At 69.9% G+C, this 112,581-nt stretch carries 107 protein-coding genes and 4 pseudogenes (2 of these 111 cut by a window edge); 51 read left to right on the top strand and 60 right to left on the bottom strand.

Features of this window, described 5'->3' with window-relative positions; all coding sequences use genetic code 11:
• The 9 genes from FDF13_RS08665 to FDF13_RS08625 form a co-directional block, all read left to right on the top strand.
• Positions 1-363: the 3' portion of an alpha/beta hydrolase gene (locus FDF13_RS08665; protein WP_137319288.1), read on the top strand. It extends 318 nt beyond the left edge of the window; 363 of the gene's 681 nt are visible here — the last part of the coding sequence; its start codon lies off the left edge, out of view; its stop codon occupies positions 361-363.
• A 17-nt stretch (positions 364-380) separates the two neighbouring features.
• Complete coding sequence (locus FDF13_RS08660; protein ID WP_265808502.1) at positions 381-620, top strand: FAD-dependent oxidoreductase; 240 nt, start codon at positions 381-383, stop codon at positions 618-620.
• Between the two features lie 28 nt (positions 621-648).
• Positions 649-1,161 carry a methylated-DNA--[protein]-cysteine S-methyltransferase gene (locus tag FDF13_RS08655; RefSeq protein WP_137319287.1) on the top strand — a complete coding sequence of 171 codons (513 nt, stop codon included), beginning with the start codon at positions 649-651 and terminating at the stop codon, positions 1,159-1,161.
• Positions 1,162-1,689 (top strand): RNA polymerase sigma factor, encoded by a 528-nt coding sequence (locus tag FDF13_RS08650; RefSeq protein WP_137319286.1) that lies wholly within the window; start codon positions 1,162-1,164, stop codon positions 1,687-1,689.
• Positions 1,682-2,377 (top strand): methylated-DNA--[protein]-cysteine S-methyltransferase, encoded by a 696-nt coding sequence (locus FDF13_RS08645; protein WP_137319285.1) that lies wholly within the window; start codon positions 1,682-1,684, stop codon positions 2,375-2,377. Before FDF13_RS08650 ends, FDF13_RS08645 begins: the two co-directional genes overlap by 8 nt.
• A gap of 52 nt (positions 2,378-2,429) precedes the next feature.
• Complete coding sequence (locus FDF13_RS08640; protein ID WP_137319284.1) at positions 2,430-3,101, top strand: alpha-ketoglutarate-dependent dioxygenase AlkB; 672 nt, start codon at positions 2,430-2,432, stop codon at positions 3,099-3,101.
• Entirely contained in the window at positions 3,098-3,700 is a 603-nt protein-coding gene (locus FDF13_RS08635) for a DNA-3-methyladenine glycosylase I (protein ID WP_137319283.1), read from the top strand. Before FDF13_RS08640 ends, FDF13_RS08635 begins: the two co-directional genes overlap by 4 nt.
• Positions 3,688-4,626: a DNA-3-methyladenine glycosylase gene (locus tag FDF13_RS08630; RefSeq protein ID WP_254668750.1), complete on the top strand. Its 939-nt coding sequence runs from the start codon at positions 3,688-3,690 to the stop codon at positions 4,624-4,626. The genes FDF13_RS08635 and FDF13_RS08630 overlap by 13 nt, the downstream gene beginning before the upstream one ends.
• A gap of 113 nt (positions 4,627-4,739) precedes the next feature.
• Positions 4,740-5,905 (top strand): IS3 family transposase gene (locus tag FDF13_RS08625; protein ID WP_254668749.1). Its coding sequence is split into 2 segments (ribosomal slippage): positions 4,740-5,024 and positions 5,027-5,905, totalling 1,164 coding nucleotides; the frame shifts between segments, so codons are not numbered across the junction.
• Here the strand turns inward: FDF13_RS08625 and FDF13_RS08620 are convergent.
• The 5 genes from FDF13_RS08620 to FDF13_RS08600 all read right to left on the bottom strand — a co-directional run bounded on the left by FDF13_RS08620 (position 5,874) and on the right by FDF13_RS08600 (position 9,093).
• Complete coding sequence (locus tag FDF13_RS08620; protein WP_217494839.1) at positions 5,874-6,518, bottom strand: TetR/AcrR family transcriptional regulator; 645 nt, start codon at positions 6,516-6,518, stop codon at positions 5,874-5,876. The two genes, FDF13_RS08625 and FDF13_RS08620, sit on opposite strands and share 32 nt — an antisense overlap.
• A 344-nt stretch (positions 6,519-6,862) precedes the next feature.
• Complete coding sequence (locus FDF13_RS08615; protein WP_254668969.1) at positions 6,863-7,615, bottom strand: alpha/beta hydrolase; 753 nt, start codon at positions 7,613-7,615, stop codon at positions 6,863-6,865.
• Between the two features lie 386 nt (positions 7,616-8,001).
• On the bottom strand, positions 8,002-8,520 hold the full coding sequence (locus FDF13_RS08610) for an AAA family ATPase (RefSeq protein WP_137319281.1): 519 nt from the start codon (positions 8,518-8,520) through the stop codon (positions 8,002-8,004).
• The gene (locus tag FDF13_RS08605) at positions 8,517-8,837 is read right to left on the bottom strand and encodes a HigA family addiction module antitoxin (RefSeq protein WP_099195592.1); all 321 of its coding nucleotides are present in this window, start codon (positions 8,835-8,837) and stop codon (positions 8,517-8,519) included. The genes FDF13_RS08610 and FDF13_RS08605 overlap by 4 nt, the downstream gene beginning before the upstream one ends.
• Positions 8,812-9,093 (bottom strand): type II toxin-antitoxin system RelE/ParE family toxin, encoded by a 282-nt coding sequence (locus FDF13_RS08600; protein WP_137319280.1) that lies wholly within the window; start codon positions 9,091-9,093, stop codon positions 8,812-8,814. The genes FDF13_RS08605 and FDF13_RS08600 overlap by 26 nt, the downstream gene beginning before the upstream one ends.
• A gap of 292 nt (positions 9,094-9,385) precedes the next feature.
• On the opposite strand from FDF13_RS08600, the gene FDF13_RS08595 reads away from it, so the two are divergent.
• From FDF13_RS08595 to FDF13_RS08585, 3 genes are all read left to right on the top strand, one after another.
• On the top strand, positions 9,386-10,279 hold the full coding sequence (locus FDF13_RS08595; RefSeq protein WP_137319279.1) for a chromosome condensation regulator: 894 nt from the start codon (positions 9,386-9,388) through the stop codon (positions 10,277-10,279).
• A 351-nt stretch (positions 10,280-10,630) separates the two neighbouring features.
• Positions 10,631-11,826, top strand: a protein-coding gene (locus tag FDF13_RS08590) for an IS3 family transposase (protein WP_137319112.1) whose coding sequence is annotated in 2 segments (ribosomal slippage) — positions 10,631-10,886 and positions 10,886-11,826 — 1,197 coding nt in all. Because the reading frame shifts where the segments join, the coding sequence is not laid out codon by codon here.
• 314 nt (positions 11,827-12,140) lie between these two features.
• Entirely contained in the window at positions 12,141-12,620 is a 480-nt protein-coding gene (locus FDF13_RS08585) for a DUF6642 family protein (RefSeq protein WP_137319278.1), read from the top strand.
• Between the two features lie 98 nt (positions 12,621-12,718).
• On the opposite strand, the gene FDF13_RS08580 is transcribed toward FDF13_RS08585, so the two are convergent.
• The 5 genes from FDF13_RS08580 to phnC form a co-directional block, all read right to left on the bottom strand.
• The gene (locus FDF13_RS08580) at positions 12,719-13,474 is read right to left on the bottom strand and encodes a GntR family transcriptional regulator (protein WP_137319277.1); all 756 of its coding nucleotides are present in this window, start codon (positions 13,472-13,474) and stop codon (positions 12,719-12,721) included.
• On the bottom strand, positions 13,471-14,505 hold the full coding sequence (locus tag FDF13_RS08575) for a phosphonate dehydrogenase (RefSeq protein WP_137319276.1): 1,035 nt from the start codon (positions 14,503-14,505) through the stop codon (positions 13,471-13,473). Before FDF13_RS08575 ends, FDF13_RS08580 begins: the two co-directional genes overlap by 4 nt.
• Positions 14,502-15,335 carry a phosphonate ABC transporter, permease protein PhnE gene (gene phnE / locus FDF13_RS08570; protein ID WP_137319275.1) on the bottom strand — a complete coding sequence of 278 codons (834 nt, stop codon included), beginning with the start codon at positions 15,333-15,335 and terminating at the stop codon, positions 14,502-14,504. Before phnE ends, FDF13_RS08575 begins: the two co-directional genes overlap by 4 nt.
• Positions 15,332-16,225 carry a phosphate/phosphite/phosphonate ABC transporter substrate-binding protein gene (gene phnD, locus FDF13_RS08565; RefSeq protein ID WP_137319274.1) on the bottom strand — a complete coding sequence of 298 codons (894 nt, stop codon included), beginning with the start codon at positions 16,223-16,225 and terminating at the stop codon, positions 15,332-15,334. Before phnD ends, phnE begins: the two co-directional genes overlap by 4 nt.
• Positions 16,226-16,330: 105 nt before the next feature.
• A complete protein-coding gene (phnC, locus tag FDF13_RS08560; protein ID WP_137319273.1) occupies positions 16,331-17,128 on the bottom strand; it encodes a phosphonate ABC transporter ATP-binding protein in 798 nt (265 codons plus the stop codon).
• A gap of 169 nt (positions 17,129-17,297) precedes the next feature.
• Here phnC and FDF13_RS08555 point away from each other — a divergent pair, with 169 nt between their 5' ends.
• Together FDF13_RS08555 and FDF13_RS08550 are read left to right on the top strand one after the other, a co-directional pair.
• Positions 17,298-18,485, top strand: coding sequence for an alpha-D-ribose 1-methylphosphonate 5-triphosphate diphosphatase (locus FDF13_RS08555; RefSeq protein ID WP_137319272.1), 1,188 nt, complete (start codon positions 17,298-17,300; stop codon positions 18,483-18,485).
• A 46-nt stretch (positions 18,486-18,531) separates the two neighbouring features.
• Positions 18,532-19,041 (top strand): flavin reductase family protein, encoded by a 510-nt coding sequence (locus FDF13_RS08550; protein ID WP_137319271.1) that lies wholly within the window; start codon positions 18,532-18,534, stop codon positions 19,039-19,041.
• Positions 19,042-19,504: 463 nt separating this feature from the next.
• Here FDF13_RS08550 and FDF13_RS08545 read toward each other — a convergent pair whose 3' ends face one another.
• Positions 19,505-19,699 carry an antitoxin gene (locus FDF13_RS08545; RefSeq protein WP_137319270.1) on the bottom strand — a complete coding sequence of 65 codons (195 nt, stop codon included), beginning with the start codon at positions 19,697-19,699 and terminating at the stop codon, positions 19,505-19,507.
• A gap of 303 nt (positions 19,700-20,002) precedes the next feature.
• Between FDF13_RS08545 and FDF13_RS08540 the strand changes: the two genes are divergently transcribed.
• Positions 20,003-20,284 carry a hypothetical protein gene (locus FDF13_RS08540; protein ID WP_137319269.1) on the top strand — a complete coding sequence of 94 codons (282 nt, stop codon included), beginning with the start codon at positions 20,003-20,005 and terminating at the stop codon, positions 20,282-20,284.
• A gap of 190 nt (positions 20,285-20,474) precedes the next feature.
• Here FDF13_RS08540 and FDF13_RS08535 read toward each other — a convergent pair whose 3' ends face one another.
• Entirely contained in the window at positions 20,475-21,455 is a 981-nt protein-coding gene (locus FDF13_RS08535) for a cation diffusion facilitator family transporter (protein ID WP_137319268.1), read from the bottom strand.
• Between FDF13_RS08535 and FDF13_RS08530 the strand changes: the two genes are divergently transcribed.
• Both FDF13_RS08530 and FDF13_RS15605 read left to right on the top strand, forming a co-directional pair.
• Positions 21,454-22,649 (top strand): IS3 family transposase gene (locus FDF13_RS08530; RefSeq protein WP_137319267.1). Its coding sequence is split into 2 segments (ribosomal slippage): positions 21,454-21,709 and positions 21,709-22,649, totalling 1,197 coding nucleotides; the frame shifts between segments, so codons are not numbered across the junction. The genes FDF13_RS08535 and FDF13_RS08530 overlap by 2 nt on opposite strands.
• A gap of 61 nt (positions 22,650-22,710) precedes the next feature.
• Positions 22,711-22,923: a TIGR02391 family protein gene (locus FDF13_RS15605; protein ID WP_265808495.1), complete on the top strand. Its 213-nt coding sequence runs from the start codon at positions 22,711-22,713 to the stop codon at positions 22,921-22,923.
• Between the two features lie 30 nt (positions 22,924-22,953).
• On the opposite strand, the gene FDF13_RS08520 is transcribed toward FDF13_RS15605, so the two are convergent.
• Positions 22,954-23,727 carry a hypothetical protein gene (locus FDF13_RS08520; RefSeq protein ID WP_217494838.1) on the bottom strand — a complete coding sequence of 258 codons (774 nt, stop codon included), beginning with the start codon at positions 23,725-23,727 and terminating at the stop codon, positions 22,954-22,956.
• A gap of 134 nt (positions 23,728-23,861) precedes the next feature.
• On the opposite strand from FDF13_RS08520, the pseudogene FDF13_RS08515 reads away from it, so the two are divergent.
• Together FDF13_RS08515 and FDF13_RS08510 are read left to right on the top strand one after the other, a co-directional pair.
• Positions 23,862-24,976 (top strand): annotated as a pseudogene (locus FDF13_RS08515) (IS3 family transposase); the annotation flags it as partial.
• Positions 24,977-25,009: 33 nt separating this feature from the next.
• A pseudogene (locus FDF13_RS08510) lies at positions 25,010-25,843 on the top strand (IS3 family transposase); the annotation flags it as partial.
• Between the two features lie 15 nt (positions 25,844-25,858).
• Here FDF13_RS08510 and FDF13_RS08505 read toward each other — a convergent pair.
• The 10 genes from FDF13_RS08505 to FDF13_RS08460 form a co-directional block, all read right to left on the bottom strand.
• The gene (locus FDF13_RS08505) at positions 25,859-26,785 is read right to left on the bottom strand and encodes a site-specific DNA-methyltransferase (RefSeq protein WP_137319265.1); all 927 of its coding nucleotides are present in this window, start codon (positions 26,783-26,785) and stop codon (positions 25,859-25,861) included.
• Positions 26,786-26,845: 60 nt separating this feature from the next.
• Positions 26,846-27,865: a hypothetical protein gene (locus FDF13_RS08500; RefSeq protein WP_175406921.1), complete on the bottom strand. Its 1,020-nt coding sequence runs from the start codon at positions 27,863-27,865 to the stop codon at positions 26,846-26,848.
• Positions 27,866-27,894: 29 nt separating this feature from the next.
• A complete protein-coding gene (locus FDF13_RS08495; protein WP_137319263.1) occupies positions 27,895-29,742 on the bottom strand; it encodes a DUF262 domain-containing protein in 1,848 nt (615 codons plus the stop codon).
• An 88-nt stretch (positions 29,743-29,830) separates the two neighbouring features.
• Positions 29,831-30,934, bottom strand: a complete 1,104-nt coding sequence (gene ychF, locus FDF13_RS08490; protein WP_137319262.1) for a redox-regulated ATPase YchF — start codon at positions 30,932-30,934, stop codon at positions 29,831-29,833.
• A 121-nt stretch (positions 30,935-31,055) separates the two neighbouring features.
• Positions 31,056-31,868 (bottom strand): LLM class flavin-dependent oxidoreductase, encoded by an 813-nt coding sequence (locus tag FDF13_RS08485; protein WP_254668748.1) that lies wholly within the window; start codon positions 31,866-31,868, stop codon positions 31,056-31,058.
• 91 nt (positions 31,869-31,959) lie between these two features.
• A complete protein-coding gene (locus FDF13_RS08480; protein ID WP_137319260.1) occupies positions 31,960-33,297 on the bottom strand; it encodes a hypothetical protein in 1,338 nt (445 codons plus the stop codon).
• Positions 33,298-33,316: 19 nt separating this feature from the next.
• A complete protein-coding gene (locus tag FDF13_RS08475; protein WP_137319259.1) occupies positions 33,317-34,336 on the bottom strand; it encodes an LLM class flavin-dependent oxidoreductase in 1,020 nt (339 codons plus the stop codon).
• A 246-nt stretch (positions 34,337-34,582) separates the two neighbouring features.
• Positions 34,583-35,083, bottom strand: coding sequence for a hypothetical protein (locus tag FDF13_RS08470; RefSeq protein WP_137319258.1), 501 nt, complete (start codon positions 35,081-35,083; stop codon positions 34,583-34,585).
• A 16-nt stretch (positions 35,084-35,099) separates the two neighbouring features.
• Positions 35,100-35,567, bottom strand: coding sequence for an LLM class flavin-dependent oxidoreductase (locus FDF13_RS15275; protein WP_368074034.1), 468 nt, complete (start codon positions 35,565-35,567; stop codon positions 35,100-35,102).
• A gap of 114 nt (positions 35,568-35,681) precedes the next feature.
• Complete coding sequence (locus FDF13_RS08460) at positions 35,682-36,650, bottom strand: threonine/serine dehydratase (protein WP_137319256.1); 969 nt, start codon at positions 36,648-36,650, stop codon at positions 35,682-35,684.
• 82 nt (positions 36,651-36,732) lie between these two features.
• On the opposite strand from FDF13_RS08460, the gene FDF13_RS08455 reads away from it, so the two are divergent.
• A complete protein-coding gene (locus tag FDF13_RS08455) occupies positions 36,733-37,917 on the top strand; it encodes a DNA recombination protein RmuC (protein ID WP_137319255.1) in 1,185 nt (394 codons plus the stop codon).
• Positions 37,918-38,276: 359 nt separating this feature from the next.
• Here the strand turns inward: FDF13_RS08455 and FDF13_RS08450 are convergent, their stop codons facing one another.
• On the bottom strand, positions 38,277-39,335 hold the full coding sequence (locus FDF13_RS08450) for a 4-hydroxy-3-methylbut-2-enyl diphosphate reductase (protein ID WP_175407036.1): 1,059 nt from the start codon (positions 39,333-39,335) through the stop codon (positions 38,277-38,279).
• Between the two features lie 164 nt (positions 39,336-39,499).
• On the opposite strand from FDF13_RS08450, the gene xseA reads away from it, so the two are divergent.
• On the top strand, positions 39,500-40,828 hold the full coding sequence (xseA, locus tag FDF13_RS08445) for an exodeoxyribonuclease VII large subunit (protein WP_137319253.1): 1,329 nt from the start codon (positions 39,500-39,502) through the stop codon (positions 40,826-40,828).
• Positions 40,825-41,088, top strand: a complete 264-nt coding sequence (locus tag FDF13_RS08440) for an exodeoxyribonuclease VII small subunit (protein ID WP_137319252.1) — start codon at positions 40,825-40,827, stop codon at positions 41,086-41,088. The genes xseA and FDF13_RS08440 overlap by 4 nt, the downstream gene beginning before the upstream one ends.
• Before the next feature lie 39 nt (positions 41,089-41,127).
• Here FDF13_RS08440 and FDF13_RS08435 read toward each other — a convergent pair whose 3' ends face one another.
• Positions 41,128-41,700: a DUF4245 domain-containing protein gene (locus tag FDF13_RS08435; protein WP_137319251.1), complete on the bottom strand. Its 573-nt coding sequence runs from the start codon at positions 41,698-41,700 to the stop codon at positions 41,128-41,130.
• 103 nt (positions 41,701-41,803) lie between these two features.
• Between FDF13_RS08435 and glpX the strand changes: the two genes are divergently transcribed.
• From glpX to FDF13_RS08410, 5 genes are all read left to right on the top strand, one after another.
• Positions 41,804-42,937: a class II fructose-bisphosphatase gene (gene glpX / locus FDF13_RS08430; RefSeq protein WP_137319250.1), complete on the top strand. Its 1,134-nt coding sequence runs from the start codon at positions 41,804-41,806 to the stop codon at positions 42,935-42,937.
• A gap of 91 nt (positions 42,938-43,028) precedes the next feature.
• On the top strand, positions 43,029-43,649 hold the full coding sequence (locus FDF13_RS08425; RefSeq protein WP_137320441.1) for a carbonic anhydrase: 621 nt from the start codon (positions 43,029-43,031) through the stop codon (positions 43,647-43,649).
• An 84-nt stretch (positions 43,650-43,733) separates the two neighbouring features.
• Positions 43,734-45,137 (top strand): class II fumarate hydratase, encoded by a 1,404-nt coding sequence (locus FDF13_RS08420; RefSeq protein ID WP_137319249.1) that lies wholly within the window; start codon positions 43,734-43,736, stop codon positions 45,135-45,137.
• 108 nt (positions 45,138-45,245) lie between these two features.
• Positions 45,246-45,902, top strand: a complete 657-nt coding sequence (locus tag FDF13_RS08415; RefSeq protein ID WP_137319248.1) for an SAM-dependent methyltransferase — start codon at positions 45,246-45,248, stop codon at positions 45,900-45,902.
• A complete protein-coding gene (locus FDF13_RS08410; protein WP_137319247.1) occupies positions 45,899-46,381 on the top strand; it encodes an FABP family protein in 483 nt (160 codons plus the stop codon). The genes FDF13_RS08415 and FDF13_RS08410 overlap by 4 nt, the downstream gene beginning before the upstream one ends.
• A gap of 25 nt (positions 46,382-46,406) precedes the next feature.
• Here the strand turns inward: FDF13_RS08410 and FDF13_RS08405 are convergent, their stop codons facing one another.
• On the bottom strand, positions 46,407-47,711 hold the full coding sequence (locus FDF13_RS08405; protein WP_137319246.1) for a PhoH family protein: 1,305 nt from the start codon (positions 47,709-47,711) through the stop codon (positions 46,407-46,409).
• 203 nt (positions 47,712-47,914) lie between these two features.
• Entirely contained in the window at positions 47,915-48,703 is a 789-nt protein-coding gene (uppS, locus tag FDF13_RS08400) for a polyprenyl diphosphate synthase (protein WP_137319245.1), read from the bottom strand.
• Between the two features lie 233 nt (positions 48,704-48,936).
• On the opposite strand from uppS, the gene FDF13_RS08395 reads away from it, so the two are divergent.
• Positions 48,937-49,524: a hemolysin III family protein gene (locus tag FDF13_RS08395; protein WP_254668746.1), complete on the top strand. Its 588-nt coding sequence runs from the start codon at positions 48,937-48,939 to the stop codon at positions 49,522-49,524.
• Positions 49,525-49,539: 15 nt separating this feature from the next.
• Here FDF13_RS08395 and FDF13_RS08390 read toward each other — a convergent pair whose 3' ends face one another.
• Both FDF13_RS08390 and mca read right to left on the bottom strand, forming a co-directional pair.
• Entirely contained in the window at positions 49,540-49,872 is a 333-nt protein-coding gene (locus FDF13_RS08390; protein ID WP_247618875.1) for a hypothetical protein, read from the bottom strand.
• Positions 49,869-50,852, bottom strand: coding sequence for a mycothiol conjugate amidase Mca (mca, locus tag FDF13_RS08385; RefSeq protein WP_137319243.1), 984 nt, complete (start codon positions 50,850-50,852; stop codon positions 49,869-49,871). Before mca ends, FDF13_RS08390 begins: the two co-directional genes overlap by 4 nt.
• A 131-nt stretch (positions 50,853-50,983) precedes the next feature.
• On the opposite strand from mca, the gene FDF13_RS08380 reads away from it, so the two are divergent.
• A complete protein-coding gene (locus tag FDF13_RS08380; RefSeq protein ID WP_137319242.1) occupies positions 50,984-51,409 on the top strand; it encodes a DUF4307 domain-containing protein in 426 nt (141 codons plus the stop codon).
• 99 nt (positions 51,410-51,508) lie between these two features.
• Positions 51,509-52,006, top strand: a complete 498-nt coding sequence (greA, locus tag FDF13_RS08375; RefSeq protein WP_137319241.1) for a transcription elongation factor GreA — start codon at positions 51,509-51,511, stop codon at positions 52,004-52,006.
• Between the two features lie 106 nt (positions 52,007-52,112).
• Here the strand turns inward: greA and FDF13_RS08370 are convergent, their stop codons facing one another.
• Positions 52,113-53,579: an AI-2E family transporter gene (locus tag FDF13_RS08370; RefSeq protein ID WP_137319240.1), complete on the bottom strand. Its 1,467-nt coding sequence runs from the start codon at positions 53,577-53,579 to the stop codon at positions 52,113-52,115.
• Positions 53,580-53,627: 48 nt separating this feature from the next.
• Between FDF13_RS08370 and FDF13_RS08365 the strand changes: the two genes are divergently transcribed.
• The 3 genes from FDF13_RS08365 (at position 53,628) to FDF13_RS08355 (ending at position 57,206) form a co-directional block, all read left to right on the top strand.
• Positions 53,628-54,578 carry an SGNH/GDSL hydrolase family protein gene (locus tag FDF13_RS08365; RefSeq protein ID WP_137319239.1) on the top strand — a complete coding sequence of 317 codons (951 nt, stop codon included), beginning with the start codon at positions 53,628-53,630 and terminating at the stop codon, positions 54,576-54,578.
• Positions 54,575-55,291, top strand: coding sequence for a nucleoside triphosphate pyrophosphatase (locus FDF13_RS08360; protein ID WP_137319238.1), 717 nt, complete (start codon positions 54,575-54,577; stop codon positions 55,289-55,291). Before FDF13_RS08365 ends, FDF13_RS08360 begins: the two co-directional genes overlap by 4 nt.
• Positions 55,292-55,415: 124 nt before the next feature.
• Entirely contained in the window at positions 55,416-57,206 is a 1,791-nt protein-coding gene (locus tag FDF13_RS08355; RefSeq protein ID WP_137319237.1) for a biotin carboxylase N-terminal domain-containing protein, read from the top strand.
• 54 nt (positions 57,207-57,260) lie between these two features.
• On the opposite strand, the gene FDF13_RS08350 is transcribed toward FDF13_RS08355, so the two are convergent.
• Genes FDF13_RS08350 through FDF13_RS08340 form a run of 4 tightly spaced genes read right to left on the bottom strand, consistent with a single transcriptional unit; the run spans position 57,261 to position 61,272 of the window.
• A complete protein-coding gene (locus FDF13_RS08350) occupies positions 57,261-58,697 on the bottom strand; it encodes an NAD(P)H-quinone dehydrogenase (RefSeq protein WP_137319236.1) in 1,437 nt (478 codons plus the stop codon).
• A 12-nt stretch (positions 58,698-58,709) separates the two neighbouring features.
• Entirely contained in the window at positions 58,710-59,429 is a 720-nt protein-coding gene (locus tag FDF13_RS15600) for an HAD-IC family P-type ATPase (RefSeq protein ID WP_368074033.1), read from the bottom strand.
• Between the two features lie 30 nt (positions 59,430-59,459).
• The gene (locus FDF13_RS15595) at positions 59,460-60,599 is read right to left on the bottom strand and encodes an HAD-IC family P-type ATPase (protein WP_368074032.1); all 1,140 of its coding nucleotides are present in this window, start codon (positions 60,597-60,599) and stop codon (positions 59,460-59,462) included.
• A 52-nt stretch (positions 60,600-60,651) separates the two neighbouring features.
• Positions 60,652-61,272 carry a gamma carbonic anhydrase family protein gene (locus tag FDF13_RS08340; protein WP_137319235.1) on the bottom strand — a complete coding sequence of 207 codons (621 nt, stop codon included), beginning with the start codon at positions 61,270-61,272 and terminating at the stop codon, positions 60,652-60,654.
• Between the two features lie 285 nt (positions 61,273-61,557).
• Here FDF13_RS08340 and FDF13_RS08335 point away from each other — a divergent pair, with 285 nt between their 5' ends.
• The gene (locus FDF13_RS08335; protein ID WP_137319234.1) at positions 61,558-61,806 is read left to right on the top strand and encodes a WhiB family transcriptional regulator; all 249 of its coding nucleotides are present in this window, start codon (positions 61,558-61,560) and stop codon (positions 61,804-61,806) included.
• Positions 61,807-61,905: 99 nt separating this feature from the next.
• Here FDF13_RS08335 and FDF13_RS08330 read toward each other — a convergent pair whose 3' ends face one another.
• Both FDF13_RS08330 and FDF13_RS08325 read right to left on the bottom strand, forming a co-directional pair.
• Positions 61,906-63,471, bottom strand: coding sequence for a sensor histidine kinase (locus FDF13_RS08330; RefSeq protein ID WP_175406920.1), 1,566 nt, complete (start codon positions 63,469-63,471; stop codon positions 61,906-61,908).
• Between the two features lie 14 nt (positions 63,472-63,485).
• Positions 63,486-68,372: an NAD-glutamate dehydrogenase gene (locus FDF13_RS08325; RefSeq protein ID WP_137319233.1), complete on the bottom strand. Its 4,887-nt coding sequence runs from the start codon at positions 68,370-68,372 to the stop codon at positions 63,486-63,488.
• Positions 68,373-68,524: 152 nt separating this feature from the next.
• Between FDF13_RS08325 and FDF13_RS08320 the strand changes: the two genes are divergently transcribed.
• Complete coding sequence (locus FDF13_RS08320) at positions 68,525-68,995, top strand: DUF2505 family protein (protein ID WP_137319232.1); 471 nt, start codon at positions 68,525-68,527, stop codon at positions 68,993-68,995.
• On the opposite strand, the gene FDF13_RS08315 is transcribed toward FDF13_RS08320, so the two are convergent.
• Genes FDF13_RS08315 through FDF13_RS14790 form a run of 3 tightly spaced genes read right to left on the bottom strand, consistent with a single transcriptional unit; the run spans position 68,954 to position 71,273 of the window.
• Positions 68,954-69,412 (bottom strand): hypothetical protein, encoded by a 459-nt coding sequence (locus FDF13_RS08315; protein ID WP_137319231.1) that lies wholly within the window; start codon positions 69,410-69,412, stop codon positions 68,954-68,956. The two genes, FDF13_RS08320 and FDF13_RS08315, sit on opposite strands and share 42 nt — an antisense overlap.
• Positions 69,409-70,644, bottom strand: coding sequence for a DNA-binding response regulator (locus tag FDF13_RS14795; RefSeq protein WP_175406919.1), 1,236 nt, complete (start codon positions 70,642-70,644; stop codon positions 69,409-69,411). Before FDF13_RS14795 ends, FDF13_RS08315 begins: the two co-directional genes overlap by 4 nt.
• Positions 70,641-71,273 (bottom strand): SAF domain-containing protein, encoded by a 633-nt coding sequence (locus FDF13_RS14790; protein ID WP_175406918.1) that lies wholly within the window; start codon positions 71,271-71,273, stop codon positions 70,641-70,643. The genes FDF13_RS14795 and FDF13_RS14790 overlap by 4 nt, the downstream gene beginning before the upstream one ends.
• Before the next feature lie 165 nt (positions 71,274-71,438).
• On the opposite strand from FDF13_RS14790, the gene FDF13_RS08305 reads away from it, so the two are divergent.
• On the top strand, positions 71,439-71,660 hold the full coding sequence (locus FDF13_RS08305) for a helix-turn-helix domain-containing protein (RefSeq protein WP_137319229.1): 222 nt from the start codon (positions 71,439-71,441) through the stop codon (positions 71,658-71,660).
• 7 nt (positions 71,661-71,667) lie between these two features.
• Here FDF13_RS08305 and FDF13_RS08300 read toward each other — a convergent pair whose 3' ends face one another.
• Positions 71,668-72,180, bottom strand: a complete 513-nt coding sequence (locus tag FDF13_RS08300; RefSeq protein WP_137319228.1) for a hypothetical protein — start codon at positions 72,178-72,180, stop codon at positions 71,668-71,670.
• Positions 72,181-72,360: 180 nt separating this feature from the next.
• Between FDF13_RS08300 and FDF13_RS08295 the strand changes: the two genes are divergently transcribed.
• On the top strand, positions 72,361-73,152 hold the full coding sequence (locus FDF13_RS08295) for a LysM peptidoglycan-binding domain-containing protein (RefSeq protein WP_137319227.1): 792 nt from the start codon (positions 72,361-72,363) through the stop codon (positions 73,150-73,152).
• Positions 73,149-73,589 (top strand): Rv3235 family protein, encoded by a 441-nt coding sequence (locus FDF13_RS08290; RefSeq protein ID WP_137319226.1) that lies wholly within the window; start codon positions 73,149-73,151, stop codon positions 73,587-73,589. The genes FDF13_RS08295 and FDF13_RS08290 overlap by 4 nt, the downstream gene beginning before the upstream one ends.
• A gap of 48 nt (positions 73,590-73,637) precedes the next feature.
• Here FDF13_RS08290 and secA read toward each other — a convergent pair whose 3' ends face one another.
• The 7 genes from secA to mtrA all read right to left on the bottom strand — a co-directional run bounded on the left by secA (position 73,638) and on the right by mtrA (position 83,270).
• Positions 73,638-76,340 (bottom strand): preprotein translocase subunit SecA, encoded by a 2,703-nt coding sequence (gene secA / locus FDF13_RS08285; RefSeq protein ID WP_137319225.1) that lies wholly within the window; start codon positions 76,338-76,340, stop codon positions 73,638-73,640.
• An 87-nt stretch (positions 76,341-76,427) separates the two neighbouring features.
• Positions 76,428-77,648, bottom strand: coding sequence for a winged helix-turn-helix domain-containing protein (locus FDF13_RS08280; RefSeq protein ID WP_254668745.1), 1,221 nt, complete (start codon positions 77,646-77,648; stop codon positions 76,428-76,430).
• Between the two features lie 4 nt (positions 77,649-77,652).
• A complete protein-coding gene (gene raiA, locus FDF13_RS08275; protein WP_137319224.1) occupies positions 77,653-78,291 on the bottom strand; it encodes a ribosome-associated translation inhibitor RaiA in 639 nt (212 codons plus the stop codon).
• A 67-nt stretch (positions 78,292-78,358) separates the two neighbouring features.
• Positions 78,359-79,099, bottom strand: coding sequence for a ComF family protein (locus FDF13_RS08270; protein WP_137319223.1), 741 nt, complete (start codon positions 79,097-79,099; stop codon positions 78,359-78,361).
• 88 nt (positions 79,100-79,187) lie between these two features.
• Complete coding sequence (locus FDF13_RS08265) at positions 79,188-80,885, bottom strand: LpqB family beta-propeller domain-containing protein (protein ID WP_175406917.1); 1,698 nt, start codon at positions 80,883-80,885, stop codon at positions 79,188-79,190.
• The gene (gene mtrB / locus FDF13_RS08260; protein ID WP_137319221.1) at positions 80,872-82,593 is read right to left on the bottom strand and encodes an MtrAB system histidine kinase MtrB; all 1,722 of its coding nucleotides are present in this window, start codon (positions 82,591-82,593) and stop codon (positions 80,872-80,874) included. The genes FDF13_RS08265 and mtrB overlap by 14 nt, the downstream gene beginning before the upstream one ends.
• Positions 82,590-83,270, bottom strand: a complete 681-nt coding sequence (gene mtrA / locus FDF13_RS08255; protein ID WP_137319220.1) for an MtrAB system response regulator MtrA — start codon at positions 83,268-83,270, stop codon at positions 82,590-82,592. Before mtrA ends, mtrB begins: the two co-directional genes overlap by 4 nt.
• Before the next feature lie 229 nt (positions 83,271-83,499).
• Here mtrA and FDF13_RS08250 point away from each other — a divergent pair, with 229 nt between their 5' ends.
• From FDF13_RS08250 to FDF13_RS08230, 5 genes are read left to right on the top strand one after another with little or no spacing between them, the layout of a single operon-like run.
• Positions 83,500-84,570 carry a hypothetical protein gene (locus FDF13_RS08250; protein ID WP_137319219.1) on the top strand — a complete coding sequence of 357 codons (1,071 nt, stop codon included), beginning with the start codon at positions 83,500-83,502 and terminating at the stop codon, positions 84,568-84,570.
• On the top strand, positions 84,567-85,187 hold the full coding sequence (locus tag FDF13_RS08245; protein ID WP_137319218.1) for a DUF4129 domain-containing protein: 621 nt from the start codon (positions 84,567-84,569) through the stop codon (positions 85,185-85,187). Before FDF13_RS08250 ends, FDF13_RS08245 begins: the two co-directional genes overlap by 4 nt.
• Positions 85,184-86,440 (top strand): DUF4350 domain-containing protein, encoded by a 1,257-nt coding sequence (locus FDF13_RS08240; RefSeq protein WP_137319217.1) that lies wholly within the window; start codon positions 85,184-85,186, stop codon positions 86,438-86,440. The genes FDF13_RS08245 and FDF13_RS08240 overlap by 4 nt, the downstream gene beginning before the upstream one ends.
• On the top strand, positions 86,437-87,624 hold the full coding sequence (locus FDF13_RS08235) for a MoxR family ATPase (protein ID WP_137319216.1): 1,188 nt from the start codon (positions 86,437-86,439) through the stop codon (positions 87,622-87,624). The genes FDF13_RS08240 and FDF13_RS08235 overlap by 4 nt, the downstream gene beginning before the upstream one ends.
• Positions 87,624-88,916 carry a DUF58 domain-containing protein gene (locus FDF13_RS08230; RefSeq protein WP_137319215.1) on the top strand — a complete coding sequence of 431 codons (1,293 nt, stop codon included), beginning with the start codon at positions 87,624-87,626 and terminating at the stop codon, positions 88,914-88,916. The genes FDF13_RS08235 and FDF13_RS08230 overlap by 1 nt, the downstream gene beginning before the upstream one ends.
• 123 nt (positions 88,917-89,039) lie before the next feature.
• Here the strand turns inward: FDF13_RS08230 and FDF13_RS08225 are convergent, their stop codons facing one another.
• A complete protein-coding gene (locus tag FDF13_RS08225) occupies positions 89,040-90,035 on the bottom strand; it encodes a stage II sporulation protein M (RefSeq protein WP_137319214.1) in 996 nt (331 codons plus the stop codon).
• 43 nt (positions 90,036-90,078) lie between these two features.
• Here FDF13_RS08225 and FDF13_RS08220 point away from each other — a divergent pair, with 43 nt between their 5' ends.
• On the top strand, positions 90,079-90,894 hold the full coding sequence (locus tag FDF13_RS08220) for an RDD family protein (RefSeq protein WP_254668744.1): 816 nt from the start codon (positions 90,079-90,081) through the stop codon (positions 90,892-90,894).
• Between the two features lie 74 nt (positions 90,895-90,968).
• On the opposite strand, the gene FDF13_RS08215 is transcribed toward FDF13_RS08220, so the two are convergent.
• The 3 genes from FDF13_RS08215 to FDF13_RS08205 form a co-directional block, all read right to left on the bottom strand.
• Positions 90,969-91,721 (bottom strand): SDR family NAD(P)-dependent oxidoreductase, encoded by a 753-nt coding sequence (locus FDF13_RS08215; RefSeq protein WP_217494837.1) that lies wholly within the window; start codon positions 91,719-91,721, stop codon positions 90,969-90,971.
• A gap of 68 nt (positions 91,722-91,789) precedes the next feature.
• Entirely contained in the window at positions 91,790-92,653 is an 864-nt protein-coding gene (locus FDF13_RS08210) for a fumarylacetoacetate hydrolase family protein (RefSeq protein WP_137319212.1), read from the bottom strand.
• Positions 92,654-92,760: 107 nt separating this feature from the next.
• The gene (locus FDF13_RS08205; RefSeq protein ID WP_137319211.1) at positions 92,761-93,477 is read right to left on the bottom strand and encodes a GntR family transcriptional regulator; all 717 of its coding nucleotides are present in this window, start codon (positions 93,475-93,477) and stop codon (positions 92,761-92,763) included.
• Between the two features lie 180 nt (positions 93,478-93,657).
• Here FDF13_RS08205 and FDF13_RS08200 point away from each other — a divergent pair, with 180 nt between their 5' ends.
• The 6 genes from FDF13_RS08200 to FDF13_RS08175 all read left to right on the top strand — a co-directional run bounded on the left by FDF13_RS08200 (position 93,658) and on the right by FDF13_RS08175 (position 100,969).
• Positions 93,658-95,064, top strand: coding sequence for an enolase C-terminal domain-like protein (locus tag FDF13_RS08200; RefSeq protein ID WP_217494836.1), 1,407 nt, complete (start codon positions 93,658-93,660; stop codon positions 95,062-95,064).
• Positions 95,057-95,371 (top strand): L-rhamnose mutarotase, encoded by a 315-nt coding sequence (locus tag FDF13_RS08195; protein ID WP_137319210.1) that lies wholly within the window; start codon positions 95,057-95,059, stop codon positions 95,369-95,371. The genes FDF13_RS08200 and FDF13_RS08195 overlap by 8 nt, the downstream gene beginning before the upstream one ends.
• Before the next feature lie 64 nt (positions 95,372-95,435).
• Positions 95,436-97,241, top strand: a complete 1,806-nt coding sequence (locus tag FDF13_RS15590) for an aldo/keto reductase (RefSeq protein WP_137319209.1) — start codon at positions 95,436-95,438, stop codon at positions 97,239-97,241.
• Complete coding sequence (locus FDF13_RS08185) at positions 97,238-98,848, top strand: sugar ABC transporter ATP-binding protein (protein ID WP_137319208.1); 1,611 nt, start codon at positions 97,238-97,240, stop codon at positions 98,846-98,848. The genes FDF13_RS15590 and FDF13_RS08185 overlap by 4 nt, the downstream gene beginning before the upstream one ends.
• Positions 98,829-99,863, top strand: a complete 1,035-nt coding sequence (locus tag FDF13_RS08180; RefSeq protein ID WP_175406916.1) for an ABC transporter permease — start codon at positions 98,829-98,831, stop codon at positions 99,861-99,863. Before FDF13_RS08185 ends, FDF13_RS08180 begins: the two co-directional genes overlap by 20 nt.
• A 125-nt stretch (positions 99,864-99,988) precedes the next feature.
• Positions 99,989-100,969 carry an ABC transporter substrate-binding protein gene (locus FDF13_RS08175; protein WP_137319207.1) on the top strand — a complete coding sequence of 327 codons (981 nt, stop codon included), beginning with the start codon at positions 99,989-99,991 and terminating at the stop codon, positions 100,967-100,969.
• Positions 100,970-101,140: 171 nt separating this feature from the next.
• Here FDF13_RS08175 and ahcY read toward each other — a convergent pair whose 3' ends face one another.
• The 3 genes from ahcY to FDF13_RS08160 are packed head-to-tail and all read right to left on the bottom strand — an operon-like array spanning position 101,141 to position 104,429.
• A complete protein-coding gene (ahcY, locus tag FDF13_RS08170; RefSeq protein WP_137319206.1) occupies positions 101,141-102,592 on the bottom strand; it encodes an adenosylhomocysteinase in 1,452 nt (483 codons plus the stop codon).
• Between the two features lie 35 nt (positions 102,593-102,627).
• On the bottom strand, positions 102,628-104,079 hold the full coding sequence (gene manB / locus FDF13_RS08165) for a phosphomannomutase/phosphoglucomutase (RefSeq protein WP_137319205.1): 1,452 nt from the start codon (positions 104,077-104,079) through the stop codon (positions 102,628-102,630).
• Positions 104,076-104,429: a DUF3499 family protein gene (locus FDF13_RS08160; RefSeq protein ID WP_247618906.1), complete on the bottom strand. Its 354-nt coding sequence runs from the start codon at positions 104,427-104,429 to the stop codon at positions 104,076-104,078. The genes manB and FDF13_RS08160 overlap by 4 nt, the downstream gene beginning before the upstream one ends.
• A 28-nt stretch (positions 104,430-104,457) precedes the next feature.
• On the opposite strand from FDF13_RS08160, the gene FDF13_RS08155 reads away from it, so the two are divergent.
• Positions 104,458-104,853 (top strand): metallopeptidase family protein, encoded by a 396-nt coding sequence (locus FDF13_RS08155; RefSeq protein ID WP_137319203.1) that lies wholly within the window; start codon positions 104,458-104,460, stop codon positions 104,851-104,853.
• A gap of 51 nt (positions 104,854-104,904) precedes the next feature.
• On the opposite strand, the gene FDF13_RS08150 is transcribed toward FDF13_RS08155, so the two are convergent.
• The 6 genes and pseudogenes from FDF13_RS08150 to FDF13_RS08125 form a co-directional block, all read right to left on the bottom strand.
• A complete protein-coding gene (locus tag FDF13_RS08150; RefSeq protein ID WP_137319202.1) occupies positions 104,905-106,350 on the bottom strand; it encodes a DUF5719 family protein in 1,446 nt (481 codons plus the stop codon).
• Positions 106,347-109,367: a glycosyltransferase family 2 protein gene (locus tag FDF13_RS08145; protein ID WP_137319201.1), complete on the bottom strand. Its 3,021-nt coding sequence runs from the start codon at positions 109,365-109,367 to the stop codon at positions 106,347-106,349. Before FDF13_RS08145 ends, FDF13_RS08150 begins: the two co-directional genes overlap by 4 nt.
• Positions 109,364-109,756: a WhiB family transcriptional regulator gene (locus FDF13_RS08140; RefSeq protein WP_295689568.1), complete on the bottom strand. Its 393-nt coding sequence runs from the start codon at positions 109,754-109,756 to the stop codon at positions 109,364-109,366. The genes FDF13_RS08145 and FDF13_RS08140 overlap by 4 nt, the downstream gene beginning before the upstream one ends.
• Positions 109,757-110,111: 355 nt before the next feature.
• Positions 110,112-110,831 (bottom strand): annotated as a pseudogene (locus FDF13_RS08135) (AAA family ATPase); the annotation flags it as partial.
• A gap of 53 nt (positions 110,832-110,884) precedes the next feature.
• Complete coding sequence (locus FDF13_RS08130) at positions 110,885-111,703, bottom strand: AAA family ATPase (RefSeq protein WP_037161208.1); 819 nt, start codon at positions 111,701-111,703, stop codon at positions 110,885-110,887.
• 123 nt (positions 111,704-111,826) lie between these two features.
• Positions 111,827-112,581: pseudogene (locus FDF13_RS08125) on the bottom strand (IS3 family transposase); it runs 442 nt beyond the window's last position.

The following is a 112,581-nucleotide window of genomic DNA, read 5'->3' as shown; positions in this document are numbered from 1 at the left end:
CTGCCGCGGCAGCACGCGACCGGACCCGCCTCACTGGGCGCGTTCGTCGCCGTCTCCCCGTTCGCGCAGACGCTGCCGACCACCGGTGACGAGGGGCTCGATACGTTCGCGGCCCACGGTCTTGCTCCCTTCCTGGACGGGGCCGATCTGCCGGGCACACGCCCGCGCCTGGGCCGCGTGACGGTCATCCGGTCAAACGACGATCCGCTCGTCGTCCCGGCACTCTCCGACGCGTTCGCCCGCGACCTCGGCGCGCGTGTCCAGGTGATCCCGGGCGCTCGCCACTTCCTGGAGCGCCACGGGGTGACCCAGCTGCCGGAGGTCCTGCGCGCTCTCGAGGGCTCCGCGGCTGCAGGGGCCTGACCCGTCCCCCGGCACGGGTGGGCGGCCGCATCCACGACTCGATCACCCTCCAGCACTCGCCGCTGCCCCGCGAGCTCGCCGTCGTGGGCGGCGGCTGCATCGGCATCGAGTTCGCCTCGTTGTCCGCCCAGTACGGGTCGCAGGTGACCGTGCTGGACCGCGGACCCCGCCGCCTCCCTCCTGCGCGCTGCATCCAGCGATCTGAAGGACCACCTCACGAATCGATGCGCTCACGCGTCTTCCGTGCGAGAGGATGAACGTGACCCCCTGGAAGAGGTGAGGACGATGGACGGACTGCGGCACGGACGGATCGACACGGAGCTGGGTGAACTGGTCGTGGTCGCCCGCGACGAGGCGCTGACCGGCGTCTACTTCCCCGGCCACTGGACCCTGCCGGAACCGGACGCGTTCGGGGAGCCGGCCCAGGCCTCGGCGGACCCGGTGATCTCCGTCGTCGCGGAACAGCTGGACGACTACCTCGCGGGCGAGCGCCGGGAGTTCGAGGTCCCGGTGCGCACGGACGGCGACGACTTCTCCCAGCGGGTGTGGGCGCTGCTGCGGGAGATCCCCTACGGCGAGACGACGACGTACGGTGCGCTGGCGGAGCATCTGGGCAACCGGCACCTGGCCCAGCGCGTGGGACAGGTCGTGGGCCGCAACCCGGTCAGCATCGTCATCCCGTGCCATCGTGTCGTGGGATCGGACGGGTCCCTCACCGGGTACGCCGGCGGGCTGGAGCGCAAACGGCACCTGCTGGAGCTCGAGGATCCGACCACCGCGGAGAGCAGGCTCTTCTAGATGAGGACCCCGTTCGACGAGGCCGTCACCCGCCACGGGGGCACCGTGCTGCGGGTGTGCCGCGCTGTGCTGGGCGCGGGCCCCGATGCGGACGACGCGTGGTCGGAGACCTTCCTCGCCGCGCTCCAGGCGTGGCCGGACCTGCCGGCGGACACGAACGTCGAAGCCTGGCTGGTCCGCGTCGCCGGCCGCAAGGCGATCGACATCACCCGCGCTCGTGCCCGGCACGCGATCCCCACGGACGCGCTCCCCGAACGACCCACCGCGCTGGGAGTGGCCCGCGACGACGAAGTCCATGTCTGGGCGCAGGTCGCCCGACTGCCGGAGCGCCAGCGCCTGGCGATCGCCCACCACTACCTGGGTGGACTGCCCCACACGGAGGCCGCCCGGATCATCGGCGGCACGCCGGAGTCGGTGCGCCGCGCAGCCGCGGACGGCATCCGCGCGCTCCGCCGCACCCACCACGCGGACGAGGCCGCGCAGAGCGCCCGGACCGCACACACCCGGAAGGAGCACCCCGATGCGTGAGTCCACCGCACTCGGCGACAGCACCGAGACACCCACCGACACCCGCACGGAGGCCACGGACCCTCACGATGCGGCTGACCGCTTCGACAGGACAGGGGCCGAGATCCAGCAGGTCTTCTCCCTGGAACCCGGCGCAGTCGACGACCTGCGCACCCGCCTGGCCCAGACTGCGGAGGCTCGCGACCTGGCCGACGTCGCCTACCGCACCCTCGATTCGCCCGTGGGCCCCCTGCTGCTGGCGGCCACCCCCTTGGGCCTGGTCCGCGTCGCCTTCGCCCGCGAGGACTTCGACACCGTCCTGCAGACGCTCGCGAAGAAGATCAGCCCCCGCATCCTCGAGGCCCCGGACCGCCTGGACACCGTCGCCGCCCAGCTGGCCGAGTACTTCGCCGGCACCCGCCGCGCCTTCGACGTACCCCTGGACTACGCCCTGTCCACCGGCTTCCGGCAGACCGTGCAGCACTACCTGCCGCACATCGCCTACGGTCACACCCAGACGTACAAGGAGGTGGCCGCTCACGTGGGCAACCCCGCCGCCGTCCGCGCCGTGGGCACCGCCTGCGCGACCAACCCCTTGCCCGTCGTCGTCCCCTGCCACCGGGTGCTGCGCACCGACCGCGGCCTGGGAGGCTACCTGGGCGGGCTGGAGGCGAAGACGACCCTGCTGACCCTGGAGCAGGCCGCATGAGCTTTCCGTCCCCCACCGTGAACCCCGCCGCCGAGGCCGTGAGGAGCGCCCGTTGAACACCCTGTTCGGAGACGACCTGTTGGGACCCACCGGTCCGCAGCTTCCCGCCGGCGCCCACCACGTGCCCGGCTGGCTCACGCTGGAGCAGCAGCGGTGGATCGTCGCCCGCTTCCACGAGTGGACGCAGGGGCCGGTGCCCCTGCGCTCGGCGAAGATCCGCGGTCACGAGATGAGCGTGCGCACCGTGTGCCTGGGCTGGCACTGGCGGCCGTACGCCTACTCGCGCGATGCCGTCGACGTGAATGGCAACCGGGTCCTGGACTTCCCCGACTGGATGGTGCGGCTGGGTCGGACAGGTCTCGTCGCCGCGACCGGGGATCCGCACGCGGGCGACGACTACACGCCGGACACCGCGCTGGTGAACTACTACGACGACACCGCGAAGATGGGCATGCACCAGGACAAGGACGAGGAGTCGATGGCCCCGGTCGTCTCCCTGTCGATCGGCGATGCGTGCCGGTTCCGCTTCGGCAACACGGAGACCCGGACGAAGCCCTACCAGGACATCGACCTGGGGTCCGGCGACCTGTTCGTCTTCGGCGGACCCTCGCGGCTGGCCTACCACGGCGTCACGAAGGTCCATCCGGGCACCGCGCCGGACGGCTGCGGACTGGAGTCCGGACGGATCAACATCACGATGCGGGAGACAGGACTGAACGGATGAGCACAGACACAGGCATCGTGATCGGTGAGGACGGGATGGCCCGGCCCGCGTGGGCGGCGACCGACCCGCTCATGCGCGAGTACTACGACACGGAGTGGGGCCTGCCCGTCGGGGACGAGCAGGGACTGTTCGAGCGCATCAGCCTCGAGGCGTTCAAGGCGGGCCTGTCGTGGGCGACGATCCTGCGCAAACGCCCCGCGTTCCGGGAGGCGTTCGACGACTTCGACCCGGACCGCGTGGCCCGGTACGGCGACACGGACGTCGCGCGCCTGATGGGCGATGCGGGCATCGTGCGGAACCGGGCGAAGATCCTCGCGACGATCACCAATGCGAACGCGACGATCCGGCTGCGGGAGAAGGGCGGGCTGGTCGACTTCGTCTGGTCGTTCCAGCCGGAGGAGACACCGGCGCCCCGGACCATCGCCGAGGTCCCCACGCAGTCCGCGGAATCGCTGGCCCTGTCGAAGGCGCTGCGGAAGGAGGGGTTCGCATTCGTGGGCCCCACGACGATGTTCGCGCTCATGGAGGCGATCGGCATCGTCGACACCCACCTCGTCGACTCGCACCGGCGCGGCAGCTCCGGCGTGTGGACACCGTGAGTGTGCGCGCGTCGTTCCGTGTCGACGCGAGCGGCCCGTTCGACCGGGAGGCGGCCCGCGCCTCATTGGCGGTCCACGCAGTGGAGGGTCTGCACCTGCTCGAGGGGGCCTCGGCGACGATGACGCGGTGGGTCGACGTCCACGGCGACCCGCACGCGGTCACCGTCCGCCTCGACGAGGCGGGTGCGGAGGTCGCGACGTCGACCGTGGACGCGGGCGTCAACGACGTCCTCGCCGCGCGGGTGCGGCACTGGTTCGATCTGGACGCGGATGTGAGCGGGATCGACGCGCACCTGGGTGCGGACCCGCTGTTCGCGCAGCAGGTGCGGGAGCGACCGGGTCTGCGGATCAGCCGGTTCCAATCGCCGTTCGAGGCCGTCGTCATGACCGTCATGGGGCAGCAGGTGACGCTGCGGACCTCACGGCTGTTCGACGCTCGGCTGGTCGCGGCGTTCGGTGCGGAACCACCCGCGGTGGATGGCATGCCGACCCTCGCTCCGTATCCGCACGACGGGGCGGACATGGGCGGCGACCGGCCGGCTGGATCACACACAGGCGGGTTGCGGCTCTTCCCCACCCCTGACGTGCTGGCAGCCGTGCCCCTCGAGGAGCTGCGGGCCACCGTGCGGCTGACGGGCAGCCGGGCGCGCACCGTGCACGAGGTCGCGGTCCTCTTCGCGGAGCAGGGTGATCCGGACCTCCTGCCGACGCGGGAGGACCTGCACGCGGTCCACGGGATCGGACCGTGGACGCTCGACTACCTGGCGATCCGGGCGGGCACGGACGCGGACGCGTTCCCGGCCGGCGACGCGGTGCTGCGGCGGACGCTGCGCGACCTGGATCCCGCGGCGGACGCGGACCGCGTCGCGACGTGGAGTCCGCACCGCAGCTACGCGGCCGCGCGGCTGTGGGCGCACGCGTCCTGAACCGGGAGCGGAGCCGGCCGGGTCCGCAGTCCGACCACGCCACGAGGGACTGATGCACGGATAGGTGTCACCTGATCTGGCTTACCAATGCGTGGGCCTGGAAGGATGTCACCATGCCCAAGCCCTACCCGAAAGAGTTCCGCGAGGACGTCGTCCGCGTCGCTCTTAACCGTGACGAGTCGACGACGATCGCGCAGATCGGTGCCGACTTCGGTATCCACGAAGGCACCGTAGCCAAATGGCTCCGCCAGGCTGAGATCGACGCCGGCAACAAACCCGGCACCAGCACCGACGGCTCCGCGGAGCTGCGTGAGCTCAGGCGACGCAACCGGCTGCTCGAGCAGGAGAACGAAGTCCTCCGCCGCGCGGCCGCTTATCTATCGCAGGCGAACCTGCCGTCAAAAGGCTCTACCCGCTCGTGAGAGAGCTCGCCGCCGACGGGATTCCCGTTGCGGTGTCGTGCCGGGTTCTGAAGCTCTCCCGCCAGCCGTACTATCGCTGGCTCACACGGCCGGTCCTTGATGCCGAATTAGTCGAGGCCTATCGGGCGAATGCTCTCTATGATGCCCACCGCGATGATCCGGAGTTCGGTTACAGGTTCCTCGCCGATGAAGCCTGCACATCCGGTGAGGCCATGAGCACCCGAACCGCTTGGCGGATCTGCTCGAGAAATCAGTGGTGGTCGGTGTTCGGCAAGGCTCGGGCGAAGAACGGGAAGAAGCCGGGTCCGCCCGTCCACGACGACCGGGTCGAACGGAACTTCACCGCGGCTGGTCCTAACGAGTTGTGGCTGACCGACATCACCGAGCACAAGACGGACGAGGGCAAGCTCTACCTCTGTGCGATCAAGGATGTGTACTCCGGCCGGATCGTTGGCTATTCCATTGACAGCCGGATGAAGGCCCGTCTGGCTGTGGATGCCCTGGAGATGGCCGCCGTGCGGCGCGGGGACGTGACCGGTTGCGTGGTCCACAGCGACAGGGGCTCGCAATTTCGTTCACGGAAGTATGTCACCGCTCTGACCAGGCGCGGGCTGGCCGGATCGATGGGTCGCGTGGGTGCAGCGGGCGATAATGCGGCAATGGAATCGTTCTTCGCGCTCTTGCAGAAAAACGTCCTCGACCGCCGGCGCTGGTCTACCCGCGAGAAGTTGCGGATCGCAATCGTGACCTGGATTGAGCGGACGTATCACCGTCGGCGTCGGCAAGCGCGCCTGGGCCGGTTGACGCCGGTGGAGTACGAGGCGATCATGAAACCCGCTGCGAACCTCGCAGCGTGAAACCCAAACTGACACTTAAACGTGCATCAGTCCCGATGGCGTTGAGCAGCATCGCCACGTCACTTTCTGGTAGCAGGCTTCCGTCCTCGACGTCATCGAATGCGATCCGAGACAGAATCGCGCCGACAATCAAGTAAGCCGCAGCCGCCGGATCGCGCGTTGCCTGCTCACCGCGTGCCCTCGCGCGTTCGAAGATCCACTCCAAGCGATCCCGGGTCGGATCGAAGACACTGGCGCGCACTATCGCACCGAGCTCAGGATCGTGCGCCGACTCACCGGCCAACGCCACGAGCACCGCCCCGATCCTTCCGGAGAGCACTGCCCGCTTGTGAGCGAACATCGAGCGCAGGTCATCTTCGAGGGTGCCGGAGTCGACGTCGGCGGACTCCTCCTCGGCAATCTGACCTGCTGCAGCCAACAGTAGGTCGCGCTTGGAGGGCCATCGACGGTAGAGCGTCGCCGTGGACACCCCAGCCCGCTTCGCGACTGCGGCGGTTGTCAGCTGGGCGTACCCCTGTTCGGCGAGGAGAGACAGCACCGCGTCCACAATTGCCGGCGTGAGGTCAGCATTGAGCGGACGACCCCGCGTCACTCCAGCTTCGACATCTGCCACAGCACCCCTCCAAAGTTTCGATACGAAACACCTCACTTTCGTATATTAACCGAGTCCGTCCCACACAGCAATGCAGTGCCTCCGAGTGCACGGAAAGCACTCGGCGCGGCCCTTGTACGCCTTCAATCAGGCTGGGTTGGCCGCACATTCGAAAGGCCTACTGCATACACGCCCCGATGCTCGGGCCACGTCACATCGACGCGACCTTGAGCACGACCGCTCGGCGCAGCAGACGTTAGACGGCGAAACGAAATTCCACGGCGTCGCCACGGCTAGGAACGCATGCACGCCTCACCGGGCCAGACCGGTCTCAGGGCTACGGTCCCTCACCGCGCATGGCCGACTCAGCTGCCTCTCCGCTGGTCATCCAGCACCTGTTCCATCTCATCCAAAACCTCGTCCAGGAGGACCTGGAAGCCGGGCTCCTCGAGGGGGAAGTGGCCGCAGCCAGGAAGCATCACGACCCGGATCTTGCCGTGAAGCCGACCAAGGTAGTCGAGGCTGAGCTCCGGCATAGTCCAACGATCCTCGGCCGGATGCAACAGCACGACCGGTGGTCCTTGGTATTGCTCGGGTGGAATAGCCGGACCTGCCTCGAGGAACGAGCGGTACCAGCCCACCGGCATCGCGCCACCACCGCCGCACGGGTCGGTGAGCACTGCATGACTGAGGGCAGGGTCGTTCGCAATCGCAGACATAGGGGTCAGCACCCGGACCGGGATCCGTGGATTCGCCGCTGGCCCCCGGGCGAACTGCAGCAGTGGCAATCCCAGCCGCGCTATCCACGGGGCTCGCACGATGGCGGCAGCGATGCCCGGCCGAGTCGGGTCGAGCAGGCAGGTCGCGATGACCCGCTTGGCCAGTCCGGTCACTGCAGCGGTGTCGACCGCGAGGGCACCACCCATGCTCGCCCCGACGAGGACAAGTGGCCGCTCGTCATGCTCGCGACCCACGAGATCGACGAGCAGCTGCTGCCAGTCGCCATAACTGACGCTGCGGCGTCCACGCCGCACCCGGATCGTTCGCCCGTAACCGGGCAGATCGACCACCGTAACCCGAGCGCCCAGGCGACTCAGGTGTGCAGCGTAGGGCCACATCGCCGCCGCGTTCCCTCCCGCTCCATGGACCAGCAGCATTCGGACCGAAGCCGTCGGGGCACCCACGTGCTCGATGTGCAGGTCCCACGAACCACCCCCGTCCGGCGCATCCCACCTCCACGACGAGGCCACCCGCCGCACTGGTGCAGGGACGAGGCGCACGAAAGGCTCGTACCGGCGGTCCATGGAGTCAAGTCGGCCAGTCCGTGCTGGTGGCACCTTCGCTCGGCCCTTCGAAAGCGCCCCATTCATACCCGCAATGTTACGGGAGAGCCCGGTGTCAGGGACTGATGCGCAGGTAGGTGGGTCAGAAGCCTGTATTAGACATTGAACCTGAATTCAACTGCGTTCCGACACGGAGAACCATCAGCGATGACGTTCCCTCATTACGCGCCGAGATGCGCAGCGAGCGCGTCTGCGACCTCGTCCGCAGTCCGCGCAGCCGTATCGAACTCCACGACCTCATCGGACCACGCGGCGTAATCAGCGCGACGGCGCTGCACGTCCGACCAGGTCGGCTCGCCGACGTGGGTGAGTCCGCGATCCCTGCCGCGGAGCCTTCGCTCATGCTCCCGCGCATCGGAGATCATGAGGTACACGAACTCGATGCGTGCACCTGTTCGCGAGGCCGCCGTCCGCCATGTCTGCCGAGCCTCGTCACTGTCGTTGACCGCATCAACGACGACATCGTGACCGAGCCGCAGATTCTGCTCCGCCATTGCACGCGCCGCCTCGTACGCCGCGACACCTACTTCCCACCCTGCCGGCAGACCGCATGCAAGGAGCGACTCCTCGACGGCGTCGATGGACAGGTGGACCGACCCCGTGCTCGCCGCGATGATCTCGGCCACGCTTGTCTTTCCGACGCCGGGAAGGCCGGAGATCACGATGAGATGCCCGGTCATGCGACATGCAACGGCGTGATCGCGGCAACCTTGTCGCGCAGTGCACGGCGCTCGAGCCGGAGCTCGTAGTTCGACTGCAGATTCATCCAGAGCTCCTCGGACGTTCCGAAGTAGCGCGCCAGACGGATCGCCGTATCAGCGGTGATCCCCCGCTTGCCGTGCACGATCTCGTTGATCCGGCGCGGCGGCACACCGATGGACACGGCAAGCTTGTTCTGCGTGATCCCGAAGCCCTCGATGAAGTCCTCCATCAGGATCTCCCCCGGGTGGATCGGCTCGATCAGGTCGTCCTCAGTGGTAGTCGACGAGTTCGACATTGTCCGCACCTCCATCTCTCCAGGCGAAGCAGAGACGCCATTGCGCGTTCACGCGGATGCTGTGCTGCCCGCGTCGGTCACCGACCAGACGCTCCAGGCGGTTACCTGGCGGGACCCTGAGGTCCTCGACATCCTTCGCCGCATGAATCAGCTCGAGCTTCCGCAAGGTCGCCCTCTGCACCGTCCGGTCAACGCGCTTGACGTACTGCTCATGCCAGATGCGCTCGGTGTCCTTGCTGCCGAACGATCTGATCACTCGACCACTGTATAACGGGGTGCGTCATTAACGCTAGACGTTAAACCGGAACTCCACCGCGTTCCGTAGCCGAGTAACCTTTGGAGAGCTATGTCCATAGGTCGGTGCTCGCTCACCGTCCCTCCGGCGCTCCCATGTGGGAGATCGGGACGATCACAAGCTCTCGAACGACTGCGAGCACCAGAGCTGTCACTACGGTCGCGGGAGTGCTGGAGCTCGTCCGAGTTCCGAGGTCGGTAACCTTGCCACGTCGCGCTGGGGCCACGAGACGGGCGTTGCCGCGACGACTGGTATGACGGCCTACGATCAGGTGGCGACGAGAACCGCGGAGGAGGTCCACGTGCGCACCGTACTCGCGGCCGGGAACCGGCACTCAGTGCTGCGACGCGAGGACGGGACCGTGATTGCCACTGGCAACAATCAAGCCGGCGAGTGTGACGTCCTACCCTGGTCCGACGTCATCGCCGTAGCCGCTGGCAGCGTCCACACGGCCCGCAATACCGGCAAGTCTCACACAGTGGGGCTCCGAGCCGATGGGACTGCACTTGCTACCGGCTGGAGCGACGCCGGGCAGACCGCCGTCACGCAGTGGCGCGAGATCACGGCAATAGCCGCCGGCTGGAGGACCACCGTGGGGCTACGTGCCGACGGATCGGTCGTCGCCACCGGTCGCACCGCGGAAGGACAGTGTGACGTGCAGTTGTGGAGCGGGATCGTCGCGATCGCGTGCGGCGACTGGCACACAGTCGCAGTTCGACGCGACGGCACAGCCCTCGCAACTGGCAACAATCAGCGAGGGCAGACCGACGTCGCCCGGTGGACACACGTGTCCGGGGTCTCTGCCGGCTACCTGCACACCGTCGGCTTACACGAAGACGGCACCGTCGTCGCCGTCGGCGACGACAGCAGAGGCCAGTGCGAGGTGTCATCGTGGAGAAGCATCACCTCAGTGGCGGCCGGCTCCGTCCATACGCTCGCGCTGAGCCAGACCGGAAGGGTCTTCGGAACGGGCGACAACCAGTTCGGCCAGTGCGATGTCCAGTCATGGACCGGCATCACAGCGATCGCAGCCGGAGCGAGACACTCGCTTGGGCTGCGCGCCGACGGAACAGTCGTGGCTGCGGGCGACCACACCGAGCAGCAATGCAATGTCAACGCCTGGGCCACTCGACCACAGATGAACTGAAGTCCAGCGTGCCCGGTAGTCGGCCGTCGATCACACGTTGAACCTAAACTCCACCGCGTTCCGTAGCCGAATAACCTATAAGGCGAGACTGGCGTTCCCCTGGCCATGCCACCTCAATCATCCAACTATCAGCCGAGGCGATCGGCCGTGCGGGTGTCTGCGAAACCCGACGCGTGTTGCTATGGCGCGGCCCCCGCCCTACGCGAGACAATCGTCACTAAGCTTGTTGTTTAACCTGTTGAGTGCTTTCCGACTGGCTGTATAGGCGCTTTGCGCCGATTTCGGCGTCCCTTCGGGTGGGGTGTATCAAGGTTCTTGGACAGTTCCTCTTGATGGGAGAGGATCAAGAGCATGGCAAGTGCATCACGGCGGAAGTTCAGCCCGCAGTTCAAGGCTGAGGCGGTCCAGCTGGTCGTGCAGAACGATCGGCCGATCGTCGAGGTGGCCGGCGAGCTGCAGGTCAATCCGGGGACTTTGGGCAATTGGGTCAAGCGTTACCGGCAGGACAACCCGGAACCGGTTCAAGAGTTGAAGCCGGCCGATCACGCTCGGCTGGCTGAGTTGGAAGACGAGGTCCGGCGGCTGCGGATGGAGAACGAGTTCTTAAAAAAAGCCGCGGCCTTCTTCGCCAGGGAGCAGGACTGAATGAGAAGTCAGCCCTGATCGAGGCGGAGAAGGGAAACTATCCGATCAGCTGGATGTGTCAGAAGCTGGGCGTGGCCCGGTCGTCGTTCTACGCGTGGCGGGCTCGAGTCGGGACCCTCACGGCGACGCAGGCGCGTCGCGAGGCGCTGAAGAGCGAGATCGTACGGGTCTTCGCACAGCAGCGCGGGACTGCGGGATGCCGGCGGATCGCGGCCGAGCTCAACGACAACGAGTTCCCCTGCTCTGTGGGACTGGTGGCCGATCTGATGCGCGAACTGGGGCTGGCTGCGATCCAGAAGCGCGCCTACAAGCGCACTACCGTCGTCGATGAGCAGGCCCAGGTTTTCACCGATCGGCTGGAACGCGACTTCGACCCGGACTCTTATGCGCCGGGGCAGGCGCTGGTCGGCGACATCACCTACCTGCGCACCGGCCAAGGCTGGTTGTATCTGGCCACGGTGATCGATTTGGCTACGCGCATGGTCATCGGCTGGCAGATCGCCGAGCGCATGCGCGCCAGCCTGGTCGTCGATGCTCTTGAGATGGCGCGCACGCAAGGCGGAGCCACGGCAGGAGCGATTTTCCATTCCGACCATGGATCGCAGTACACCTCGGATGAGTTCACCCGTTATTGCAGTGAGAACGGGGTTTTCCAGTCGATGGGTCGGACAGGGGTGTGCTGGGACAACGCGGCGGCCGAATCGTTCTTCGCCACTTTGAAGAACGAGATGTACTACCAGCAAGTCTTCGAGACCCGCGGTCGAGCCCGGCTGGCGGTGGCTGAGTACATCGAGGTGTTCTACAACCGCCGTCGGCGCCACTCAGCGCTGAGCTACCGGACACCGGTACAAGCTTGGAACGATCACCACGGCGCCGCTGAAGACCTCGTCCAGGCGGCCTGAGCAGAGAAGGAAAACTCGTAGGGACTGTCCACATTCCTTGACACAGCCCATGACCAGCCGTGCGGCGCATAGTGTTCATGTTCGGAAGACTCCGAATCGAGTACCGGTTGGGTACCTTTGACAACAGTCGTAGTTTGCCGACTTGCGATTCTTGATCCGAGAATGTGTATCCTGCTGATCCTTGTCCTAGTCGGCTATTGTCTGCTGCAATAGCTATCGCTCGGCGAAGGGCAGACGAGATGGCGAAACCTGGCATTTGGGTCATGGAGGGGTACTGGTCCCGCGACGTTAATGACGTGCGAACAGTCCGACCAATGACGCAGGCCCTCGCCGACTCCAAGATCGCGAATTATGTCCACCGTCATATCAACGACGTCGACGACCTCATCAATGGGCTGACTCTGCTCGGACAACGAAAACAGGACAAGTACAATATTGCGTATTTAGCCTGCCACGGTTCGTCAGGCGTCATCGAACTCAGCGGCGATTCAATTTCGCTTGACGAGTTGGCAGGCAGACTACCAAAGGCCGGGATTCTAGAGTCGAAGCTTCTGCATCTGAGCGCGTGCTCGGTACTACACGACGAAGACGCCTGCAAAGCGCTTCTGGACACCAGCGGTGCGCAGGCGATCACCGGGTTCACCAAAGATGTCGATTGGCTCGAATCGCTGGCTTTTGAGCTTTTGATGTTCAACGCATTCGCTGGCTACCAGCGGCTCGGCAATTTTGTTCGCTCCATGAACAAGAACTACGGCGAACTCTCCGAGAGGTTAGGATTTACGGTCATTCGATGATCTTAACGTTCCGCTGGTCCTCCACCTGTTTCCGCGGTTCGTGATACGCGATAGGAATGACTGGCACGACCGACTGCAGGAGCCCTCTGAACTGTCGCTCACGTGTCGAAATCGATCTCCACGCGGAACACATCCGCCCTCAGCCAGGAGACCGTCAGCTCCACTGGCCGGTGGTCCCGTGCTGCGGCATCTGTTCGCGACCGGATCGAGATGACGGGTGGTCGGCCGGTGAGTCCTAGGTGCTCGGCGACTTCCGGCGGTGCAGGATCGATCGCGACCCCGAACCACCCGCGGACCGGCTGCAGTCCATAATGATCGGCGAGTACTCCGTAGAGCGAAGCCGCCGGATCGAGGACTTGGGTCAGGTCCGGGACAACCGCGGTATCGAAGAAGGACTCAGCGAAGCCCACCAGCTCGTTGTCGATGAACCGGTCACGCGACAGCGCGAGCACTTGGCGCCTCGGGCCGATTCTCATGCGGCGGCGCACATCGGGCGACGGCGACGCCAGCCGCCATCCCGTGGTGCGCACGTCCGGGGTTAGCCCGGCGCTGCGGACGCTCTGACTCCAGGACGGCGGGTGGTGGCGGCTGATGAGGTAGTCGACGCGGCGGGACACGAAGGTTCCGCTGCCCTGCCGCCGGCGCACCAGGTAGCGCCGCTCCAATTCGGCCAGTGCCGCCCTCGCGGTCAGACGGCTGATGCCGAGCTGTTTAGCGAGTTCCTCCTCGGACGGCAGGCGGGTTCCCACCGGCTGGTCCGCGATCTGCTCGGCGAGCGTGTCCGCGGCCGCCAGGTAGACCGGGACTCGGGAGGGCGGCTTCTTCGGCGGCGTGGGGGCGATGGGGTCGATCATAGTGCGTTCATCGTGACACGAACGTCCCTCTGAGGTTGGTTGACCGCACCGTCGGGCACTTGACCGTCGAGTGCCTGCAGAATCGCCCGGGCGGCGTGCTCCTCGATCCTGAGCCGGGCAGAGGCCACTGCCGATCCCAGGTGCGGGGTGAACAGCGTCCGGTCGCCCATGTCGATCAGCTCCTCGGGAATGGCCACTGGCCGGTCCGGGCGCGACAGGTCCTCGAACTCGAAGACGTCGGCGGCGAACCCGCCGAGGTGCCCGCTGCGTAGGAGTCCGGCCACGGCGCGCTCGTCCACCACCGAACCGCGGCCGACGTTGACCAGCAGTGCGCCCGGTCGCAGCGACTCCAGCCGGTCGCGGTCGAGCAGGTGCAGCGTGCTGTCGTCGAGCGGAGCGCAGACGATCACGGAGTCGCTGCGCTCCAGCAGCTCCGGCAGTTCGACGCGTTCCATCTGAGGCACCTCCTCGCCGGCCGGCGAAGCGGGCGCGGGATCGCAGCAGAGCAGCCGGGCGTCGAATCCCGTGAGCATCCGTGCCACGCCGCGGCCCAGCCGTCCCGCGCCCACGATGCCGATCGTCGATCCGACGAGAGTGCTGCCATAGAGGGTCGGCCGCCACCCCGGCTTGCCGGCGCGCACAGCACGGTCGCCGGCGACGATGTGCCGTGCGAGTCCGATGAGCAGGCCGACCGCGAGCTCTGCCGTGGGCTCGGTGAGGAGATCCTCGACCCGCGTGAGCCAGATTCCGCGGTCCGTGCATGCCTCGATGTCGATGTTGTCGTGGCCTTTGAGGGCCCCGGCGACCACCTGCAGCTGCGGGCACCCGTCGAGGAAGTCCGCGTTGATCCGGTCGGGCATGAACACCATCAGTCCGTCGGCCTCGGCTGCACGGCGCCGCACCTCGTCCGCGGACAGGCTGTCGTCGCTCTGGTTGGCGATCACCTTGCACCGCTCGCCCAGCACGTCGAGGATCTGCGGGTGGACCCGGTGGGTGAGGACAACCACCGGGCGATGGGCTTGGTTGATCATTGGAACCTCTTTCGCAGAGCTCCGCCGAGGGCGTCGACGACGGTGACAGTGGCAAGTATGACGAGGAGGATCGCGGCGACCTCGTCGTACTGGAGGGTGCGCAGAGCGGCGATCAGTTCGAAGCCGATGCCCCCGGCGCCGACGACACCCACCACGACCGAGGCGCGGAAGTTGAGCTCCCAGCGGTAGACGGTGACGTCGGCCAGCTGCGGCAGCACCTGCGGCAGGATGCCGTGCAGGATCACCTGTGCAGGTCCGGCCCCGGTGGCGCGGGCCGCCTCGATGGGTGCGTTGTCCGCGTGCTCGATCGCCTCGGCGAAGAACTTGCCGACCATTCCGGCGGAATGGATGCCCAGCGCCAGCGCGCCGGGCAGAGCCCCGAAGCCCACCGCCGCGACGAAGACGATGGCCATGATCAGCTCGGGCACGGAACGCAGCACGTTGAGGAAGAGGCGCGCAACCCAGTAGAGCGCCGGATGCGGTGATGTATTGCGGGCCCCGCACAGTGCGAGCGGGACGGAGAGGACCACTGCCAGCGCCGTGGCGGCGATGCTCATGGTCATCGAATCCCACAGCGGGCCCCACCAGCTGTTGATATTGGTGAAGTCCGGCACCCACATCTCGCTGAGCAGGTCGGCGATGTCGGCCAGACCGGTGATCATGCGCGTGCCGTCGAGCATTCCCACGACCCACGCACTCACCACCACGACGACGAGGATGAACCCACCGACGGCGATCGAGCGCTTCCACCCCGACCGTGCATGATCGGAGATCTGCCGGTACTCCTGCTCCCGCTGCTCTTCGAGAGTAGCGCTTCCGGGGCCGCTCACTGGTAGTCCTCGAGGTTGATGTCGAGCAGCGGCGCGAGGTCGCGCACCGCGTCGTAGTCCGCGTCAGTGACCTCTTCGAAGCCGGTGGCGTCGAAGGGTTCGAGCACGGCCGGATCCTCGAGCTCCAGGAACGCCGCGCGCAGCTTCCCCTTGACGTCCTCCGGAAGATTCGACTGCATCGTCCACGGATAGTTGGCGTAGGGCTCGGACTCCTGGACCTTCACAACCTTCTCGGAGTCGATGACGCCCTCCTCGACCATGCGCTCGTAGATGGGCAGGCTCATGCCACCGGCATCGGCGTTGGCATTCTGCACTGCGAGGGCGACTGCGTCGTGAGACCCGACGTACTGCTCCTCGTAGTCGCCCTGGTCGACGCGCAGGTCGGCCTCTTCAGCGAGCATGGCCTTGGGGATCAGGTGGCTGGACGTGCTCGCCTGGTCTCCCCAGGCCACGGTCCTGCCGGCGACGTCGGCGAGGCTCTCGATTCCCGCGTCGGCATTGGCGATGAACACCGACTGGTACGTCGGGTCCTCGCCGTCGACTTCCTGCAGGGCCGCGAAGGGCTCGATATCGGCCTTTTCCTGTGCGAGGACGTACGAGAGAGGACCGAAATAGGCCAGTTCGAGGCGGCCGCGCGACATCGCCTCGATCATCGAGGAATAGTCGGTCGTCACGACGAGCTCGACGTCCATCTCCAGCTCCTCTTCGAGGTGCTTCTTGAGCGGTTCATTGTTCTTGATGACGTCCGAGGCGTTCTCGTCGGGCAGCAGGGCAACCCGGAGCGTGTCGGGTGCGGCGCTCGCCTCTCCGGCGGCACCGCAGCCGGAGAGAAGGAGGGCGGAAGTCAGCAGGGCTGCCGCAGCAGCGGTGAAACGGGGGCGTCCGATCATGGTGATTCACTCCTGGGGTGAGTCGTGTCGCTTGGTGAGTCGGGTCGTGCAATGGGTCGTTCGATGTCGTGGTGGGTGCGACTGAGTTCGGTTGAGCGGCTCTGGTCAGGAGCGCTCGGCCGCAAGCGTGTCCTGACCGGCTCTTACAGGGGCGTCGGATCGGGAATCGTCCGGCGCGCCTTCGTAGATCAGGCGGAGGTCTGCGTCGGTGACGCCGGCAGCGGGACCGTCATAGACGATCCGCCCGCGGGCGAGGCCCACGATGCGGTCGGCGTGCTCGAGCGCGAGGTCGACCTGGTGAAGGCTGGCGATCAGGGTGATTCCGCTCTCCTGGCAGACGCGGCGCAACAGGTCCATGACGCGACGCGCCGAGGCGGGATCGAGGCTGGCGACCGGTTCGTCGGCCAGGATCAGGTCCGGCTGCTGGGCCAAAGCGCGGGCGATGCCCACGCGCTGCTGCATACCGCCGCTGAGGTTGTTGACGCGGGTTAGGGCCTTGTCCAGCAGCCCGACTCGGTCGAGCGATTCGAGGGCGATGCGTTCGTCGCTCCGGCTGAAGGGCAGAAGGCTGCGCCAGAAGCTGTAGTAACCGACCCTGCCGAGGAGCACATTCCGCAGCGCCGTGTACCGGGGGATGAGCTGGTGGTGCTGGAAGACCATTCCGGTGCGTCTGCGGTGGTGGCGCAGGTCTTTGCGTGATTCGAGTGCCGGGACGCCCTCGACCCGCACTGTTCCGGTGCTGGGGGTCACGAGCAGGTTCATGCACCGCAGCAGAGTGGATTTGCCGGCCCCCGACGGGCCGAGGAGTACGGTGACCTTTCCGCTCTCGATCGACAGGTCGGTGGTCCCGAGGGCTTGCACTCCGCCCTGGTAGGTCTTGCTGACATCCGTGAGTTCAATCATTGCGAGTCCTCTATACGACTACTCGTTACGTGATCAAACGTATAGATGAATTGAGAACGCGCGGTCGGATCTGGGATAACCGTTGGTGAACGCCGGTGGAACGGCGGTGGTGGATGGGCGTTCACGAGGCGTACACATCGCAGTCAAGAGCGGGTGACAGGCTCTGTGGATGGCATCTTTGACCTCGGACGGAACGATCTCCGACATTGTGATCGGTCACGCCGCTGCAGTGCTGCCCGACAGAGTGGTAGATGACGCCAGGGTCGTTGTCCGCGGTGGCCGCATCACCGAGGTCGGGACGCATCCTCGTGGGGCCGAGTGTGACCTTGATGCTCGTGGAGCCTTCGTGTTGCCGGGGCTCGTCGATGTGCACAGCGACCTGCTCTCGCGGGAGGTGCGTCCACGACCTGGTGCCGCGCTCGATCCATCGTTCGCCGTCGCATCTGCCGGCGCTCGGCTGCGCGCTGCGGGCATCACGACGGCCTTCCACGGGCTGGCCTTCCAAGAGAGCTCGATCGTGGGGACGCCGATCGATTCGCCTGCAGCCTCCGAGCTTTCGGAGGCACTCCGCGACACCGACGACTCTCAGGTTGATCATCAAGTGCTGCACCGACTAGACATTCGCTGCGCGCACGGGCGGGCGCTTCTCGAGAAGGATTTCGAGTCACGGGTGTCTGCGCCGCGTGTGCCAGTCGTATCTCATGAAGACCACACGCCGGGGCAAGGACAATTCTCCGACCCGGCGAAGATGCAGAAGTGGCTGGTTCATGGTGAAGGAATGTCTGACGAAGACGCTGCTGATCATGTCGAATGGTGGCGCAGCAGTCGTGACGAGCGTCTTGCCGTGCGCGACAGCACCCTGTCGTGGTTGGAAGGCCTGGCCCAGGAAGGTGCCATCCGGCTTTTCGCCCACGACCTGACGACGCCGGAGGAGGTGTCAGCGGCAGCTGCTCGCGGTTGCGCTGTCGCGGAGTTCCCAACGACCGTTTCGGCCGCGCGCGCGGCCCGGGACCTTGGAATGCTCATCATCGCGGGCACGCCCAACATTGTCCGCGGAGAATCGCACACCGGCAACGTATCCGCAGCTGAACTCGTTTCTGCGGGCCTGACCGATGCGCTCGCCAGCGACTACATCCCGACGTCAATGCTTCCGGCCATACTTCGACTGGTGCGTGACGGAGTCGCGGCGCTTCCACAGGCGGTTCGACTCGTCACCTCAGGTGCTGCCGCCTGTGTGGGTCTGGACGACCGTGGCTCTCTGGTCGAAGGGCTTCGGGCCGACCTGGTGCTCGCAGATTTCAGCAAGAGCTGGCCCTCCGCTCTCGCCTTCACAAGCAGAGCCATGGATGATGAATGACGACGGCAAGCCTTCCGGCAGGTCGTATGAAAGGAGTGCGTCCACGATGAGTGACGACGCTTTCGAAACCCTCATGGCCTCGGTCGACCAGCCCCTGATCGTGGTGACAACCGTGGCGGAGGGCGAACTGGCCGGCTGCGTGGTCGGGTTTCATACGCAGTCGGGAATCAGCCCGCAGCGGTACTGCCTATGGCTGTCGAAGGCCAACCACACCTATCGTGTGGGCCTCCGCGCTACGCACTTCGCAGTTCACTTCCTAAGCGCGGACAACCGTGCCATCGCGGAGCGGTTCGGCACCCGTTCCGGCGACGACACGGACAAGTTCGCCGGAATCGACGTCGAGCGCGATGACACTGGGGTGCCACTGCTCGGCGCGTGTCCGAACCGGATCGTGCTTGAGCGTCTCGCCATGCTCGACGACGGCGGAGACCACGTCTGCATCACGACCCGAGCTCTCTCAGCCGAATCAGTGGAGTCTTTCGTGCCCTTGCGCGTCTCCGAGGCAAGCCACTTCGACCCAGGCCACGCCAGCGAGGAACGAACGATCCAGCCCTGACCGTAGCTGCTGCCTCGGGCGCTTCGGCCGCACCCAGCGATTAAGGCAGGTCAGCACCGACCGAGACGTCGTTGATGGCGGCACCAGGCCGTCTCCCGCCCAGCACCTCTGGGGACCCGATTACGGCGAGGAAGCAAACTAGCTGCGGGTCTACATCTCCCAGCTCCGGGCCAGAAAGAACCCGAACCAGCGCGCCTCCGCTACTTCCGCACCGAACTGGGCATGGGCTACCGCTTCACACCATAACCACCAGATTGATGGATAGAACTCGTGGAAGAGTACGTTCCCGGTTCACTGAGGACCCAACCGCTGCTCCCGCATGAACAGTGAGCTCCCGGATCACTGTCGGCGGACGACAAGGGAAAGGTGGGACGCACAGCATCCAGGTGAGTGCAGGGCCAGAGGAGGACCCAACAAATGGTCTCGACCTCCACGGAGGAGGTCGAGACCACGTCAGTGAAACTCAGACTCGCGGATCGTCCGGCTTGTCGTCGTTGCCAATGGCACGGTCAGCGGCACCACGCGCCTTCTGAATCTTGTCGTCGTGGCGTCCGCCAGTCGCTTTGCTCGCTGCGTTTCCAGCCTTGTCCAAGAGCTGTTGCCCCTTTTCGCCCCGCAGGGCATCCTTGGCCCTTTTCAGGTAGTCGTTCAATCCCACGGGGGTTCTCCTCTGGTCAAGTAGTAAGGCCAATCATAGCGATGGAACGTTGACGACGGTCGTGAGTTCCCTGAGGTGAAGTAACGAATGGCCCCGCCGCCACAGAGGTCACGGGGCAGTGTCGAGATGCCTTCTTCGCCTCTACGCGGCCTATCCGCTGTGCCGAGCGCAACTATAATCAAATCGCTGGCGTTGTCGGAGCTGGCCAGGTTAATCGCGCTGCTTCAGTCCCTGCGCTGCCGGTCTTGTTCGATGCCGCCCGCGGCGGCTATAGCCGCTCGACGTTTCAGACAGGATCTCTACATGCGAGGAAAGCCGCCGACCCAGCGAGAGGGTGACAACGCAGGGGCCTATGCGCTCACCTTCAGTATCATCTCGGTGGTCTGCGCGTTCATCCCCGTGATTGGCGACTTCATCGCTGCCCCAACCGCTGCTCTCGCCATCGTGCTCGGTTTCATCGGAATCTCCCGCCACGAATCCGGTCGAGCGTCAAAGGTCATCCCGGCCGTCAGCGGAACTATTCTCGGCGCGGTCGCCCTGTTCGTCGTTGCTTTGATGCTCGCGGTGACGCACCTTCCCGGGTGAGCAGTTGTGATTCGGTGGCGTCACTCTTGACGAGATTCAGATGGGCGGGCGCGCGTCCGGGACTTTCTCCACGATCGCCGGGCAGGGATTCGCGTGGTAACGTCTGGCCTTCCGGTGGCCCAGGTTGAGGGTGGATCTTGTTGATCCAGCGATGAAGCCTCGACTTCGCGTCCAGTGCGTCGTGTCGACTTCAAGCAGCGAATTGGATGACCGTGCGGTTGAGGTATGGGAGTTCGTGGTGCAGCCGGTCGCGGACCGCGTGTGCGACCGTGTCGGCAGCGGCGAGGTTTGTGTCGGGGTCGAGGGTGAGAGTGAGTTCGCATTCGAGTCGGTGACCCAGCCAGCGGGCACGGACGCCGTCCACGGCCCTCACGCCGTTGATTGCCGCGGCGGTGTGTTCGATCGTGTCGATAGTGTCGGTCTCGGTGCCGTCCATGAGGCGGTGGACGACGGTGCGCATCGAGTTGACCAGCACTGCGATGATCACCGCTGCGATCAGCAGTCCGATGATCGCGTCGAGCTGAGGAAGACCGAACCAAGCACCGATCACGCCGGCGACCACCGCCAGCGAGGTCAGGGCGTCGGTGCGGGCGTGCTGTCCTTCGGCGACCAGGGCGGCGGATCCGATGCGTTTGCCGGCCCGGATGCGGTAGATCGCGACAGCTTCGTTACCGGCCGCCCCGACAAGGGCGGCAGCGAGTACCCAGCCCAGGTGGCTCAGGGGCCGGGGCTCGATCAGCCCGCGGATCGATTCCCAGATGATGAGTGCTGCGGAGACGGCGATGATCAGACCGATGAAGAGCCCCACCAGATCCTCGGCCCGCTTGTAGCCGTAGGAGTAGCGCCGCGTCGCCGGCCGGCGCCCCAACCGGAAGGCGATGATCAAGGGGATGGTGGTGGCCAGATGCCCCAGGTTGTGAACCGTATCGGCCAGCAGGGCGATCGAGCCGCTGAGGACGACGATGACGATCTGCAGCAGGGCGGTCGCACCCATCCCGGCCAGACTGAACCACGCCGCCCGGATCCCGTAGGCGCTGGCCTCATCGGCGGTCCGGATCACCTCGGAGTGGTCATGACTGTGCGGAACCAGAGCATGCCGGACCCTCCCCCAGAACTGGGGTGTATCAAGGTTCTTGGACAGTTCCTCTTGATGGGAGAGGATCAAGAGCATGGCAAGTGCATCACGGCGGAAGTTCAGCCCGCAGTTCAAGGCTGAGGCGGTCCAGCTGGTCGTGCAGAACGATCGGCCGATCGTCGAGGTGGCCGGCGAGCTGCAGGTCAATCCGGGGACTTTGGGCAATTGGGTCAAGCGTTACCGGCAGGACAACCCGGAACCGGTTCAAGAGTTGAAGCCGGCCGATCACGCTCGGCTGGCTGAGTTGGAAGACGAGGTCCGGCGGCTGCGGATGGAGAACGAGTTCTTAAAAAAAGCCGCGGCCTTCTTCGCCAGGGAGCAGGACTGAATGAGAAGTCAGCCCTGATCGAGGCGGAGAAGGGAAACTATCCGATCAGCTGGATGTGTCAGAAGCTGGGCGTGGCCCGGTCGTCGTTCTACGCGTGGCGGGCTCGAGTCGGGACCCTCACGGCGACGCAGGCGCGTCGCGAGGCGCTGAAGAGCGAGATCGTACGGGTCTTCGCACAGCAGCGCGGGACTGCGGGATGCCGGCGGATCGCGGCCGAGCTCAACGACAACGAGTTCCCCTGCTCTGTGGGACTGGTGGCCGATCTGATGCGCGAACTGGGGCTGGCTGCGATCCAGAAGCGCTCCTACAAGCGCACTACCGTCGTCGATGAGCAGGCCCAGGTTTTCACCGATCGGCTGGAACGCGACTTCGACCCGGACTCTTATGCGCCGGGGCAGGCGCTGGTCGGCGACATCACCTACCTGCGCACCGGCCAAGGCTGGTTGTATCTGGCCACGGTGATCGATTTGGCTACGCGCATGGTCATCGGCTGGCAGATCGCCGAGCGCATGCGCGCCAGCCTGGTCGTCGATGCTCTTGAGATGGCGCGCACGCAAGGCGGAGCCACGGCAGGAGCGATTTTCCATTCCGACCATGGATCGCAGTACACCTCGGATGAGTTCACCCGTTACTGCAGTGAGAACGGGGTTTTCCAGTCGATGGGTCGGACAGGGGTGTGCTGGGACAACGCGGCGGCCGAATCGTTCTTCGCCACTTTGAAGAACGAGATGTACTACCAGCAAGTCTTCGAGACCCGCGGTCGAGCCCGGCTGGCGGTGGCTGAGTACATCGAGGTGTTCTACAACCGCCGTCGGCGCCACTCAGCGCTGAGCTACCGGACACCGGTACAAGCTTGGAACGATCACCACGGCGCCGCTGAAGACCTCGTCCAGGCGGCCTGAGCAGAGAAGGAAAACTCGTAGGGACTGTCCACATTCCTTGACACAGCCCACCAAGAATTTCATGCTCGATGTGGGTGTGGAGGAAGGGCGCAGCGGTCTAGACGAGCGCGAGGGTTTCTTCTACCTTTTCCGGGGTGCAATGGTTGGCATACGCAATCCGAAGGCTCACGAGCTCGCCAGAGGCGACGACCCGGACGAAGCACTTGAGGTACTCGCGCTCGCTAGCCTGCTACACCGGCGCTTGGACATCGCCGAAGCGCGAATCACCCAGTAGGCACTACCTGAATCGCACCACCGGACAGGACTATTTCTTCGATCCTCGGGGAGTACGGTTCCGCCGGTTGTACTTCGCCACGGCCTCGTCCACATCTAACCCGTTGGCCAGTGCCTTCTTCGCGTACTCAAGGGCGTGGTTACTGAGCCCCTGCCAGGCGACATTTCCCCTGGTCGTGAGTTTCGCGTTAAAGTACTTCTTATCGGACTTCAGATCGAGGGCATGCGCAACCGCGAGACCTTGGTGCTGAGTTAGGCCGAGCTTCTCCCCCAGTTTGCTCAGCTTGAGCGAGTATCGGTCAAAGGTGTCGACTTCGCGGTAAGCGGCGGCGTCCTCACCCTCGTGAGCCAACCTGACCGGCAGTTCTCCCCGCTTTGGATCAATTTTGAGGCTAATCTCCTGGACTTGTTCAGAAGGGCGAGGCGAACCTACGAGTTGGAGGCCGACAACACCGGGAAAAACCGATGTCCAGTCTGCCCCCTCCTTCACTGCCCGAAGCATTCGAGCGATCTCTCCTTCGGTCGGAGGCTCGGTTTTCCCGCGCGCGGCGCGGTCGAGCGACATCAGCGGAAGCAGGCGTGCCCTCGCCTCTGCGCTTCGCCTCTTGCCTGGCCGCAACAGTTCGGCAATCTGTTCAACCTCCTTGCCGACGACGAGCCCGACTTCGGTGGGCGGACTGGCAGAGACCGGGAGGACCCTACCGGGCATCACGTCAGTGAGATCCTGGCCGGTCAGGCCGAGGAGCACCTTCCGGAAGATGGTGACAGCCGAGCGAAGATGCAGCCACAACACATCGTCGTTCATCACAAGGGACTGCTGAGGGTTTAGTTGACTTCACGACTGGATAAGTTCCAGGAAGGATGGAAGTCATGCCAAAGATCTACACCGATGAGTTCAAGCAATCAGCTCTCGAGCTCCTGGGCGAGGGGATGACCCAGAAGCAGGTCTGCGCCGACCTCGGCATCTCGAAGTCAGCTCTCCAGGCCTGGGTGCGTGACTCACGCCTGCGTGAGCACGGACTCGAGCCCTCTCGTGATGTCGAGGAGTCTCGCGCCCAGGCAGCAGCACTGAAGCGGATCAGGGAACTCGAGCGGGAGAACAAGATCCTCCGCGAGGCTGCAGCGTATCTCTCGCAAGCGAACTTGAAGCTCGGTGGTCATCACCCAAAATGATGTACCCGCTGGTCCTCGACCTTGCTGCCGCCGGGGTGCCGGTGGCAGTGGCCTGCCGGGTACTCGGCTTTACCAAGCAGGGTTTCTACAAGTGGTGCGCGAAACCTGTCTCTGACCGGGAACTCGAGGAGGCGCACTTGATCAATGCCGCCTACGACGTTCATACGGACGATCCTGAGTTCGGGCACCGGTTCATCGCTGATGAGCTCCAGGCGTGCGGATACAGCGCCTCTGAACGTCGTGTGTGGCGGCTGTGCTCGCAGCAGGAGCTGTTCTCCCACACGATCAAACGAGCCCGGAAGCACGGTAAGAAGCCCGGCCCGCCAGTGTGTGATGACCTCGTCGAACGCGACTTCACAGCAAAGGCAGTCAACGAGTTGTGGCTGACCGATATCACCGAGCATCACACCAGTGAGGGCAAGCTGTATATGTGCGCGGTCAAGGATGTGTTCAGCAACAGAATCGTCGGTTATGCCATCGATTCGAGGATGAAATCTCGTCTGGCTGTGGCGGCGATTGATGACGCTGTGGCTCGTCGTGGCGGACCGCGAGCCGTGGCAGGGTGTGTCGTTCACTCGGATCGCGGGTCGCAATTTCGCTCTCGTAAGTTCCAGCAGGTTCTACGGCGTTACGGGCTAGTCGGATCGATGGGTCGGGTCGGCGCTGCTGGTGATAATGCGGCGATGGAATCGTTCTTCGCTGTGTTGCAGAAGAACGTCCTCGACCGGGGCCGTTGGGACACGCGAGCGAGGTTGCGGACATCGATCGTCCACTGGGTCGAGCGGACCTACCACCGGAAGCGTCGGCAACGGCGTTTGGGTAAACTGACTCCGGTTGAATACGAGCTTGTTCACCACAAGGCCGTCACTCTGGCGGCATAAACCCCGGAGTCAACTAAACCGTCAGCAGTCCCTCCCGTTGCGGTGTCGTGCCGGGTTCTGAAGCTCTCCCGCCAGCCGTACTATCGCTGGCTCACACGGCCGGTCCTTGATGCCGAATTAGTCGAGGCCTATCGGGCGAATGCTCTCTATGATGCCCACCGCGATGATCCGGAGTTCGGTTACAGGTTCCTCGCCGATGAAGCCTGCACATCCGGTGAGGCCATGAGCACCCGAACCGCTTGGCGGATCTGCTCGAGAAATCAGTGGTGGTCGGTGTTCGGCAAGGCTCGGGCGAAGAACGGGAAGAAGCCGGGTCCGCCCGTCCACGACGACCGGGTCGAACGGAACTTCACCGCGGCTGGTCCTAACGAGTTGTGGCTGACCGACATCACCGAGCACAAGACGGACGAGGGCAAGCTCTACCTCTGTGCGATCAAGGATGTGTACTCCGGCCGGATCGTTGGCTATTCCATTGACAGCCGGATGAAGGCCCGTCTGGCTGTGGATGCCCTGGAGATGGCCGCCGTGCGGCGCGGGGACGTGACCGGTTGCGTGGTCCACAGCGACAGGGGCTCGCAATTTCGTTCACGGAAGTATGTCACCGCTCTGACCAGGCGCGGGCTGGCCGGATCGATGGGTCGCGTGGGTGCAGCGGGCGATAATGCGGCAATGGAATCGTTCTTCGCGCTCTTGCAGAAAAACGTCCTCGACCGCCGGCGCTGGTCTACCCGCGAGAAGTTGCGGATCGCAATCGTGACCTGGATTGAGCGGACGTATCACCGTCGGCGTCGGCAAGCGCGCCTGGGCCGGTTGACGCCGGTGGAGTACGAGGCGATCATGAAACCCGCTGCGAACCTCGCAGCGTGAAACCCAAACTGACACTTAAACGTGCATCAGTCCCAACTGACCGAGCTGCCACTTATTCTCTCGGAACCACGCCGTGTAGGCCTTCTGCAGGTCTGCTTGGTCAGCGTGTTCCGCTGCGAGCTCCGCTCCGACCGAAACGAGCAGATCCTTCGTGGCCGAGACACTGGACCTCCAAACCGGGGCCGACTCGTCTCGAGACTTCGCGTAGACGAGCACGTACTCATGTTCGATCGCGATCTGCGAGGGGTTGTTGTCCGTCGCGTTCTTCCACACGAGAGTCCCCAGCCAGTTCCCCTCGCCGAAGACCTCGTCGCACAAGAGCCTGACGTTCGCCTGCTCGTTGTCGTCGACGCTGACGAAGATGACGCCCTCGTCCGCGAGCAGCCCCTTGGCGAGTTCGAGCCGTGGGTACATGAAGGTCAGCCACGCGGAGTGGGAAGACTTGCCGTGAAGGTCCGTGACGCGCCGGGCCTCGTCCTCGTCCAGCCCGATCTTCTTGACCAGGTCGGCCGCCGAGAAACCGAAGTCGTCGTTGTAGACGAAGCCGTCCTTGCCGGTGTTGTAAGGAGGGTCGATGTAGATGGCCTTCACTCGCGAGCTGTAAGAACCGATGAGGTGCTTCAGCGCGTCGAGGTTGTCGCCGACGATGTACAGGTTCTGTGAGTCGGAGTTGGCGTCTGCCGAGTTGTGCTCCACGTCGGGCACTACGACGGTCTCTGTCTTGGTCGACGTCAGGTACTTTGCGTACGACTTGCCCAGGAACTTGAGCTCATACCCCTCCCGGGTCAGATTCACGTCGCCATCGCGTAGCGTCTCCTCAAGGCGGTCGAGCATGAAGCCGCCGTCCTTGTCGAAGAACTCTGGCAAGGCCGCGCGGAGGCGCGCCAGCTCGAAGTCTGCAGGCGTGGCGGCTGCGTTGACCTCATGAGCGTCTCTGATCACTTCCGACCCCCAGAGGTTAATCCGCTACGGAACTCCACCACGTGGCCCCGACCCGCCTCATCAGATGAGAGCATCCCAACACCCCTTCTTCCTGAGGTTCATCGGCGCATCAAACTGACCCTCAAAATGGAGCGTGAACTCTTCGGATCGATCCGAATCATGAAGGAAAGCAGCTAAAGCCGCAATTGAATTCGAGGCTTTCCTGACATCCGGATAGTCTAGGTCCGGAGAAATCTCGCCTGTGTCTTCGTCAAAAATCAGGCGACCGACCTTAACTTGCTCGCTGGCGCTATCGTGACCTAAGTAGTCATCCATCACGTTGGGCATGGGCATGGCCTGGCCCGAAATATCATGCCAAAGTGCGTCGACCACAGCTTTGGGCATGCTCCCAACTTTAGAGCGGACGTCCGTCCTCAATGCCTCGAACCGCTCCTTCTCCGCGGATGGCAGATTCGCCTCTAAAACTTCCGAAGTCGTTTTCGCCCGATTGAGGCGCTCGATTCTATCCAACAGGTCCGCCCGATCCGTCTCCGAATCATCCAGAGCCGTACGGGCGTTCTGAAGCTCCATTTCAAGCTGATTGATCTGATCGGCAGTCGGCAGGGCAGGCTTTAGGACTACATTCGGATTGTTCCTCAGGAAAGACTTCCACTTCTCTAAGCCGACGCCCCATGATCGCATGTTGATGTCCTGGCCGAGCTCTCTAATCCTGTCCGCAAGATCGTTGAGCGCACCGTCGTCATCGGCTGAGTAAATGAGAAGCCCTGGTAAGACACCTTCTAGCTCTGACCGCTTCATCCCGGGTTCCATGAGCGGGAATAGCACATTTCGCGCCCAAGCCGCGCCGAGCTCTGCTACGCATACTTGGCGTGTCTGGTAGGTGGGCGTCACTAGCGCGATGATGAGAGGCGACGTTCCAGCCTCATCACGCAGGACACCCATGAGAGTCTGGCCCGAACGAACGCCAGTGTCGGGTTCTGAAGAGTAGAAGATTTCTTTAACGTCAAGGCCCGCGCCACGGATCAGCAAGCTGGCGACAAACTCGTCAACGTATTTCTTATCTGCGTTCGCGTGCGACACGAATACGCGAGGAACGTTCCCACCTAAACTCATTTCTTACCCCCAGAGGTTAGACCGCTACGAAACTCCACCACATCACCATCGGCACCTTGCTTGAGAATGGCCAGCGGGAAGCGTTCTATTACCCTCGCCGCCAGTTCTTCAGTGCGGGCCTCTACGTCGCCAGGGGTCCACGACTCCTTCGTGGCCAGATCAGCGTTCAGTGACAGTCCATTTCGATAACCGATGCGCCTGCCCTTTGAGTCTTGGCGGTCGCGCTTCTCAGGGAACGACTTGTTGCCGAGGTTGCTGTTATACGCGGTGATGGTGAGGTTGCCGAGCCGATGCTTGTGCTCCTCCTGGACCTGAGCAGCGACCTCCTCGCCCCCGAGCATCTCCTGCCACTCAGCCGGAAGGTTCTCGCCCTGCGGGAGAATATGCTCGATCGTCCAGACGAAACGGTTCTTTTCCTGTCGCCACAGGTCGACACGCGTCTCCTTGGTCATAGCGTCCTCGGCCAGTGTCGCGAGGACGAACCGAGCAACGTCGCTGTTCTCCTCGTAGATGCGGCCCAGGAGGCGGGTGCGAAACTCCTCGTCTGACACCGAGGCCGCGCTCAGCCTCTCTCCGACGATCTCCACCACATCGAGACCTCGGGCATCACCCACAGCGTCGATGGTTGTCATAAACAGCTTCGCCAGTGCGTAAGTCTGCGGGTATCCCGTGAGGTTGCGTCGGACAAAGAAGCTCGTGAGGCGGTCCACGACAGTCTCGATGTGTGCATCTGTCAGAGCCAGATCGGACTGCTTCGATATTAGCCACATGAGGAGCACGTAGGACGGCGCGCCCTGAGCGCGCATCAGGCGCTGGAACGACCGGTCAAGGGTAGTCGGCTGATCAAGCTCAACGACGCAGTTGATCCGACCGTAGACCTTGCTCGCCGCCACCAGCGAATCGACGACGCGTTTGAGACCCTGCTCCAGGATCTTCTCATAGACCCTGATCAGGTTGGACTTCGTGGCGACCGAGGCGTTTGAGACTTCGGGCAACTCAGACTTGAACGCGTTGTAGTAGTGGCGGAGGAAGCGCTCATGGGTGGAGTAGCTGTCACCGAGGCTGGTCAGCATGTCGTTCCAGTGCTTGAACGCCTCGTCGACGTCCATGATCTTGTTCTTCTCTGACTCGGCGAGAAGGTGATTCTTGATCAGGTCCACCGGCGAGAGCGGCATCCCTCGATTGTTCAGGGACTCGAACAGCACGAACGCGTCGGCGTGGTTGGCCACCTCAATCTTCACGATCACCGCCTGCAAGGCTGCCTCATGCACCCGCAGGGCCGCCTCCGGCTGTGTGATCTCCTCAGTCTCAGCAAGCTGCTGAATCGCGGAGCGGAAGTAGCGGTAGCACTTGGCGATCCTGCGGCTAGGGAAGTACGGCTTCCGCTCTCCCTCCACCGGCAGGCCGGCTTCCTCGAGCACCTGGCGGAAGTCGGCGAGGTTGTGGCCCTGCTTCTGCGGCGTCACCCTCGGCTGCTGGTCTGCTTTCCGCACCAACTGCCGACCGAGGTTGATGACATCCGTCCGCGTGTCGTCGTCAAGATTGTCGAGGTGCTCCTTGAGCACCGAATGGACGGCGGCCAACAACAAAGTGAGTGTCGTCAGTCGCTGCTGCCCATCAATGACCTGCAGGATGTTGCCCTCGAGCGTGTCCGTAGTTTGGTCGAGCGTGATGATGGTGCCCAGGAAGTGCGCGCCGTCGGCCTCGATGAGATCTTCGAACAGGTCTTCCCAGTGGGACTTATACCAAGAGTACTCGCGCTGGTAGGGCGGGATCCTGTAGAGCACGTTACCTTCGTGACTGAACAGCGTGTGCACCGGATACTGGTTGGCAGATTTGATCATCAGGGGCCTTCCAGCTCACGTGCCCAAATGTGGCTATACTCCCCGTCGCTGTAGTCGCTGACCCTGCCGTACAGGTTGCGTGACTCTGTCACTTCCTACCCCCAGAGGTTAATCCGCTACGGAACTCGACCACGTCACCATCGACCATGACGTAGTCCTTGCCCTCCATGCGCACGCGGCCGGCGGCGCGGGCATCGGCCATGGAGCCGTGCTGATCGAGGTCGGCGAAGGACACGATCTCGGCCTTGATGAAGCCCTTCTGTAAGTCGGTGTGGATGACGCCGGCCGCCTCGGGCGCGGTCGCTCCCTGCGGGATCGTCCAGGCGCGGGATTCCTTGGGACCGGCGGTGAGGTACGTCTGCAGCCCGAGCGTGGAGAAGCCCACGCGCGCCAGCTGGTCGAGACCCACCTCGTCCTGCTCGCTCATCTCGAGCATCTCCGCGGCCTCGTCGTCGTCGAGCTCGGCGAGCTCGGACTCGAACTTCGCATCGAGGAAGATCGCCTCGACCGGCGCCACGAGTGCGCGCATCTCGTCCTTCTTGGCCTCGTCGGCGAGCACGTCGTCGTCGACGTTGAACACGTAGAGGAACGGCTTGGTCGTCATGAGCTGGAGCTCGCGCAACGGAGCGACGTCGAACTTCTCCGTATGCATCGCCTGGTACAGCGTCCGCCCCTCCTCGAGGATCGCCTGCGCGGCCTGCATCGCGGCGAGCACCTCGGGCGCGGTCTTCTTCTGCTTGACCTCCTTCTCGATGCGCGGCGTGGCCTTCTCGATCGTCTGGAGGTCGGCGAGGATGAGCTCGGTGTTGATCGTGTCGATGTCGTCGGCCGGGCTGACCTTGCCGTCGACGTGCACCACGTCGGAGTCGGAGAACCCGCGGATCACCTGGCAGATCGCGTCGGCCTCGCGGATGTTGGCGAGGAACTGGTTGCCGAGCCCCTCCCCCTCCGAGGCGCCGCGCACGATCCCGGCGATGTCGACGAAGCTCACCGTCGCCGGCAGGATCTTCGCCGAGCCGAAGATCTCGGCGAGCCGGTTCAACCGGGGATCCGGCAGTTCGACCACGCCGATGTTCGGCTCGATGGTCGCGAACGGGTAGTTCGCCGCGAGCACCTGGTTCTTGGTCAGGGCATTGAACATGGTGGACTTGCCGACGTTGGGCAGTCCGACGATTCCGATAGTAAGAGCCACGGTCACCCAGTCTAGCCGGGCCCGCTCCGTCCTTGACACCGCCCTGCGACCGGGTGGGCTCAGGGCACCACCGGTCCCCGGTGCGCACCCGGCCGGAACTGGAGCCCGCGAGGGGTGAGGCTCAGACCGGGTCGCCCTGCACCGGGCCCTGCGTGTTCGGCTCCCAGCCGAGCGCAGGCGCCACGTGCTCGGCGAACGCCTCGAGGATGCGGAGGTTGAAGTCGACCCCGAGCTGGCTGGGGATCGTGAGCATCACCGTGTCGGCCGCCTGCACCGCGGCATCGGCTCGCAGCTGCTCGACGAGGGCGTCCGGCTCGGCGGCGTAGGTCTTGCCGAAGGTCGAGCGGAAGCCGTCGATGACGCCGATCTGGTCCGCCGCCCCCTGGCCGCGCAGGCCGAAGTGCAGCCGGTCGTTCTCGTTGACGACGGGGAAGATGCTCCGGCTCACCGACACCCGCGGGGCCCCGGTATGACCGGCCTCCCGCCACGCCTCGCGGAACAGTGCGATCTGCTCGGCCTGGAGGTCGGCGAACGCATCCCCGGTCGCCTCGGTGAGCAGGGTCGAGCTCATGAGGTTGACGCCCTGGGCGCCGGCCCATGCGGCGGTCTCCCGCGATCCCGCACCCCACCAGATCCGGCTCGCCAAACCCGGGGAATGGGGTTCGACGCGGAGCCTCCCGGTGCGGCCGAACTGCTCGGGGTCTGCCTCGGCGATCCCCTCGCCGCGCACCGCACGCATGAACAGATCGAACTTCTCCCGCGCGAGGTCCGCCCCGCGCGGGTCGGTCGACCCGTTGTAGCCGAACGCCTCCCAGCCGCGCAGCGCGGGCTCCGGTGATCCGCGGCTCACGCCGAGGGCCACCCGGCCGCCGGACAGCAGGTCAAGGGCGGCCGCCTCCTCGGCGAGGTACAGCGGGTTCTCGTACGAGAACATCGCTTTGTGACACCAGATACTATGGACCGCGTTGCCCTGCATCCTCCAAGGTCGCGACGAGACCGCCCGTTCCCCTTAGCTGGACGGACGCTTACTCGGCCGGGACAAACTCGCTGCCGAGGCGGTCGGTCTCGAGACCAGCCATGAGCGACTTGGGCTTGGCCCCGAGTTCAAGCGCGACCCAGAACCGCAACACCAGGAGGTTCTCCCTAAGGGTGTTCAGCACTTCCAGCGAGTCGAGAGCCGCCCGGTCGGGATGCTTCGCGCTCATGTAGGCCGCGTCCGCACGTTCGATCCAGTCGTCCACGTCCACCAGCGGATGGATCTTCATGTCGGCCAAGATGACTCGGAGCCCGGGCTTGAAGTTCATTTGCTTACGCCGGTTGAGGCTCGCCCCGTCGTTCTTGTTGACATCGATGAGGTAGCCGAGCGCCTCCAGCGCGATACCGCTCTGGACCACGCTCGAATCACCCCATTGGCTACTCGAGCGGAGAATATTGATCATGGACTTCACGACCTGACCGTAGGCCCGGCGCAGCTTGAGCCACCGAGCCACTCCCCGCGGCCCGATCTCGTTATAGGGGAAGAGGAAACTTGGGTCCCTCTTCCAGGGCTTATGCTCCGGCAGCCGATGAGTCGCCACCGAGAGCCATCGCTCACCGAGTACACCTCCCGCGATGCTCCGCAGGGGGTCATCGGCTCGGTGCACCGTCGCATCTTCGATACCGAACGGCTTCCACCCGGCGATCGACACCAGCTCAAGGATGGCGGAGTGCACAGCCAGGTGATCGCTCCAACTCCGCGGGCGATCGACCAGCGTCTCAAGCTCGACTCCCTCGTATGCAACGAAGCCGCCCCTGGGGCGCTCGGTATGCCAGCTGGATCGCATGACCAGGTTCAGTGGCCGCGCAAGGGGGACCGGTTCCGCGTTGGTCAACTTCATCTGCACTGATTGGATGCGATTGTTGCGGGAAGTCGTGGTGCTGACTTCCATGCTGCTCATGCGAGTCCAAGCTGCCAGCGCTGGGATGTCTGTACGCAGCCCATTGACCTTCTCGTAACGAAGATGGCTCCCGCCGAGCACCGCAAAATTCGCCACGATGTGCCCTTGGCCGACGTGCATACGCGACGACGACCCAGCCGATCGGCACCCGACCAGCACGACCGCCCCCTGTGAGTCCTCCACCATGAGGACCCGTGGTGGCTTGTAGCTGTGCTCGGTTCGATCCGGATCGTCCCCGAAGTGAATGCCAGACGACCACCACCGGCTGTAGGGATCGTCTGTTGAGAACATCCCCTTCAACGGCAGAACAAGCTCGATGGCTGTTCCGGTGTCGCGGAGCATCACCGCCAGGTGGTCTGTGCTCGCGTCTCCGTCGACGAACCAGCCGAGCCGGGGCTCACCGAGGGTCAGCTCATTCTTCGCCACGGCCGCCCCTCACAGTGGTTCATCGCCAACCGAGCCCGGGCGCTACGTGCAAAAGAATGCTCTCGATCACGTGTGCGTTGTACTCGACTCCCAGCTGGTTGGGCACCGTCAGGAGGAGGGTGTCGGCTTCAGCAACAGCCTCATCCCTCCACAGCTCATCGATCAGTGCGTCGGGCTCAGCGGCGTAGCTGCGACCGAACACCGAGCGCGTGTTGTCGATCATGCCGACCTGGTCCGACTTCTCGCGGTTCACACCGAAGTACGCGCGGTCAGTGTCGTTGACCAACGCGAAGATGCTGCGGCTGACAGAGACCCGAGGCTCGTGCTCGTGTCCAGCTTCGGTCCACTCCTCGCGGAACGTTCGGATCTGCTTCGCCTGCTGAACGTGGAAGGGCTCGCCCGTCTCGTCGTCCTTCAGCGTCGAAGACATGAGGTTCATCCCCTGCTTCGCCGCCCAGCGAGCAGTGGCGTTCGACCCCGCACCCCACCAGATGCGCTCGCGCAATCCCTCCGAGAACGGCTCCAGACGCAACAGGCCGGGAGGATTCGGGAACATGGGCCGCGGGCTCGGCTGGGCGAACCCCTCGCCCTTCAGGAACTCGAGAGTCGTTGCCGTGTGCGCACGCGCCATGTCTGCATCGGACTCGCCTGCGGCCGGCTCGAAGCCGAAGTAGCGCCACCCGTCGATGACCTGCTCAGGTGAGCCACGCGAGATCCCGAGCTGAAGCCTGCCGCCGGAGATCAAGTCTGTTGCGCCGGCATCTTCGACGAAGGCCAGAGGATTGACGTAACGCATATCCACAACCCCGGTACCGATCTCAATCCGCTCGGTCTTGGCGCCCACGGCAGACAGCAGCGGGAACGGCGCGCCCAGCTGGTTCGCGAAATGATGGACGCGGAAGTACGCACCGTCGGCGCCCAGCTCTTCGGCTGCGACCGCAAGATCGATGCTCTGGAGCAGCGCGTCGGACGCAGTGCGCGCGGCGGAATGCGGGCTGGGTGTCCAGTGCCCGAAGGACAGGAATCCGATCTTCTTCATGCGGCCATCCTTCCACCAGCAGATGCACGGGCAGGTGAGTTGAGCATATCGCGAACCCATGGCGGCGCTGCGGTCACCGCCGGCGTTTGATTGGATCGATCACCGCGTGCACGCCGTGGACAAGGCGCGTAAATGCGATCCGCATCCAAATGTCTGCAGGTACCGGCTCAGGCTCGCAATCTCAACCGAACGCTGAACAGGTGCGGTATGACTCGCCGTCGTGGCCGAGCGGACCTTTGATCATCGCTACGAGACAAGGCTGATCAGCGTTGCAGCCAGTCCACCTAAGCCCAGAAGGAGCCCGATGTAATAGACGGGGACTTCGAACTTCTTCCAGTGACGCGTTGCTAGGGAGAGCACCAAGCCCAGGGACGTCAAGAAGAGCCCCAGCCCGGCGCCGACGTCTTGTTGCGCCTTTCCAACTGCGTACGACACCCATCCGGCGAGGCCGAGGATCACGAAGAGGAGTAAGTAGTCCAGCCACTTGGGGGTTTCACGGTCCCAGAACTTCTTCTTGGGCTGACCGTCCAAGTACTTGTCGTCCTCCCCGGCGAAAATCCAATCGGTCCAAGCACGATCCGAGAGCACCCAGTCCCCGTCGACATAGTCGAAAACTTCCCGTGTGGCTAGCTCGTCCGTGATCGCAGAAACGTGGATGCGAAGACGGTCAAAGCGAGGATGAGCCTCGGCTGTCTCGCTAATCCGTTGCCATACGGCGTTGCTCTGATCGGCGTTCCCCTTGGTCATCTGCCTCTTCCTACTTTCAGTACTCGACCGAGGAATCTCGGTAGACATTGTCCGCATCGATGGCATCCAGCACCCCAGCACGGACTTCCGGAAGCGTGAAGTCCAGGATACGCAGCATGCCGTCAATACGTGAGATCGACTCGATCCGATGGAATCTGTCGCCGTACACCTCAGCGAACCGGGCCATGCCCCGGAGCTTTGCCAGCGCATCGGGAAGCCACGCGCCGTGCGGGTCGACGATGTTCGCCTGCACACCCTCATCGCTATCGATGAAGAACAGGAAGTCCGGGCGCAATGTTCGCCAATCACCGTGGCGGTCCTGGTAGCGCATATCGATGACGCCGGTGCCCACCTCGATCGCCGAGGTGCGTGCTGCGATCGCTGCGAGCAGAGGCATCGGGGACGCCGACTGGCGGGCGAAGTGGTGGACGCGGAAGCACGCGCCGTTGACACCGATCTCATCGGCCCCGACTGCGATCTCCACGGAGTCGCGGAGCATCGCGGCGGCGTCGGGGTCGCCGGGTCCGCGACCGTGCCCGTAGTGGCCGAAGCTGAGGAATCCGAAAGCCTTCATGCCCGTCCCAACATGGTTGCGAGTTCAACTATTTCGATCCATGAGATCGCTCGGATCGGTGTTCGCCCCGCACAGCACGACGGCGACCTTCTCCCCCGCTGCCGGCCGGTACCCGCCGGGCCTGAGGATGCCGGCGAGCGCTGTGCCCGCCGCATGTTCGACGGCGAGGCGGTACTCGTCCCACAGGTGCTGCCGGGCGTCGACGATCGCCTCGTCGGTCACGAGCACCGACACCGCGCCACCGGAGCGCGCCGCCTGCAGCGCCGTGTCGGAGATGCGGCGCGCACCCAGGGAATCCGCCGCTACCGACTCCACGGCGACATCGACGGGCCGGCCTGCGGCGAGGGCAGCGGACAGCGCGCGGCAGTGCTCCGGTTCGACCGCCACCGTGCGGACGCCGAGGTGCCGCGCCGCGGTCGCCACCCCGGCGAACAGCCCGCCTCCGCCGACCGCGACGACGACGGTGTCGAGATCGGGGACCTGCTCGTGCAGCTCCGCCATGAGCGTGCCGGCGCCGGCCGCGATGAGCCGGTGATCGTAGGCGTGGGACTGCAGCGCGCCGGACCGCGTGGCGGACTCCTGGCAGGCGGCCTGCGCCTCGACGTACTCGTCTCCGATCTGCCGGACGTCCGCGCCGTATCCGCGCAGGCGCTCGACCTTCACCGCAGGTGCGGTGGCAGGGAGGAACACCGTCGCATGGACTCCCTGTTCCCGGGCCGCCCAGGCGCAGGCCAGTCCGGCGTTCCCGCCGGAGGCGATCGTCACTCCTGCTGCGGGCAGGGTCCCGGATTCGAGGTGCGCCTGGATGAAGTTCTGCGCGCCGCGGGCCTTGAATGACCCGGTGTGCTGGAGGTGCTCGAGGGCGAGGTGGAGCTCGAACGGTGCGCCGTCGGCAACTCGGTGGTCGTCCGCTCGCGTCACCGCGAGCGGACGCACGTGGGCGCCGATCCGGGCGCGCGCCGCGGTCACCTCCGCGAGGTCGAGTCCGCTCATCGTGCTGTCCCCTCTCGAACGTGCTCCCGGGTTCCATCCTGCCATCCGGCCCCGTGTCCGTGCCTCGTGGAACGCTTGCGGCATGGACATCACCGCGCTCCTCATCACCGCAGTTCTCTTCCTCCTCGCCGGTGCCGCGCTCGGCTGGCTCATCGGTGCCGCACGCACCCGCAGCGGCTACGCAGCGCAGCTCGCCGAGGCGCGCACCGCCGAACGCCTCCTCACCGACCGCACCGCCGCGCTCGAGGCGGACGCCCGGCTCGCCACCGAGCTCACCTCCGCCGTCGGTCCGCTCGCCGCCGGCGTCAAGAGCCTCCACACAGAGGTCGGCCGGCACGACCGCGAGCGGATCGAGCAGATCACCCGCCTGAGCACGCAGATCGCCGCGCTCACCGAGCAGAACCAGCGGTTGCAGGAGTCCACCGGGCGGCTGTCGACCGCCCTCCATTCGACGGCGGCCCGGGGGTCGTGGGGCGAGGTGCAGCTGCGCCGCATCGTCGAGTACTCCGGCATGCTCCCCCACGTCGACTTCGATACGCAGGTGAGCGTGAGGAGTGCCGGCGAGGGCGCACGCGGCTCCCGCCCGGACCTCGTCGTGCGCGTCCCCGGCGGCGGCACGATCGTCGTCGATGCGAAGACCCCGCTCGCCGCCCGGCTGCGGTCCGGGGAGGAGGCGCCGGCCCAGGGGGCGGGCGACGACCATGCACGTGCCCTGCTCCGCCACGTCGACCAGCTCGCCTCCAAGGAGTACTGGGCGCTGTTCGACACGGCCCCGGAGTTCGTCGTGTGCTTCGTGCCCACCGACGGTCTGCTCTCCGAGGCCGCGGCCGCCTACCCGCAGCTCATCGACCGCGCGCTGGCGAAGAACGTCGTGCTTGCCTCCCCGTCGACGCTGCTCGTCCTCCTCAAGACCGTCGCGCTCAACTGGCGCCAGCACGAGATCAGCACTTCGGCGAAGGAGGTCATGCGGCTGGGCCGCGAGCTCTACGAGCGCACCGGTCTGCTCAGCGAGCGGCTCACCCGTCTGGGAGGGAGCCTCGACAAGGCCGTCGCGGAGTACAACGGGTTCATCGGCTCCTTCGAGTCCCGCTTCCTCGTCACCGCCCGGAAGTTCCCGGCCACCGGGGTCGTGCAGGACGAGCTCGCTGCATTCGATCAGCTCGACGGGCAGACCCGCGGGATCAGCGCCGCCGAACTCGCCTCTCCCCCGGAGCTGCGCGAGGGCGGTCCCAGCCGGGGTGGAGGTGATGCCCGGCGAAGCGCGTGATCGCAGGCGGAGCTCCGGGTGCGTGCCCGAGCGTTCAGTGGGCGGGGGCCCCGAGGTGTTCGCTCAGACAGGGCCGGTGCCGGTATCTGGGCCCGTGGGCGTGCGCCGGCGCCGGCACCGCATGAGAACGAACGCACCGGCCGCGAGGCCAGCGAGCACGACGGCCACGGCTCCGATCACCGCCATGATGCTCGGGGAGATCGCGAAGCCGGCCGCTCCGTCCTGCGCACCGGGGCCGGATCCGGCGCAAAGACGGGCTCCGGCGGCTGACCTTGACGTGATCACGCTATGAACCGGCGATGAATCGCAGATGATAAGCGGATGAGAACGTTCTCATCCGGGGTCGGACGGGCCGGGACTCAGCGCAGCTCGTGGTCCCGGTCGGCGCCGTTCTTCTTGTTCGAGGTCTCCTGCCCGGCGGCCTTGAGGTCCTTGCGGAGCTCGCGCGGGAGCGAGAACATCAGGTCCTCCTCCGCGGTGCGGATCTCCTCCACGGCGGCGAAGCCGTAGTCGGAGAGCAGGCGCAGGAGGTCCTGCACGAGGGTCTCCGGGACGCTCGCCCCGCTCGTCACACCGACAGTCGCGACGTCGTGGAACCAGGACTCGTCGACCTCGCGGGCGAAGTCGACGCGGTGGGCGGCCTTCGCCCCGTGCTCGAGCGCGACCTCGACGAGGCGCACCGAGTTCGAGGAGTTCGCCGAGCCCACGACGAGCACGAGGTCGGCGTCGGGGGCGACCTTCTTCACCGCGACCTGGCGGTTCTGGGTGGCGTAGCAGATGTCGTCGCTCGGCGGGTCCTGCAGGGAAGGGAACCGCTCGCGCAGGATGTTCACCGTCTCCATGGTCTCGTCGACGCTCAGGGTGGTCTGCGAGATCCACACGAGCTTCTCCGGGTTCTCCACCGTCACGGTGCGCGCCTCGGCGGGGTTCTGCACGAGGGTGATGTGCTCCGGCGCCTCGCCCATCGTGCCCTCGACCTCCTCGTGGCCGGCATGGCCGACGAGCAGTATCGAATAGCCGTCGCGGGCGAACCGGACCGCCTCGCGGTGGACCTTGGTGACGAGCGGGCAGGTCGCGTCGATCGTCGACAGGCCGAGCGCCTCGGCCTCCCGGTGGACCTGCGGGGACACGCCGTGGGCGGAGAACACGACGCGCTCGCCGGCGGGCACCTGGTCGGTCTCGTCGACGAAGATCGCCCCGCGGGCCGACAGCGTGTCGACGACATGGCGGTTGTGGACGATCTCCTTGCGGACGTAGACCGGGGCGCCGTAGTGGTCGAGCGCGCGCGCGACGGCGATGACGGCGCGGTCCACCCCGGCGCAGTAGCCGCGCGGGGCGGCGAGCAGCACCTTCTTCTCCACTCCCTCGGGGGACCGGATCTCGGAGGGCTCCAGCCGCTTGCGCGGCATGGCGGGCACGGGAACAGTCACGGTAGAAGTCACCCGACCAGTCTAGGGAAGGAACCTGAGCACCTCCACCGAGCCGACGCCGGGGCGGGTCCTGCGCGCGACGGGGCGAGCGGGCGCCCGTGTCCGTGCCGGGCACTAGACTCGGCGCAGACACCGAACGAGAGGGCAGGGAGATGGTGCAGAGGATCTCGGGCACCCCGGGGACGCTGGGCGCGGACGTGCCCCGCGAGCGGGCGCGGACCGCCGCGGAGACGAGCCCGGACAACCCCTGGCCGCTCAGCCTGCTCAGCCGCAACATCAAGACCTACATCGACCGGATGTCCGCCGTCTGGATCGAGGGACAGGTCATCGAGCTCAACCGCCGCGGCAAGGCGAGCTATCTCACACTGCGCGACGTCGACGAGGAGATGTCCCTGCCGGTGCAGGTGTGGAACTCCGTGCTCGAGCGGATCGACGCCCCGCTGTCGGAGGGCGCACGGGTGGTCGTCAACGTCAAGGCCGACTTCTGGCTCAAGGCCGGCCGGCTCACCATGCGCGCCAACGACATCAGGCCGGTCGGCCTCGGGGAGCTGCTCGCACGCCTCGAGAAGCTCCGCCGCCAGCTCGGCGCGGAGGGCCTGTTCGCTCCCGAGCGCAAGCAGCGCCTGCCGTTCCTGCCGAACCGGATCGGGCTCATCACCGGGCGCAACTCGGATGCGGAGAAGGACGTCATGCGCAATGCCGCGCTGCGCTGGCCGGCCGTCGCGTTCGAGGTCCGCGCCGTCGCCGTGCAGGGGCCGGACGCCGTCCCGCAGGTGCGGGCGGCGCTCGCGGAGCTCGATGCCCTGCCGGAGGTCGACGTCATCGTCATCGCGCGCGGCGGCGGCAGCCTCGAGGATCTCCTCCCCTTCTCCAACGAGTCGCTCATCCGGGCGGTCGCGGAGGCTCGCACGCCGGTGGTGTCGGCGATCGGTCACGAGGCCGACCGGCCGATCCTCGACGAGGTCGCCGACCTCCGCGCCTCCACCCCGACGGACGCCGCGAAACGGATCGTGCCGGACATCCACGAGGAGCGGATGAACCTCCTCCAGGCCCGGGCAGCGCTCGACGGCGCGATCGACCGGCTGCTGCGCCGCGAGTCCGAGGCGCTCGCCGCGGTCCGCTCCCGGCCGGTGCTCGCCCACCCGGAGTCGATGATCGGCACCCGGGCCCAGGACGTCGAGGCGCTGCGCGCCCGCGCCTGGCAGTCCGGGAGTGCGGCGGTCCGTCACGCCTCGGCCCAGATCGAGCACCTGCGGACACAGGTGCGCTCCCTGTCCCCGCGCAACACGCTCGCCCGCGGCTACGCCGTCGTGCAGACCGCCGACGGTGCGGCCGTGCGGTCCTCGGCGGAGCTCGCCGCCGGGCAGGCCGTGCGCGTCCGGGTGGCCGAGGGCGGCTTCGCGGCCCAGGTCACCGAGGTCCACCCCGAACCCGATCACCACACCGCAGCCCGTTCCGGCACAGGAGGAGAACCCGCATGAGCGAGACCACGACGAATACCCCGGACGGCGCGGGCGCGGGCTCCGCGGAGCCCGACATCGCGGACCTGAGCTACGAGGAGGCGCGGGCCGAGCTCGTCGCTGCCGTCACCCGTCTCGAAGCCGGCAACCTGCCGCTCGAGGAGTCGCTGCGGCTGTGGGAGCGCGGCGAGGCGCTCGCCGACCGCTGCCAGGCCTGGCTCGACGGCGCCCGCGAGAAGCTCGAGACCGCGAAGGCGAAGCGCGCCGACACCGAGGGCTGAGGACTCCGAGGACTGAGAGCGGTCCGCGCACGCCGCCGCTCAGGCGCCCTCGACGATCTCCGTGGCGAAGCGGTCGTAGGTCTCCCAGGCGGCGGTGCCCTTGAGGACGACGGTCGTGCCGTCGACCTCGCCGACGAGCGCCTGGTCGCCGCGGGAGTTCTCATAGGCGGTGAAGGTCTGCCCGGCGATCTCGCGCGTGCCGGACTCGGACAGCTCGTCGGTCACCATCGAGCGCACCCAGTTGTCGTTGCCCTGCGACTGCCGCAGCGACATCCATTCGCGCTCCGGGCCCACCCAGGACACGTACCAGGTCTCCACGGCCGGGGTGCCCATGGGCTCGAGGTTCGCCTCGTTGCTCGTCCACCCCTCGGGGAGCGCGGGCACGGCGAGGGTGAAGTCGGCCGAGGTCTGGGCGGACTCCGCCATCCCGACGTAGTCGACCTCTCGGGTGAGCTCCATCTCCGGACGCGGCACGAAAGCGAACGCGACGAGGACCGCGGCCAGGCAGACGCCGAGCGCGATCACCATGTTCACCCAGTTGGACGACATCCGGATGCGCCGCATCTCCTCGCGCGAACCGGGCTGCACCGGGACTCTTCCTGTGTCACTCACCCGGCCATTGTCCCGTGTCGCGGGCACCGGTCCAAACCGGGGAGCCACCGAACCGATGCCGGGGCGGTGGTTGCCCGGCCCGCGCGGGTGGCACAATGAGCCTATGAGTGAGACGACGCCGTCAGAGACCCCAGCCCAGACCGAGAAGGCGCACCACGGCGGAGGCCGTGCCGAGACCCCGCCCGTCGCGGTCACCGACTCCTGGACCCAGAAGCTCCGGGACGCCGAGGGCGGGCCCGACCGCAACCTCGCCCTCGAGCTCGTCCGCGTCACCGAGGCCGCGGCGATCGCCGCCGCCCCGTGGGTGGGGCGCGGCGACAAGCTCGCCGCCGACGGCGCCGCCGTCGCCGCGATGCGCAACGTCATCTCCACCGTCCGGATGGACGGCACCGTCGTCATCGGCGAGGGTGAGAAGGACGAGGCGCCGATGCTCTTCAACGGCGAGTCCGTGGGCGATCGCCAGGGGCCCAAGTGCGACGTCGCCGTCGACCCGATCGACGGCACCACGCTCACCGCCAAGGGCATGCCCAACGCGATCTCCGTCATGGCGGTGAGCGAGGGCGGCGCGATGTACGACCCGTCCGCCGTGTTCTACATGGAGAAGCTCGTCACCGGCCCCGAGGCCGCCGACGCCATCGACCTGCGCCTGCCGGTGGCGGAGAACATCCGCCGGGTGGCCAAGGCCAAGGGCCAGCGCACCGACATGTCCTCGGTCACCGTCGTCATCCTCGACCGCCCGCGCCACGCGCAGCTCATCGACGAGGTGCGGCAGGCCGGCGCCCGCATCCGCCTCATCAGCGACGGCGACGTCGCCGGGGCGATCGCCGCGTGCCGCCCCGGTTCGGGCATCGACATGCTCATGGGTATCGGCGGCACCCCCGAGGGCATCATCACCGCGTGCGCGATCAAGGCGCTCGGCGGCGTGATCCAGGGCCGCCTGTGGCCGCAGTCGGACGAGGAGCGGGAGAACGCGGAGGCCGCCGGCCTCGAGCTCGGCGCCGTGCTCAACACTGATGACCTCGTGACCGGCGACAACACGTACTTCGTCGCCACCGGCATCACCGAGGGCGACCTCATCGAGGGTGTGCGCTACGAAGGACGGCGGGTGCTCACCCACTCGCTCGTCATGCGCTCGAAGTCCGGCACCGTGCGCAACGTCTACGCCGAGCACCAGCTCGAGAAGACCCACTCCTACGTCGAAGCCGCGGAGGAGGCCGCGCGCCGTGGCCTCGTCTGATCCGCGATCCGGCTCCCCGGAACGGGCAGCGCCCGGATCCGCGAGCGCACCGCAGCAGGCGCAGACCCCCTCGGAGGTCTACCGGCGCCTCATGGACGGCAACCAGCGGTTCGTCGACGGCACCCCGGCGCACCCCAACCAGGACGCCTCCCGCCGCGAGGCGCTGACCGCCGCACAGGCCCCCTTCGCCACCCTGTTCGGGTGCGCGGACTCCCGCGTCGCCGCGGAGATGATCTTCGACGTCGGGCTGGGCGAGATGTTCGTCGTCCGCACCGCCGGCCAGGTCGCGGACTCGGTGACGATCGGCAGCCTCGAGTACGGCGTCGAGGTGCTCGGCACCCCGCTGCTCATCGTGCTCGGACACGACAGCTGCGGGGCGATCACGGCCGCGCTGAATTCCTTCGCCACCGGTGACATGCCCGAGGGCTTCATCTCCGACGTCGTGTCCAAGCTGCTCCCCTCGGTGGTCCGCGCGACCGGCGCGGGGCGCGGCGACGTCCAGGGCACCGTCGTGCAGAACACCATCGACACCGTGCGCCGTCTCCCCCAGCGCTCGGCGATCCTGCGGCAGGCCGTCGAGGACGGCCGCCTCGTCATCGCCGGGCTGACCTACCGGCTCGCCGACGGCCGGGTCAACCTCGTCGCGAAGCTCGATGCGAGCGGCGTCACCGAGACGCCGCAGGCCGACTCCGCCCCCGAACCCGCCGCCTGATCCGACCGCCGCCCACACCCCCCGACCCCTGAGGCGCGGGCCCGCAGCCCGCATCACGACACCAGCAAGGAGCTGAGAAGAAGCATGAGCGAAGAATTCCGCATCGAGCACGACACCATGGGCGAGGTCAAGGTCCCCGCCCAGGCCCTCTACCGGGCGCAGACGCAGCGCGCCGTCGAGAACTTCCCGATCTCCGGCTCGACGCTCGAGAGCGCCCACATCGCCGCGCTGGCCCAGGTCAAGAAGGCCGCGGCGCGCGCGAACGAGGAGCTCGAGGTCCTCGATGCCGCCCGCTCGAAGGCGATCCAGGCCGCCGCGGACTCCGTCATCGCCGGCGAGCACGACGGGGAGTTCCCGATCGACGTGTTCCAGACCGGTTCCGGCACCTCCTCGAACATGAACACCAACGAGGTGCTCGCCACCCTGGCCACCCGTGCGCTCGAGGGCGAGGGCATCGAGGTCCACCCCAACGACCACGTCAACGCCTCGCAGTCCTCGAACGACGTGTTCCCGACCTCGGTCCACGTGGCCGTGACCTCGGCCCTCGTCCACGACCTCACGCCCGCGATGGAGCACCTCGCCACTTCGCTGGAGAAGAAGGCGAAGGAGTTCGAGAACGTCGTCAAGTCCGGCCGCACCCACCTCATGGACGCCACCCCGGTGACGCTCGGCCAGGAGTTCGGCGGCTACGCCGCGCAGGTCCGCTACGGCATCGAGCGGATCCGGGCCTCGCTCCCCCGCGTCGCCGAGGTCCCCCAGGGCGGCACCGCAGTAGGCACCGGCATCAACACCCCGGCCGGCTTCTCCTCCCGCGTCGTCGAGCTCCTCGCCGAGCAGACCGGCCTGCCGATCACCGAGGCGCGCAACCACTTCGAGGCGCAGGCCAACCGCGACGGCCTCGTCGAGGTGTCCGGCCAGCTCCGCACGATCGCCTACAGCTACATGAAGATCAACAACGACCTGCGCTGGATGGGATCGGGCCCGAACACCGGCCTGGGCGAGCTCCACATCCCCGACCTCCAGCCCGGCTCGTCGATCATGCCCGGCAAGGTCAACCCGGTGATCTGCGAGGCCGCGATCCAGGCCGCCGCCCAGGTCATCGGCAACGACACCACGGTCGCCCTGTCCTCGACGAACGGCGCCTTCGAGCTCAACGTGGGCATCCCGGTGATGGCGAAGAACCTCCTCGAGTCGATCCGCCTCATCGCGAACGTCTCCACCGTCATGGCCGACAAGATGATCGACGGGCTCACCGCGAACGAGGAGCGCTGCCGCTTCCTCGCCGAGGCCTCGCCCTCGATCGTCACCCCGCTCAACAAGGTCATCGGCTACGAGGCGGCGGCGAAGATCGCCAAGCACGCGGTGAACAGCAAGATGACCGTCAAGGAGGCGACGATCGACCTCGGCTTCGTCGAGGACGGCTCGATCACCGAGGCCGACCTCGACAAGGCCCTCGACGTCACCACGATGATCGGCGACTACAGGTAGAACCGACGCCCACGGCGTCACCGTCGTCGAGCGGTCGCTTCCCTCCGGCCTCCTGCCCCGGAACGCCAGGGAAGCGACCGCTCGATGCTGTTCGACAGGAGACGAGCGATGCGCGAGCTCGCTGCTCGCCTGCGCGCCGCGCATGCGGAGGCGACGATGACCGGCTGGGACTTCTCCCGCCTCGACGGTCGGCTGCGCGCCGACGACCCGCCGTGGGACTTCGAGGCCGACTGCCGCACCGCGCTGGGCGCGTCCCGAACCGCAGCGGACCTCGGGACCGGCGGCGGCGAGCGGCTCCTCGCCCTCCTCGCCGGCCTGCCGACGGGGAGGGCGCCGGCAGAGCCCGGGCAGCAGCGGCCCACCGTGACCGCGACCGAGGGGTGGGAGCCGAATCTGCCCGTCGCCGGGGCCGCCCTCGCCCCGGCCGGGGTGGAGGTACTCGCCTACGACTCCGAGGCCGGTGAGCTGCGCGAGTGGTTCGGCGGCGCGCCGCTCCATCCGGAGGTGCGCCTGCCGATCATGGTCGCGGAGCTCGCCGCCGCCGGGCTCACGGTGGACCGCGCCGAGGACTGGGCGGGCACGATGGAGTTCCGCGACGCCGAGGCGCTCGTCGAGTACCTCGGGCTCGTCCCCTGGGACGTCCCGGGCTTCGCCGTCGACGACCACCTCGAGACCCTCGTCCGGCTCGACGCCGCCCCGATCCAGGTGACGCAGAAGCGCTTCCGGGTGACGGCCCACCGGCCGCCTGCCTACCATGGGGCATGACCCTGCATCCGCACCTCGTCCCGCTCTCCGCCCTGCTCGGGGTTTGGCGCGGGCCCGGCCACGGCGAGTACCCGACGATCGACTCCTTCGACTACACCGAGGAGCTGACCTTCACCGACGTAGGGAAGCCGTTCCTCGCCTACCGACAGCGCACCTGGGCGCCCGACGGCCGGCCGCTCCACACCGAGACCGGGTTCCTCCGCTCCCCCGGTGAGGGGCGCATCGAGATCGTCCTCGCCCAGCCCACCGGGCAGACCGAGCTCGCCGAGGGCACGCTCGCCGCACACGACGACGGCTTCGAGATCCGCCTGCGCTCCCGGGTGGTCAACTCCGCGAGCGCGAAGCCCGTGAAGACGACCGAGCGGGTCTACCGGCTCTCCGGCGACGTGCTCGCCGTGGACTTAGCGATGGCCGCGGTGGGCCTGCCGCTCACCCACCACCTCGCCGCGCGGCTCGAGCGGGCCCCGGCAGAGCCCTGAGCCTCCGCTGCGCACCCGCACCGGGTCAGTGCATGTCGTACTCCTCGAGGACGCTCGTGACGAGGGCCGCGATCGCCGAGCGCTCGGAGCGGGTGAGGGTGATGTGGGCGAACAGCTGGTGCCCCTTGAGCTTCTCGATCACCGCGGCGACGCCGTCGTGGCGGCTCACCCGCAGGTTGTCGCGCTGGGCGACGTCGTGGGTGAGGACCACGCGCGAGTTCTGCCCGAGGCGCGAGAGCACCGTGAGCAGCACATTGCGCTCGAGCGACTGCGCCTCGTCGACGATGACGTAGGCGTCGTGGAGGGAGCGGCCGCGGATGTGGGTGAGCGGCAGCACCTCGAGCAGCCCGCGGTGGACGACCTCGTCGATGACGTTCTTCGACACGAGGGCTCCGAGGGTGTCGAACACCGCCTCCGCCCACGGGTTCATCTTCTCGCCCTCGGAACCGGGCAGGTAGCCGAGGTTCTGCCCGCCGACGGCATAGAGCGGCCGGAACACCATGATCTTCTCCTGCGTCCGGTCCTCGAGCACGGCCTGCAGGCCGGCCATGAGCGCGAGTGCGGACTTCCCGGTGCCCGCCCGCCCGCCGAGGGACACGATGCCGATGTCCTGATCGGTGAGGAGGTCGATCGCGATCCGCTGCTCGGCGGAGCGCCCGTGCACGCCGAACACATCCCGGTCCCCGCGCACGAGCTTGATCCGGTTCGGCCCCACGACCCGGCCCAGCCCGGAACCGCGCGGCGAGCTCAGCACGAGCCCGGTGTTGACGATCTCCCCGGCGACGGCCTCGGTCTCGAGGTACCCGGTGTCGAACAGCGTCTTCATCTCCGCCTCGTCGAGCGCCGCCTCGGACAGGCCGGTGAAGCCGGAGTCGATCGCGAGCTCGGCGAGGTACTCCTCGGCGCGCAGGCCGAGCGCGGAGGCCTTGACGCGCATCGGGATGTCCTTCGTCACGACGATGACGGCGTCGCCCTCGGCCTGGAGGTTGCGGGCGACGGCGAGGATGCGGGTGTCGTTCTCCCCGCGGTCGAACGCCACCGGCATGCCCGAGGAGTCCACGTGGTTGATCTCGACCCGCAGCGATCCGCCCTCCTCGCCGAGCGGCAGCGACTCGTCGAGACGGCCGAACTCCTGCCGGAACTCGTCGAGCATGTTGAGCGCCTTGCGGGCGGCGAAGCCGAGCTCCGGGTGGTGGCGCTTGCCCTCGAGCTCGCTGACGACGATGAGCGGGATCACCACCTCGTGCTCGGCGAAGCGGTACACCGCGTTCGGATCCGACAGCAGCACCGAAGTGTCGAGGACGTAGGTGGTGCGGGATGATGCGGTCATGTTGGGCTCCCCTGTGCATCGTCTGCCGAGGCGCCCGTTCCCTGTCCTTCCCCGACGAGATGTGCACCCCGGGTTGGTGTCGGCCAACTGCTCCTCAACCTACCCGCGGCTCCCGGTCGCGACCGGCGGCGCGCCGGACCGGCGTGTGACAGCAGGATGAACAGCGGCTGAATCGCAGCGCCGGCATCTTCCCTCGGGTGCGGCTAGCGCCCGTAGCGGCGGTTGCGCTGCCCGTAGGAGCGCACGGCGCGGAGGAAGTCGGTGCGCCGGAAGTCGGGCCAGTAGGCCTCGCAGAAGTAGAACTCGGAGTACGCGGACTGCCACATGAGGAACCCGGACAGGCGCTGCTCGCCGGAGGTGCGGATGATGAGGTCCGGGTCCGGCTGCCCCCGGGTGTAGAGGTGCTCGGAGATGCAGGCCTCGCTCAGGCTCTCGAGCGCCTCGTCGAGCGTGGCTCCGGCGGCCCGCTCCTCGGTGAGCCAGCTGCGCACCGCGTCGACGACCTCCTGCCGACCGCCGTAGCCCACCGCGACGTTGACGGTGAGGAGCTTGGCGGTGGGCTCGCCGGAGGCGGAGCGCTGCTGGGCGCCGATGAGCTGGGAGCGCAGCGGCTCGGGGATCATCCCCAGGTCACCGACGAGCTGCACCGAGGCGGTCTCCCGGTCGGCGATGTCCGAGGCCATCCGGGCGATGATGTCGGTGAGCGCCGCGACCTCCTCGGCGGGCCGGGCGAGGTTCTCCTTCGAGAGTACATAGAGCGTGACGACCTCGACGCCGATCTCCTCGCACCAGCCGAGGAACTCGAGGATCCGCCCGGCGCCCATCCGGTGGCCGTGCTCGGTGGTCGTGCCGAACTCCTTGGCCCAGCGCCGGTTGCCGTCGGTGATGATCCCGACATGGCGCGGCACCTGCTCGCCGGGGGCGATCCTGCGCACGATGCGGTGGTCGTAGAGTCGGTAGAGCGCCGACTGCAGAGTTCCTTTCACGCGCATGGTCCTCAGCGTACCCGGCCCGCGCGGGAGCGGCATGCGGCGCCCGATAGAATCGGTGGCATGGATTCCCCCGTCACCCGGCCGCCCGAACCCCCTCCGAGGCACCCGCCGGCGGCGGCAGCTTCTACGGCAGCCGGCGCGGCCGCGCGATCCGCCTCGAGCTCAGTCGGCTGGCCGGGCAGATCAGGCCCTCGTGGCGCGGCTGGGTCCACGCCGGGGCGTTCCCGCTCGCCGTGATCGGCGGGCTCGCACTCATCATCCTCTCCCCCACCATCGCCTCGCGCATGGCCGCGGCGGTGTTCACCGTCACCGGCATGATGCTGTTCGGCACCTCGGCCGTCTACCACCGCGGGCGCTGGCGGATGCGGGTGCGGCTGCTCCTGCGCCGCCTCGACCACGCGAACATCTTCCTCATCATCGCCGGCACCTACACGCCGCTCGCCGTCCTCATGCTCGATCGCGGCGCGGCCACCGTGCTGCTGAGCATCATGTGGATCGGTGCGATCCTCGGGGTGATCTTCCGGATCGTGTGGACGACCGCCCCGCGCTGGCTGTTCGTCCCCGTCTACGTCGGGATCGGGGTCACCGGGGTCGGCCACCTGCCCCAGATCTGGCAGGAGAACCCCGCGGTCGCGATCCTCGTCATCGTCGGCGGCGCGCTCTACATCGCCGGTGCGGTGATCTACGGCATCAAGCGGCCCGACCCCGCCCCGCGGGTGTTCGGGTACCACGAGATCTTCCACACCCTCACGGTGCTCGGCTTCGGCTGCCATCTCGCCGCCCTGCTCGTCGGCGCGGTGACCACGAACCCCGAGCTCTGAGCCGGGCGGTCCGGCTCAGGTGCGAGGCGGGGTGTCCCCGGCATCCGTGTCCGCGACATCCGAGTCGGGTCCGACGGCATCGCCCTGCCCGTCGTGGCCGTGGTTGAGGGGCTGGTTCTCCTCGCCCGGACGCCGCATCGGGATCGGGTAGCGGTCGACCGCGTGGTCCTTGGCGCGCACGCGGCGCACGCGCTTGAGCGCGTCGCGGATGAGGAAGATGGCCGCGACCACGATGAAGAACGTCACGAGGAAGCCGATGGTGCCCGGGGTGACGAGCACCGGGTCCGGGTACTCGATGTCCTCGGTGGGCGCCGGCGACTGGGCCAGCGCGATGAGTGCGGCGTTCATCCCTCGTCCTCTCGGGCACCCGGACCCAGGGGTCCGGTGTCGGGCACTCGCCGCCCTGAGTCGTCGATCACGCCGGCGAACAGATCCGATTCGACGAACTCCTGTGCGCCGTCGAGCGGGTCCCGTCCGGTGAAGTCGAGGGCGAGCTCGAACTCCTCCGAGGTCCAGTACTTCTTCGAGGCCTCACGGGCCCCGGTGAAGAACCCGCCCTCCGGATCGATCTGGGTGGCGTGGGCGAGCAGCGCACGGTCGCGCTGCTCGAAGTGCTCGCGGCACTCGATCCGGGTCGACAGCCAGGTGCGACGCGTGTCCGCCCGCTCCCGGTAGCGCTCGAGCATCTCGCCGAACGGCGATTCGAGCCCGTCGGCGAGCATCCGCTCGTGGATGATGAGCCATTTCGTCGGGGAGAGGTCCTGGTTGTAGTAGACCTTCTGCACCTGCCAGGGCTCGCCGAGCTCCGGGTTGTCCTCCGGGTGGGCGGCGGATTCGACTGCCGCCATCGTCACCTCGTGGGTCTTGATGTGGTCCGGGTGCGGGTAGCCCCCGAGCTCGTCGTAGGTGGTGACGACGTGCGGCCGGAAGCTGCGGATGAGGTGCACGAGCGGACGTGCGGCGACCGCGGTGGGGGTCCGGTAGAAGCAGCCGTGCGGGGTCTCGACGGCCGGGTCGCCCTCGGGCAGCCCGGAGTCGACGAAGCCGATCCAGCGGTGCTCGGCGCCGAGCTCGGCGGCCGCGCGGGCCATCTCGTCGCGGCGCAGCCCGGCGATGTCGCGGGCGGCCTGCGGACTCTGGAGCAGCGCCGGGTTGAGGATGTCCCCGGCCTCCCCGCCGGTCATCGTCGCGATCATCACCCGCGCCCCGCGCTCGGCGTAGAGGGCGGTCGTCGCCGCCCCCTTGGAGGATTCGTCGTCGGGGTGAGCGTGCACCGCCAGCAGACGCAGTCCGTGGTAGGGCAGTGACTCCGAGGACGGGTGACTCATGGGTGGCGGAACCTCTCGACACGGGCCCACCGGGTCCGCACCGCGGGGGCGGGCTATCCGGAGGGACGACAATTCGACTACTCTAGATTAGTGCGCCGCACGGACACGAGACGAATCGGGATCGACAGCATATGACCACGGCACAGGCCGCCATCGCCGAACGGTACGGGAGCGCCCGTCCACCGGCCCGCCGACCGCCGCGCCGCCGCGGCCTCGCGATCGCCGCCGCCGCGGGCATCACCGTGATGATCGCGCTCGCCGCGTGGTACTCCTTCGCCCCGCGCACCACCCCGACCGATCCCACGACGATCGGCTACGAGGTCGTCGACTCCACCCGCACCATCGCCCACGTGTCCGTCGTCCCGGACGCCGAGCGCACGATCGAGTGCATCGTGCAGGCGACGAACGAGCAGGAGGCGATCGTCGGCTTCCGCGAGGTCACCGTCGATCCGGACCCGGCGGCCGACGAATCCCGCCCCGCGCAGCTCCGCCTCGACATCGCGACCACCCAGCTCGCGGCGAGCGGGCATGTGGATTCCTGCTGGTTCCTCGACTAAACTGGAGCCTTCGAACACTGTTCACTCCCGGAAGCCGACCGGCTCCCGGGAGTTCTCATTGCAGTTCGGCCGCAGCCTGCGGCCGGGATTAGGAGTGACATGACCGAGGACATCACGGGTGAGGAGACCTGGCTCAGCCAGGAGGCCTTCGATCGCCTGACCAAGGAGCTCGAGCACCTCAAGGGGCCCGGTCGTGTCGAGATCGCCGAGCGCATCGAGGCCGCCCGCGACGAGGGCGACCTCAAGGAGAACGGCGGCTACCACGCCGCACGCGAGGAGCAGGGTAAGCAGGAGGCCCGGATCCGTCAGCTCGAGCACCTGCTCGCGCGCGCCCAGGTGGGCGAGACCGACACCGACACCACGGTGGTCTCCCCCGGCAAGGTCATCACCGTCGACGCCGGCGGCCGCGAGCTCACCTTCCTGCTCGGCTCCCGCGAGATCGTCGACGAGAACGAGACGATCAACGTCGTGTCCGAGCAGGCTCCCCTCGGCGCGGCCGTCAACGGCAAGAAGGTCGACGACACCGCCGAGTACGAGGCGCCCAGCGGCAAGACCATCGCCGTCACCGTCAAGCGCATCGAGGCCTACACCGGCTGATGCGCCGCCGGAGACCATCCGGCACGCAGCGATCGACGCAGCAGAACGGCCCGGGGCTCACCCCCCGGGCCGTTCGCGTCGGTGCGCCCGGCGGCCGGACCCCGACTCAGAGCCGGGTGTCGGGATCCCCCGAGCCGGGTCCGCGCCCCGAGGCCGGTGCATCTGTGCCGCGTGCCTGCGCGGCGTCCTTCGCCTGCGACCCGCGCGCGGATGATCCGTGCGCCTGCGGCGCCGGGTCCTGCTCCTCCTGCAGCGAGGTGCGCAGCGGGGAGTCGTCCGGGTCGTCGTCGAGCACGGGTCTCTCCTCGCCGTCCTCGACCGTCGTCTTCGCCTCCTCGTCCGGGGCGAAGACGTCCTTGCCGGAGAGGTAGAGGACGACAGTGTTGATCACCGCGATGAGCGGGACGGCGAAGAGCGCGCCGGGGATGCCGTAGAGGAACCCGCCGGCGGCCACCGCGAGGACCACCGCGAGCGGGTGGACGGAGACGGCCTTGCCCATGATGAACGGCTGCAGGACGTTGCCCTCGATCTGCTGCACGAGGAGCACGACGCCGAGCATGATGAGCGCGGAGACGAAGCCCTGCGAGACGAGCGCGACGATGACCGCGATGGCGCCGGTGGCCACCGCACCGACGATCGGGATGAAGGAGCCGAGGAAGACGAGCACGGTGAGCGGGATGACGAGCGGCAGCCCGAGGAAGAACGCGCCGATGCCGATGCCGACCGAGTCGACGCCGGCGACGATGATCTGCACCCGCACGTACTGGACGAGGGTCTGCCAGCCGCGCAGCGCCGCGCCCTCCGCCTGGGCACGGGCGGGCTTGGGCAGGAGCCCGACGAACCAGCTGAAGATGCTGCGGCCGTCGTAGAGGAAGAAGAAGGCGGTGAACAGGGTGAGGAGGAGACCGGTGAGGAAGCTGCCCACCGAGCTCGCCGCGCCGACCGCCCCGCCGAGGATCTGCGAGGAGTGGCCCTGCAGGTAGACGGTGGCCTGGTTGACGCCGTCGTCGATCGCCTGGGAGATGCGCGCGGACTCGAGGCCGAACGGATTGCCCTGGAGCCAGTCGCTGATCGAGCGGAAGCCGGCGACGACCTGGTCGGCGAGGTCGGTGAAGCCGACGACGATCTGCTGGCCGACGAGGTAGAGCAGGCCGACGACGAACACGATGAAGCCGACGAATGAGATCAACGAGGCGAGCACCTGGGGCAGCCCGATCCGGCGCAGCAGGCCGACGAGCGGGGACAGGAGCGCGGAGATGAGGAGCGCGATGAGCGCCGGCAGGACGATCATGCTGACCTTGGACAGCAGCCACAGCGCGACCCCGATCCCGGCGAGCACGACGATGGTGCGCCAGCTCCACGCCGCGGCGAGCCGCATGGGCGGGGCGACGTAGGGCTCGTAGGCCCCGCGCCCGAGCTCGTCCTCGGTCGGCTCGGCGTAGACCGCCGGCCCGGGGGCGAGGGTGCCGAAGCTGCCGCCGGGGCGCTGGACCGCTTGGTCGCGACGGAGCCTGAATTCGTCCCACACACTGCGCAGTCGCCGGGTCATCCCGGTCCGGGTCTCGTTGGCCATGGGCCCCACTGTATCGCCTAGACTCGCCACGGAACCGAAAGGACGGAGATGCGGCGAACGACGAAGTGGGGGCTCGCGCTCGGGGTCGGCATGCCGGCGCTCGGGCTCGCGCTCGGCAGCGTGCAGCTGCGCCTCCAATCCGCCCGTCTGCGGACCGCCGTCGAGCAGGACGGTCGCCGCCCGGTGCCGCAGCCCGCGCTCCGCGTCGACCGCTCCACCGGCCGCGGCATCCCGCTGGTCGAGAGCCGCGCCGACGAGGACCTGCCGGCCGTCGCCGTGCTCGGGGACTCGTGGGTCGCCGGCCTCGACGTCGGCTCCCGACGCCGCACCCAGGGGATGCTCATCGCCCGCGGCGTGGCCCGCCTCGTCGGCGAGGACGTGCGGCTGCGCGTCGTCGCCGCGCCGTCCGCCGGGGCCGACGACCTCCTCGGGCAGGTGTCGGCCGTGCTCACCGACCGCCGGATGCGCCGCTCGCGCACCGGCGGCGGCGAACCGCGCTACGCCGTCGTGTCGATGGGCACCGCCGACCTCGTCCATCCGATCAGCGGCACGATCGGGCTGCCGGTCCTGTCGACGGTGATCAACCGACTGCAGCGCGAGGGCGGGTACCGGGTCATCGTGCTCACCGTGCCCAACCTCGGTCTCCTCCCCTCGATCGGCCGACCGCTGCGCGACGTGCTCCGCCGCAGCTCGCGTGTGCTGTCGGGCTCCCAGTGGCTGACCGCGGTGAGCACCGGTGCGCTGCCCGTGTCGCTCAACCAGACGCTCACCGGCACCACCCGGATCGGGCTGGTCAGCACCGGCGGCCGCTATCCGAGCGTGCTCGGCTGCGCGCAGCTCGCCGCGGCGATCGTCCACCGGATCGCCGAAGACCTCGCCGCGCCCGTGTCGATCGCCTCCGGCACCGAGCCCACCGCGCACCCCGCCGCGGAGCACGACGCACCCCCACCCTCGGCCTCCGCAGGACCGGCCGCCGATCCCGAGGAGCTCTCCGCATGACCGCCGTCGTCCTCGCCTCCGCCTCGCCGTCGCGCCGGAGGATCCTCGCCGGGTCCGGCATCACGCCGCACGTCATCGTCTCCGGCGTCGACGAGGCTGCCGTCGAGGCCGCCCATCCGGATGCCGATGTCCGCACGCTGGCCGGGGTGCTCGCGGAGGCGAAGGGCCGGACCGTGCTCGACCGCATCCTCACCGGCACCGCAGAGATCCCCGGGGACTCCGGCACCGCGGTGCTCATCGCCTCGGACTCGATCCTCGAGCTCGGCGGCAGGCCGGTGGGCAAGCCCCACACCGCCGAGGCGACCCGCCGGGTGTGGGAGGAGATGGGCGGGACCACGGCCCTCCTGCACACCGGTCACTGCGTCGCGCGGCTCGACCGCAACGCCCCCGCCGGGAGCCCCGCCCCGGACGCAGCACCGACCGCGTCCGGGCACGCGCAGGCGGGATGGGGCCTCACCGGCATCACAGTCGAGACGGCGAGCACCGTCATCCGCACCGCCCGGCCGAGCCCGGCCGAGCTCGACGCCTACATCGCCACCGGGGAGCCCCTCGAGGTCGCCGGCGCACTGACGATCGACGGCTTCGGCGGCGCCTTCGTCACCGGGATCGAGGGCGACCACCACAATGTCATCGGCCTGAGCCTGCCGGTGCTCCGCCGGCTCGTCACCGGGCTCGGCGTGTTCTGGCCGTCCCTGTGGGACGCCCGCGACTGAGCGCGACACTCCCGCGGCGCCGGGAGAAGTTCATCCAAGTCTTTTGTCGATCGGCGACAAGTGTTTGGCGGGGGTCTCTAGGTTTGACCTGTTCCATGTCGTTCCGTCCTCAGGAGTCCCCCACATGAGTCAGCTGGCCGCGGAGTACTCCGCGAGCGTGACGCACCGGCCGGTCCGCGCGGTGTTCATCGCCAACCGCGGAGAGATCGCCCTGCGCATCATCCGCGCCTGCCACGACCTCCGGATCCGCGCGATCGCCGCCTACACCCGGCCGGACGCAGACGCCGACTTCGTCCGGCTCGCCGACGACGCCTGGCTGCTCGACGGGCTCGGACCCGCCGACACCTACCTCAGCATCACCCGACTCCTCGATCTCGCCCGGAGGTCCGGCGCCGACGCCGTGCACCCCGGCTACGGGTACCTCGCGGAGAGCCCCGACTTCGCTCAGGCCGTGCTCGACGCCGGCCTCGTGTGGGTGGGCCCGCCGCCGGCGGCGATCGCCCGGCTCGGCGACAAGGCCGGAGCCCGCGCCGTCGCCGAGGCCGTCGATGCCCCGATCACGCGCGGCTCCGGCGGCGCGGTGGAGGGCCTGGAGGAGGCCCGGCGGATCGCCGAGGAGATCGGCTACCCCGTGGCCGTCAAGGCCGTCTACGGCGGCGGCGGGCGCGGCTTCCGCACCGCGGCGGACGCCTCCGAGCTGCAGCCGGCCCTCGAGTCCGCCACCCGGGAGGCGCGCAGCGCCTTCGGCCGCGGCGAGTGCCTCCTCGAGCAGCAGATCGTCGACCCCCGGCACGTCGAGACGCAGTGCCTCGTCGATGCCGCCGGCACCGTCCACGTGGTGTCCACCCGCGACTGCACCCTGCAGCGGCGCAACCAGAAGATCGTCGAGGAGGCGCCCGCCCCGTTCCTCACCCCCGAGCAGCAGGAGACGGTGACCGAGGCCTCGCGGCGCATCCTCGCCGAGGTCGGCTACGTCGGCGCCGCGACGTGCGAGTTCCTGCTCGGCCGCGACGGGCGCCCGACATTCATGGAGGTCAACGCCCGGATCCAGGTCGAGCACACGGTGACCGAGGAGGTCGCCGGGGTCGACCTCGTCGCCTGGCAGCTGCGGATCGCCGCCGGCGAGTCCCTGCCGCCGGAGCTCCCCGCCCCGCGCGGCCATTCGATCGAGTTCCGGATCAACGCCGAGGACGCCCGCCGCGGCTTCTTCCCCGCGACCGGTCGGATCACCCGCTACATCCCGCCCGCCGGGCCGGGCATCCGGCTCGACTCCGGCGTGGGCACCGGCACCGAGGTCGGCACCGACTTCGACCCGATGCTCGCCAAGCTCATCGTCACCGGCGAGGACCGCGCGCAGGCGCTCGCGCGCGCCCGCCGCGCGCTCGACGAGTTCACCATCGAGGGTGTGCGCACCCTCATCCCGCTCCACCGCCGGCTCGTCGACGAACCGGCCTTCACCGAGGACTTCACCGTGTCGACGCACTGGCTGCAGTCGACCTACATGCCCCAGTTCGACACTCCGGAGGAACCCATGTCCGTGCACACCCAGCCCGCCGAGGACGTCATCGACATCGTCGTCGAGGTCGAGGGCCATCGGATGACCGTCAAGGTCCCCGCCGAGCTCGCCCGCCCGGCGGCTCCCGGATCGGCCACCCGGCGCGGCGGCCTGCGCCGACGGGGCTCGCGCCGCGAGGACGATTCGCCGCGCCTCACCGCTCCCATGCAGGGCACCATCGTGTCTGTCGAGGTCGCCGCCGGCGACACCGTCGAGGCCGGTCAGCGGCTCGCGGTGATCGAGGCGATGAAGATGGAGCAGCCGCTCACCGCGACGCACGCGGCGACCGTCGCGCGCGTGCTCGTCGAGCCGGGCGCCACGGTGCGCGCCGGCGAGCCGCTCGTCGAGTTCGAGGCCTGAGCCCGCCCGCCGGCTCCGGCACCCGTCTCAGCGCACGGCGTGGGCGCACCGGCCTCAGCGGGCGTGGTGGTGGAGCTTGCGCGCCGCCTCCGTCACCGAGCCGCTGAGCGAGGGGTAGACGGTGAAGCTCGAGGACAGCTGATCGACGGTGAGGCGGTTCTCGACGGCGAGCGTGATCGGCAGGATGAGCTCGCTCGCCTTGGGGCCGACGACGACGCCGCCGAGGATCGACCCCGAGCCGCGCCTGGCGAAGATCTTGACGAAGCCGTCGGTGATCTCCTGCATCTTCGCCCGCGGATTCGTCGACAGCGTCTGCGTCACCGTCTCCACCTCGTCGGAGTTCTCCAGATAGTCGGCCTGGCTGAAGCCCACCGTGGCGATCTCCGGGGCGGTGAAGACGTTCGAGGCGACATTGCGCAGCTTGAGCGGGGAGACCGCGTCGCCGAGCGCGTGCCACATCGCGATCCGACCCTGCATCGCCGCGACCGAGGCGAGCGGGAGCACCGCGGTGCAGTCCCCGGCGGCGTAGACGCCGGGCGCCGAGGTGCGCGACACCCCGTCGACGGTGATGTGGCCGGATTCCTCCGTCTGCACCCCGGCCGCCTCGAGTCCGAGGTCCTCGGTGTTCGGGATCGAGCCGACCGCCATGAGGCAGTGGGTCGCCGCCACCGTGCGGCCGTCCTCGAGGGTGACCTCGACCCCGGTCTCCGTGCGCTCGACCGATGTCGCGCGCGAGCGCGACAGCACGTTCATGCCGCGGGAGCGGAACACGTTCTCGAGCACCTCCGCGGCGTCGCTGTCCTCGCCGGGCAGCACCCGGTCGCGCGAGGACACGAGGGTGACCTGGCAGCCGAGCGCGTTGTAGGCCGAGGCGAACTCCGCGCCGGTGACGCCGGAGCCGACGACGACGAGGTGCTCCGGGAGCTCCGCGAGGCCGTAGAGCTGGGTCCACGTGAGGATCCGCTCGCCGTCGGGCTGAGCGCTCGGCAGCTCGCGCGGGTGGGCGCCGACCGCGAGCAGCACGGTATCGGCCTCGACGGAGTACGCCTCCCCGTCGGCCGGGGAGATCTCGACCTGTCTGCGGCCGGTCAGGCGCGCCTGCCCCTTGACGGCGGTGACCCCGGCGCGCACGAGGCCGTGGTGGATGTCGGTGGCCTGGGCGTTGGCGAGCTCGAGGATCCGGGTGTTGATCGCACCGAGGTCGGCGCGGATCCGGCCGCCGGTGGAGTCCGAGGCCTCCCCCGTGTCGGTGTCGTCGAGGCGGATGCCCAGCGACCCGGATTCGGCGATGTCGCCCATGAGCTCGGCGGTCGCGATGAGCGTCTTCGAGGGCACGACGTCGGTGAGGACTGCTGCACCGCCGCAGCGGTTGCGTTCGACGAGGGTGACGTCGGCGCCGAGCTGAGCGGCGACGAGGGCCGCCTCGTAGCCGCCGGGGCCGCCGCCGATGACGACGACTCGGTTCTGCGCGGGATCCAGTACGTTCTTCACCCGCTCATCATGTCAAACCCGCTCGGGGCTGACGAAATCGTCGGAATGGTCCTCCCCCGCCGCCGGGGGCACCGCGATCGGGCCGCCGCCGAGCGCGCGCAGGGCGCCGAGGATCGCGACGAGGTCGACGCCCTCCTGGAGGATCGCGCCGAGCACCGCGGGGAGGAAGCCGAAGGCGGCGACGAGCATGAGCCCCAGCGAGATCGCGATGCCGAGCCAGATGCTCTGCAGCGCGATCCGCACAGTGCGCCGGGCGATCGCCACGGCCTGCGCGACGGTGGAGATGTCGTCGGCGGTGACGACCGCGGCGGCCGCCTCACTCGCCGCCGTCGCCCCGCGTGCACCCATCGCGATCCCGACGTCGGCGGCCGCGAGCACGGGGGCGTCGTTGATGCCGTCCCCGACCATGAGCACCGGGCGGGGGCGTGCGGCGGCGACGAGGTCGACCTTGGTGGACGGGGTGCACTCGGCGTGGACGGTGTCGATGCCGACCTCCGCGGCGATCGACTCCGCGGTCGGGGCGACGTCGCCGGTGAGGATCGCGCAGCGCTCGATGCCGAGGCCGCGGAGCGCCGCCACGGTGCCCGGCGCCTCCGGACGCACCGGGTCGGCGAGCACGATGGTCCCGGCGAGCTCGTCCCCGCGGGACACGTAGACCGCGGTCTCGCCGGCCGTGAGCGGTGTGCGCCGCAGTCCCGGCACCCGCTCGGCGACGAAGGCGGGCTTGCCCACCCGCACCTCGGTGCCGTCCGCCAGCGTCGCCTACACCCCGTTCGTGGCGACCTCGGCGGCCTCGGCGACCTCGGCCGGCCGCAGCCCCCGGTGGTGGGCGGCGGCGACGATCGGGGCGGCGAACACGTGCACGGAGTACTGCTCGGCCCCGGCGGCGAGCACGAGGACCTCGTCGGCGGGCAGGGATCCGGGATGGACGGCGCGGATCTCCGGGCGCCCCCGGGTGAGCGTGCCGGTCTTGTCGAAGGCGACCGAGCGGACGCGGGACAGCGTCTCGATCGCCCCGCCGTTCTTGACGATGACGCCGATCCGAGCGGTGCGGCTCATCCCGCCCATGAATGCCACCGGAGCGGCGATGAGGAGGGGGCACGGGGTGGCGACGACGAGCACCTCGGCGAAGCGGACCGCCTCGCCGCTCACCGCCCAGCTGACCCCGGCGATGAGGAGGGAGAGCACGGTGAAGGGCACGGCGTAGCGATCCGCGAGGCGGACCATCGGCGCCTTCGAGGCGACCGCCTCGCCGACGAGCTCGACGATCGCGTGGTACTGCGACTCCTGCTCCGTCGCCGTCGCCCGCATGGTGAAGGCCTCGGTGCCGTTGACCGTGCCGGAGTGCACCTCCTCGCCAGCGGCGCGGGTGACGGGCAGCGGCTCCCCGGTGAGGGAGGACTCGTCGATCGAGGCGTGCGCGTCCTCGAGCACCCCGTCGACGGGCAGCACCTCGGCCGGGCGCACGAGGAGGCGGTCGCCGGGTGCCACCGCGCGCACGGGGATGCGCTCGATCTCCCCCGCGGCGGTCAGCCGGCTGGCGAAGGCCGGGGCGCGGCTGATGAGGGCATCGAGCTCGCGGCCGGCGCGCCCGGCGGCGTAGTCCTCGATCGCCTCGCCGCCGGTGAGCATGAGCACGATGATGAGGCCGGCGACGTACTCCCCGACGAGCACGGTGGACACCATCGCGACGACGGCGAGCACGTCGAGGCCCCAGGTGCCGGCGAGGAGGTCGCGGACCATGTCGATCGCGGTGAGGACGACGACGAGGGCGATGACGGCGGTGGCGAGGATCTGCGCCGCACCCGGGGCTCCCAGGCCGAGCAGGACGAGGGTGAGCACGAGCGCGGCGAGGGCGAGTGCGACGAGCGGATAGCTGCGGAAGAAGCCGACGATCCTCATACCCCCAGTATCGCTCTCCGCACCCGGTCCTGCTAGGAAGGACAGGGCAACCTCACCCCGCGCCGGCCCGGGGCCGGAGGAGATGGATCGGAGGAGGCGGCTCAGGAGGGCGGCCGCGCTCCCGGTGGAGCGCGGTGATCTCCTCGTAGGCCTGGGCATTGCCGTGGACGCGGGCGAGGTCGTCCTCGGTGAGCGGGCGACGCACCTTGCCGGGAACACCGGCGACGAGCGAGCCGGCGGGCACCTCGGTCCCCTCGAGCACGACGGCGCCGGCGGCCACGAGCGAGCCGCTGCCGATCCGGCACTCGTTGAGGAGCGTCGCACTCATCCCGACGAGCACGTCGTCGCCGACGATGCAGCCGTGGACGAGCGCGCAATGGCCGACGGACACCCGGTCGCCGATCACCACGGGCTTGCCCGGGTCGGCGTGCATGACGGTGCTGTCCTGGATGTTCGTGCCGGATCCGATGGTGATCGAATTGCGGTCCGCGCGCAGCACGCAGCCGTAGTAGATGCTGCTGCCCGGCCCCACCCGGACGTCGCCGATGAGCGTGACGCCGGGGGCGATGAAGGCGCCCGGATCGATCGTCGGGGCGATGCCGTCGATCGCGATGAGGCGGACGTCGGCGAGGTCCCCGAGGGGGCGGCCGGAAGGGGTGTGCGAATCGGTCATGCACCCCAGCCAAGCAGACGCCGGCGCACCGGCACAAGAGCGCCGGGCCGGTGTCTCACCCCGGTGCGCGGCGATTTGCACGCGGCCCGCCGTTGTGCTGAGAATGGAGATCTGTCAGTGATTTCACACTGCTCAACCCTTGTGCGCCCCTCCGGCGTGTGTGAGTCTTGTGGTGATCGTTCCATACGATCGCCGATCTTCCACGCCGTCACCCGTGTCTGCGCTCCCGTTCGGGAAGCCCCCGGTCCGCGGCAGCGGCGATCTCCGCTCCCAGGAAAGGACACTATGGACTGGCGCCATCGCGCGGCGTGCCTCAACGAGGACCCGGAACTCTTCTTCCCCATCGGCAACACCGGGCCCGCTCTGCTCCAGATCGAAGAGGCCAAAAGCGTCTGCCGGCGGTGCGAAGTCGTCGAGACCTGCCTGCAGTGGGCACTCGAATCCGGTCAGGACGCCGGAGTCTGGGGCGGTCTGAGCGAGGACGAGCGCCGCGCTCTCAAGCGGCGCGCCGCCCGCGCCCGCCGCGCCGGCTGAGCGCACCCGCACGCTTTCTCCCAGCGGCCGCAGGCTCGATGAGCCTGCGGCCGCTGTCGTGCTGTGCGTGGCCACCGGGGCAGGTCCCGCCCGGGGCGCTCACACCGTGTCGGAGCGCAGCGGCACGTCGATGAGCGCCTCGGTGCCGCCGCCGGCGCGCGGCCGCCACTCGATGCTGCCGGCGAGGTCGCTCGTGATGAGGGTCCGCACGATCTGCGTGCCGAGCCCCGAGCCGGGGCCGCCGCCGGGCGGCAGGCCGACGCCGTCGTCGGCGATGATGACGGTGAGCCGGTCCCCCACCCGCTCCGGGGTCACCCACACGGTGCCGCGCAGGGTGTCCTGGCCCTCCGGCTTCGCCGACAGCGGGAAGCCGTGCTCGATCGCATTCGTCACGAGCTCGGTGAGCGCGAGCGCGAGCGAGGTCGCGTCGGCCGAGGAGATCGCGCCGAAGCTCGCGGTGCGCCGCAGGGTGACCTCGAGCTCGGGCGAGGTGAGCTCGGGGGTGAGCCGCAGGCCCTTGTCGACGATCTCGTCGAAGTCGACCTCGCTCTCCACCCCCTGGCTCAGCACGTCGTGGACGACGGCGATGATCGCCACCCGGCGCATCGCCTCCTCGAGCGCGGCCCGCGACTCCAGGGACTCCATCCGCCGGGCCTGCAGCCGCAGCAGCGCCGACACCGTCTGCAGGTTGTTCTTCACCCGGTGGTGCATCTCCCGGATCATCGCGTCGCGGCTCAGCAGCTCGCGCTCGCGGCGCCGGATCTCGGACACGTCCCGGGCGAGGATGATCGCGCCGGTGCGCGTGCCGGCCCGGGTGATGGGGATCGCGCGCAGGGACACCGTGACCCGGCCGGACTCGACCTCGGTGCGCCACGGCGCGCGGCCGGTGAGCACGAGCGGCAGGGTCTCGTCGACCGGACGGAGCTGGGCGATGAGGCCGGACACGACCTCGGCGAGGTAGCGGCCCTCGATCTCCCCCTCGTGCCCGAGCCGGTGGAGCACGGACACGCCGTTCGGGGAGGCGTAGCGGACCCGGCCCTCCCGGTTGAGGACGATGAGCCCGTCGCCCACGCGGGGCTCCCCGCGATGGGCGCCGGAGGGCGCGCTGAGATCGGGGAACGCCCCCTCGGCGATCATCGACAGGAGCATCGTCGCGCTCGAGCGGTAGTAGCGCTCGAGCCGGGAGGAGCCCTGTCGACGCCCCTCCTCGGTGTGCCGGGTCAGCACGGCGATGACCCGGCCGGCGCGCACCACGGGGACCGCCTCGGCGCCGACGAGCGGGGGCTCGGCGGCCTGCGAGATGACGATCCGCTGCTGGGAGTGGGCCTCGTGGAGCAGCGCGCGCTCCTCCGCGGTGGCGAGCGTGCCGACCTCGTCGTGCGGGTAGACCGTCGAGCCGGTGGTCGGCCGGCAGTGCGCGATCACCCGGTATTCCGGAGCCTCGCCGTCCGCACCCGCCTCAGGCGTGTCCGTGCCGTCCTCGGGATCGTCCCCGGCGCCCTCGCCCCCGGCCGCCTCGGCGATGCGGGCCGGGGCCCACAGCACGAGATCGGCGAAGGAGAGGTCGGCGATGAGCTGCCAGTCGCCGACGACGAGGTGGAGCCACTCGACGTCGTCGGCGTCGACGATCCCCTCGGCGGCCAGCAGATCGCTCAGCAGACCCATGGGTCCTCCTCGTCTCAGGTGTCCTGCATGCCCCACTCGGTCGAGCGGACGACGGAGCGCATCATCCGCAGGAGCACGGACAGCGGCGCCTGGTCGACCTGCTCGAGCGCGATGACCTCGTCGATCGTCGAGAGCACCTGGCGCAGCGAGGCGTCGGTGCGGACGCGCCACTGCGCGATCCGGTCGCCGGCGCGCTCGGCCGGGGTCGCCCGCTCGCTGTCGGTCACCGTGAGGATCGCGACGACGATCGAGAGCACCGCCTGGTAGAAGTCGTCCCGCATCGCACCGCGGGCCAGCGCCGTCCACCGACTCCGGCGATCGAGATCACCGATGAGATTGAGCAGCTGCGAGCCCGCGAGCAGGTCGGTCACCGCATAGTACACCTCGGCCGCATCGCTCGCGGGGGTGTCGGTGCGGGAGGCGGCCTGCGCGACGTCGAGGAGCGCGAACTCGTCGAGCAGCGCGGCCGCCCGGAAGGCGAGCTCCTCCGGCACGCCCTCGCCGATCCAGCGGTGGGCGGCGTCCTCGAGCTCGGCCCGGTCCTGCCCGCGCAGCAGGCCCGGGACGAGGGGCCGCAGCTCCCGGATCACGGGCCGGTAGCGGTCGACCTCGGCGAGCACGTCGAGACCGTCGGGCGCCTGGTGGACGAGCCACCGGGAGGCGCGGTCGAGGAGTCGGACGTAGCCGTGGAGGAGCTGGACCTGGACCTCCGCCGGCACGCGGTTGTCGAGGGCGCAGATGTCCTCGAAGTGCGCGTCGAGGTCGAACACCCGGCTCACCACCGTGAACGCGCGGGCGATCTGCGCGACCGAGGCGCCGGTCTCCTCCTGCATCCGGAAGATGTAGGTCAGCCCGCCGCGGTCGACGATCCGGTTGACGAGGTGGGCCGTCGCGATCTCCCGGTGCAGCGGGTGGTGGACGAAGGCGTCCGCGTACCGCTGCGCGAGGCTGTCGGGGAAGTAATCGACGAGGTGCTCGCGCGTCCAGTCCTCCGCCGGCAGATCGCCGGACAGGATCTCGCCGGCGGTGTCCATCTTGACGTAGGCCAGCAGCACGGCGAGCTCCGGGGAGGTGAAGCCGCGGCCCGCCTCGGCACGCCGGTTGAGCGCCTTGTCGTCGGGGAGGAACTCGACCGCGCGGTCGAGCTCGGCGGTCTTCTCGAGGCGCTTGAGGAGGCGCCGCTGCGTGCTCGTCATCGACTGCGCCCGATCGCGCGCCTCCCCGAGCGCGACGTTCTGGCTGTAGTTGTTCGCGAGCACGAGCCCGGCGACCTCGTCCGTCATCGACAGGAGCACCGACTCCCGCTCGGCGGCGGCGAACTCGCCGCGCCTGATGAGGAGGTCGAGGAGCAGCTTGATGTTGACCTCGTGGTCGGAGCAGTCCACGCCGGCGGAGTTGTCGACGGCATCGGTGTTGAGCCTGACCCCGCCGAGCGCGGCCTCGACCCGGCCGAGCTGAGTGAAGCCGAGGTTGCCGCCCTCGCCGACGACGCGGGCGCGCAGCTCGCCGCCGTCGACGCGGATCGCGTCGTTGGCCTTGTCCCCGACATCGAGGTGGGATTCGGTCTCCGCCTTGACGTAGGTGCCGATCCCGCCGTTGTAGAGCAGGTCGACCGGGGCCCGCAGGATCGCGCGGATGACCTCGGTGGGCGGGTGCGCGCCGGGGCGCATGCCGAGACGCTCGGCGGCGCGCTCGCTCACCTCGATGGTCTTCGCCGAGCGCGGGTACACCCCGCCGCCGGCGGAGATCAGCTCCGGGTCGTAGTCCTGCCAGCTCGAGCGCGGGGTCTCAAACAGGCGCCTGCGCTCGGTGTAGGACGCCGCGGCGTCCGGGTCCGGGTCGAGGAACACGTCGCGGTGGTCGAAGGCGGCGACGAGCCGGGTGCGGTCGCTGCGGAGCATGCCGTTGCCGAACACGTCGCCGCTCATGTCGCCGATCCCGACGGCGGTGAACTCGTCCCGGGAGGTGTCGAGGCCGAGCTCCCGGAAGTGGCGCTCGACCGAGGTCCAGGCGCCGCGGGAGGTGATCCCCATGGCCTTGTGGTCGTAGCCCACGGACCCGCCCGAGGCGAACGCGTCACCGAGCCAGAAGCCGCGCTCGAGCGCGATCCGGTTGGCGACGTCGGAGAAGCGGGCGGTGCCCTTGTCGGCGGCGACGACGAGGTAGCTGTCCTCGCCGTCGTGGACGACGGTCCGCTCCGGGCGCACCGTGCGGGTGCCCTCGCCCTCGGTGACGAGGTTGTCGGCGACATCGAGGAGCGCGCCGATGAACAGCTCGTAGGCGTGCTGCCCGGCGGCCGCCCAGTCGTCGCGGTCGACCGCCGGGTCGGGCAGCTGCTTGGGGAAGAACCCGCCCTTGGCGCCGGTCGGCACGATGAGCGCGTTCTTCACCATCTGCGCCTTGACGAGTCCGAGCACCTCGGTGCGGAAGTCGTCGGCCCGGTCCGACCAGCGCAGGCCGCCGCGGGCCACCGGCCCGAAGCGCAGGTGGACGCCCTCGACCTCCGGGGAGTACACCCACATCTCGAGCGCCGGCTTGGGCTTGGGCACGAAGTCGAGCCGGGTGGGGAGGATCTTGAACACCGTCGCGGCCGGCATCCGGCCGTCCGCGGGCTGGAACACGTTCGTCCGCACAGTGGCCCGGATGAGCTCGAGGACGGCGCGCAGCACCCGGTCGGCATCGAGGCTGGCGACCTCGGCGAGCGCGGCCTCGATCTCCTCCTCCCGGGCGCGCATGAGCTCCTCGCGCGTGCCCCGGGACTCGTCGAGGTCGGGGTCGAAACGGACCCGGAACAGCTCGACGAGCGCGGTGGTGAGGGCGACGTGGGTGGTGAACACCTCGCCCATGTGGCGCTCGGTGAGGGAGAAGCCGGCCTGCCGGAGGTAATGGGTGAAGGCGCGGATGATGCTGACGTCCTGCCATTCGAGGCCGGAGGCCACGAGGCTGTCCATCCGGCCGGACTCCCGCTCACCGGTCCAGGCGGTGGTGAAGGCGCGCTCGATGCGGGCGAAGTCGTTGTCGTCGAGCGGCCGGTCGAAGGACAGCCCGAAGTCGTAGACGTAGCGGTGCTCGCCGTCGGGCAGGTCGAGCTCGTAGGGCCGCTCGTCGTGCACCTGGGCGCCGAGGCTGGCGAGGAACGGCAGGATCTCCGACAGGCCCGCCGGGGCGATGCGGTAGAACGCGAGGCGCACGTCGGCCTCGTCCTCCGCGTCGGGGCGGTAGATCCGGACGGAGGGCTCCGCATCGGAGTCGAGCTCCTCGAAGCGGTCGACGTCGTCGACCGCCTGACGCGGCGTGTGGTACTCCTGGTAGCTCGGCGGGAAGGCGCGCATCCAGCGCCGGCGCAGCTCCATGTCGGCCGCGGACACCGAGCCGCCGGCCGGGGCGATGAACTCCGCGATGTCCTCCTCCCACGAGCGCAGCGCCGCGGTGATCCGCTCGGCCACCGTCTCCCCGGCGATGTCGGGCAGCACCTCGTCGCGCGAAACCCGGGCGACGAAGTGGAGGCGGGCGAGCGCGGAGTCGCTCAGCAGCACGTCGAAGTCCACGGACTCCGCGCCGTAGTAGTCGCGGAGCACGCCCTCGACCCGCAGTCGGGCGGCGGTGTCGTAGAGGTCGCGCGGCACGTAGACGAGCACGGAGACGTAGCGCTCGTAGGGGTCGCGCCGGATGAAGACGCTCGACTCGCGCTTCTCCTGCAGGTCGAGCACCTGGGTGACGACATCGAGGATCTCCTGCGCATCGGCGTGGAGCAGGTCGTCGCGCGGGTAGCTCTCGAGGATCGCGACGAGCTCGTCGCCGGAGTGCGTGTCGCGGGCGAGGCCGGAATGGCTGAGCACGTAGCGCATCTTCGACGCGATGAGGGGGATGTCGAGCACGGAGGCCGAGTACAGCCCCGAGGTGTACAGGCCGACGAAGCGCTTCTCACCGACGATCCGCCCGGTGTCGTCGAAGGTCTTCACCCCGACGTAGTCGAGGTACCCGCGCCGGATGAGCCGGGATCGGGAGTTCGCCTTGGTGAGCACGAGGACGCGCGGCTCCTCGGCCTTGGCGGCCACCGCCCGCGACAGCGGCGAGCTCAGCGTCGCGCGGAGCGAGGAGATGCCGAGTGCGGAGTCCTCGATCGGGACCAGGATCTTCTCCCCGCCGGACTCCTCGAGCGCGTACTCGCGGTAGCCCATGAACGCGAAGCGGCCGTCGAGCCAGTCGAGGAGGTCGGCGGACTCCGCGGCCTCCTCGGCGAGCTCGGGGCGCGGGGGCCGGGTGCGCAGCGATTCGGCGATGTGCCGCGCGGTGTCGGCCATCGCGTGCCGGTCGCGCTCGACGGCGGCGACGAACTCGATGGTCTCGCGCAGCCCGGCCTCGACCTCGGGGAACCGGTCCTCGGGGATCCGGTCGACCTCGATGTGGATCCAGGACTCCTTGCGGCGCTCGGCCGGGGAGTCGCCGGGGGCGATGACCGGCAGCGCGGTGGTGTCGGTGACGGTGCGGCTGAGATCGGCGGGGGCGACGACGTGCATCCCGTCCGGACCGCGCTCGACGACGATGATCGGGTGGTGCACCTCGCGGATCGCCAGCCCGAGCCCGGTGAGCTCGGCGACGAGCGAGGACACGAGGTGGCGCATGTCGTCGGTGACGATGCTGATCGCCGTCCGGTTGCCGATCTGCTCGATCGAGTCCTCACCCGGATTGCGGATCTCGATCGTCGGCTCCCCGGCCCGGTGCCGTTCGGCGCACCGGGCGTGCTCGATCGCGGAGGCCGCGAGCTCGCGGGGGCGGTAGCGCTCCGCCGGCGTGGCCTCGGGGCGGGGATAGTACGCGGCCAGGAGATTCTCCGGCGGGGTGCTGCCGGTGAGTGCGCTCCACTGCTGTGCGATCTCGGTCGATCGGACCTCGGTCACGGTGCCACCTCGTGTTCGTCTCGGTTTCGGCTGGGACCACGACGGTGTGGCCTCCCCGTCCACTCTATGCGGGAACTCCGGTGATTCCGACTCCGCTCCGCAGGGGGTTTCCGAGGCCTCGGACGCGGCCGCGACGTGACAGACTGGAAGCCATGAAGACCATCGAGCTGCGCCGCCGGGCCGCCGGGACCCCTGCCCAGATCCTGAATCGGGCGATCGAGCCGAGCACGTGGGCGGGTGCCGACACGAGCGTGACCGTGCACCGCGGTGCGGCCGAGGGCGCGCATCTGACCACCCGCACCCCGCTGCGCGCGGCGGACCTGCCGGCGGCCGCCGCGCGGTTCCTCGGCGAGGGCGCGGAGCTCGTCCAGGAGGTGCGGGCCGATCCCGTCGACGCGCAGTCGCCCGAGGCGCATGTGGCGATCGCGGCGGAGGTCGCCGGCGCGCCGGTCGACGTCGACATCGCGATCGCGCTGCGCGAGATCTCCGGCGGCACGGACATCCATGCGATCACCCGGATCGTGTCCTCGGTGCCGCTGTTCGGCTCGATGGTGGAGTCCGCCCTCGAGCCGTACGTCGAGTCACTCCTGTCCGAGCGCCTCGACCAGCTCGTCGATCTCTGACACGTCGTACCACAGCAGCCCGCCGTCCCGGAGGGCGTCCGCGGCGGCTGCCGGGTCGTCAGGCAGCGCCGCCACGAGGGCGGGATCGTCGATGTGGGCGCTGACGACGCAGGCGGGGTCGAGCGCCGCCGGCCCGAGGGCGACGACGCCGGCGGAGACCGGTCGGGAGCGCAGATCCGCCGGGAGGTCGCAGGCGAGGACCACGCGGCCGCAGCGCTGCTCGACCGCGGTGTCGAGGACGACCTCGGCGGCGGTCGACAAGGCGATCCACTCCGCCTCCTCGAGCTCCTCGCCGCGCAGGCTCCCCGGGCGGACGTCCGGGGCGAAGCCGAGCGCCTCGGTCAGGTGCGGCCAGGCGGCCCTCAGCGATCGGTCGGTCAGGGGCACGTAGGCGCGCACGGTGTTCGCAGGACTCATGCCCCTATTCTCCTCCTCCCCCGCCGGCGGCTGCGCCGCGGCGAGGCGTCCGGCGTGTCCGGCACCGGGAGCAGGCCGGCGAGCGCCGTGACCGCGCGGGACGCCGCACTGTGCGGGGCCGACTCGGTGAGCGTGCGACCGGCGAGCAGCGCGGCGTCGGCGGCGGCCCGGTCGTCGGGCACGAGGTGCACCCCGGTGAGTCCGGCGAACCGTTCGAGCGTCGCGCGGATGCGCGCCTCCGGCCCCGGACCCACGCTCCCGGCCCGGACCCGGTTGACGACGACGGTGCAATCGTCGCGCACCGCGAGCCCGCGCTCGGTCTCGAGCAGCCGCACGAGCCGCTGCAGTCCGATCGGGTCCCCGGCGGCCACGACCACGACGTGATCGGCCCGGTCGAGCACCGCCCGCGTGGCTCCGTGGCGGTCGTAGTGCGGGTCCGCGTACGGGTCGTCGGGGTCGACCCGGTCGGAGACGTCGACAACGGTGCAGGTGTATGCGCGGGCGAGGGCGGTGAGGACTTCGGCGAGCACACCGGGTCGGACCTCCGGCCAGCGCTCCGCCCGGCTCAGACCGGTGACGACGGCGAAGTGCTCGTCGATGACGGACACGTGGCGGGCGAGCGCAGCGGTGGTCCCGCCGCTCGCCGCGGCCCGGCATAGTGCGGCGATCTGCGGTGCGTCGTCGAGCAGGCCGAGGAGCGCGGCCTGGGAAGCGGCGACGGTGTCGGCGTCGACGAGGACGGTCGGGCCGGCGGTCCGCGCGAGCGTGTGGGCGAGGGCGGCGGCCACGGTGCTGCGACCCGGCGCTCCCCCGGTGCCCCAGACGGCGATGACCGGCCCCGGGGCGCCACCACCTGCGGTTCGGGGCGGCTCGGCCGGGCGCGGCGGGGTGGGCACGGCGGCCGCCGCGGCGCGGACCGCGGCCGCGAGCTCCTCGGGTGTCGCCCAGGGCGACACGGTGGTCGGCACGCCCCAGTCGGTGAGCACGGCGGGGTCGTCGGCGAGCCCGAGCACCCGGACGGCGTGCGCGTGGAGCCGGCGCACCACCTCGGCGTCGGCGCCGAGGAAGTGCTGCCCGAGGACGACGACGTCGCCCACCCCGGCCGCACCGGCGGCGAGCAGCTCGACCTCGTCGGCGGGACGCCGGATGACCTCGATGTCGGGGATCGTGCCGAGCGCGGACACGACGCGTGCCTCGAACTCGACGTCGACGGCGACGACGACCTCGATCACCGGGCCGCCTCCGGGACCGCGACCACGGAGATCCGGTGGTCCTCGGCGAGCGCCCGCATGACGTCGCCGAGCCGACTGTTGGGGACGAAGATCTCGATCACCTGGTCGCCGGTGGCGAAGTCCCCCGTCTCGCGGTCGACGGCGATGACGTCGACGGCGGTGAGGACCTCGCGCGGATCGACGGGGTCGGCCTCCGGGTCGGTGGCCCAGACGTCGACCGCACCGCCGGGCCGCACGGCCGCCGGCAGTGCGCCGGGCACGGCCAGGGCGACCACCCGTCCGGCGAGCTGGTCCGGGGAGCCGAGCTGCGAGGCCGGGACGAGCTCGCCCGGAGCGACCGCGGCGAGCACCGTGGCACCCTCGGGGATCGCCGCGTCGGCGCTGAGGTAGACGCCGGGGTCGCCGCTCATCCGGATCTCGGTGGCGACGAGGTCGTCGGGGACGAGCACGCCACCAGGCACGAGCGGCCTGGCGGCTGCCCACACCGTGGTCGTGTCGGCCACCCGGGTGACGACGAACCACGTGCCGAGCACGGAGAGGAGGACGAGGAGGGCGCCGATGACGAGGCGCGGGTCCCGGAGGCGCGGGGCGCGCAGCCGGTCCGCGGGGCGGGCGGAGGGGTGAGGCATGAGGGGATGCTCCGGGTTCGCTGAACGGTGGGCGGGGATGGGTGCGCAAACGCACTCAAGTGCTATTATTCGTAGACAAACGCCTGCGGATCAAGAGCTGCGGCAGAATTCCCGTCCCGCGCACGGTTCGCATCCACGCGCACCCGTCCCCCGAGAGGCAGCCCCATGGTCGTCGAAGCCCGCTTCCTGCCGCTGACCGATGTCGCGGAGATCCTCAACGTGTCCGCCGCCCAGGCCCGGGCGCTCGTGCGCTCCGGCGAGCTGCGCGCGATCAAGGTCGGCGGCCGCGGCCAGTGGCGGGTCGAGAAGACCGAGCTCGAGGACTACATCCAGCGCATGTACCAGCAGACGCGCGCCGCGGTCGAATCCGGCCAGCCCGAGGTCTGAGACCCGCTCAGCGCAGCGCCCGCACCGCCGACACCGCCGACAGCGGGATGAGCTCCCAGCCCCCGCCGGCCCGGCGCAGCTGGAGATGATCACGGGCCACCGCGTCGAGACGCCCGTCGACCGTCCGGCGTCCCACCGCCACCCGGCACTCGCGGCGCTCGGCCGACCAGCGGCGCAGCGGTGAACCGATCGACAGCACCGACACCGCACCTGCCGCGGCGCGGACCCGATCACCCAGGCGCAGGCTCTGCAGTGCGGCGAGGTTGATCACGACCTCGTCCGCGCCGGCCACGAGGCACCAGCCGGATCCCACCTCGTGCATCTCCCCGGTGATCCGCTCCTCGCCGGCCCACAGCTCCACCGGCGTGCCGATCGCGGCGGCCGCCCGGGATTCGAGCGTCGCCTCGGCGATCTCCCCGGCGACGAGATCGCCGAACTCACCGGCCCGCTCGTGCATCTGCTCACCGGCATGCGCGGCGTCGATGTCCGCGAACAGCCGGTCGAAGCGCTCGTCCTCCATGGCACCCATCCTCCGCGGACCCTCCCCCGCCCGCAAGCGCCGGTTCTGCACGGGCCCGATCCGCAAGGAATGCATCCTGACCACTGCGTCCACGAACTCCGTCGATCATCATCAAACTTCATCCATTGACATCATATGGTGACGTTTGACACAGTGTGATGACCGATGAGAGGAGTCGTCATGATCCGTGTTCTCCCGTTCGCCGCCGCTGCGGCCCACGGTCTGCTCTGCTGCTGGCTCGCCGCGAGCGCGACCCGGCTGTGGGACCGGTTCTCCACCGGGGATGCCGGTGCCGGGCTGGTGCTCCTCGTCGCCGGCGCGGTCGCGCTGCTCGGCCTGCGGGCCACCCTCGCCGTGCTCCTCACCGTGGGCGCACGGGCCGCGGCTGCGCTCCATCACGGGAGCGGGCGGGCGCTCGCCGCGGCGGCGCTGCGATGCAGCCCGCGAGCGCTGCGCCTCGCCCTCGCCGGGTCGCTCACCGGTCTCGTGGTGACGGGGTCGCTGACCACCGGCGCACTCGCGGTCGCTGCGGCGACAGGCCCCGCGCCGAGAGCCGGTCAGGAGTCCGCAGTGCCGGCATCAGTGCCGGCTGCCGCGCCTTCGCCGGGGTGGCCGGTGACCGAGGAGCCGGATCCCGCTCCGGAGCACTCACCCGGCTGGCCTGTCGATCCGGGCACCGGTGCTCCGGATGATCCGGAGTCCGAGCCCCCGGCGGCTCCCGGCCCCGACGAGGATCGGACACGCAGCCCCGGACCGCCGGACGAGCCGGGCGCGGAGCCGGAGGGTCCGGGGCCGCGCACGGTCACCGTGAGCGCCGGGGACAGCCTGTGGTCGATCGCGGCGGAGATGGAAGGGACCCGGGATCCGGCGGCCGTGGCCTCCGCGGTCGCGGCGATCCACCGGGAGAACCGGGCGGTCATCGGCTCGGACCCGAATCTCATCCTGCCCGGCTCACGTCTGGAGATCCCATGAGCACCCCGCTGACCATCACCCGTCCCGTGGGCCGCTCCCGGGCCGTGCGGAGCCCGGTCCACCGCGCCCCGCAGCGCAGGCGCCCGGCGACACCGGCCGAGCAGGCGGAGTTCCTCCGCACCACGGTCCAGTCGCTCGCCGTCGCAGTCGTCGAGGTGCTCACCGGAGCACGCGCGAGCAGCTCGATCGCCCGCTGGATCGCACCGGAGCTCCAGGAGCGCATCCGCACCCATGCGGCGCTGCGCCAGGACCTCGCTCGCGCGGTCGCCCCGCGCGGGCACGTCTTCACCCCGGGCAGGCCGCGGCTGTGCATGATCGGCGACAGTGCGGTCGAGGCATGCGTCGTCGTCCGCGCCGCCCGGCGGCACCGGGCAGTCGCGATGCGGCTCGAGCACATGCACGGCCGCTGGCTCGTCACCGAGTTCGTCAGCGTGTGAGGCCGCGGTCTCCCGGCCGGCGAGCGGGACCCGCCGAACGCGCCGGGCTCAGCGCTTCTTCGAGCGGCGCTGGGCGCGGTTGCCCGCTCCGGGTTCCGCGGCGGACTCGCCGGCCGCACCGTCGGCGCGCACCTGCACTCCCCCGGAGTCCGAGGGCGCGGAGAGCTGGAGCTTGGGCTTGCGCGGCTCGAGCTCGTCGGCCTCGACCTCGACGAAGTCGTCGCTCGGGTCCTCGAGGTCCTTCCCGGGGTTGACCTTCACCTTGACCTCGAGAGTGTTCGTCAACCGGACGACGTCCTCCTTGATGCCCTCCTGCATCGTGCTGAACATCTCGTAGCCCTCACGCTGGTACTCGACGAGCGGGTCGCGCTGGGCCATCGCGCGCAGGCCGATGCCGTTCTTGAGGTAGTCCATCTCGTAGAGGTGCTCGCGCCAGCGCTTGTCGATGACGGAGAGCACGACGCGCCGCTCGAGCTCGCGCATCGCCTCCTCCCCGAGCTCCTGCTCGCGGCCGTCGTAGGCGAGATCGGCGTCGGCCCGGATCTCGCGCAGCAGCGACTCGCGGGTGAGGTGGGCCTGTCCGCCGACGTCCTCGATGAGCTCCGCGGCGGTGATCGACGGCGAGTACAGCTCGCCGAGGGCGGTGAACAGCTCGTCGAGGTCCCAGGTCTCCGCCGGGCCGCGGGTGGACCCGTCGACGTATGCGGCGAGCACGTCGTCGCGGAACAGCTGCACCTGCTCGGCGAGGTCCGCGCCCTCGAGCACGCGGCGGCGCTCGTCGTAGATCACGGTGCGCTGGCGGTTGAGCACGTCGTCGTACTTGAGGACGTTCTTGCGCTGCTCGGCGTTGCGCTGCTCGATCTGCGTCTGCGCGGACAGGATCGCCCGGGACACCATCTTCGATTCGAGCGGGACGTCGTCGGGCACGTTCGCCGTCGCCATGATCCGCTCGGCCGCGCCGGATCCGAACAGCCGCATGAGGTCGTCGGTGAGCGAGAGGTAGAAGCGCGACTCGCCGGGATCGCCCTGGCGGCCGGAGCGGCCGCGCAGCTGGTTGTCGATGCGGCGCGACTCGTGGCGCTCGGTGCCGAGCACGTAGAGCCCGCCGAGCTCGCGGATCTCCTCGGCCTCCTCCTCGACCCGGGCCTCGGCGGCCTCGAGCACCTCGGGCCAGAGCGCCTCGTACTCCTCGGAGTTCTCGACCGGGTCGAGGCCCTTCTCCGCCATCTCGGCCACCGCGATGTGCTCGGCGTTGCCGCCGAGCATGACGTCGGTGCCGCGCCCGGCCATGTTCGTCGCCACCGTGACGGCGCCGCGCCGTCCGGCGAGCGCGACGATCGCGGCCTCGCGCGCGTGGTTCTTCGCGTTGAGCACCTCGTGGGCGACGCCCTTCCGGGAGAGCTGCTTGGAGAGGTACTCGCTCTTCTCCACGCTCGTCGTGCCGACGAGGATCGGCTGGCCCTCCTCGTGGCGCTCGACGATGTCCTCGACCACCGCGTCGAACTTCGCCTTCTCGTTCTTGTAGACGAAGTCGGACTGGTCGATGCGCTGCATCGGCTTGTTCGTGGGGATCGGGACGACGCCGAGCTGATAGGTCGACATGAACTCCGCGGCCTCGGTCTCCGCGGTACCGGTCATCCCGGAGAGCTTGTCGTAGAGGCGGAAGTAGTTCTGCAGGGTGATCGTCGCCAGGGTCTGGTTCTCGGGCTTGACCTTGACGGCCTCCTTCGCCTCGATCGCCTGGTGCAGGCCCTCGTTGTAGCGACGGCCCTTGAGGATGCGGCCGGTGTGCTCGTCGACGATGAGCACCTCGCCCTTGAGGACGACGTAGTCCTTGTCCTTCTTGAACAGCTCCTTGGCCCGGATCGCGTTGTTGAGGAAGCTGATGAGCGGGGTGTTGTCGGCGTGGTAGAGGTTCTCGATGCCGAGGTAGTTCTCGACCTTGTCGATCCCGGACTCGAGGATGCCGATCGTCCGCTTCTTCTCGTCGACCTCGTAGTCGGACTCGGCCTTGAGCCGCTTGACGACGGTCGCGAACTCGGAGTACCAGCGGTTGACGTCGCCCTCGGCGGGGCCGGAGATGATGAGCGGCGTGCGGGCCTCGTCGATGAGGATCGAGTCGACCTCGTCGACGATGGAGAAGTGGTGTCCGCGCTGCACCATCTCCTCCGCGGACCAGGCCATGTTGTCGCGCAGGTAGTCGAAGCCGAACTCGTTGTTCGTGCCGTAGGTGATGTCCGCGGCGTACTGCTGGCGGCGGATGTCGGAGCTCTGCTGGGCGAGGATGCAGCCGGTCTCCATCCCGAGGAACCGGAACACGCGTCCCATGAGCTCGGACTGGTAGCTCGCGAGGTAGTCGTTCACGGTGACGACGTGGACGCCCTTGCCGGTGAGCGCGTTGAGATAGGCCGGTGCGGTGGCGACGAGGGTCTTGCCCTCACCGGTCTTCATCTCCGCGATGTTTCCGAGGTGGAGCGCCGCCCCACCCATGAGCTGGACGTCGAAGTGCCTCATCCCCAGGGTGCGGGTCGAGGCCTCGCGCACCGCGGCGAACGCCTCCGGCAGCAGCGAATCGAGGGATTCGCCGTCGGCCCAGCGCTCCTTGAATCGGTCGGTCTCCTCCCGGATCTCCGCATCGCTCATCTCGTCGAACTCGTCGGAGAGATTGTTGATCGCCGTCGTGTAGCCGCGCAGCTTCTTGAGCGTGCGACCCTCTCCGGTCCTCAACAGCTTTTCCAGGAAGTTGGCCACGATTCTCCTTGCGTCCGGTCCGGTCGACCGGCTCGGGTGTTTCCGTCACGTCAGTGACCTAGCTTAGCGCCGATCAGCAGGCGCCCGTCATCGCACGACGAGGGTGCCGAGTCCCAGCCAGCGGCGCATGTCCTCGAGCTCCGCGGCGAGCGCCTCCGGGTGCTGGGCGTCCTCCCAGTGCACCCGGTGGGCGATGAGCGCATCCGCCTTCCGGTCCGCGGCGAGATCCACGCGCCCGACCAGCCGGTCCCCGAGCAGGAAGGGCATGACGTAGTAGCCGTGGACGCGTGCGTGCGCCGGGGTGTAGATCTCGATCCGGTAGTCGAAGTCGAAGAGCCAGCGCAGCCGCTCGCGGGTGAAGACGAGCGGGTCGAAGGGGGCGAGCAGGGCGCGCGCCTCGATCCGGCGCGGCACCCGCGCGGCATGCCAGCGCAGCGCCCGGACGCCCTCGACGTCGACCTCGACGAGCTCTCCTACGGCCACGAGCTCCGCCGCGGCGGCGCGCACCTCGGCGACGGGCTGCCGGAAGTAGTCGGCGAGGCAGGCGGGAGTGCCGATCCCGCGGGCTGCGGCGGCGATCCGCACGAGCGCGACGGCGTCGTCGCGCTCCCCGCCGATCCCGCGGGGCAGCCGGCCGGCGTCCGGGCGCAAGCCCAGGGTCGGGTCGGCGGGCGGGCCGAAGCGCAGCTCCGGCACCGGCAGGTCCGGGTGGACGTCGCCGGGCAGCGCGTAGATCCGCTCGAAGGAGCGGCTGCGGGCGGCGACGGAGACCCGGCCGGCGCGCAGCAGCGCCTCGAGCCCGGACTTCACGCGGCTCGGGTTCCACCCCCAGTGGTCGCGCTCGCGCTCGGGGATGTCGTGGCTCACCAGGCCGGCGAGCTCGCGCGCCGTGCCCGGGCCATGGGCGAGCGCCGCCTCGAGATCGAGGAGCAGGGCGCGGAAGGCGGAGCCGGTCACGGGGTCGCGCTGGCCGTAGTCGCGGCGGTACCAGTCCGCCCGGCGGCCGGCGGCGAGCGCCACGGTGGACGGCGGGGCGTAGGCCGCCTCGTGCATCCAGTACTCGACGCCCATCGGGTCGGGGGCGTGGAGGAGGGAGTCGAGGTCGGCGGTGCGATAGGGCCCGAGGCGGGAGTAGAAGGGCAGGTAGTGGCTGCGGGCGACGCGCGCCACCGAATCGATCTGCGCGAGGCCCAGCGTGTCGAACACCCGCCGCAGGTGCCGGCGGTCGGGTCGCGGCGGGCGCGGCGCGGAGAAGCCGGAGGCGGCCAGCGCACAGCGTCTGGCCGCCTCCCTGCTCAGCGAGCGCACGGGATCACTCGGTGATCTCCGGGTCGAGGGTGATCACCCCGTAGCTCCAGCCCTTGCGGCGGTAGACCACCGAGGGCTTCGCGTTCTCCTCGTCGATGTAGAGGTAGAAGTCGTGGCCCACCATCTCCATCCGGTTGAGGGCCTCCTCGATGCCGATCGGGGTCGCGGGGAAGTTCTTCTCGCGCAGCACCACCGGGGAGTCGCCCTCGGACTTGATGCGGCCGTTCGTCCGGTCGCCCGCCTGGGGCTCCTCGGCCTCCGGGGCGTCCTCCTGCGGCGGCACGTACTCTATCCGGGCCATCGCCTCGGCGGTGGACTCCGGCCGGTGCTTGCCGCGGTGGGAGATCTTCTGCCGGTCGCGGGCGCGGCGCAGGCGTTCGAGCACCTTCGCCCAGGCGAGGTCGAGCGCGGCGTACTTGTCGGAGGCGCTCGCCTCGGCCCGGAGCACGGGGCCCTTCGCGATGACGGTGATCTCGACGGTCTCGGAGGTCTCCGGCTGGCGTGCGTTCGGCTCGCTCGTGATCTGGACCTCGACGGCGAGCGCGCGCGGGGCGAGCTGCTCGACCTTGGCGACCTTGTCCTCGACATGGGCCCGGAAGCTGTCGGAGATGGTCAGATGACGACCCTTGACGACGATGTCCATTGTGCGGTCCTTTGCACCTCGGGGAACGGATCGCTCCGTTGCCGTCACGGTTCGACGGCTCCTTCCATTAAATACCATCGCCAGGGGCAGTGCGAGGTCCGCCGGGGGCGATTCCGACCACCGCGACGCCGTCGACCGGGATGCGGGATGCGGCGAGCGCACGCGTGCTCTCCGCGACCGTCGCGCCGGTCGTGCAGATGTCGTCGAGGACGATGATCCGCGCCCCGGCCGCGGCGGCCGTGCGGGTTGCCGCGAGCTGCGCCGCCGCCCGTGCGGAGGCCCGGTGGGTGCCGCGCACGTTGCGCCGCCGGGCGGTGGAGCCGAACCCCACCTGGTCGCGGTGCGCCCGCACCTCGAGCAGCGGCGCGCAGCGCACGTCGAGGCCCTCCGCCCGGAGCACGGCGGCGGCGTGCGCGCCGAGCGCGGCGACGTGGTCCGCACCGCGCCGGCGCACCGCCGCGGCGGTCGCCGGCACCGGGACGAGCAGCGCGGCGGGCGCGCCCGCCGGGAACGGAGCCGGCGGGGAGTGCTCGAGCACCGCGAGCACCGCCCGGGCGAGGAGCAGGCCGAGGAGGGCGGTGAGGTCGCGGCGGTCCTTCTCCTTGTAGGCCACGAGGCAGTCGCGCAGCACACCGGTGTACTCGCCGGCCCCGTGCACCGCGCGGGTGCCGTAGCGCGGCATCGTCGCCCGCACCGGCACCGCGAGCTCGGCCAGGCAGCGCCCGCACAGGGTCACCGTCTCCGCCCCGCAGCCGGCGCAGGCGCGCGGCACGAGGAGGTCGAGGAGCTCGCCGAGGATCCGGTGCACACCGCCATGATCCCCGCCGCCCGGGGTGCGCACCAGGCGCAGGCGGCCGCTGTGACCTGTCGACGGCCCCGGCCGTGCGCGGCCCGGCTCAGCCCGGGTAGGCGGGGTCGAAGGCGCGGACGTCGACGAGCTTCTGCCAGTTCCCGGCGCTGTAGGTGTACATCTCGCCGGCGGCGGTGCTCACGCGCAGGGAACGCGAGTCGTCGCCCGCAGTGACCCGGATCCCCCCGTCGATCGAGCCGAGCGAGTTCTGCGGGCCGGCGACCGGGGTGCTGTAGGGGGTCTCCGGCGACCCCGGGGCCGGCGCGGCGAGCATGACGAGCGTGTGGGGGCCGGCCCACGAGAAGTCGGAGATCGAGTGGAGTCCGGCGCCGACGAGCAGCGGGGCGGCCTCGACCGTGCCGGTGGGGCGGTTCTGGCCGTCGCGGGTGACGCCGATGACCTCGATCCGGGTGCGGGACTCCCCATCGCTGGACAGCACCGCGAGCTGGGTGCCGTTGCGCGACACGTGGAGCGCCTCGATCCGCCGCTCGAGGAGGAACGGGACCTCGAACACCGAGAGCTCCCCGGACCGGTCGACGGCGTGGACGCGCCCGGAGTCCGCCTCGGCCGTCCACGCCCAGCCGAACCGGTCGAAGCTCGGACCGGCGAGGTCGTCGCCGGTGAGGATCACCGCATCGTCCATGGAATCGGCGACGACCCGATGGAGCTCGCTGCGATCCCCTCCGAGGTAGGCGTACATCGAGCCGTCGAGGGACACCGCCGGGTCCGAGTCGGCGTCCGACATCTCCGGGCTGCCCTCGACCGGTTCGACCCCGGTGCCCACCACCCGGGCGAGCGCGCCGTCGGACACGGCGACGGGCGGGCCGTCGACGGCCACGCCGGGGCCGGCCGCCTCGCTCGTCGCCGGGTCGAGGAGCCCGGAGCGGACGCCGACCTCGGCCTCGGTGATCGAGCCGATCGCACGCACGGTCTCCCCGATCTGGTTGATGATCCGCGCCTGGGCGAGCTCCTCGAGACCCTCTGCGGTGTCGGACAGGCCGACCTCGGCGACGCCCTCGCTCACCGTCACCATCTGCGGGTCGAGCTGGGTGCCCTCCGGCACCGCGGACACGACGGCGCCGTCGAGGTGATCGGCGGGTCCGCGCAGGAGTTCGCCGACGGCCTCCGTCGCGGTCGCCGGGGAACGGATGAACCAGCGGGTGTCGGGCACGAGGTGCTCGTAGTCCGGGGTGTAGAAGTACACCGGGTAGGCCTGGAACAGGGTGTTGAAGTTCGACGCGGACACGACGAGGCCGGGCGGGGCCTGCGAGATCCGCCACTCCCCGTTGACCTGCCGCAGCGCGAACTCCATCTCGATCACCGTGTCGTCGCCGGGCTCGCGGTAGAGGCGGCGCTCGTCGAGGCTCGCCTGGATCGGGACGTCGAAGGACACGCTCTGCGAATCCGCGGTGATCTCGCTCGTGAGCTCGTCGAGACCGGTCCCGGTGGGCATCACCCGCACGACGGAGCGCGGGTTCCACTCGGTGGAGAAGGACTCGGTGAGGAAGGCGCGTGCGACCTCGAAGTTGTTCGAGTAGCCGGCACCGGCGGCGAGGAAGCCGCGCACGATCTCGTCCGGCCCGGCCCCGGGCACGGGACCGTCGGGGTCGATGCGCGACTGCACCCCGGACTCGCTGTCGTCGACGGGGATGCGCCCGATCCCGCCGTCGCGCGGGATCGACACGCAGCCGCTGAGCACGAGGGCGAGGCAGGCGAGCAGGGCGAGCAGGTCAGTCCGTCTCATACTCAGCCTCCGCGGGGTCGACGACGATGGGGATGGACCCGGTCTGGATCCGCACCGAGCCGTCCGAGGAGCTCGGACCGGCGACCACGGCGGCACCGGTGTGCGCGGCATCGGCCGGCGGCAGCGGCAGCGGCGAGGAGGAGATCTCCTGCCGCTGGCGCCGCGGCAGCGTGAGCCGGAAGCACGCGCCCTCGCCCTCCCGGCCCCAGGCCTGCAGCCAGCCGCCGTGGAGGTGGGTGTCCTCGAGCGAGATCGCCAGGCCCAGCCCCGAGCCGCCGAGGGTGCGGCGGCGGGACGGGTCGGCGCGCCAGAAGCGGTCGAACACGTGCTCGACGTGCTCCTCGCTCATCCCGATGCCGTGGTCGCGCACGCTCACCGCGACCGCCTCGGCGTTGGCGGCGAGGTAGATGTCGACCCGCCGGCCCTCCCCGTGCTCGATCGCGTTGACGACGAGGTTGCGCACGACGCGGGTGATCCGCACCCGGTCGACCTCGGCCATGACCGGGGAGGACGGGGCGTGGAGGAGGAGCTCGGTGCCGGCCTGGGTGGCGACGACGGAGAGGGTGTCGAGGACGCCGGTGACGATCTCGCCGATGTCGGTGGGCTTCGTCACGAGGTTCGCCGCGCCCGCGTCGTAGCGGGAGATCTCGAGCAGGTCGCCGAGCAGCAGCTCGAAGCGCTCGACCTGGGAGTTGAGGAGCTCCGCGGAGCGCGCGGTCGACTCGTCGAAGTCCTCCCGCGACTCGTAGATCATGTCCGAGGCGATGTGGATCGTGGTGAGCGGGGTGCGCAGCTCGTGGGACACGTCGGACACGAACTGCCGCTGGAGCACGGTGAGCAGCTCCATCCGGGTGATCTGGTCCTGCAGGGTGTCGGCCATCGAGTTGAAGCTCTCGGCGAGCGTGGCGATCTCGTCCTTCCCGTGCACCGGCATCCGCTGGTCGAGGTCGCCGTGGGCGAGCTGCCCGGCGACCTCGGCGGCGGTGCGCACCGGCACGACGACGAGCCGGGTGACGATCCACGCGATCGCGCCGATGAGCACGGACAGCACGATCGCGGCGACGATGAGCGCGCGGAGCACGAAGTCGAGCGTGTTCTGCTCCTCCTGGAGATCGGCGACGACGAACAGCTCGAACTGGCCGGCGGCGGGGATCGTCACCTGCTGGGCGACGACGAGCCCGGGCGAGGACTCCTCGCCGGGCAGCGTGACGGACTGGTAGAGCTGCTCGCCGAGCTCGGCGCGGTCGACGGCGGAGAGGTAGGCGTCGGGCAGCTCGGCGACCGGGATCGACTCCTCGCCGCCGACGAGCGCGACGAGCGGCGGGACCGCGGTGGAGCGCTCCTGCGGCTCGAGCGCCACCGAGCGCAGGGGTGTGGGCGAGCGCGAGAGCATCGAGCGCAGCTGGGTGTTGAGGGTCTCCGAGAGCGCCTCGTCGTCCTCCCCGGCGGACAGCGACTGGAGCTCGGCGACGTACCCGGCGGTCTGCACCGACACCGAGGACAGCTTCGACTCGAACAGTCCGCGCGAGATCTGCTGGGACATGTACGCCCCGACGCCGAGCACCGCGATGATCGTCAGGGCGATGGTGAGGACGACGATCCGGAACTGGAGCGAGTGCGTGAAGGCCCGGACGGTCCAGCGCCCGGCCGCGCCGAGCACCCGTGCGGCCGTCTCGAGGAACCCGGCGAGCGCCGGGGTGCGGCTCACGTCGCCTGGCCGGCCTTGTAGCCGACGCCGCGGACGGTGACGACGATGTCGGGCTTCTCCGGGTCCTTCTCGATCTTCGAGCGGAGACGCTGGACATGGACGTTGACGAGCCGGGTGTCGGCAGCGTGCCGGTAGCCCCAGACCTCCTCGAGGAGGGTCTCGCGGGAGAACACCTGCCAGGGCTTGCGGGCGAGCGCGACGAGCAGGTCGAACTCGAGCGGGGTGAGCGACACCGGCTCGCCGGCCTTCGTCACCGTGTGCCCGGCGACGTCGATGCTGACGTCGCCGACGGCGAGGATCTCCGGCGCCGAGGGCTCGGCCATCCGCAGCCGCGCGCGCACGCGGGCGATGAGCTCCTTGGGCTTGAACGGCTTGGGAACGTAGTCGTCGGCCCCGGACTCGAGGCCGAGCACGACGTCGACGGTGTCGGACTTCGCGGTGAGCATGATGATCGGGACGCCGGACTCCTCCCGGATCTCCCGGCACACCTCGAGGCCGTCCTTGCCGGGGAGCATGAGGTCGAGGAGGACGAGATCCGGATGGACGGCGTGGAAGGCGTCCAGCGCCCCGTCGCCGGTGGCGCAGAAGTGCGGTTCGAACCCCTCGCTCTTGAGCACGATGCCGATCATCTCCGCGAGTGCGGTGTCGTCGTCCACTACCAGAATCCGAGCGTTCATGGCGCCTATTCTTCCGCACTCGTCCCGGATTGCGGAATCCGCGTGCCCGGGCGCGTCGCGGACCGGGCCTCCCGCACCCCGGCGCCGACGGCCTCGCAGCCCGCCCTGCGGCCGGGGCCGAGCCGGGCCGGTGTTGGTATCCGCACCCCGGCTTGGGAATAATGGCGCGGGGAACCGGACCGTCGATACCGACGGGCACCGGCCGGACGCGTCCGAGGAGGTGAGCACCGTGGCCGAACCGCCGAGTGCCGCCTGGGCCGCGCGCATGGACTGGCGCAGCGGGACCCTCGTGGCCGCCGCCCCGGGAGCGCCGCGGGTCGAGTGGCGGCCGCCGCCGCGGCCCGGAGTGCTGTCCCGGCGTCCGCTGCGCTTCTTCGAGGGGCTCGACGGCGGCTTCCGGCTCATCCGCTTCGCCCCGGCGCTCACCGTCGGGCTCTCCGCGATCGTCTTCACCCTGTGGACGCTGCTCATCGGCGTCGTGATCTCCGGCCTCGCGTGGGCGGGCACCGGGTTCCTCTCCGAGGTGTTCTCCGACCCCGATGCCGCCGCCGGCTTCTCGATCGTCGCCCAGTTCGGGGCCTTCGCGCTCTCGATCTCCTCGCTCTCCCTCGTCCACCTGCTCGCCGGGGTCGGCGCCGTCGCGGCGCGGGCCGCCTTCGACTCCCGCCGCATGACCCTGCGCGCGGGCTGGCTGGCGCTGCGCGGGGTGCGCCTGCGCCTCGTGCTCGTCACCGGGCTGCTCGGCCTCGCCCATCTCCTCGCGCTCGCCGTGCTCCTCCTCCCGGCGCTCGTCGTCGCCGGGCTCGGGCAGAGCACCGCCTCGCTCGTGCTCACCGGCCTGGGGCTGCTCGGCTGGTGCGCCTTCACCCTCTACTTCGCGCTGCGCACGGCGTTCGTCGGCTGCACGGTCGCGCACGAGCGCCGCACGATCCGGCAGGCGTTCGTCCGCTCGTGGCGACTCACCGGGAGCGGGTTCTGGCGCACCCTCGGCCAGCTCCTGCTCGGCTGGTACCTCTCGAACCAGCTCGTCTCGATCATCATCACCCCGCTCGTCGTCATCGCCTACGTCCTGACGATCCTCGCCGTCATCATCGGGATCTCGAGCGGCACCGGCGGCACCGTGATGCTCCTCTCCGCGCTCGCCGTCGTCGCCGTCGTCGTCGGCGCGCTGACGATCGCGGCCACCGCGGTCCTCTTCGCCTACCTCGCCGGGCTCGTGTCCGTCGTCTTCTTCGACCGGCTCATGCGCGCCGAGGGCTACGACCTCGTGCTCCTGCGCCAGGCGGAGGCCGAGGCGTGAGCGCCTGGGCCGCGCCGCTCACCCCGGACCGCGACTCCGCACAGCGCTGGGCCGAGGAGGAGCTGTCGAAGCAGGAGTACCAGGAGGCCGACCTCACCCTCCTGCAGCGGCTGGGAGCCGCGATCTCCGACTTCTTCTCCGAGCTCACGGCACCGGTCGCCGACATCCGCTCCGTCTGGCTCATCGTGCTCGTCGTGCTCGTCGTCGCCGCCCTCGCAGTGCTCGTCGTGTGGCGGGTGCGGCGCGGCTCCGGCGGCAGCCTGAGCGACCCCTACCGGCCGCTCGCCGTGCTCGTGCCCGATGTCGACCCCGAGGAGCTGCGGGCACGCGCACGGGCCGCGGCCGCCGCCGGGGACTGGACCCCGGCGGTGCAGGACGCCACCCGCGCCCTCCTCGTGGGCCTGGGGCGGGCCGAGGTCATCGAGGTGACGACGGCGAGCACCGCCTCGGAGCTCACGACGGCCGCCGCCGCGGCCCGTCCCGCCGAGGCGGGCGCGCTCCACCGGGTCGGCCGCACCTTCGACGACATCACCTTCGGCACGGAGGCCGCCGCGGAGGCCGACTACGAGCGGGTCCGTGAGCTCGACCGCCGACTGACCGCCGGGGTGCGCGCATGAGCGCCGGCCTCGACGTCGCGGTGCGCGGCACTGCTCGCGCCGGCGGACCCGGGACCTGGCAGCGGGTGCGCAGCGGGGCCCGCTCCTCGACCGTGTGGGTGATCGCCGCCCTCGTCGTCCTCCTCGCCGCGATCGTCGGGTTCCTGTCGCAGACCGGCACGGAGGAGACCCGGCCGCTCCACTGGGAGTCGTCCGCGCCCGCGGGCGGGCGGGCCGTGATCGAGGTGCTCCGCGCCCGGGGCATCGAGGTGAGCACCACCGAGTCCTACGACGAGGCCGCGCAGCGCGCCGCGGACTCCGACGCCACGCTGCTCGTGTTCGACCCCGACTCCGCCCTCGCCGCCGAGCACCGGCAGCGTCTGCGCTCCACGGCGGTGGGTGCCGGGGCCCCGCTCGTCGTCGTCGAGCCCGGGACGGAGGTCACCGACTGGTCCCCCGGCGTCCAGCAGGCGTACCAGACCGCCGCCGGGCCCGGCGGCAGCGCTCCGCTCGCCCCCGACTGCACGTGGGAGACCGCGCAGCGCGCCGGCACCGTGAGGGACTCGCCCGAGCGGTACGCCGCGCTCGGCGCCCAGGACTCCGAGGTCACGGTGTGCTACCACCAACCATGGGACCAGGCCGGCTACGGCGCGGTGACCCGGGAGGAGCTCGACGGCACCACCGTGACCGTGCTCGGCTCCCGGGCCTGGCTGAACAACGCGCACCTCGCCGACTCGGGCAACGCCGCCCTGGCCCTCGGCGCGCTCGGCGAGCGGGACTCCCTCGTCTACTACTCCGCCGATCCGAACGACGAGGCTTTCGGCGCCGGCCCGGACGACGAGCTGCTCGGCCCGTCGTTCGACCTCGTGCCCGCCTGGTTCTGGGTCGCCCTGCTGTGGCTGATCCCGCTCGGGATCGCGGCGATGCTGTGGCGCGGCCGCCGCTTCGGACCGCTCGCCGTCGAGCGCCTGCCGGTCGTCGTGCCGCCGGTGGAGACCGTCCTCGGCCGCGCCGGCATCCTCCAGCGCGCCGGAGCGCGCGACTCCGCACTGCACACCCTGCGCACCGCCGCGCTGCTCCGCCTGGCCTCCCGCCTGTCGCTGCCGCCGCACTCCCGCACCCCGGAGATCTGCGCCGCCGTCGCCGCCCGCACCGCTCGCGACCCCACCGAGGTGAACCGGCTCCTCGCCGGACCCGCCCCGAGCAGCGACGCCGAGCTCACCGCCATCGCCACCGCCATCGCAACCCTGGAGAGCGAGGTCTCACCCCTATGAGCCACATCCCCCCGCAGCCGCCGAACCAGCCCGACGACCGGTTCCGCCCGCACCCCGACACGCATCCGGGGGGCGCACCGCACGCCGGGCCGGGGCCGCACGCCGCGTCCGGGCCGGGGCACCACCCCGCCCCGGGGCCGGGGGCGCCTCCCGCGGCGGAGCAGGGCCACGCCGCGTACGCCCCACCGACCCTGGAAGCCCGGCTCGCCGAGCAGCACCGGCTCGACGACCGCGACCACGCGCTGCGCGCCCGGCTCGAGGCGGTCCGCAGCGAGGTCGGCAAGGCCGTGGTCGGCCAGGAGCCCGCGGTCGACGGGATCCTGCTCGCGCTCCTGTGCCGGGGGCACGTGCTCCTCGAGGGAGTGCCCGGGGTGGCCAAGACGCTGCTCGTGCGCACGATCGCGCAGGCGCTCGACATGGCCTCCACCCGCGTGCAGTTCACCCCCGACCTCATGCCCGGCGACGTCACCGGCTCGATGATCTACGACACGCGCTCCGGGGACTTCGAGTTCCGGGAGGGGCCGGTGTTCACCCATCTCCTCATCGCCGACGAGATCAACCGCACCCCGCCCAAGACCCAGTCCGCCCTGCTCGAGGCGATGGAGGAGCGCCAGGTGTCCGTCGACGGCACCACCCGCACCCTGCCGAGTCCGTTCCTCGTCGCCGCGACCCAGAACCCCATCGAGTACGAGGGCACCTATCCGCTGCCCGAGGCGCAGCTCGACCGCTTCCTGTTCAAGCTCGTCCTCGAGCTGCCCGGTCGCGACACCGAGCTCGAGATCCTGCGCCGGCACGCGCACGGCTTCGACTCCCACGACCTCGCCGAGGCCGGGGTGGGCCCGGTCGCCGACATCCCGACCCTGCTCGAGGCCGCCGAGCGGGCCGGCGGGATCCACGTCGCCCCTGAGGTGCTCGAGTACCTCGTCGACATCGTGCAGGCGACCCGGATCGCGCCCTCGCTCGCGCTCGGGGTGTCCCCGCGCGGCGCCACCCAGCTGCTCGCCGCGTCGCAGGCGCGCGCCTGGCTGTCCGGGCGGGGCTACGTCACCCCCGACGATGTCAAGCTGCTCGTCCCGATGACCTTCCGCCACCGCGTCCTGCTGCGGCCCGAGGCGCAGATGGACGGGATCGGCATCGACCAGGTGCTCACCTCGATCATCGACACCACCCGAGCCCCGCGCTGATGGTCCCCACCTGGCGCTTCGTCCTCCTCGTCGCGCTCGCGGCGATCCCGGTGCTGCTCGTGCCCGGCTGGGACACCGCCGGGCTCGCGCTCGCCGCGGCCGCGTTCATCGCACTCCTCGACTGGCTCCTCACCCCGCGGCCGCGCCGGGTGTCCGCGCAGCGCACGCCCGGCCGCCGGGTGCGCCTCGGCGAGGACACGCACGCCACCCTCACGCTGCACAACGAGGGCCGGCGCACGCTCCGCCTCCGGGTCCGCGACGCGTGGACCCCGAGCGCCGGCGCCGCGGACGTCCGCTTCCGCGCCCGGCTGCGCGCCGGGGAGTCCTTCGAACGCGAGCTCACGCTCACCCCGACCCGCCGCGGGGTACTCCCGGCCGACCGCCTCACCCTGCGCTCGCTGTCCCCGCTCGGCGTCCTCGGGCGGCAGACGAGCATCGACGTGCCCGCGCGCATCCGCGTCATGCCGCCGTTCCTGTCCCGCCGCCACCTGCCCTCGAAGCTCGCCCGGCTGCGCGAGCTCGACGGGCGCACCGCGGTGATGATCCGCGGTCTCGGCACCGAGTTCGACTCGCTGCGCGAGTACGTCCGCGGCGACGACGTACGCTCGATCGACTGGCGGGCCACCGCGCGCGCCCGCGAGCTCATGGTCCGCACCTGGCGGCCCGAGCGCGACCGGCGGGTCGTCATCGTCCTCGACTCGTCGCGCCTCGCGGCGCGCCGCTGCGGCACCGGCACGGTGTTCGATGCCGCGCTCGAGGCCGGCCAGCTGCTCGCCGCGCTCGCCGCCGGCGGCGGCGACCGGGTCGACCTCCTCGTCGCCGATGCCCGGGTCCGCGCCCGGATCGGACCGATCACCGGGCGCGATCCGATGGGCCGGCTGTCGAACGAGCTCACCGACGTCGACCCCGAGCTCCTCGACGCGGACTGGGATGCGATCACCTCGGCCGTCATGCGGGCGGCATCCCCGCACTCGCTCGTCGTCCTCGTCACCGCGCTCGACCCGACGACGGTCGCCGAGGACATCCTGCCGGCGCTGCCCGTGCTGCGCGCCCGGCACTCCGTGGCGATCGCCTCGGTCGCGGACCCCGAGCTCGAGTCGATGGCCGCCCGCGTGCACACCCCGGCCCTGGCCTACCGGGCGGCGGCGGCCGAGCGGGAGCTCCTCGAGGTGCGCTCGGTCATCGGCTCGCTGCGGGAGGCGGGCATCCACTCCGTCCACGAGCCCCCGGAGGAGCTCGCCCCGGCGCTCGCCGATCTCTACATCTCCCTCAAGGCCACCGGCCGCCTCTGAGCACTCGATCTCCGAAGGTTCCTGGGAGCGGATCCGCCGTTCTCTGCACTCTCGACCGCAGCCCAGTCTCGATCGCAGCGCGGTCTGATCGCGGCGCGGCGCGCGGAATCGGCGCGGCCGTCCTCAGTCGACGGCGACGACCTCGTAGCCGGCGCGGTCGGCCGAGAGGTCACCGGAGTCGCCGGCGCGCAGCGCCGGCCGGCCGAGCACGATCGCATAGACGACGATGCCCACGGTGTAGAGCGCGCCGATCCCGATCCGGATGACGTCGGGCAGGCTCGAGGGGGTGACGAAGCCCTCGATGATGCCGGACAGGAAGAGGAGCACGACGAGTCCGAGCGCGACGGTGATGAGGGAGCGGGCGGCTCGGGCGAGCGCGGCGCGTCGGGTCCGCGGACCGGGCACGACCCAGGCGAGGAAGATCTGCAGGCCGGCCGCCGCGGCGATGAGGATGCACGTGATCTCCGGGATCCCGTGGGGCAGGATGTAGCGGAAGAACTCCGCCCCATGGCCGAACTCGAACATGATCGCCCCGGACAGCCCGACGTTGAAGGCGTTGAGGATGAGGCCGAACACGATCGGGAAGCCGAGGATCCCGAGCGCCACCCACTGCACCGCGATCCACGCGTTGTTCGCCCACACCCCGACGGTGAAGAAGCCGCTCGGGTGCTCGAAGTAGTAGTCGACGAAGTCCTCCTCCGCGAGCTGTCGACGCATCTCCGAATCGCCGAAGCCCTCGAGCACCGCCGGGTCGTTGTAGGCCCACACGGTGGTGAGGACGCTGATCCCGACGAAGAAGGCGAACACCCCGAGGAACATCCAGCGCAGGGAGTAGAGCGCGGCGGGCAGGGACACGACCCAGAACTGGACGAGCGAGCCGCGCAGGCCCAGCGGCACCCCGGTGAGCTGCATGCGCGAGCGGTGGACGATGCTCGACAGCCGGATCGACACCTCGGAGTCCGGTGCCACGGTCTGGATCCGCGACAGGTCCTTCGAGGCGGAGCGGTAGAGGGCGAGGAACTCCTCGGCCTCGCGCGCGTCGAGCGTGTTGCGGGAGGCGAGCGTCGACAGCCGGGCCCAGGCCGGTCCGTGGAGCTCGGCGAGCAGAGCCGGATCCATGGTGGACAGCATAGTCGGCACCGTCTGTGCCACGATAGTTCCCGTGAGCACACTCGTCACCGGTGAGGCGGTCGCCCTCGACGTGCGCGCGGCCTCGCTCGGGGCGCGCGCCGTGTCGTGCGCGATCGACTTCGTCGTCTACGGCATCGCCTACTCCGCGATCATGTTCAGCGCCGCCTGGGTGATCGACTGGAGCACGATCGTCGATTCGCTCCTCGGCCGGACGCTCACCCTGCTCCTCACCGTGCTCACCCTCGTCCTCATCCCGTGCACGGTCGAGGCGCTCACCCGCGGCCGCTCGCTCGGCAGGCTCATCTGCGGGCTGCGGATCGTGCGCGAGGACGGCGGGGCGATCACCTTCCGGCACGCCTTCATCCGCGCCCTGCTGTGGCAGTTCGAGGTGTTCGCCACCGGCGGAGGCCTGGCCGCGCTCGTCGGCCTGCTGTCCCCGCAGAGCAAGCGGATCGGGGACTATCTGGCGGGCACGCTGGCGGTGAACGAGCGGGCCGGGATGCCGCGCTTCGCACGGATCGCCGTCCCGCAGCACCTGGTGCCGTGGATCTCGCGCGCGGACGTCTCACCGATCCCGGCGGGGCTCCACTACCGGATGGTGCAGTTCCTCGTCACCGCCGAGCAGCGCACGCCCGCCTCCCGGCTCGACCGGGCGATCGAGCTCGCCGAGGAGGTCAACCCGTTCATCGCGCCGGCTCCTCCCCCGGGCACGCACCCCGAGGAGTTCCTCGCCGCGATCATCGGCCGCACCCGCCACGAGTACGCGCTGCGGATGCAGCGCTCGGCGCGCTCGACCGAGGCCTTCCGCGCGCGGGTGGGCGCGCTTCCCTTCGGCCAGCGCCTCTGACCGGACCGGCACACCGGTTCGGCCAGCGGCACCGTGGCGCCCGGGCGGGTCCGATCCCGCTCCGGGCGCCGCGCTCACTCCGGGCGCAGCCGCAGTCCCTGCATCCCGCCGTCGACGGCGAGCGCGACGCCCGTGGTCGAACCGGCGAGCGGGGAGGCGAGGTAGGCGATGGCCTCCCCGACCTCGGCCGGGGTGACGAGCCGCCCGTGCGGCTGCCGGGCGGCGAGCGCGGCCCGTTCCGCCGCCGGGTCCGGCGCGGAGTCGAGGAGCCGGCCCACCCAGGGGGTGTCCGCGGTGCCGGGGTTGACGCAGTTGACGCGGATCCCCTCGCGCAGGTGGTCGGCGGCCATCGCAAGCGTGAGCGAGGCCACCGCACCCTTGCTCGCGCTGTAGAGCGCCCGCTGCGGGAGCCCGGCGGTGGCCGCGATCGAGCAGGTGTTGACGACCGCGGCACGGTCCGAGGCCCGCAGGTGCCCCAGCGCGGCCCGCGTCACCCGCACGATGCCGAGGACGTTGATGTCGAGGACGCGGCGCCACTCCTCGTCCGAGTTGTCCTCGATGGTCCCCTGCGCGCCGATCCCGGCGTTGTTGACGACGACGTCGATCCCGCCGAGCCGCTCGGCGGCCTCGGCGACGGCACGGCGCACGGAGGCATCGTCGCCGACGTCGCAGGCGATGCCGGTGAAGGCGGGGTCCGCCGCCTCGGGCCGGAGGTCGAGGACGGCGACCGCGGCTCCGCGCTCGGCGAGCGCGTGGGCGGCGGCGGCACCGATGCCCGAGGCGCCGCCGGTGACGATCGCCGAGAGCCCTGTCATGGATGCGTGCATGGTGTTCTCCTGGTTCTTCGGTCCGGTGGGCGGCGGGCGCCGCGCACCGGGGGTTCGGCGGGCGGCGCTCAGGCGTCGACGAACTCGTGGCGCTGGCGGCCGAGCCCGGCGATCTCGACCTCGACGACGTCCCCGGCACGGAGGTAGTCGAAGCGTCCCGACAGGGCCACGCCCTCCGGGGTGCCGGTGAGGATGACGTCGCCGGGCTCGAGCACGAGGTACTGCGAGAGGTGGTGGACGATCTCGTCGGCGCCGAAGATCATGTCCCGCGTGTTCGAGTCCTGCCGGATCTCGCCGTTGACCCAGCTGCGGATCGTGAGGTCGGACGGGTCGAGCGCGTCCGCGCTGACGAACCACGGGCCGAGCGGGGAGAAGCCGGGCGCGCACTTGCCCTTCGACCACTGTCCGCCGGACTCGTGCATCTGGAAGTTCCGCTCGGACAGGTCGTCGGCGAGCACGTAGCCGGCGATCGCGGCGGCCGCCTCCTTCCGGTCGCCGAGGTAGGAGCACCGCTGTCCGATGACGATCCCGAGCTCGACCTCCCAGTCCGTCGTCGTCGACCGGCGCGGGATCCGGGCGGTGTCGTCCGGGCCGGCGATGGTGTTCGGGGTCTTGAAGAACAGCACCGGCTGGGCGGGCGGCTCGGCGCCGGACTCCGCGGCGTGCGCGGCGTAGTTCATCCCGATGCACAGCAGCGCCTGGGGATCGACGACGGGCGCGCCGATCCGCATGCCCGGGGTGACCTCGGCCGCGGGCAGGCTGCCGACGGCGTGCGCGGCGGCGACCCGGGCGAGGCCGTCCTCGGCGAAGAAGCGCCGGTCGTAGGTCGCGGTGACGGACGAGGCGTCGAACCAGTCGTCGCCGCCGTCGGGGCGGGCGATGCCGAGCAGCGGTGTCTCCGACCCGAGCGGGCCGACTCGCATGAGCTTCATGGGTACTCCTGACTGTGGGTGGTGATGGTCGGGGTGGGGGTCGGTGATGGGCGGTGGTCGGGGAGGCGGTGGAGGTCGGGAGGCGGTGGAGCGGGGCTCGCGCGGCTTCAGCCCAGCCGGCGGCGGGCGCGACGGCCCCGAGCACCGAGGTGGTGAACCCGAGCCCGGCCCCTGCCTGCGGCGCCGGCGGTGCCTGACATCCCGGAGCGGAAGCGCTCGAGCGCGCTGCCGAGGTGTGCTCGCATCGCGTCCGCGGCGTCGCGCGGGCGGCATTCGGCGATCGCGGTGGCGATCGCGACGTGCTCCCCGACGGTCGCGGTGCCGTCGAAGTCCTGCGGGTAGAGGCGGAACACGTGGAGGTGGGCGTGGAGGCTGCGGTAGGCGTCGAGGAGGAAGGGGTTGTCCACCGCGGCGAGCATGATCTCATGGAACCGGACGTCGTGGGCGACGAGCTCGGCGCGCGGGTTCTGCGCGTCGGCCTGCGCGGCGAGGTAGGCCTCGATCTCGTCGGCCATCCGCCGCCCCGGGTTCCCCACCCGGTCGACCGCCACGGTCGAGGCGGTCCACGGCTCGATGAGGAGGCGCACCTCGAACATGTTCGCCAGCCCCCGCTCGTCGAGCAGCGCGGTCGTCGTGTAGCCGCGGTTCTTGTCGCGGACGACGAGCCGGTCCCCCTCGAGGTGCTGGAGCGCCTCGCGCACCGGGGTCTGCGACACGCCGAGCCGGCGCGAGAGCTGGTCGATGTTCACCCGCTCCCCGGGCGCGATCGCATTGCTCACGATGAGCGTCCGGATCTGCTCGAGCACATCGATGCGGCCTGTCATGTCGCCTCCGTCGCAGAGCGCCCGGCGGAATCCGGGTCCTCCATGAATACCAGTTCGACCGCCTCGTCGCGGCCGATGACACCAACCCTACATGATTGACAATGATCCTATCGGATATGTAGGTTTCGTGTGAACATGTGATCCAGCCCATACCATTCGACGAAGAAGGAGGGCCTCCAGGTGTCAGTCATCACCGAACTCCGGGTCCACGACGTCCGGTTCCCCACCTCCCGGATGCTCGACGGCTCCGACGCGATGAATCCCGATCCCGACTACTCTGCGGCGTACGTCGAGCTGCGCACCGACGCCGCCGACGGCCTGAGCGGACACGGCTTCGCCTTCACGATCGGCCGCGGCAACGAGGTCATGACCACCGCGATCGCGACGCTGGCCGACCACGTCGTCGGGCTCGACGCCGAGGACTTCCTCGCCGACCTCGGCCGTGCCTGGCGGCTCCTCGTCCACGACTCGCAGCTGCGCTGGCTCGGCCCGGAGAAGGGCGTCATGCACATGGCCGCCGGCGCCGTGCTCAACGCGCTGTGGGACCTGCGGGCCAAGCGCGCCGGCCTGCCGCTGTGGCGCCTGCTCGCGGAGCTGACGCCGGAGGAGATCGTCGACGTCGTCGACTTCCGCTACCTCACCGACGCGCTCACCCGGGACGAGGCGCTCGACATCCTCCGCGCCGCGGAGCCCGGGCGCGCCGCCCGCATCGCCGAGCTCGAGGCCACCGGCTACCCGGCCTACACGACGACGCCGGGCTGGCTCGGCTACAGCGACGCGAAGCTCGTCGCGCTCGCCCAGCAGGCCGCGGCGGACGGCTTCACCCAGATCAAGCTCAAGGTCGGGGCCGACCTCGACGACGACCGGCGCCGCTTCGCGCTCGCCCGGCAGGCGGTCGGGGACTCCGTGGAGATCGCGATCGACGCGAACCAGCGCTGGGACGTCGCCGAGGCGATCGCCTGGGTGACGGCGATGGAGGACGAGTCGATCGCCTGGGTCGAGGAGCCGACGAGCCCCGACGACATCCTCGCCCACGCCGCGATCGCCCGGGGGATCGCCCCGATCCCCGTGGCCACCGGCGAGCACGTCCACAACCGGGTGATGTTCAAGCAGATGCTCCAGGCCGGGTCGATGGAGGTGCTGCAGCTCGACGCGACCCGGGTGGGCGGGGTGAACGAGAACATCGCGATCCTCCTCCTCGCCGCGAATTTCGGCGTCCGGGTGTGCCCGCACGCCGGCGGCGTCGGCCTGTGCGAGGCCGTCCAGCACCTGTCGATGTTCGACTTCGTCGCTGTCTCCGGCACCCGGGAGCGCCGCTCGATCGAGTTCGTCGACCACCTCCACGAGCACTTCATCGAGCCGATCGACGTCCGCGACGGCCACTACCGGGTGCCCCGCCTGCCCGGCGCGGGCACGGAGATGCACGCCGCCTCGCTCGCCCGCTACGCCTACCCCGACGGCGCCGAATGGAGCACCGGGGCGGACTCCGGAGCTGCTCCGGACGCCGGGGCTGCTCCGGACGCCGGCGCGGCGGCGGACACCGACCCCGCGGCCGACACCGGGAGGAGCGAGGCCGTCCATGCCTGAGACCATCGCCCTCCACACCGAGCTCCGGCCCGGCCGCGAGCTCGACTACGAGCGGATCCACGCGGAGATCCCCGCCGAGCTCGACGCCGCGCTGCGCGCCGCCGGGGTCCGCGGTTGGCGGATCTGGCGCGACGGCACCCACCTCTTCCACCTCGTCGAGGTCGACGACTACGCCGCGATGCGCGCCGCCCTCGCCGAGCACCCGGTGAACATCGCGTGGCAGGCGCGGATGGACGAGCTCCTCGCGGTGCCCGACGACTACTCCGGGAACGATTCCGGCCTGCCGCTCGTGTGGAGGCTCCCGTGACCGGCCCCGCCACCGTGCCCACGGACCGATCGCTCCCCGCGCCGCCGCCCTCCCCCGCGCCGCGGTGCTCCGCCGCCTCGCCGGTGCCGGACTCGGCTGCGCCGGGCTCGGCAACCTCCACCGGCCGCTCGACGACGCGGAGGCCCACGCCGTCCTCCAGGCCGCCTGGGACTCCGGGATCCGCAGCTTCGACACCGCGCCCCACTACGGCCTCGGCCTGTCCGAGCGGCGGCTCGGCCGGTTCCTCGCCGACAAGCCGCGCGAGGAGTTCATCGTCTCGACGAAGGTCGGCCGGCTCCTCGTGCCGGATCCGGATCACCGGCCCGGCACCCTCGACATGGACCACGGGTTCGCCGTCGAGGCCACCCACGTGCGCCGCTGGGACCCGAGCCCGGAGGGGATTCGCGCGAGCCTCGAGAGCTCTCTCGAGCGGCTCGGCCTCGACCACGTCGACATCCTCTACCTCCACGACCCCGACGTCTACGACCTGCAGTCGGGCATCGACCTCGGCGTGCCCGCGCTCGCCGAGCTCCGTGCCGCCGGGCGGGTCGCCGCGATCGGCGTGGGCACGAACTCCGCCGCGGCGGCCGCCGAGCTCGCCGCCACCGGCGCGCTCGACCTCGTGATGATCGCCGGCCGCTACACGCTCGCCGAGCAGCCCGCGGCCGCCGCGCTGCTCCCGGAGTGCGCGCGCACGGGCACCCTCGTCGTGCCCGTCGGCGTGATGAACTCCGGGCTGCTCGCCCGCCCCGAGGTCCCCGCCGACGCCCACTACGACTACGTCCAGGCCCCGCCGGCCGTCATCGAGCGGGCCCGGCACATCGCGCAGCGGTGCACCGCGCACAGCACCGACCTGCCGACCGCCGCGCTCCACTTCCCCACCCGCAACCCGCTCGTGCCCGGGATCATCCTCGGCGCCTCCCGGCCCGAGCAGGTGACGGAGAACCTCGCACGGCTGACCGCCGCGGTCCCCGAGGCGCTCTGGGACGACCTCGCCGCCGCCGGTCTCATCCCTACCGAACCGGCGCTGCGGATCGACGCGCACCTCCACATCTGGGACCCCGCGGAGGGGTACGCCTGGCTCGCGGGCGCGCCGGCCGCGCTGCGCCGGCACCACGACCTCGCCGAGGCCGCCGCCGCCGTGCTCGACGACGGCGCCTCCGGGATCCTCGTCCAGGCCGACGACACCCCCGGCGACACCGCCCGGATGCTCGCCGCCGCCGGCGCGGACACCCGGATCCTCGGGGTCGTCGGCTGGCTCCCGCTCGACGACCCGGAGGCCGCCGCGGCCGCTCTCACGCAGTGGCGCGCGGAGCCGCTGCTCCTCGGGGTGCGCCACCTCGTCCACGACGACCCGCGCCCGGACTTCCTCGCCCTGCCCGCCGTCCGCGACTCGCTCGCCCGCGTCGCGGCCGCCGGGTACGTGTTCGAGGTGCCCGACGCCTACCCCGGCCACCTGCCGCACGTCGCGGACCTCGCCGCCGCGCTGCCGGACCTGCCGATCGTCGTCGACCACCTCGGCAAGCCCCCGGCCGGCGGCCCCGGCACCCCGGAGTGGGAGGAGTGGTCCGCGCAGCTCGCCGCGTGCGCCGCCCACCCCTCTGTGTACGCGAAGATCTCCGGCCTGCAGGACGCGCTGCCGCACGCGCAGGCCGCGATCGGCACCGCGCTCGAGCTGTTCGGCGCCCGCCGGCTGCTGGCGGGCTCCGACTGGCCGATGACCGAGGCCGGCGGCACCACGCCGGCCGTGCGCACCACGATCGACGCGATCCTCGACGCGCTGCCGGCGGCCGCGCGCCGCCGCATCCGCTGGGCCACCGCGCTCGAGCTCTACCGTCCCGTCCGCCGCCCGTCAGGAGACGCCGCATGACCGCGCAGACCCTCACCGACACCACCGCGACCGACAGCCCGCTGCTCGAGCTGCGGGGGATCTCGAAATCCTTCCCCGGCGTCCGGGCGCTCGACGACGTCGAGCTCACCCTGCACGGCGGGGAGGTGCTCGGGCTCATCGGCGAGAACGGCGCCGGGAAGTCGACGCTCATGAAGATCCTCTCCGGGATCCACCCGCCGGACGCCGGCCGGATCGCGATCAACGGCCGCGAGGTCGAGATCCTGACCCCGAAGGCCGCGGAGACGCTCGGCGTGACGATCATCCACCAGGAGTTCAACCTGGCCTCCGACCTCAGCGTCGCGCAGAACATCTTCCTCGGCCGCGAGCCCCGCAGCCTCGGGATGTTCGTCTCCGATGCGACCCTCAACCGGCGCGCCGCGGCCCTCCTCGAGCGGGTGGGCGTCGACCTCGACCCGCGCACCCGGGTGGGCGACCTCACCGTCGCCGGGCAGCAGATGGTCGAGATCGCCAAGGCGCTGAGCGTGCAGTCGGACATCCTCATCATGGACGAGCCGACCGCCGCCCTCAACGACGCCGAGGTCGCCGCCCTCCACGACATCATCCGCGGCTTCGTGTCGCCGACCACCGGGGTCATCTACATCTCCCACCGGATGGAGGAGCTCAAGCGGATCACCGACCGGATCACCGTGCTCCGCGACGGCCAGTACGTCGGCACCGTCGACACCCCGGACACCGAGCTGCGCACGGTCATCGCGATGATGGTCGGCCGCGAGATCACCGCGGCCCAGGAGCCCGCCCCGGCGCACATCGACGCGGCCGCTCCCCCGGCCCTCGAGGTCGAGGGGCTGTCGACGAAGCGGCTGCTGCGCGAGGTGTCCTTCTCCGTGCGGCGCGGCGAGATCCTCGGCTTCGCCGGGCTCATGGGGGCCGGCCGGACCGAGGTGGCGCGCGCAGTCATCGGCGCCGACCCGCACACCTCGGGCACGATCCGGCTCGACGGCACCCCGGTGCGGATCGCCTCGCCCGCGGCGGCCGCGGCGGCCGGCATCGGCTACCTGTCCGAGGACCGCAAGCACCTCGGCCTGCTCCTCGACCGCAGTGTGGCGGACAACATCGCGCTCAGCAGCCTGCCGCGGCTGAGCACCGCCGGGTTCGTCCGCACCGGGGCGATCCGGGAGGCGGCGCACGCCGCGGTCGACACGCTGCGGATCAAGACCCCGTCGATCGGCCAGCAGGTGAAGAACCTGTCCGGCGGCAACCAGCAGAAGGTCGTCATCGGCAAATGGCTGCTCCACGACTCCGGGGTGCTGATCTTCGACGAGCCCACCCGCGGGATCGACGTCGGGGCGAAGGAGGAGATCTACGCCCTCCTCCAGTCGCTCGCCGAGCAGGGGAAGGCGATCATCGTGATCTCCTCCGAGCTGCCGGAGATCCTGCGCCTGTGCCACCGCGTCGCGGTGATGAGCGAGGGCCGGCTCGCCGGCACGCTCGACGCCGCCGAGGCGAGCCAGGAATCGATCATGGAGCTCGCCACCGCGCACACCCAGGCCATCGTCCACGACACCCCACAGCCCACCGACACCCGTGACCGAGGAGGTCCTCGCCATGAGCACCACGACCACTGAGACCCGGGCCGCGGGTCCGGCCGCACCCGGCGAGCCGCCGCAGGGCACCGGCCTGCTCGGCCGGCTCCGCAGCTCGCTCCAGCAGATGCTCGCGTTCGTCAGCCTCATCGTGCTCTTCATCTTCTTCACCGTCGCCAACCCCGACTTCGCCTCGGTGTCGAACATCTCCGGCATCCTGCTCGCCACCGCGGTCATCGGCATCCTCGCGCTCGGCACGACCTTCGTCATCATCACCGGCGGCATCGACCTGTCGATCGGCACCGGGATGACGCTGTGCTCGGTCATGGTCGGGGTGTTCCTCACCTACTGGGGGCTGCCGCTGTGGGTCGGGGTGCTCGGCGGCATCGCGTTCGGCGCGCTCATCGGGCTCGTCAACGGCTCGGTGATCTCCTTCCTCGGCATCCCGCCGTTCATCGCCACGCTCGCGATGATGATGGTCGCCCAGGGCCTCGCGCTCGTGATCTCGGGCACCAAGCCGATCTACTTCACCGAGACGCCGGGCTTCTTCAACGTCGCGATGGGACGCTCGATCCCCGGTCTCGTCATCCCGAACGCGGTGATCATCATGTTCATCGCCGCGATCATCGCCTGGGTGCTGCTGTCCCGCACGGTGTTCGGCCGCTACACCTTCTCGATCGGCTCCAACGCCGAGGCGACCGCCCTGTCGGGCATCAACGTCCGCCGCTGGCAGGTCATCGTGTACACCGTGGCCGGCTGCTTCACCGGGCTCGCCGGCGTGATCATGGCCTCCCGCCTGTCCTCGGCCCAGCCCGGCCAGGGCATGGGCTACGAGCTCGAGGCGATCGCCGCGGTGATCATCGGCGGGACCTCGCTCCAGGGCGGCAAGGGCTCGATCATCGGCACGGTGATCGGCGCGCTCATCATGTCCGTGCTCACCAACGGCCTGCAGATCATGTCGATCCCGCAGGAGTGGCAGAAGGTCGTCGTCGGCGTCGTCATCCTCATCGCCGTGTTCGTCGACATGGTGCGCCGCAAGCGGCAGGAGTCGACATGACCTGAGACGCCGCCGGGCCCCGCCCGCACCACCGCGGTCCCGCACCGCCGCAGACCACCTCATCGGCACCACCGTCCACCCCAGCACCGCCCACCCCAGCACCGTCCATGAACGAAGGAGTTCACATGAAGCGCTCACTGTGGAGCACCGTCGCCGCCGGCGCGGCGATCCTCACCCTCACCCTCACCGGCTGCGAGTCCGCGGAGTCCGGCGGGTCCGGCGGCGGGGACGGCGACCAGCCGTACATCGCCATCGTGTCCAAGGGCTTCCAGCACCAGTTCTGGCAGGCCGTCAAGCAGGGCGCGGAGGAGGCCGCCGCCGAGCACGACGTGCGCGTGACGTTCGAGGGCCCGGAGACGGAGACCGACGTCGACCAGCAGATCCAGATGCTCACCACCGCGCTCGACAAGAACCCGGACGCGATCGCGCTCGCCGCCCTCGACTCGCAGGCCGCGGCCCCGCTGCTCGAGCGCGCCCAGTCGTCCGACATCCCCGTTATCGCCTTCGACTCCGGCGTCGATTCCGACATCCCGGTGACGACCGCGGCGACGGACAACACGGCGGCTGCGGCGGAGGCCGCGAAGCACATGGCCGAGGCGATCGACGGCTCGGGCAAGATCGCGATCGTCGCCCACGACCAGACCTCGTCCTCCGGCCGCGACCGCCGCGACGGGTTCGTCGGGTACATGGAGGCCAACGAGCCCGACATCGAGATCGTCGACACCCAGTACGGCGGCGGCGACCAGCTCAAGTCGACCGACATCGCCAACGCGATGATCGAGGCCAACCCCGACCTCGCCGGGCTCTACGGGACCAACGAGGGCTCGGCGGTCGGCGTCGTCAACGCGGTCAAGGAGAAGGACGTCGTCGACTCCGTCACCATCGTCGGCTTCGACTCGAGCAAGGCCCAGCTCGACGCGATCCGCGAGGGCACGGAGTTCGGCGCCGTGACCCAGAACCCGGTGGGGATCGGTCGCGAGACCGTCGAGGCCGCGGTCAAGGCGCTCGCCGGCGAGGACCTGCCGGAGACCATCGACACCGGCTTCTACTGGTACGACAAGGACACCATCGACTCCGAGGAGATCAAGCCCAACCTCTACGAGTGACATCGGATCCGGCGGCGCGGCGGGGCCGCGCCGCCGGACCGGGCTCCTCCGCCGCGGTGCGGCACGCACCGGCCGAGACAGCGAAATCCTGCGGTTCCGTTCTCAGGAACCGCAGGATTTTGCCTTCTGGCTGTGCCGCTGTGCTGTGCTGTGCCGCGCGGGGTGGCGGGATCAGTAGCGGTAGTGCTCGGGCTTGTAGGGGCCTGCCACGTCGACGCCGATGTACTCCGCCTGCTCCTTGGTGAGCTCGGTGAGGTGCGCGCCGAGCGCCGGGAGATGGAGGCGGGCGACCTTCTCGTCGAGCACCTTCGACAGCCGGTGCACGCCCGGCCGGTAGTCGTCGTGGTTCGTGAAGAGCTCGAGCTGGGCCATGACCTGGTTGGTGAACGAGGCGCTCATGACGAACGAGGGGTGGCCCGTCGCATTGCCGAGGTTGAGCAGCCGGCCCTGCGAGAGCACGACGAACGAGGTCTCCTCCCGGTCGAGCCCGAGCTCGGCGGGCACCGGGATCGTCCACTCGTGGACCTGCGGCTTGATCTCGACGATCTCCACCCCGCTGTGCTTCTCGAGGCCGGCGAGGTCGATCTCGTCGTCGAAGTGGCCGACGTTGCCGACGATCGCGCCGGGCTTGAGGCGGGTGAGGAGATCGGTGTCGACGACCCGGGTGTTGCCGGTGGTGGTGATGACGAAGTCGGCCTGCCCGATCGCGGCCTGCGCGTCGACGACCTCGTAGCCGTCCATCGCCGCCTGGAGGGCGCAGATCGGGTCGATCTCGACGATCTGCACGCGCGCCCCCTGGCCGCGCAGCGCCTCGGCGCTGCCCTTGCCGACGTCGCCGTAGCCGATGACGAGCGCGACCTTGCCCCCGATGAGCGCATCGGTGGCGCGGTTGAGGCCGTCGGGCAGGGAGTGGCGGATGCCGTAGCGGTTGTCGAACTTCGACTTCGTCACCGAGTCGTTGACGTTGATCGCCGGGAACGGCAGGCGGCCGGCCTCGGCGAGGCGGTAGAGCCGGTTGACGCCGGTGGTCGTCTCCTCGCTCACGCCGAGCAGCCCGTCGCGGATCCGGGTCAGGCGCCCGGCGTCCTCGGCCAGCGACTCGCGCAGGCGAGCGGCGAACACGCGGGCCTCCGCGGAGGCGTTCTCACCGGGCTCCGGCACGCCGCCGGCCGCCTCGGCCTCCGCACCCTCCATGACGAGCATGGTGGCGTCGCCGCCATCGTCGAGGATGAGGTTCGCGCCCTCGGGGAAGCGGAAGATCTGGTCGGTGCACCACCAGTACTCCTCGAGCGTCTCGCCCTTCCAGGCGAACACCGGCACCCCGGCGGGCTCCTCGACGGTGCCGGAGCCGACGACGACCGCGGCGGCGGCCTCGTCCTGGGTGGAGAAGATGTTGCACGAGGCCCAGCGGACGTCGGCGCCGAGCGCCGTGAGCGTCTCGATGAGCACGGCGGTCTGCACGGTCATGTGGAGGGAGCCGGCGATCCGGGCGCCGCGCAGGGGCCGGGCGTCCCCGTACTCCTCGCGCAGGCTCATGAGACCGGGCATCTCGCGTTCGGCCAGGCGGATCTGGTGGCGGCCGGCCTCGGCGAGGGTGATGTCGGCAATGCGGTGTTCGAGCACGTGAGTCCTTACTGTCCGTCGGGTGTGCGTCCAGTCTAGGGTCGATCGTCGGCGCGGACGAGTGCGAGCACCTCGGCGGTGAGGGCTGCGGTGCGTGCGGCGTCCGGGGTCTCGCAGTTGAACCGGACGAGCGGCTCGGTGTTCGACGGACGCACGTTGGCCCAGAAGTCCGCGCCGGTGAGCGTCACCCCGTCGAGCTCGTCGAGCGTGCCCGCGCCGAACACTCCGGCACCGGCGGCGGCGCGGAACCGAGCGAGCGCGGCGGCCGGGTCCGCCACGGTGGAGTTGATCTCCCCGGAGCCGGCGTAGGGGTCGAGGTCGGCGAGCAGCGCGCTGAGCGTCCCGCCGGTGTCGGCGAGCGCGGCGATGACGTGGCAGGCGGCGAGCATGCCGCTGTCGGCGCCGGAGAAATCGCGGAAGTAGAAGTGCGCGGAGTGCTCGCAGGCGAACACCGCCCGGTGCTCGGCCATGAGCTGCTTGATCCCGGAGTGGCCCACCGGGGTGCGCACCGGCCGGCCCCCGGCCGCCGCGACGGTCTCCGGCACCGCGCGCGAGGTGATGAGGTTGTGGAGCACCACCGGGGCGTCCTCCCCGGCCGCGCGAGCGCGGGCGATCTCCCGGCGGGCGACGAGCGCCCCGATCGCCGAGGCCGAGGTCGCCCGCCCGGTCTCGTCGATGACGAAGCAGCGGTCGGCGTCGCCGTCGAAGGCGAGCCCGAGGTCGGCACCGGAGTCGACGACGGCGCGCTGCACGTCGACGAGGTTGGCGGGGTCGAGCGGGTTCGCCGGATGGTTCGGGAAGGTGCCGTCGAGCTCGGTGTACATCCCCCGCACGTCGAGGAGGACGGGAGCGGCGAGCGCGGCGGTGCCGAACACCTCGGGCAGGAGCTTGCCGGCCATCCCGTTGCCGCAGTCGGCGATCACGGTGAGCGGCCGGCGAAGGCCCGTGATGCCGGTCTGCGCGCGGATCGTCTCCGCATACCCGACGGCGAGCTCCCGGGCCGCGTCCGGGTCCGGCCGGGGTTCCGCGGCCGCCGCCGGGTCGCCGGCGGCGGGGTCCGGCGGGGCGTCGAGGGCGGAGTCGGCGATCGCGTCGAGGCCGCCGGCGCGGGAGATCCCCGCCGCGTGCGGGCCGCACACCTTGATGCCGTTCCAGCCGCTCGGGTTGTGGCTCGCGGTGACCATGAGGCCGGGCAGGCCGGAGCGCCCGGAGGCGAAGTACAGCTGGTCGGTCGAGCACAGGCCGAGCAGGGTGGGTGCACCCCCGGCGGCGGCGACCCCGCGGGCGAGCGCGCGGGCGAATCCCAGGGAGTCCGGGCGCATGTCCGCGCCGATGACGACCCCGGCGGTGCCGTGGCGGGCGCGCATCGTGCGCACCGTGCCCCAGCCGAGCGCGAACAGCAGGTCGTCGTCGAGGTCGTCGCCGACCCGGCCGCGCAGGTCGTAGGCCTTGAGCGCGCGGGACAGCCGGGAGGAGCGGTCCGTCATTCCTCGGGGTCCCCGACCACGCGCAGGTGGCCGTGGCTCCGCGCGACGGGGGCGGGCCCGGCGGCCGGCGCGGGCTTGGGCCGAGCGGCCTCGCGCACGGCGTCGGCGATCGCGAGCAGGTCGTCGCGGCTGCGTTCGGGCTGCTCCTCGCCGGCCCCGAGCCGGATGAGCTGCCAGCCCTGCGGGGCGATGAGGCGCTCGGCGTGGCGGGAGCAGAGGTCGTGGGCGCCGGGCTCGGCGCGCATCGCGAGCGGACCGATGACCACGCAGGCGTCGGCGTGGACGTACGTCAGGGTCCACGCGGCGCTGTTCGCGCAGTTCGTCTTGGAACACAGTCTCACTCCGGGCACACCACGAGAGTCTAATACAATCGGCCCCATGTCCCGCTCCCACGCCCGCGACCGGCACGGCCGCGGCCTGCGCGGGGAGATCTTCTCCGCCCCGGTGCCGAGCGCGCGCTCGCGCGCCGCGCGCTTCGACCGCCTCGCCGCGCGCATCATGGACCGGATCCGCTCCCGCGCGGACGGCGAGCTCGACGGGGTCGTGCTCGCCGTCGACCGGGTGCCCCCGCCCACCGGTGCCGTCGAGCTCGGACGCGTGTTCCCGGCCGCTCCGGGCCGGCCGGCGACGATCGTCGTCCACCGGCTGCCGATCGCCTCGCGCTGCGCGGACCGCGAGGAGCTCGTCGACCTGCTCGGCCGGATCATCGGCGAGCAGGCCGGGCTGCTGTGCGGCCGCGATGCCGCCGAGCTGTGGCCCGAGGCGCGCGGCTGACCCCCGCCCGCCGCGCCTGCCGTCCCGCGCCCTGCGCACACCGGCGCACGCTCAGTGCCCGAGGCGGATGTCGCGGTAGCCGATCCCGGTGGGCGGCGCGGGCACGACGAGCCCGCTGATCCCGGCCTCGCTCACTGCCATCGCCGCGGCATGGACGCGCACTCCGTCGGGGGTGTCGAAGCGCAGCCCGGTGACGGCCTCCCCGAACAGCGCGCTCGGCGTCACCGTGCTCGCCCGGTCCGGGGACAGGTCGACGGCGTGCGGCTCCGTGCTCGTCCCGTCCTCGCGCACCCCGGTGAGCACCACCTCTCCGTCGGCGCTGCCGAGCACGACCTCCGCCGCCGGCCCGCGCGGCAGCAGGAGGAGCTGGCCGGCGCGCAGCGGAGCCGTCGCGGGCACCTCGGCGAAGTCGCCGTCGGCGGCGAGGCGGGCCCCGGCGTGGACGGGGGCGTCGGCGGTGATCCGCACGACCCCGGCCGGGACCTCGCCGAGCGCCACCTCCACGCTGCCGTGGGCCGGGATCGCAGCGGAGCCCGCCTCGATCTCCACCGGGCCGTCGGCGCCGAGGTACTCGATGCGCGCGCTCGCCGCGGTGTCGCCGGGGTTGACGATCCGCACCGCGGCGGAGCCCGCCGCGGCGAGGGGGACCTCGGCGGTGGAGCCGGCCGGAGCGGTCGGGACCCCGTACTCGATGCCGAGCGCGGTCAGACCGTCGCGCTCGATCTGCTGGAGGGCGGCGGTCATGAGCCCGCCGGCGGCGCGCAGCTCGATCCCGAGCACCTCCTCGTCCGGAGCGAGCGCGCCGAGCTGGACGGCACGCTGCTCGCCCGGCGCCAGGCTCAGCGCGTCCTCCCCGGCTGCGGCCACGCGGCCGTGCGCACCGCGCAGCGCGATCTCCACGGTGATCGACGAGGCCGAGGGGTTGCCGATGAGGAGCCGGGAATCGGCACCGGCGGCGGTGCCGCCGGCGGTGAGCACCGCGCGGGTGGCCGGCCGGGTGCAGCTGAGCGCGGCGAGCCCGGCGAAGTCCCCGGAGTCGGCGGCGACGGTCTGCGCGGCGGACACGAGGGCGGGGTGCTCCTCCGCGGCGAGCCCGGTGATGCGGGTGGGCGCGTCGACGAGGTCGTCGCCGGTGACGAAGCCGCGGGAGGTGCCGACGGTGAAGTTCTCCGCACCGTCGAGGGACTCCGAGCGCAGACCGGCGGCCTGCGCGGTGCCGTCGGGGGCGGAGGTGAGGACGGTCGCCGACTGCACCGTCGCCGGCGGGGCGGGATCGGTGGAGAACTCCGCGTCGGTGCCGGCGGCCTCCTCCGCCGTCTGCCAGGGACCGGGGCACACGGACACGGTGTCCGAGGCGGGCAGCCGGATCTGCTCCGGGCCGCGCTGCACGGAGCCTCCCGCGAGCGGGGTGAGGAAGCCGGTGGCGGCGATGAGCACGCCGGGCACCGCGATCCCGGCGAAGGTCACGAGGGACCGCAGGTTGCGCTCGCTGATCATGTCCCGGCCCTCCTCGGCGGTGCGGTGCGGCGGACCGGGACGGCACGGCTGCCCCCGGTGCGCAGCGGTGCGTCCGACCGGCCGAAGGGCAGCGCGGTGATGACGGCGAGTCCGAGCACGACGAGGCCGGTGACGGCGAGCACGGTGTGACCGGCCCGGCGGTCCTCGAGGGTGCCGCTGCCGCCGGCGGCGGGGACGGCGTGGGCGGTGCGCCACCCGGCCTCGGCCGCGGGCAGCGGCGCGCCGTCCAGGCGCACCGAGGTGAGTCCTGCGCGCTCGGACACGACGAGGGTGCGTCCGTCCTCGCCGGCGGGGATCGTGAACGCCCCGTCGTGGACCTCGACGGGTTCGACGCTCCCGTCGGGGTGGACGAGGGAGACGGCGGAGATCGGCGCTCCGTCGGTCTCGACCTGCCACAGGCGGCCCTGCGCCGAGTCGCCGAGCCGGGTCAGCCCGGTCGACACCGACACGTCCCGGCTCAGCGAGTCCTCGGCGGTGTCGCGGACGACGACGAAGCCCACGGCGAGCTCCTGCAGCGCCGGGCGCACATCGGAACCGTCGCCGGCGGTGAGGCCGCCGATCGCGGTGGCGAGCGCGGTGTCGGCGGCGTCGAGGGGCTCCGGGCGGCGATCGAACGGCCCCCCGCCGATCCGCTGCGCCTGGTGGAGGGTCGCAGTGGTGAGCACGGTCCCGGTGCCCGGCCCGGCGAGCTCGCCGTAGAGCTGGCCGTCGCGGGTGTCGAGGACGAGGGTGCGCTGGCCGAGCGGGCCGGTGGCGCGCTCGGTGGCGAACGCCGGCAGCGGGGAGTCCGGGGTGCGGGTGAGCGCGAGCCCGCCGAGCAGTGACTGGGCGGTGAATACGCCGAGCACGAGCAGGGCGGCGCCCGGGACGAGGACGCGCAGGCTCACCGAGCGCAGCCGGGAGGCGCGGTCGAAGTCCGCCGGCCACAGGGCGCAGGCGATGAGCCCGACCGCGCCGAGCCCCATGAGGAGCAGCGAGTCGCCCGGGTAGGAGGCGATGAGCCGGTCGGCGGTGAGCCCGGCCTCGAGCGCGGACTGGACGATCCCGCCGGCGAGCCCGGCGCAGTAGAGCACGGTGGAGGCGAGCAGCAGGCCCAGCGAGTTCTTCACCCGGGTGAGCGCGAGCGCCCCGGCGAGCAGGAGCGGGAGCATGAGGGCGAGCAGGATCCACGGGGTGGCGCCGTCGGGCAGCCACTGGTCGAGGAGCGCGGACCCGGGCCGGGCGGCATAGCCGAGACCGAGCTCGTAGCTCGCCGGGGTGGCGAAGTCGAACGGTGCGCCGGGGTTGGTGAGGAACACATCGAGGTGGCGCACGGCGGAGACGAGCCAGGGGGCGAACAGGCCGAGGGTCGGCAGCAGGGTCCAGACGAGGCCGGGGCGGCGCAGCACGACGAGGAGCACGAGGAGCGCCGCGGTCACCGGCAGGACGAGGAACGGGGCGCCGGCGAGCACGACGGCGAGCGCGAGTCCGGCCCCGGCGGCCGCGGTGGCGCGGCGCAGGCGCACGGCCCGTTCGAGCGCCCAGCAGGCGACCGGCGCGAGCAGCCAGGCCACGACGGTGCCGAGGCGGCCCTCGAGCAGGGCGAGGAGGAGCGCCGGGGAGCAGGCCCAGACGAGTGCGAGCAGCCCGCGGATGCCGGCCGGCGGTGCGAGACGCGCGGCGCACAGGTACATGATGAGGGCCGCGCCCGGCAGCGCGGCGAACCACAGCACGCGCACGAGCAGGTCGAGGTCGCCGAGGAACGGCAGCGCGGCGATGAGCAGGACGGTGAGCAGCGGGTCGGCGGGCAGCGCGGAGCCGAGCCCCTGGCGGTCGACCGGGGTGAGGATCCGGTCGAGGACGGCGCCGGCGGGGACGTCGAGGCGCGGGAGCGCGCCGCCGGTGAGCGCACCGGGCCCGGCGAGCGAGTGGAGCATGAGGCCGGAGGCGATCCCGGTGGCGACGAGGACCGCGGTGAGCGGGTGGAGGAGGAGGCTGCGGCGGCCGGCGACCTCGATCGTCGAATAGCGCGCGACCTCGCCGGCGGTGTCGAGCGGACCGGCGTCGCGCTCGTTCTCCGCGGCCGGCTCCCCGTCGTCGTGCAGCTCGCGCCGGGCGATCTCGAGGGCGTGCCGGCTCGCGAAGAGGACGGATGCGGGATCGCGGCCGGAGCGGGTGCGCCGGACCCGGGCGGTGGCACGGGCGTCGGCCGGGAGCGCGAGGAGGGCGCGGAGGTTCCAGGCCGCGCGGCGCGGGTCGTTGGCCAGCAGGCAGCCGAGGGCGGCGAGGAGCGCGGCGGCTCCGAGCCGGACCATCGTCCAGGTGGTCCGGGACCGCGGGGTGAGCGCGAGCCGGTACCGGTGCTCCTCGCGCAGGGCGCGCGGGCTCGGCAGGGGGCGGGCCGAGGAGCGGTACGGCCCGGCCTCGGGCACGGCGACGACCGCACCGGGCGCGAGCTCGATGCGGTACCCGGCGGCCCGGATCCGGCGGCAGTACTCGATGCCGCGGTACGCCGGGTCGAGCGCGGGGGACGGCACGCCGATGGCGCGCACGAGCGCGGCGGGGACGAGCATCCCCGGGACGTCGACGGCGAGCACGTCCTGCCGGCGGTCGTACTGACCGGCGTCGGTCTCGCCCGGGGTCACCGGGTTGACGCGCAGGCCGTCGGGGGTCGTGGTGACCCCGGCGGACACGAGCAGCGGGGCTGTCGGACCGGCCGTCGTGACGACGGGTCCGACGGCACCGAGGGTCTCGGCGGTGTTGAGCGCCTCGATGAGGAGCGGGAGCGCGTCGGGATCCGGCTCCGCGCCGGGGGTGAGGAACCAGACGTACTGCGAGCGCTCGAGGACGGGCGCGGAGGCGGCCTCGGCGTGGGTGTGGACGCCGGCGCGCGCCGGGCCGGAGGACAGCGCGAGGAAGCCGGTGACATCGGCGTGGTCCCGGCGCAGCGCGGCGAGCCTGTCGGGTGCGATCGGCCCGTCGTCGAGGTCGACGACGACGGTCACCGCAAAGCTCACACCACCTGCTTCTTCAGCCGGCGGCGCTCCCTTTCCGACAGTCCGCCCCAGATCCCGAAGCGCTCGTCGTTCTCGAGCGCGTACTCCAGGCACTGCGTGCGCACCTCGCAGGAGGCGCACACCTTCTTCGCCTCACGCGTGGAGCCGCCCTTCTCCGGGAAGAACGCCTCCGGGTCCGTCTGCGCGCACAGGGCCTGGTCCTGCCAGGACAGCACGCCGTCCTCGAGGCCGCCGAACAGCAGCGAGAGCGGGGACACGGCGGCCTCGGCCTCGGACCGGGTCGGGATCGGCGAGAGATCCGTGGGGTCGAGCGAGAGCGGGTCCGGGACGAAGCCGGGCGCCGGGCGGGTCGGGTCGACGAACCAGTCCTCCGCGGTGCGCTCGGTCACCGACGGATAGTGCGGTGCCCGCCATTCCTCTGCGTGATGTCGCGCTTCTGGCACGATTTCCCCCTGCTCTAGTTCGGGTCCGGACGGCGCTGCCGCCGCTCCGTTCCCGGTTTTCCCCTACCGAAATTACACGCGTGTCATTACCCATAAGTCAACCCCGCGAGTGCTAGATGGACCGGCCCGCGTCTCGCTATTCGAACAGGCGTTCCCCGTCGTTCCGACGCATGTCACTACATCTTGGGCTGCGGCACTCGCCGGACCACAACCTGTGGGATCTCCGGCACCGGTGGGAAGTTTCCCATGATTGTGACTGTTAGCTCGAGTTGGCGGCTTTCTGCAGCTGGAGGTGGCGGCTTCAGGTGATGCCGATGACGAGCGTGGAGCGGGCGGCTTCGACGACGTCGTCGGTGATGGTGTTGAGATCGTTGATCTTCATGATGCGTTCCATCTGGGTGAAGAGTCGGTCGACGAGGCGGAAGTTGCCGCGGGTGATGCGAGCGATCGCCGCGAGGGCTTGGGCGTCGGTGAAGTCGTCGGGGTCGAGGGTTTGGCCGAGTTTGCGCCAGCGGCGTTCGAGGACGAAGCGGAGTTCGTCTTCGGCGAGGGGCCGGTACTCGTGGGCGAAGCCGACGCGGCTGTAGAGCTGTGCGTAGCGGCTGAATTGCTTCTCGATTCCTGGCATTCCGATCAGGATGAGCGCGGTGTTGGTGCGGTCATAGCTGTCGCGTAGGTACTCCAGAGCGGCAGGGCGAAGTCGTTCGGACTCGTCAATCATGATGAGTTCGACGTGCTTGTCCCAGTGCATAACCGGTCCTTGTCGCGTGCCGTTCTTGTTCAGGTGTTGGTCGATGCAGATCGCCACGCGAGAGGTGATGTGGGTGAGGTCTTGCATGAACTGGCGAGGGCTGGCGAGGACCTGCGGGGTGTAGAACACGGTTCGCCTTTGGGCTAAGGCGGCGTAGACCTGGTGGTCCGAGTCATCGCGGGGCCCCCATTGTTCCAGGAGTTTCTCGGCCTTGTGCCAGTTGGCATATCGCCTGGCCGACAGGGTTTTGCCGATTCCTGCCTGCCCGTAGCTGTGACTTCGTCTGCTGAATGGCGGGGTTCTTCGGTCGCTTCGTGGCGGGGTCAGGTGACACCGATGACCAGGGTGCTCTGTGCGGCTTCGATGACGTCGTTGGTGATGGTGTCGAGTTCGTTGATCTTCAGGACCCGCTGGATCTGGGGGAAGAGGCGTTCGAGGAGCCGGAAGTTGCCGCGGGTGATCCGTGCGATGGCTGCGATGGCTTGGGCGTCGGTGAAGTCGTCGGGGTCGAGGGTCTTGCCGAGGGATCGCCAGTGTCGCTCGAGGACGAACAGCAGTTCGTCTTGTCCCAGGGGCCGGTACTGGTGGGCGAAGCCGACTCGGCTGTAGAACTGGGGGTAGTGGCTGAACTGCTTCTCCAGGCCGGGCATGCCGATCAGGATCAGGGCGATGTCGTCGCGGTCGTAGCGATCGCGCAGCAGTTCCAGAGCGGCGGGACGCAGTCGTTCGGCCTCGTCGACGATGATCAGCTCCACGTAGTTCCTGCCGTGTCGCCATCCCCAGGCCTCGGGAGTGGCCGTGCCGGGAGGTACGAGGTGCTGCTCGATGCACATGTTGGTGCGGGTGATGGCTTGGGTCAGCTCGTCCTTCAGGGTCCGCGGGGTGGTCAGCACGCTGGGGGTGTAGAGCACGGTGCGGCTCCGGTTCAAGGCGGCGTAGATCTTGGCGTCGTTGTCGGAGCGCGGCCCCCAGTAGGTCAGCAGGTCATGAGCCTTCTCGTAGTGTGCGTAGCGGCGCGCGGAGAGTGTCTTTCCTACGCCGGCTGATCCGAAGCACAAACCGATGGTGTGCCCGCGGCGCACGGCGTCGGCGAACTCGGTGAAGCGGCGGTGCTCCTTGGTGACGATGAAGCGCTGGCTCACCTGAGGTCCTCCTTGTAGATCTTCAACGCCGACCTCGGCGCCGGAGCCGGTGCTTCGGTGATCCGTGGCGTCTTGGGCTGTGTCAAGGAATGTGGACAGTCCCTACGAGTTTTCCTTCTCTGCTCAGGCCGCCTGGACGAGGTCTTCAGCGGCGCCGTGGTGATCGTTCCAAGCTTGTACCGGTGTCCGGTAGCTCAGCGCTGAGTGGCGCCGACGGCGGTTGTAGAACACCTCGATGTACTCAGCCACCGCCAGCCGGGCTCGACCGCGGGTCTCGAAGACTTGCTGGTAGTACATCTCGTTCTTCAAAGTGGCGAAGAACGATTCGGCCGCCGCGTTGTCCCAGCACACCCCTGTCCGACCCATCGACTGGAAAACCCCGTTCTCACTGCAATAACGGGTGAACTCATCCGAGGTGTACTGCGATCCATGGTCGGAATGGAAAAATCGCTCCTGCCGTGGCTCCGCCTTGCGTGCGCGCCATCTCAAGAGCATCGACGACCAGGCTGGCGCGCATGCGCTCGGCGATCTGCCAGCCGATGACCATGCGCGTAGCCAAATCGATCACCGTGGCCAGATACAACCAGCCTTGGCCGGTGCGCAGGTAGGTGATGTCGCCGACCAGCGCCTGCCCCGGCGCATAAGAGTCCGGGTCGAAGTCGCGTTCCAGCCGATCGGTGAAAACCTGGGCCTGCTCATCGACGACGGTAGTGCGCTTGTAGGCGCGCTTCTGGATCGCAGCCAGCCCCAGTTCGCGCATCAGATCGGCCACCAGTCCCACAGAGCAGGGGAACTCGTTGTCGTTGAGCTCGGCCGCGATCCGCCGGCATCCCGCAGTCCCGCGCTGCTGTGCGAAGACCCGTACGATCTCGCTCTTC

It is taken from the genome of Brevibacterium sp. CS2 (genome assembly GCF_005280295.1).
Lineage (GTDB): Bacteria > Actinomycetota > Actinomycetes > Actinomycetales > Brevibacteriaceae > Brevibacterium > Brevibacterium pityocampae.
The sequence above is the reverse complement of the archived record's forward strand: the minus strand, read 5'-3'. Positions and strand labels throughout refer to the sequence as shown.

What these genes read in the sequence shown, in the direction of transcription:
- FDF13_RS08315 (WP_137319231.1), bottom strand. Translation starts at nt 69,412, where the DNA reads ATGAGTCCTGCGAACACCGTGCGCGCCTACGTGCCCCTGACCGACCGA.
- FDF13_RS08150 (WP_137319202.1), bottom strand. Translation starts at nt 106,350, where the DNA reads ATGATCAGCGAGCGCAACCTGCGGTCCCTCGTGACCTTCGCCGGGATC.
- FDF13_RS08460 (WP_137319256.1), bottom strand. Translation starts at nt 36,650, where the DNA reads ATGAGCGGACTCGACCTCGCGGAGGTGACCGCGGCGCGCGCCCGGATC.
- FDF13_RS08555 (WP_137319272.1), top strand. Translation starts at nt 17,298, where the DNA reads ATGGCATCTTTGACCTCGGACGGAACGATCTCCGACATTGTGATCGGT.
- FDF13_RS08205 (WP_137319211.1), bottom strand. Translation starts at nt 93,477, where the DNA reads ATGACAGGCCGCATCGATGTGCTCGAGCAGATCCGGACGCTCATCGTG.
- FDF13_RS08470 (WP_137319258.1), bottom strand. Translation starts at nt 35,083, where the DNA reads ATGACCAAGGGGAACGCCGATCAGAGCAACGCCGTATGGCAACGGATT.
- FDF13_RS08240 (WP_137319217.1), top strand. Translation starts at nt 85,184, where the DNA reads ATGAGCGCCGGCCTCGACGTCGCGGTGCGCGGCACTGCTCGCGCCGGC.
- FDF13_RS08580 (WP_137319277.1), bottom strand. Translation starts at nt 13,474, where the DNA reads ATGATCGACCCCATCGCCCCCACGCCGCCGAAGAAGCCGCCCTCCCGA.
- FDF13_RS08320 (WP_137319232.1), top strand. Translation starts at nt 68,525, where the DNA reads ATGAAGACCATCGAGCTGCGCCGCCGGGCCGCCGGGACCCCTGCCCAG.
- phnC (WP_137319273.1), bottom strand. Translation starts at nt 17,128, where the DNA reads ATGATTGAACTCACGGATGTCAGCAAGACCTACCAGGGCGGAGTGCAA.
- FDF13_RS08615 (WP_254668969.1), bottom strand. Translation starts at nt 7,615, where the DNA reads ATGTGGCCCTACGCTGCACACCTGAGTCGCCTGGGCGCTCGGGTTACG.
- FDF13_RS08370 (WP_137319240.1), bottom strand. Translation starts at nt 53,579, where the DNA reads ATGGCCAACGAGACCCGGACCGGGATGACCCGGCGACTGCGCAGTGTG.
- FDF13_RS08645 (WP_137319285.1), top strand. Translation starts at nt 1,682, where the DNA reads ATGCGTGAGTCCACCGCACTCGGCGACAGCACCGAGACACCCACCGAC.
- FDF13_RS08380 (WP_137319242.1), top strand. Translation starts at nt 50,984, where the DNA reads ATGACCACGGCACAGGCCGCCATCGCCGAACGGTACGGGAGCGCCCGT.
- FDF13_RS08415 (WP_137319248.1), top strand. Translation starts at nt 45,246, where the DNA reads ATGCGCGAGCTCGCTGCTCGCCTGCGCGCCGCGCATGCGGAGGCGACG.
- FDF13_RS08540 (WP_137319269.1), top strand. Translation starts at nt 20,003, where the DNA reads ATGCGAGGAAAGCCGCCGACCCAGCGAGAGGGTGACAACGCAGGGGCC.
- FDF13_RS08610 (WP_137319281.1), bottom strand. Translation starts at nt 8,520, where the DNA reads ATGACCGGGCATCTCATCGTGATCTCCGGCCTTCCCGGCGTCGGAAAG.
- FDF13_RS08420 (WP_137319249.1), top strand. Translation starts at nt 43,734, where the DNA reads ATGAGCGAAGAATTCCGCATCGAGCACGACACCATGGGCGAGGTCAAG.
- FDF13_RS15595 (WP_368074032.1), bottom strand. Translation starts at nt 60,599, where the DNA reads ATGAGGATCGTCGGCTTCTTCCGCAGCTATCCGCTCGTCGCACTCGCC.
- FDF13_RS08405 (WP_137319246.1), bottom strand. Translation starts at nt 47,711, where the DNA reads ATGACCGCATCATCCCGCACCACCTACGTCCTCGACACTTCGGTGCTG.
- FDF13_RS08175 (WP_137319207.1), top strand. Translation starts at nt 99,989, where the DNA reads ATGAAGCGCTCACTGTGGAGCACCGTCGCCGCCGGCGCGGCGATCCTC.
- xseA (WP_137319253.1), top strand. Translation starts at nt 39,500, where the DNA reads ATGGTGCAGAGGATCTCGGGCACCCCGGGGACGCTGGGCGCGGACGTG.
- FDF13_RS08155 (WP_137319203.1), top strand. Translation starts at nt 104,458, where the DNA reads ATGTCCCGCTCCCACGCCCGCGACCGGCACGGCCGCGGCCTGCGCGGG.
- FDF13_RS08635 (WP_137319283.1), top strand. Translation starts at nt 3,098, where the DNA reads ATGAGCACAGACACAGGCATCGTGATCGGTGAGGACGGGATGGCCCGG.
- FDF13_RS08355 (WP_137319237.1), top strand. Translation starts at nt 55,416, where the DNA reads ATGAGTCAGCTGGCCGCGGAGTACTCCGCGAGCGTGACGCACCGGCCG.
- FDF13_RS08365 (WP_137319239.1), top strand. Translation starts at nt 53,628, where the DNA reads ATGCGGCGAACGACGAAGTGGGGGCTCGCGCTCGGGGTCGGCATGCCG.
- FDF13_RS08195 (WP_137319210.1), top strand. Translation starts at nt 95,057, where the DNA reads ATGCCTGAGACCATCGCCCTCCACACCGAGCTCCGGCCCGGCCGCGAG.
- FDF13_RS15605 (WP_265808495.1), top strand. Translation starts at nt 22,711, where the DNA reads ATGCTCGATGTGGGTGTGGAGGAAGGGCGCAGCGGTCTAGACGAGCGC.
- glpX (WP_137319250.1), top strand. Translation starts at nt 41,804, where the DNA reads ATGAGTGAGACGACGCCGTCAGAGACCCCAGCCCAGACCGAGAAGGCG.
- mca (WP_137319243.1), bottom strand. Translation starts at nt 50,852, where the DNA reads ATGAGTCACCCGTCCTCGGAGTCACTGCCCTACCACGGACTGCGTCTG.
- FDF13_RS08390 (WP_247618875.1), bottom strand. Translation starts at nt 49,872, where the DNA reads ATGAACGCCGCACTCATCGCGCTGGCCCAGTCGCCGGCGCCCACCGAG.
- FDF13_RS08295 (WP_137319227.1), top strand. Translation starts at nt 72,361, where the DNA reads ATGATCCGTGTTCTCCCGTTCGCCGCCGCTGCGGCCCACGGTCTGCTC.
- FDF13_RS08210 (WP_137319212.1), bottom strand. Translation starts at nt 92,653, where the DNA reads ATGAAGCTCATGCGAGTCGGCCCGCTCGGGTCGGAGACACCGCTGCTC.
- FDF13_RS08425 (WP_137320441.1), top strand. Translation starts at nt 43,029, where the DNA reads ATGGACGGCAACCAGCGGTTCGTCGACGGCACCCCGGCGCACCCCAAC.
- FDF13_RS08520 (WP_217494838.1), bottom strand. Translation starts at nt 23,727, where the DNA reads ATGAACGACGATGTGTTGTGGCTGCATCTTCGCTCGGCTGTCACCATC.
- FDF13_RS08550 (WP_137319271.1), top strand. Translation starts at nt 18,532, where the DNA reads ATGAGTGACGACGCTTTCGAAACCCTCATGGCCTCGGTCGACCAGCCC.
- FDF13_RS08475 (WP_137319259.1), bottom strand. Translation starts at nt 34,336, where the DNA reads ATGAAGAAGATCGGATTCCTGTCCTTCGGGCACTGGACACCCAGCCCG.
- FDF13_RS08235 (WP_137319216.1), top strand. Translation starts at nt 86,437, where the DNA reads ATGAGCCACATCCCCCCGCAGCCGCCGAACCAGCCCGACGACCGGTTC.
- FDF13_RS08485 (WP_254668748.1), bottom strand. Translation starts at nt 31,868, where the DNA reads ATGTTCTCGTACGAGAACCCGCTGTACCTCGCCGAGGAGGCGGCCGCC.
- FDF13_RS08185 (WP_137319208.1), top strand. Translation starts at nt 97,238, where the DNA reads ATGACCGCGCAGACCCTCACCGACACCACCGCGACCGACAGCCCGCTG.
- FDF13_RS08650 (WP_137319286.1), top strand. Translation starts at nt 1,162, where the DNA reads ATGAGGACCCCGTTCGACGAGGCCGTCACCCGCCACGGGGGCACCGTG.
- FDF13_RS08265 (WP_175406917.1), bottom strand. Translation starts at nt 80,885, where the DNA reads ATGAGACGGACTGACCTGCTCGCCCTGCTCGCCTGCCTCGCCCTCGTG.
- FDF13_RS08300 (WP_137319228.1), bottom strand. Translation starts at nt 72,180, where the DNA reads ATGGAGGACGAGCGCTTCGACCGGCTGTTCGCGGACATCGACGCCGCG.
- FDF13_RS08455 (WP_137319255.1), top strand. Translation starts at nt 36,733, where the DNA reads ATGGACATCACCGCGCTCCTCATCACCGCAGTTCTCTTCCTCCTCGCC.
- FDF13_RS08180 (WP_175406916.1), top strand. Translation starts at nt 98,829, where the DNA reads ATGAGCACCACGACCACTGAGACCCGGGCCGCGGGTCCGGCCGCACCC.
- FDF13_RS08585 (WP_137319278.1), top strand. Translation starts at nt 12,141, where the DNA reads ATGACGCAGGCCCTCGCCGACTCCAAGATCGCGAATTATGTCCACCGT.
- FDF13_RS08215 (WP_217494837.1), bottom strand. Translation starts at nt 91,721, where the DNA reads ATGCACGCATCCATGACAGGGCTCTCGGCGATCGTCACCGGCGGCGCC.
- FDF13_RS08655 (WP_137319287.1), top strand. Translation starts at nt 649, where the DNA reads ATGGACGGACTGCGGCACGGACGGATCGACACGGAGCTGGGTGAACTG.
- FDF13_RS08330 (WP_175406920.1), bottom strand. Translation starts at nt 63,471, where the DNA reads ATGGGTCTGCTGAGCGATCTGCTGGCCGCCGAGGGGATCGTCGACGCC.
- FDF13_RS08595 (WP_137319279.1), top strand. Translation starts at nt 9,386, where the DNA reads ATGACGGCCTACGATCAGGTGGCGACGAGAACCGCGGAGGAGGTCCAC.
- phnD (WP_137319274.1), bottom strand. Translation starts at nt 16,225, where the DNA reads ATGATCGGACGCCCCCGTTTCACCGCTGCTGCGGCAGCCCTGCTGACT.
- FDF13_RS08340 (WP_137319235.1), bottom strand. Translation starts at nt 61,272, where the DNA reads ATGACCGATTCGCACACCCCTTCCGGCCGCCCCCTCGGGGACCTCGCC.
- FDF13_RS08440 (WP_137319252.1), top strand. Translation starts at nt 40,825, where the DNA reads ATGAGCGAGACCACGACGAATACCCCGGACGGCGCGGGCGCGGGCTCC.
- FDF13_RS08360 (WP_137319238.1), top strand. Translation starts at nt 54,575, where the DNA reads ATGACCGCCGTCGTCCTCGCCTCCGCCTCGCCGTCGCGCCGGAGGATC.
- FDF13_RS08335 (WP_137319234.1), top strand. Translation starts at nt 61,558, where the DNA reads ATGGACTGGCGCCATCGCGCGGCGTGCCTCAACGAGGACCCGGAACTC.
- FDF13_RS14790 (WP_175406918.1), bottom strand. Translation starts at nt 71,273, where the DNA reads ATGCCTCACCCCTCCGCCCGCCCCGCGGACCGGCTGCGCGCCCCGCGC.
- manB (WP_137319205.1), bottom strand. Translation starts at nt 104,079, where the DNA reads ATGACGGACCGCTCCTCCCGGCTGTCCCGCGCGCTCAAGGCCTACGAC.
- uppS (WP_137319245.1), bottom strand. Translation starts at nt 48,703, where the DNA reads ATGCGCGTGAAAGGAACTCTGCAGTCGGCGCTCTACCGACTCTACGAC.
- FDF13_RS08290 (WP_137319226.1), top strand. Translation starts at nt 73,149, where the DNA reads ATGAGCACCCCGCTGACCATCACCCGTCCCGTGGGCCGCTCCCGGGCC.
- FDF13_RS08575 (WP_137319276.1), bottom strand. Translation starts at nt 14,505, where the DNA reads ATGATCAACCAAGCCCATCGCCCGGTGGTTGTCCTCACCCACCGGGTC.
- FDF13_RS08230 (WP_137319215.1), top strand. Translation starts at nt 87,624, where the DNA reads ATGGTCCCCACCTGGCGCTTCGTCCTCCTCGTCGCGCTCGCGGCGATC.
- FDF13_RS08305 (WP_137319229.1), top strand. Translation starts at nt 71,439, where the DNA reads ATGGTCGTCGAAGCCCGCTTCCTGCCGCTGACCGATGTCGCGGAGATC.
- FDF13_RS08495 (WP_137319263.1), bottom strand. Translation starts at nt 29,742, where the DNA reads ATGATCAAATCTGCCAACCAGTATCCGGTGCACACGCTGTTCAGTCAC.
- greA (WP_137319241.1), top strand. Translation starts at nt 51,509, where the DNA reads ATGACCGAGGACATCACGGGTGAGGAGACCTGGCTCAGCCAGGAGGCC.
- mtrA (WP_137319220.1), bottom strand. Translation starts at nt 83,270, where the DNA reads ATGAACGCTCGGATTCTGGTAGTGGACGACGACACCGCACTCGCGGAG.
- FDF13_RS08410 (WP_137319247.1), top strand. Translation starts at nt 45,899, where the DNA reads ATGACCCTGCATCCGCACCTCGTCCCGCTCTCCGCCCTGCTCGGGGTT.
- FDF13_RS08605 (WP_099195592.1), bottom strand. Translation starts at nt 8,837, where the DNA reads ATGTCGAACTCGTCGACTACCACTGAGGACGACCTGATCGAGCCGATC.
- FDF13_RS08535 (WP_137319268.1), bottom strand. Translation starts at nt 21,455, where the DNA reads ATGCTCTTGATCCTCTCCCATCAAGAGGAACTGTCCAAGAACCTTGAT.
- FDF13_RS08225 (WP_137319214.1), bottom strand. Translation starts at nt 90,035, where the DNA reads ATGGATCCGGCTCTGCTCGCCGAGCTCCACGGACCGGCCTGGGCCCGG.
- raiA (WP_137319224.1), bottom strand. Translation starts at nt 78,291, where the DNA reads ATGGACATCGTCGTCAAGGGTCGTCATCTGACCATCTCCGACAGCTTC.